The sequence below is a fragment of the Paenibacillus sp. FSL H7-0690 genome (assembly GCF_037980415.1).
Classification (GTDB): Bacteria; Bacillota; Bacilli; order Paenibacillales; family Paenibacillaceae; genus Paenibacillus_AQ; species Paenibacillus_AQ odorifer.
On sequence record NZ_CP150281.1, the window covers coordinates 6,744,447 to 6,859,789 of the forward strand.

The window sequence follows — 115,343 nt, forward strand, 5'->3', positions numbered from 1 at the left end:
ACCATAACATTCCGCTGCCATCGCTAAATCGTGAATATGACCGTGGATCCGAGCGTTCTCAATGGATTGCTCATACAATGCTTCAGCTTGGCGGGGATCTCGCGATAGACGAGTTAACTCAGCCTTCATTAACAGATATTTATGCTGATAATTCCCCGGACAACGCCTGGCAAGCTTTTTCATTTTCTTCAAGCATTTACGCATTTTTGCCCGATATGTACGTTGCTCTTCAGCGTTATATTCCTCATACAACTGAGCCCAGACTAAACATTCATACATGATCTGCATGGGACTGTCTAGGCCATCTTCGCGTGATTTTATAATGGCCGCTGATTTGGCTAATGCCTCACTGGCTTCTCGGTATTCCCCAAATACATAGCCCGTCAAATATTGATAGATCCAGACCATTTCTTGTATAAAATCAAAGGTGTCCCCATGAACCGACTGTGAAAAAGCAGGCTCGCTAATCTCCGCGATGGGAAAGGGATCATCTATAGAGCGATAACCTGTCAAGCGAACAAGAATGGCCGCTGCTACAATAGCCTGCTTACAATGAAGACTGTTGTTATGGCGCAGCAAATCACCGGAATGAGTAATTAATCGCTCATAGATATCGCCGAGAGGATGACCAAATTGCAAAAGGGAGGCACAGTTGATCAACACATTCTGGTTGCCCTTCCATAAGTCACCTGATTCCAGTCCTACTTTACCAGCTTTCTCGGTAAACGTATGGAGCATAGCAGGATCATAATGCCGCCAGCTATCGTAGCACATGGCGAACGCGGCTAAGGTTGTCATGTGCTGTTTCGGATAGGGTTCGGATAAGCTGAACGCCAGCATGGCCCATTTGAATGTCTCTTCATCATTACGGAAGTAATAGTATTGAAACATTGCATAACCTATGAATCCAATGGAAGCCTCCGGAGTCATCCCATAATCAAGCGTTAATTCAATCATGGTGAAGGAAGAAGCAAGCCACCCTTCTCGATTGACGTAGAAGCAAGCATTGCTTGAATGATCTAAAGTAGACATTGCGATTCTACGTGCTTCATCAGTCATTGGAGGTAAAAGAGTAAGCGATTCGAGTGAGACCTTCTTGAGTCTATGCCGCAATCGTAACCATTGAAGCGTCAATTGAGCATAACCAGGATCAAATTGATGCTTCACTTTCAGTAACGATAAGGTATGCTGGCCTAAGGAGATCACCTCTTCATGGTTATCATTACTTGCTTCCAACTGCACCTTCATTACGTAGACGTAAGCCTTATCCATATTTGTCGTAGCTTTATCAATCAACAGATGAAATAATTCATTAGCCGTATCAAAATGGGAACATAAATATTCGAGCTCCGCCCTCTCACGGAATACCCGGAAGGTCAGCCCATAATGCGCCTCCCAGCTCTGCTCCTCTAATAATGACGTTGCCTGAAGCATATATTGCAAGGCTGTCTCATGTGCGGTTGTTTGCTTCGCTTTTATCCCTGCCTGTAAGTTCAGCTCTACTAGTTGAAGCCTCTCTTCAGGGCGGTCTAACCATGTAAGTGCCTGATTCAAATGATGGACAGCTTCAAATAGGGTCGTTCCTTCACTTAGCGGGCTGCGGCCTAGCAATAAAAGACCAATCCTCCAATGCAGCTCGGAACGCTCCTCTTCGGAAATAAAAGTATATGCTGCCTGATGAATGCGGTTGTGCTGGAACTTATAATGCGGATATTCCTCCCCGTTAACGGGCTGCAACAAGCGCCCATGTACAGCAACCGCCAACGCATCATTCAATGTCTCTATCGGTGTCTCCGTAATATCAGCAAGTGTACGTAAATCAAATAGGCTGCCTATAAATGCGGCTCTGCTAAGTGCATATACCGTCTGTTCAGGAAATTGCTGCAATTTACTTGAAAGGTATGAAGCTACGTTATCGGGTACATTCAATTCAGTAATACGCTGGAGATCCCATTTCCAGCTTCGAATATTCTCATCAAATTCCACTCGCTGATCATCTATCAAATCTTGAAGGAATTGCTTAATAAATAACGGGTTTCCATCTGTCTTATGAAGCAGCACGCGCGCCAGCTCGTCCAAGTCAGCTGCCTCGTAACGCATAACATCAAGTAGCAGTTGTTTTAAATCGGTGAGTTCAAGCGCTTGTAAAGAAATTCTGCTCATCGCTACGTTGCGGTCAATCAGATGTTTTTCCAGCCTACTGAGCGGGTGCAGCCTTGTAATCTCCCGATTGCGATAGGAAAGCACGATTAGCAGATGAGTCGTTGCTGTATCCTCTATAAGCGAAGTGAGATATTGCAGCGACGTATCATCAGCCCATTGCAAATTATCCAATACCAAGATCAAAGGATGATCCTCATGAGGAAAGAGTTGAATAAATCGGCTCATGATTAATTGAAAGCGATGCTGAGCTTCCAGCGGTGGCAGTGGAGGCACGGAGGGTTGAGGGCCAATCAAGAGTTCAAGCTTAGGAACAAAATCGATCAGCAACTGACCGTAATTGTCCACTGCTTGTAGAATACGCAGCCTCCAAACCTCCACCTGCAGCTTTGTTTCCATCAGCAGCTGACTAACCAACTCTTCTATGACTTGATGCCAGATGCCATAAGGGAGTGAGGTATGTCGGGATTCGAATTTGCCTCTGGCGAAGAAACCATCCAAAGAGACTGTATTTGTAAGGGTCTCCTTCAGAAAGGTTGTTTTGCCGATACCACTCTCCCCGCTAATCCAAACCGTCTCTACGGCACCTTGTGATGCTCGTTGCAGTGCTTCTCTTAAGCTTTGTTGCTCAAGATGTCTTCCATAGAAGCGTCCTGATACCATCCAGCGCTCTGGGATATCCCAGCTTCCTAGTGGAAAAGGCTCAATATGTCCGGATTCTTCTAGACGGGATAGACATTCCTCAAGATCCGATTTAATGCCAAACGCGCTGGCATACCTCGCTTCAGGCATTTTCTCCATGCATTTACCAACAATATCAGAGACCGATAGAGGGATAGTGGGGAACCTGCGGTGCAGAGGCTCAGGTGTATCTGCAAGATGACGATATACAATATCAACAACATCATGCAGCTCAAAGGGGCTGCTGCCCGAGAGACATTCATACAGGATGATCCCCAGCGAATAAAAGTCAGAACGGTAATCCGGTTTGACTCCGGTTCGTCCCGTTTGTTCTGGAGCTATATAAGGAAGCAGAACATCGGGCCGGCCGCCTAACGGTGACAAAGGACTCGTGGTGTTTTCGGTAGAACAGATTCTTATATCAATAAATTTCACTTCAAAAGTAATGGGATTGACGATTAGATGAGCGGGGGTTAGTTCATTTAGTGTTATTTTTTCACGATGAATTTGCATAAGACAATCAGCAATAGCTGTAGCGATTCGAATTAGCGCTGGAAGACCCAGTGAATTAACAGGCATACGCAGGATCTGCCCAAGGGTACTCCCCTCTATATCTTTTAAGAGAAGGACTGGTCGGTCCGCCATAATTTCCAAACTGTACGGCTCTATTGCACCACGACCGCAAAGTCGCTTAAGCATGTCATACTCATGACGAAAAGCATCGACCATGGCAGCTCCCGGGTATTCTCCTATTGTTGTCTTAGCGATAACCCTCAGGCCGTCCTCTTGACGTAGGAGTCTATATAACCTGATATCTGCGGTATTATCTATCAGATCTAAGGTTTGGTATCCTGGCAATTCAAACATCAACAGCACTCCCTAATTACAATTAGACAGAATACTCAATCTCGCAAAGTAGTTAAAGCCATTATAACATCTGATCTTGCCGTTCTACTCATAAGACATTTCATATTTCGTTAATCCTATCGCGTTTGCGCACAATGCCGCCTGTGTCCGGTCAGTAACCTGCAGCTTCGCTAAAATCTGACTGACATGCTTCTTCACCGTAAATTCACTGATAAAAAGACGTGTGGCAATCACTCTATTGCAAGCACCTTGTCCAAGCTGAATCAGGACTTCCTTCTCTTTTGGTGTCAATTCATCTGTTGGACTGCTGGCGCTCATTCGCATCTTTTCTTCCATTAGACCAGGATCATAGTATTTTCTCCCTTTGTACACCAACTGGATAGCAAACAGTAATTCCTCCGGCAGTGCCTCTTTCAGAACATATCCGTCTACCAGCACTTCTTCAGCCCTCAAAAAATCCTCTCTGCTCGCAGAGGAAGTCAACAGTATGAATTTACTAACAATGCCGCGGGTACGTGCTATCTTAATGACATCCAGTCCTGATTCATCAGCAAGCTTAAGATCAATGAGGACAATGTCTGGCTTTGTCTCTTCAATCACATCAAGTGCTTCCGGACCATTCGTAGCTTCACCGGCAAATTGCATATCCGATTGCATTGCAATGACAGATGCCAGCCCTCTTCTAACTAAAGGATGATCATCTACAATGATGATTTTCACAGAAACACCTCCCTCTAAACCGCATACATTATTTACTTCTTTGTATAAAAAGCTTCAATTGGAGTATTCATTTAAATTTGGCGCATTTCTGATTAAGTATAGTTAAAAGACTACACCGCTTATAGTGAGCGTTGTCATTTCTTTTGTCATATGACAAAATGGATATTTTTACATAAAAACCCCTCATTTAAAAACTGGCGAACCATGGTTATAGAGACCACAATCCGCCTGCTTTCTTGGGAATTTAATTATTATCAATAAAAGAAATGATTTGCACGAGATTACCTGCGACTTGGTAAGTTAACCCCAGCATGTAAGTTCCTTTCTCCTCGTTTGATAGGTCAATAGTGAACACATCCGGATTAGCAGCCCATTCCTTCATATCAAACACAATTTCTTTAGATGTTCTAGTGTTTCTTACTCCAGCCGAATTAGGGATCACTTTGCTGCCATCGAGCCCTTTCACCAGATTGGCCACTTCAACTACAGGTCCCTTAAATTCTCCTACCTCTACCATTTGTGGGTCGGCCAATAAGCTCGTTAGTTTAGTTAATCCTTGTAATGGGGAGAAATCTGTAATCTCATTTCCAGTAATATCAAGTGTCTCTAGGTTCTTCGCGTACTGCAAACCTTCCAAGGATCTGGCTCTTCTGGTTTCGCTAGTTAACGTTGTAAGGTTATACATATCACCTAATGTTAATTCTCCAGTTACGCCCAATGTAGTCTTGATCGAAGCACTTAAATACGGGTCCGCCACAGTAATTACTTGCGTAAGATCTATTTGGACCAAACCTTCGGTTGCTTGTTGCAACGCTGCTACAGCTTCGTCTACTTCACTTTGCGTAACAGAAGAGTTAGCCAACACTGTCTCTGCTATCGAGAGGCTGGACGTAAATGCCGCGATGCTCTCAGGTGTGAAGCCTTCTAGAGAAATTGCTTTAGCCGCTGCAATCGCCTGTTCGAGATCTCTAGTGAATAAGTGATCTCCATTAGCGAAATGTAGTTTGGCTCCACCCCATGCAGCATGGTCAGATCCGTTGCCATTTCCCCCGTCTGTGACGACTAATTTCAGTTCTTTTGCTTCATTAATATCCAATTCGATGAATTTCTGCGGATCTCTCGAACCCATGACCCCACTATCGAATTTCTTCTCTCCATCGACAAACACCTCAAAGCTCACCGAACCAACAGAACCGTACATTTGTCTATCTACACCTACATAGGAAGTGAAATAGTCCGCGTTTTTGTCGCTTAGATTGTATACAATCGTCGAGTTAGAGTGCGCTCCAATTCCTCTTTCATAGGACACTACCTGATTGTTCTCATCTGTTAATCTCAGCGTATTTGCACTAATAGATTTATCCTTCAAAGGTGCAGTATAGCTGTTCTGAGTAGAATTCCAGTCGTAATCCGTCAGATACGTAAAGTCCGTCATGTCTACTACGGCTATAGTTCTAATCTTCGTGGTCGTATTTCCATCACTATCTGTTACTGTGTAAGTGATTGGATACTTTCCGGCCCGGTTGAATTTAACTTGCGCTTGGCCTGTGACCTTCACTTGAGCCGTCAAGTCACCGTCTTCCGAATCCATTGCCGAATAGCTTTCACTGATATCAATCGCTTGACCCACTTTGGTTGAGACAGATTTAGGTATGGTAAGCTCTGGTGTATTGTTCAAGATCATAAACTTCGCATCAGCAAAATCACCGTGATCTGAAGCATTTCCGTTACCTGCATTATCTAACACCAGCTTCAATTCACTTACATCCTTAACAGGTATCCGCGCAAGCTTGGCCTCTGTACCAAATTTCATCAGTCCGCTGTTATAAACCTCTGCCCCATCGGCAAAGATTTTGAAAATTACACTGGAGTTGCTTTGCTCAGGGATATTTCTATCAACCCCTACATACGTTTCAAAATATTCATAGTTTGCACCCGCCAGATTATACACGATTTCAGAGCTGGCATGGGTTCCTAAGCCCTTAGCGAACTCTTTGACCTCGCCATTTACCAGCAGCTTAATCGGATTGTTAGAGCTAGCCTTATCTTTTCGAACCACATTATAATCCGTTTTTGCCGATTGCCAATCTATATCACTCAGGTATTTACTAGCGCTGTATACAACAATCTTTCTGGCCTGCACAGCGGAGTTCCCATCTGAGTCTGTAACTGAAAATTCGACGTTGTAAGTCCCTGTTTTGCTTGATGTGAATCCATTTGAATGCACTTCAACGGCTCCAATTAAGTTACCATCTTCCGTATCAAAAGCTGTTACATCGCTCAACACATCAAATTCGCTGTTCAGCTTAACGAAGGTTGTCTCTTCCGGTACTGTAATGGTAGGTTTGCTTGAATTATTCGAGAACTTCGCATCCGCCCATACCGTATGGTCTGAAGCATTGCCATCCTTAGCATCTGTTGTAACCAGCTTCACCTCTCTTGCGCCAGTCACAGGGATTTTCACAAATTGATGTTCTGTTCCTGCCCGGAAAACATCACTCTCAAATTTCTGTTCTCCATCCACATACACTGCAAAAGTAGCCGAGGAAGGTTTCCCTTTCATGGCTTGATCAATCCCAATGTAGCTTTCAAAGAAGTCGTAACCCTTACCTTCAATATCGTAAACTACCTCAGAGTTGGCATGAACACCAATCCCTTTCGCGTACGTCGCAGCCAACCCTTGGCGAACAAGGGTTATGATTCCTCCGGAAACGGCTTTATCTTTCTTTAATTCACCCCAGCCTACAACGACTGACTTGGCATTGAGATCGGAAATATAGGCGTAGTCGCTCGTTACCGTAACCTGTGTGGTTTTCGTTTCCGTAACCCCTTCGCTTTTCACTTCATATACAATTTCGTAGTTGCCTTTTTGCGTTACATCAACGTTATTGGCTTTCAGAGAGACATCTGCAGTAATATCGTTTCCTAGATAGTTAGCCGCTTTTACATAGCTCATCGGATCAAAGGTTTGATTAAGCTTTAAAGTGAGCTGATCTTCAACAGACAAGGCTGGCTTAAAGGCTTTAACCTGTACGGGCTTCAGTGGGTTCAGCTTTTTATCATAACCGACGATCTTGTACGTATAGTTGATACTCGCATCTACATTCTGATCCACAAATTGGTCAGTTCCTGTAAAACCAACTAACACATCATTTCTATACACTTCATATCCTAAAAAGTCTTGCTTAAGCTCTTTATCTATACTGAAACTTAACGTGTTCGTTCTAGCCGTGGTGTTAGGTGTGATATTAACCTTAATGGCCAGATTTTTATCCGCTATTCCAGTTCCCTCATAATTAATCACCGAGTTATTTAAATACCATAACTTTTGCGGTGCCGGATACTTGGCTACTTTCGCTTTTGTCTCAGGATTCACAGTGAAGCCATGTCTGGCAAAATAGCTGCTTAAGTCTAAACTCAGCACTTCGGAAGAGAACTCCACCAAATACTGCTGCTTGGAATTGTCACCGTTGGTAAGGGTGACCTTCCGCTCCCGATATAGCTTGGTCAGCTCTGTCCAGTATCCCGGATGTGCCAGCTCCAGCTGCCAATAGGCTCCGAGTTGTGCAAATAAGCCCTGCTGATTCATAACCACTTTATTTTCTTCGAGGACATATTTATAGATATCTGATTCATACGGTATACGATTATCTATCGAATTCGCTGCGACAGACATAAACATAGACACCATATTATTAGTTACTTCGCCATATTCCCGTTCACCCATAGCCAAGCGATGCCCAATTTCGTGATTCAGTCCCCAGCCCGGATAGGCTTTATTAAAATCACCTAACATGGTTCCTACTGTTCCAAGTTGGATCCCTGTATGATCTCCCGCTGCATACATCGCACCATAAGGCTGCATCAAGCGAATATTCTCACGAATTAGCTTGGCATCATGAATCTCGCTACTGCCATCCAAGCCATAGAAGGCAAAAATGCTCTTCATCCAGGTGTCATACCCAGTTACGGTGTCCAGCGGGTTATTTCCTTGCGTAATATATTTGTTGTACGCCTCCGTCGCCGTTCCTGTGAAAATAACATGATCGCTGGCCATTTCTACCACATCTATGAGTTTACGATCTTGAACATTTGGATGAGCCGCTTTATCTTCGTCCAGTCTTTGTTTGTATGTGATTAAGAAGGTTTTGAATTGTTCTGGATCCGTGGTCTTGGTCATAAAAGGAATCTTTTCTAAACCTTCGAAGCGGATCAATGGCGCTTTCCCTTGTTCCTCAGCTGTATATGGATTGACGATATACACTGTACCGCCCTTAGTCACTTCATGTGCATAATAACTATTCGTAGCAAATTCAGGAACGGTTATAATGTTCTTACCTGGACGCAATTGCACACCTCTAGCCCAAACATTCCAAGCGGCCTCTTGTTGAGAAAAGACTAAAGAAGGTAGCTTATCGTTAGAAGCTGCGTCCACATAAACGTTGATCGTATCTCCAGGCATTGCAACGAGACCTGTAGGCTGGTTGTTCGTACCAAAACCAATTCTCAGGTTTTCCTGCGCATGCTTTTTCATATCTCCACGTTGTTCCGCCTCAATGATGGTGCCTTCGGTTTGAACTTCACCATTCACTAGCTTCTTAGCTAAATCCAAAGAATCTTTCAGGATTGGATAGAGCGGATGTACTTTTGCCGCTTCTTCTAATTCGTTGATTGCTTCGACGCTATTATAAGCAGGCACAACCGCACTCATCGTTCCATCTGTGAAAATGCCATTTACTGCTTCGCTTACTTTATCTTCTGTATAAAATCTAAATTCAGCCGCAAAAGGTCTGTTGATATTAGCTTTTGTGAACTTAAATTTTAATCTTTTAAACTTCGTCGGTTCGAATTTAAATTCCAGAAAGTCATTGGTACTAATCGCGGTTCCGCTAGATACAAGTTGGAAGGTCTCTCCTTTACTCGTCTCTGATGCATAGATTTCAAAAGCCTCTGGGAATCCTTTGCGGTTATCTCTAGCTAAAAAAGCTACTCTGTCCAGCACCTCCGCTTGCGCTAGTTCAAACACAACTTCATTCGTGAAGCTTGCATCATTGTTTTTGTTCGTTTCCCAATGCGTAGTGGGCTGGTCATCCAGCATATATTCAGGCTTCGTACCTGAGTAGCTTCCACCGTTCACCGTTACTTTTGATACGTTTGCATTCGGCATTCTATAAGCTTGGCTATAGGCATTTTCATAGGCTGTTCCATACCCTTTTAGCTTCGAAACCTTGGCTACCGTTGCCTCTACCTGATGGTTCTCCAAAAGGATCTTTGCATTCTCTATCTCTTCTTTAAACTGCGCATACAGTGGATGTGCCTGCACTTCATTCTCTAAAGCTGTTAATTTCTCTGTCGTATTAAAGGCAGCACTAACTTGGCTCAAGGTATCATCTGTAAATAATTTTTTCATTTTAGCAGAGACACTATCCTCTTTATAAAAAGAAAACTCAGCCGCACTCGCCCAATCTTGGTTCGCTTTTTTGAAGACAAATTTAAGTCTCTTAAAAGTCGTAGGTGCGAACTGAATCTCCACTACATCACCGGTTGAGCCTGTATATTCTCCAGAAGACACGAGCGTAAAATCACCCGCATCGGTAGTGGAGCCGTAGATATCAAATTCTTGAGCAAAACCTTTACCTTTCGCACCGGATTGCCTAGCCGCGTATACCATTCTATTTAATTCAGTGGACTCATTGAAAACAAATACAATCTCATTCGTAAACGTTGAACTATTCGGTTTGCCAGTCTCCCAATGCGTGCTCATATCCCCATCCATAGCCTTAGCTATAGGCGAGCCTGAGTAGTTGCCACCGTTATTTGTGATGGATTTAATATTTGCTGGATTCATTCTAAAAACCTCATTATAGGCATTTAGAGCATCCTTGCCGTACAGCTCAAACGGAATAACCGAGGCGTTGCTTAATAAGTTAACCTTACTTTGCGCCACTGTTTTTGTTACATTTACCTTGCTTACCTCACTTGCTAAAGCATAACCTGCCTCACTTGAAAAACTGGCCAATATGGCCGCCGATGTAGCGATCGCAATCATTTTCTTCATCTTTTCTTACCCCCAGATGTCATATGAATCTCTCCAGTGCCCAAAAATGGGCACAAAAAAAACTACCCCAAAAGAGTAGCTTGATTGCGTATAAAGTCGCCTAAAAATTAAGACTTAATTTTTATTAAACCTTAACAAGCATAAACGCCTTCGGCGTCCTTATAAGGACGGTAAGCGTTTAAGCGAGAAATATAAGATATTAAGTATAGGTGTATAACTTATACTTTCTTATATTTTAACAAAAAGCGTTACACACTCTTTGGCAGCTGGCTGACAATAGTTATGATAACCTTAGTCCCTTTAGCTTTGCGTCCCTACATTTCCATAGGTTTGCCTATGAAGTTTCGAATACATTCAAAGAGTAACATAAGCCTAGATCGGATCGCATGATTAATTGGTATGAAATGAATATAGGTAATTGCAATTAGTTTTTCTTATGTGATAGATATTATTTATCGACCATCCCGGAAGAGAAGGGCATCCTTTAGGACTGTAGGTCTACTTAACTCCCCGATCCAAACAAACGCCGGAACCAATTCCACACATCGCCCGTGATGGGAATTAATCCGAAACCATGTTCGCCAACTGCGATTACACCATATGCCCATTGTCCGATAGCTATGGCACCCCCAGCGATCCTGCCTATCGCTATCGCACCAAACGCCGTATCCCCTATGGCGATGGCCCCCAACGCTTTTTCCGCGATTGCGATCGCTCCTACAGCCACGCCTGCAATCGCAATCGCTCCCACTGCGAAGCCAAGCCAGCTAAGTGCTATTGCTCCGATCGCTAACCACATTCCCAGTGATATTGCTCCTAAGGATAATACGCCCACGCTTATCGCACCTATGGAAATCAAGCCAACAGCTACATCTCCAATAGCGATTAATCCAACGGCTGTCTTCACACGGGGTTTACCTCCACGGCCATACGCTTGACCTGAGTATCGCCCTAGATTACTGCGAATACTGATGACCGGAAATGAAGGAGAAGGCCATTGATAATCAATCTCTCGTCCATCAAAGCCCCTAGAATCCGCCCAGCGCGTTACAAATTGATGCCATTTCATATCCATCCCGTCCCCCTTTTCAAATTACCTAAATTATACAACCGCGGGGGTTGGCTGTACTCAGACTCTGACCTGAAATTCATCTCATCCTCTGGACGGATATATACTCATTAGGATTACTGTTTGGGAATAGGATCAGGCTTTCCAAATAAATATCCCTGAAACAACTGATAACCACTCTGCTTAAGCCATTCAAAGTCCTCTCTAAACTCCACACCTTCTGCTAAAGGAACGGATTGGATTTCTAAAGCTTTTTCTAAAAATTGCTTTGCTATTTTCTGTTTGTTCAGATCGCTGGACACACCCTGAACATATTTCATATCCAGCTTCATGTAATGGGGTTTAAGCTCCAATAACATCTCGATCGTGCTGAAGCCCTCACCAACATCATCTAAAGCGTATTCAAATCCCCGATCCTTGTAATATGTCAAAATAGCTTTCAAATGAGCGAGATCATCCACTTTCTCCGTCTCAACAACTTCAAAGACAAAAAGAGAAGGATCGACGCCTAATTGATTGGCCAGTTCAACGGTTGATCTTAAGCAGAACTCTGGAGCGTAGATCGACGTTGGGATAAAATTAATAAACGTTTTTTTATTTAAGGGTGCAGCATATTTTACAGCCGTCATTCTACATAACCGGTCTAAAGCATATAAACGCCCACGATTCCTTGCCGCCGCAAAAATCTCATTAGGATAGATAAGAGATCCGTCTTCTTTTTTAAATCTGGATAGGAGCTCGTATGCAAAAATCTCTTCCCTTACGTTCACAATCGGTTGGAAGTAGCAAGTAACAAGACCCTTAGTGATAACCTCATCAATCCACTCCATATCAAGTACAGTGGGTAATTCGGATAGAGGTCTCCATGTTTGGTCATCTATACGGAATTCAACCTGCTCCGACTCCATATGGTCATTACAGAAATCCAGAAAATCCCGCACCCCAGCCTCCTTAATTGTAATCACATTTTCTTCCACCTTATGTATCGTATTACTTCTACTCAAGTGATGAATAACCTCAGGTAAAACCCTAAGATTAAGCTCACCATGAGCCTTGATTTCAAAATTCAGATCTCTTACTACACAATGATTACAAGCCACATTCATAACCCCTTTAATAATCGATTCTCTGAATCCCGGAACGGCTCTTCTCAATCGAAATCCGTATACTCCAGTAAATACGCCGGGTCTAACACGGTGATCTGCTGATGTTGAATCTCAATAATCTTTTGTTCTTGCAGATCTTTAAGCACAAGGGTAGCCGTCTCCCTTAACGTTCCGATCATATCACGCGCTCTCGCATCATGAAATTTCATTTCATGTAATAACCGATTCGATAAAAATAAACGGTCCATTTGCAGCAGCATCAATTGCTCCTTAATCAACGGGTAATCGGCAAACATCTGCTTAAAAGGCTCATGTTTAATCTCAAATAATACAGTATCATTCATAGCCACCGCAGACAGCACTCTTATATTGGAGGGATGGATCACTTCCAGATCGCCATAATCCCCGAATAGATAATGTAGGCATGATCCACATTCCATAGTTTTGTATGCCAACATACTGATAATAAATCATCATCCTGTTATATTCTATCGTAACGTTGTCACATAGGCTTGATGCCAATACGATTTACAAAGGAGATCCATTCATGAAATTCCGAATTCCCTTTTACAGCTTGAACGATTAGAGAAACTGGATCTCAGATGGAATCACAGCTTGAAGGGAACAGACATTTTAGAGCAATTAGAGCAAAGAGGATGTATCGTTTATAAATAACAAAAAAAGCCTCCAATTAAAGAAGCTTTTCACTCAAATCCATAATATGCGTAACGCGATTTCTCCCCTGTTCTTTAGAAACGTAAAGCGCTTGATCAGCTTTTTCCAGAAGAGTGATGTCTGTATCGGTTGCTTCAAAGGTAGCTATGCCAATGCTTACCGTAATGCTGCCAATCTCCCAAGTGGAGCTGGCTATGAATTGCCGCAAATTGTCCGCTATTGCCGTGGCATCCGATGAATCTGTATTAGGCAGCAAAAGGATAAACTCCTCACCACCATACCTAGCTACGATATCTTCTTTACGAGATTGGGACTTCAGGACACTCGCCAATTTCTCCAGGACATAATCACCCATCTGATGACCGTAGCTATCATTCACATTTTTAAAGTGATCAATATCTAGAATACATAATGAAAAAGGCGCCTGATCACGTTGATACGCTGCAATCTGTTCTTCCAGCTTTTCTTGCAGGAACCTTCTATTCTTTAATCCAGTAAGCTTGTCTGTAGTAGATAGCTCTACTAAAACGGCATTCATCTCCAGTAATTCAGCTTGCTTTTGCTCGATTTCCAGGTGGATTTGTTTGAGCTTTGCCAGCGCCTGATCTTTTTCCCAATACGCCTCTTCTATTTGCTTCTTCGCAGATCGTAACTCTAGCTCATAATCAATACGTTTGCCCATCTGTACGAGAATACAATCAATGACCTCTACACCTTCACACTCAAGGCGTCTGCCATTTAACAAGTAAGGCACGGCTTGCCCCTTGCTGTCCTTCAAATTGATAAATAGCTCTTCTACATGTCCATTCAGATTGATAAAAGGATAGAAGTATGAATGAAAAATAAGCTTGTTGGCCGTAGACATGATAGATTCAAAATGTTTATTCACCAAATCAACCTGCTGATATCCCATCCCATCCAAAAAGGTTTGATTCACATCGAGGATCATTCCTTCATGGGTAATGGAAACATATCCGCATGGCGCATATTTTAACCGGTCATCCATTGTCTAAATATCCTTTCAACACCATAATCTTCTCCATCTCACCCAAGATACTCATTAATCAAAGTAATGGTCTCCTGCGGATGGCTAATATGTGGATAATGGCCCTTGGCCTCCATTAACCGGAACGTACTATTATTCATGTGTCTATGTAAATATTCTCCTACTTCTATAGGAACGATACTATCATCCGAGCATTGCAATATGAGTGTAGGCACTGTCGCTTTAGGCAGATCTTCTCGATGATCCGAAAAAAATGTAACTTCCGCAAATTCTCTAGCGATAATAGGGTCGGCCGAAATAAAGCTTCGTTCCAGCTGTTTAGTCAACATTGGGTCAGGATTATTCATCGCAAGTGGAGCCATAAAGCTAGCCCAGCCCGCGAAATTCATCTCCATCATATCCAGAAGCTCAGTAATATCACTTTTTTCGAAGCCCCCGAAATAAGCATCTCCCTCATTTAAATAACGTGGGGAAGGTCCGATCATAATCATTTTATTAAAATAATCCGGCCGCTCGATTGAAGCAAGCAAACCGATCATAGAGCTAATAGAATGGCCTATAAAAATAAGATCCTTGAGTTCAAATGTTTCGATAACATCTAGTACATCCTGTACATAACCATGGAGAGTATGATATTTATCCGATGTATATGCGCTTAAATCTGAATGGCCTGAGCCTACATAATCAAATAGAACGATTCGATACTTTTTCTCAAATGACGGCGTGATAAACTGCCACATGCTTTGATCACACCCAAATCCATGCGCAAAAAGGATAGTTTTTTCTCCTGCTCCAATGACTTTTACATGATTCCGCACCATAACATCGTTCATTTCATATAACTCCTCTATAGTTAGCATTCTCTCTATTTTGCAGGGTTCCCCTGGAAATATCAAGCGTAGAAAAAACTCCGCTAGATTAATCTCTAGCGGAGTTTTATGTAGCCTCCCGTTTGGGTCATCATTTGGCAAAATGGTAGCGTGCTGGGGCACCCCTGCGTTCAATCCGATAACATTTTGCCCCAAAAAATTGGTTAGAGGACCCAGAAGACCTTAAATGCGCCATTATTCCACATTTGAATTGCTATCGGACTCCACTGCAGCTATTGGCGCGAAAACACAAAATATGGGCCGATTTATATGAAATAGCGTCTCTGGAGTCCGAATCCCTTCTCAAAAGGCTGAAAATTTGCGAATAACGTCATCTGGGTCCGTAAGACTCCTTGGATAAACTGTTGAGGCAGAGGTAGACAACCAACATTTAGAATGCAGAAGTCCAACCCGCATCAGCAGCGATGATAGCTCCGTTTACAAAACTGGAATCATCCGAAGCCAGGAATAACGCAACTTGTGCGATTTCTTCAGGTGTACCTACACGAGGGATCACAGCCTGTGTTAATTGCGTACGGCTCACGCCGAATTCATTTATATTTTTCATTGAAGCACTGATGTTTGTGGCAGTAGCTCCTGGTGCGATAGCATTACAACGAATCCCTTTGTTGGCATACATAAAAGCTGTGTTTTTCGTCAAGCCTACTACAGCATGTTTAGAGGCAGTATAAGTTGCTCCCGCATGGGCACCACTTACGCCACCTGTAGAAGCGGTATTAACGATAACCCCTTTTCCTTTTTCCAGAAAAATAGGCAGCGCTTTACGAGTGGACCGCATTACACTTTTGGTATTGATATCAAAGATAAGATCCCATCGTTCATCTGTAATATCACCAACTGGCTCAAAGCCATCCATAATCCCTGCGTTATTCACTAAAATATCTAGCGTGCCATATTCTTTTACAGCGGTATCAATCATGCTATCAATATCTCCAACCAGGGCAACATTTACTTTCAGTGCCTTAGCTACTCCACCGTTACTATTGATCCCTGCGGCTACTTGTTCAGCACCTTCTAGGTTCAGATCGGCTACAATCACTTTTGCCCCTTCTTTAGCATACAACTCTGCGATAGATTTCCCCATACCCGATGCCGCCCCAGTAACCACTGCAACTCTGTCTTGAAGTTTCATGTTGGAAGTCTCCTTTACGTTTATCTATAATGTAAATATCAATATATAAAATCTCTTTAACGCTTAAAATTTATACTACTCAAGTTTAATCCTCTAAAATTTAACTATCAATATACAAATGGGACACCAAATGTTCATAAATATATATAACGTGGGATTCTGTTCAAATAGGATTAGAAAATAGACAGTTAGGTGGTCTTCTGTTGCTTAAAAATAATCGGAGAACTAGCAAATCGCGTAAAGAGCTTAAAAACGCATTGATATTACTCATGGAAAAAAAGAATTTCCGCACCATTACGATAACCGATATCGTTACTCTTGCCGATTTAAACCGCGGAACCTTCTATAAACATTATCAAACCAAAGAAGAACTTCTAAATGAGCTAATTGATGATGTGTTGGAGGATTTAATTAAGGCTTATAAAGAACCCTATCTTCATACCGATAAATTTATAGTTAGTGAGCTGACCACCTCGAGCATCAAGATTTTTGAACATGTGGTCTCTTACTCTAATTTTTATACCATCATTATAAATTCCAATGTTCTGCCAGGGTTCCAAAATAGGATTTGCGACCTCTTAAAGGAGCTCACCAAGCGGGACTTAGTCGCAGTTAATAACACTAATACCAATGTAAATATCGAATTGTTTTCCAGTTATACCGCCTATGCTCTATTTGGATTAATCATAGAGTGGGTAAAAGGCGGATTTAAATATACAGCTAACCATATGGCAGAGCAGCTGATTGAAATTCTGTCTTTTAATTCACATAATGTGATCATCAACACTTCAAATCAACCGATTAAACAGAATTCCATCCCTGTTAACGGCGACTAATTTATCTCAAACTAAAAAAAGCCACTCCAAAATGCTGGAGTGGCTTTTGAATGCAATTTATAACCTAAGGTCTTCTGTTTCCACCACCACCGCCACCTGGACCTTGATTAGTGTTTGCGGTTGTTACTCCGGATTCATTTAGCCAAGTTACGCTGCTTGTAATTTCGAACGCTACTACTTTTGTTCCTCCTGTATATTCACCATCCGTATACAGTCCGTTCGCTTCACTACCGGTCGAGGTACCTCCCGAGTAGAGGGTGTAAGAACCGCCGTCCTTCAGATCCGGTGAACTAATCACCACCGTTTGGTAGCTCTTCGAAGGAGCAAAGGTCAGGATCGAGTTACCTTCGCTGTCCTCTAGATGAACCAATGTTCCAGCCTCCTGGGTCTGAGGGAAGGTCATGCTGACTGCATGTTGGCTAGAGGTGTCAGACGGTGCTTGTGCCATGCCCGAACTTCCCGCAGCCACTAAAGTTCCTCCACTCTGTTCAAAGCTACCGTCGAAATCAAGTGCACCGTTACCGCTATTGGTAGGTCCATTAACAATAACCGTGCCACCCGACATTGTGATGGAGCCGTTCGAATCCAGCCCGTCACCTGAAGCATCGACCGTTAGTGTTCCTCCACTAATCGTTAGCATATTGCTAGCAGAATCGCTGAATTGATCCTGCTCCTGAGGGCCGCCGCCTACAGTCGCCTCATCGTTACCTCCTGCTACATTCACTCCATCATCAGAAGCAACCACATGAGCTTCGCCACCGGAAATCTCGATGTTTGCTCCTTCAATCCCTTCGTAGCTCTTCGTAATATCAATTTTACCACCAGATATCGCCACCAAAGCATCCGCATGGATTCCATCGTCGCCAGTTTTGATGTTGAATTCTCCATCAGCTATAGCAATGTTACTGTTGCTGTGCACTGCATCATCAGCAGAATCGATGGTAAAGGTTCCGTTGTTTACGCTAATATCTCCTCCAGCCTTCAAACCTTTAGTACTTGGTATTTCCGATTCTGTAGTTGTTGCCGTTGTTGTCGTTGTTGATGCTTCCGTTGTTGGTATCTCCGGTTTTGTTTCTGGCATCGTCTCTGGTTTGGTTTCAGATGTTGAGGTTCCTGTTGTTCCTGTTGTTCCTGGTGCTTGATCCCCTGTTCCCTGACCTCGGCCACCTCTCATGCCCATACCTTGCCCTTGATCACCTGTTTTCACTTCACCCTTCTCGTTGCCCCCACCCGTAACTAAGGTGTATGTTCCGCCCTCTATTACAAGTGAAGTCTCAGCTTGAATTCCATCATTACCAGCCGTAATATCAAATGTTCCTGCTGCTATTGCTATGAAGCCTTTGTCCGTCTCAGTATCGTTGGTTGATTTCATTCCATCGCCTTCTGCCGTTATGCTGATATTTCCGTCTTGTACAGCGACAAGATCTTTACCTACAATCCCGTCATCGGCAGCCTTAATTTCAATAGTGCCACCCATAATTTTTAGATCGTCCTTGCTCGTAATTCCGTCATTATAGTTAGCGGAAACAGACAGCTTCCCGGTCCCATTAATCGTTAAATCCGCTTTACTGAAGATAGCCGCACTCGGTTCATCTGTAGTTTCATCGGCATACACGTAAGTTGCTCCATCAGATACGGAGTTCTCCGTCCCGTCTTCCAAGGTAATGATCACTTTCCCCGCTTCTTTAATATCAATTGCTGCACTATCGCTGTTCGTGATGTTCACACCGTTCAGTACCAAGTGCACAGCACCTTCATCCTGATTATTAACTACAATCTGTCCATCACTCAGCTTACCAGACAGCACATAAGTTCCTGCTGCAGTAATTGTCACTGAGCCATCCTTGGACTCAGCCCCGGTGCCGTCAACAAGCGCACTTGTTCCAGCCAAAGCAATTTCCGTCGATTGGTCAGCCGTCCAAGTTGTATTAGAATCCTCTTCATCGAACGTCACCAGATCGGACAATTTGGCGCTTGCCAGTTGTACTCCCGTAGCAGCCCCATTCTGAGTTATCGTTGTTCCCGAGGCTGCTACTGTACCCGCCGCCGCTTCAGACTGTGTTGTTGTGGCATTGGTACTGCAAGCCGACATAAGTAATGCACACAATAGCAAGATTCCTACTTTACTTCCGGTTATATATTTATCCATTTTTCATCCATCCTTTCGTTATCTTAATAGTCATTAGCAGTTGGAGTCATGGTCAGAGACAGGTCTAAATTACCGTTCCGGGTACGAATCGCATCCAAAAATTCCTTCTGGTTTACAGCCTCACCCAGCGTTACAGCGTAGACCAGTTCATATAAACTGCCAAGCTCAGTCGTTCTAATCTTTTTAAGCTCATACCCAACGTTATATTTATTGAATACTTCAGCGAAGGCTTCCTCATATCCCAGACTCTCCGGGATGGTTACCTTTAATGTTTTTTGCGACGTTGTTCTTACACCAAAGTTAGTCCGGTTAAGGATAAACATAAGGGCGCATAGGATAAGTGTGAAAAAAACTGCATATCCAAAGGAACCCACTCCACAGGCAAGTCCAGAAGCCATGGTGAACAGAACAAATGTGATATCCTTCGGATCGCCCGGCGCACTTCTAAACCGAATGATGGAGAACGCCCCGGCAAGACTGAAAGCTCTGGCAACATTACTTCCGATAAGCAAAATGATGATGGCCACAATTACGGGCAGCAGTACCATTGTTAGTGTGAAGCTTTGCGAATAGCCGCTTGCATTGGTCTTCATATAGGTGTAGCTAATGATCCCGCCAAGAGCAATAGCTATAAAAATAGTTAGCAGTGCGTTGGTAAACGTTAACTCTGTACTAGTTGCTACGGTAAATAATGAATCAAGCATAGAGGGCACTCTCCCGTTCTGTTTTACTGTTCTTCAGCATTTTTTTATATTCGTTGCCGTACTTGGAGAAGCTTGTACGGTACATTTGATGCTCTGAGAGCATTTTGGCCAGCCAGACCGGAATCGTGTTCTCAGCCTTTACTTCCATAAGCCACTGCCCCGGCTCCAGCAAGGGTTCGCCATGAACACCGTGCTCCATCTTCAGATCGTACCGGCGGCTGCGAATATTTGTATCGAATGTAATTCTTAGATCGCGATTGTTTTTACAGAACAACGCTTTTCGGTCATAAGACAGATACACCTTGGGCTGCAAATCATAGCGTGTCAGAAAATATTTGATCTCTTCAATCACCTGTTTATTCATGTAATCCTTGAATTCCGGTTCCATGCCGGTGGCGACAAAATCATAAGCCTCGTTTAATTTGAGCGACGTTCTTCTTTTATTAACAAGACCAAATACCTTCTTCTTGATTTCCAGATACACCTTCGTATCTTGATTTGGAACACCGTAAGCTCTTAAACGAAGCTTCTCTTTGTACTTGGGCTTCGCAAGACTGTTACGAATCAGGGTGTTGTGCTCCGTGTCATAATATAAGTTGGTTATGGAGTAAAACTCATGTTGCTTGTTGAAATCGTCTAGTTCCATGTATTCAAGCAATTGGTTATAAAATTTATAGTAGGCTTCGTTGTCCAACAAATATTTGTTCTCATAACGGTTGAATACCTCAATCGCCATATGTGATCAATCCTTTCTGTTTATCGTTGTCTCGTGTGCTTATGAATGTATCTTAGATCCCAAACCTTTAATGAATCTTAAATGGTTTTACAAATTATTGATTATCTTTTACATTCCCTTAATAGTTGGAGAAGACCGCTGACGACTTTAACAGGTGTACATCGTAACTGCGGTGATGTTGGACTTCCGGCCGCTGTTGTCTGCAGATTTCTTGATTTCAAACTGCTGTTCGCAGTCACTTCTATCTCAACCTTCATTAAGGTTCAATAAAGGTAATCCTGATATAATGACCTCAATAACAAATACTGGTTCTATGTAGGGGATGGCAAAACCATGAGAATATTAATAGTAGAAGACGAGCTTCATCTCGCTGAAGCCTTAACTCAAATATTAAAAAAACATAATTATTCGGTGGATGCAGTCCATGACGGCAGGTCGGGTCTGGATTACGCACTGAGTGGAATCTATGATTTGCTGCTGCTCGACATCATGCTGCCTGAGATGGATGGGGTCAGCGTCCTCAAGACGCTGCGGAAAAAGGGGATACCCACTCCCGTTATCCTGCTTACCGCAAAGGGTGAAATTACAGATATGGTCACTGGGCTGGACTATGGAGCTGACGATTATATCGCCAAACCTTTTTCCTCGGAGATCTTATTGGCAAGAATAAGGGCTGTACTAAGACGTAAAGGCGAGGTGATACCGGATGATGCTTTAAAGTTCGGGGATATTGAACTGAATACATCCAATCTGAAGCTTACCGTGGGTGGCAAAGAGATCAAGCTCAATCTAAAGGAATGCGAGCTATTGGAGCTTCTGATCTTGAGGAAACAAGCTGTAACCTCCAAAGAACAAATTATTGAGAAGCTGTGGGGCTTTGATTCAGATGCTGAGCACAATAATGTAGAGGTGTATATTTCTTTTTTGAGAAAAAAACTGACCTTCTTAAATTCGACCGTACGCATTAGTACGATCAGAAACGTAGGGTATGTATTAGAGGTGACGACCTGATGTTCACGAAGCTCAGAAATCGGTTTCTTATTGTTAACTTAGTCACCATCTCGGTGATCATGCTTGTGGCCTTCATCTCCATATATGTAATTACGTACCGAGATGTCCAAAACGATATTCAGATGGATCTTCACAGAATCATGGAAAACTACAAGTCTCCCGGTGGTGACACAGGACGATTAGGCAATACCAAAGGGGGAGCCACGTTACCACGTGTGGATAATAAACGTACGGATAACGGAACACCTCCTCCAGAACGCTCAATCTCATTTATGCTGAAAATAGATACAGCGTCCAACCTTACGGGGAAAGATTCCAAATTTAGTATGGACGATGAATTTTATAATACGGCTCTGCAAGAAGCACTAAGCACCGGTAAAGATACCGGAAGGTTCACCTTGGATAGCAGCAAATGGATCTTCAACATCCAGCATACGAATGATGGGGCGATGCTTGTATTTCTGGACATCACTGCAGAGCAAAAAATCCTCACCAATCTAATCTATACCTTCTCTGTAGTTGGCTCAGTGATGCTGATTATCTTGTACTTCGCTAGCCGCTTTTTTGCTAATCGTTCAATTGCGCCGGTAAAGGAGGCTTTTGAGAAACAGAAACAATTTATTGCGGATGCTTCCCATGAGTTAAAGACGCCGTTGACTATTATTAACACCAATGCGGATGTTCTCCTGTCCAACAGTGATGACACCATTCACAATCAGTCCAAGTGGCTGCACTATATCAAGTCGGAAACAGAAAGAATGACCAGCCTGACCAATGATCTGTTGTACCTGACCGAGATGGACGATTCCAGATCGAGAATGATTTATTCGAAATTCAATCTGAGCGACGTGGTTGAAAATATCATTTTAACGATGGAAGCTGTAATCTTTGAGAAGCATATCTCCCTTGAATATGACATCGAGCCTGATCTGACAGTGCTAGGCAATAGTGAACAGATCAAACAAGTGATTATGATCCTCTTGGACAATGCTGTAAAATATTCGAACCCTAAAGGTTCAGTCACCTTATCCCTTAAAAAACAACATAATGACATGGTGTTAGCGGTCACCAATACGGGGGAGGGCATTGCGCCGGAGCACTTAGCGAGCATCTTTGACCGATTCTACCGTACAAATGCTTCCCGGGCGCGTAAACAAGGGGGATATGGCCTAGGGCTGGCGATTGCCAAATCGATTATTGAACAGCATAAGGGAAAAATTTATGCCAAAAGTTTTGTCGGCGAGTCCACCACGTTTTACGTACATCTTTCATAACTACAAGTAAAAAAGACTCAAACCCTGTTATCTCTAAGGTTTGAGTCTTTTTATTTACTTTACACTTCGCCCCAATAAATTTCGGTCTTATAATCAAAAAACACTTGCCCACCCTGGTTATTTCGTTCAAAAATATTCCGCAGCTCGGCCATCATATTCTCATAGCTTGGATCTCCGGGGACCGGAGTGTAGGAAGACGATCGAAGCCGCCCGCTTAAGCCCTCCAAATCAAATACCTGCTGATTGCTAAAATGCGCTACTTGCATCTGTCCTTTCTTGAAAAAGGAACTAAGGATCTCAGGGGTAATGTTCTTATGATTAACTTGAGTGTAGTTCGTCCCGAAGGTCTGCAGCAGCTGCTCATATTCCTCCAGAAATGGGGTACCGTAAGTAAGCCGGGAATTCCATATCAGAATAACTTTTCCACCCGGTTTTAGAATCCGCTTGAATTCCAATTGCGTTGCGTCCCTATCAAACCAGTGAAACGCTTGGGCGCATACGATAAAGTCCATGGACTGGTCGGATAATTCTGTATGTTCAGCAGACCCCGGCGATACAGAGAAATGGTTATCCTTTGCGAAATTCTCTTCCGCAGCTCTACGCATTTCCGGATTGGGTTCAACGGCAGTCACACGACTCCCGCGCTCCAGAAGTAATGCTGAGAAGATTCCTGTTCCTGCACCAATATCAGCAATATCACAATTGGGTTGGAGCCCAATAGTATTGTACAAATAATCAATGGCTTCTCCAGGATAGCTCGGCCGATATTTCACATACGAATCCACCCGATTAGAAAATATTTCTTTGCTATTCATCCTTCGTCTCCTCCTAGGCGCTCAGGTTCATAATCACTTAATTTACCTTGGTAAACCAAACGCAGCCGATCACTTTGGCGAAAATCATCCGGAGTAACGAGTGCGGGCAGCTTATCCCATAACTTAATGCCCGACCGCTCTAGAATTTCCGCTACAAATTGCGAACAAAAATAAGAGTTGCTGAATTCGACAGGCTCCTTCAGGGCAATGCCAATTACGCCGAGAATATTATAGAGATACTTTTGACGGCTTCGGATAAAGACTTGCAAGACCCGCTCCATTTTCTCCACTTCGCGGGCTGTAACTTGAAGTTCATATAGGACACATGTTGTATTAGGGTATTTGCTGAACGTACCTGTCTTAATATCCTCCTTCACAAACCCTCCATTCAGGGGGTTGCTCGGATGCTTTCTGCCAAAGCTATACAGCTCGGAAAGCTCCCGATTAAAGGAGATCGAGGCATGATTATAGGGTGCTTTTGTATAGCCTTGAATGAGCTTCGTAAAAAGCGTCCCGGTATTCGTCAGTAATATAAAGACCGATGGATCTGCTGCCATTTACAATTTTCCCCTTATCAAGTTTGAGCGTTTCCTTCATAATAACATATGAACCCATTAATGGAATCTACTCTAGGACAAGTTGGTGATCAGTTATCGACCGCTCTTTATTAACTATAATTCTTATCTTTGCGGCCTTATCGGCCATTCACTTGATGTATGTAGTTATAGGGAAGCTACAACCAAATAAGGATTATACGGGCATTGGCTTTCGTATCAAGACGTGGTGGGGAATGCTTTTTATCTTTTGCCTAGCTACCCTATTTAATCCCGTCGTCTCTCTGCTGTCTCTCATGGTGCTCTGCTTCTTTGCACTGAAAGAGTATTTCTCTATGATGAAATCACGAAAATCCGACCGCAGGCTATTTCTGTGGGCGTACTTATCCATTCCGTTGCAGTTCTACTGGATTTATATCGAGTGGTACGGAATGTTTATTGTCTTCATCCCGGTATATGTATTCTTGCTCCTACCGCTGCCCAGAATGATTAATAAAGGCACGGTTGGTTTTATGCGTAGTGTCAGCTCCACCCAATGGGGGCTTATGCTGATGGTATTCGGACTTAGTCACTTGGCCTACTTTCAATTTGCTACACCGGAGTATGGAGCGGGGCTTGTGCTTTTTCTAGTAGTGCTAACGCAGCTCAATGATGTGGTCCACTATCTGGCATCACTCTATGTAGGAAAGCGGAAAATAGTTCCCACCGCCAATCCGTATTTGACTTGGGAGGGTTTCGCTTTTGCATTTGTCATCACGACAGGAGTTTCCTATCTAATCTATCCCTACCTGACGCCGCTCAACCCAATCTTCGGGTTATTGTCAGGCATGTTGATCAGCTTGAGCGGCTTCTTTGGCAGTTTAACGGTTTCCGTGTTAAAGCGGGATCTGCTAATCGGCGATGGCGATAAATTCGTGGCATTGAAGCAAAGCCATTTAAGCCGGATCGATAGCTTAACCTACACTTCACCGGTCTTTTTTCATGTCATTCGTTATTTTTTCGACTTCATGTAGATCATCTGATGGGGAGCATGAATCAGCCCTTCCATGAATGATTATGCAGTATCTTCACCATTTGTTCTTGCTGGCTGGCGAACTGCTTATATCGATGTCCGTTGGCGCCCGAGGGGTGGGGAAATCCCCATAAGCAGCGTTGTTTATCAAGCTCACCTGCGGACACAAGGAGTTGAAGTATACTTTCCACTGTTTTTCCTAAGGGAATAATTAAGGCCCGGCTCAGTATGTTCAGCTCCTCACGCAAGGAAGATAATGCCTGCGCCCTGAGGAATGAATTTGAAAGTAGCTTGGGCTGGGCCCCACTATAATTTTTCTTATCCACGAACACGGGAAAATGTAATAAAGAGCTGGTGTGCAGGATCGTCTGCTGCTGCTGAAATAGTTCTTCACAAGAGGTTAGGTTCAAGTGTTGATGCAGTTTAAGTGTATCTAACATATGAATTAACGTGTTCCGCATGGAGCCTGCGAATCTCGCCGCTTCCTTCGCTGTCCTACATACCTCTTCATCTGACAAACCAGCTTCCAGACTTATGATCGCTTCTTGTATCGCTATGCCCATTTGTGTGAACCCGGGCGTTAACCCTATAATGATCACCTTAGCAGAAGGATTAATGTACTCATTATGGGGGGCATAATACATTTCCACCTTGCCATTACGCTCCATTAGAAGCTTTTCCACCTGCAGATCCTCTTTAGTTAGCACTGTACCCTTCGGGAGTGAGAGGATCGCCGATTTATACTGTTGCAGATAGGTAGAGAGGAGCATATCATCTGCCTCACAGGTCTCTATTTGTTATCGAACCACTCACCAGTCGGCCTTCGTACCAGACCGCTTGGCGCTGCGCTCTTCGGGCAACTGCTTCAGCCGAACAGCTGGCATGCAGCAGCACAAAGCTAGCAGTGTCGCCAACCTTTGGCCATACCTGCTCGCCTTTTGGATCAAGGGGTGTTAATCCTCCTGTTATAAATCTGAGGGATTGAGATAATGCCAATTCATCATTGCAGCCGTACAACTCCGCGTAACGCCCTGCCTTCTCCAGTTGATCTCCATTTCCAAAAGGGGACCAGTGATCGGTAAGGCTATCTGTTGCCAGCTTCACTTTTACCCCTTGGCTGTGCAGCATCGGAAGTGGCATCATCATTCTTCCAATAGGCACTGTGGATGCAATAGTCATACCCAGTGATGCCATCCGTTTAGCTACCTCTTCTGCCTCTTGCTGCTGAGCTCCTGCGAACCAGAACGCATGACTGACCGTGACCTTTCCTTGCAAGCCAGCTTCTTCCGTCAGATCAGCTAACCGCGTCAGTGTTTTCTTTCCCGCTTCTTTTCCATCATGTAAATGAATATCAATGCCGGCATTACTCATCACTGCTAATTCCACCATCGTCTGAAGTGACTTCTCGATATCTCCATCCACCGTATAAGGATCTACTCCGCCTACAAAGGTTGCTCCCTCTGCCAGAGATTGTTTTACCAGCTGCACAGAATCCGAGCGCAGCAGGCCATGTTGCGGAAACGCCACAATTTCAGATGAAATTTTACCCGCGAATGCATTTAATGCTTGTACAGTCGCTTCTAATCGTTGCAAGCCGCTGACAGGCTCAATATTGCAATGGCTGCGCACATGTGTGGCACCAAACCCCTGAATAAGCGTCAGGATGCTCTCTGCTTGTTGTCTCGCCATGGGCAGCAGCTTAGGCAATAATACCTTCTCTTCCTCAATCCGTTCGAAAACACTGGACGCAGGCTTTACCGCTCTCCAAGGTCCATCGAAATATGTTTTATCTAAATGGATATGTGCTTCTTCGAAAGAAGGCAGCATCAACAACTCTTTACAGTCATATTTCGGGAGCTGGCTCTGAAGCTCGATGTCTGCTCCAACAACTTCTGAAATCTTATCCCCGTCAATGCGGAGATGACAAACCTTCGTATTCGTACCCGCTACTTGCCCATCCTCAATAACATAACCTTGTTCTAATCTTATATTGGTTAACCAGTAAGAAGCATTCAACATGCTACCCCATCCTTTTCTCAACAATTTATATAGGTACGGACCGCTTTACTCTAAATGTTACCATAGCCCTTGCCATATAAAAAATGATTGAGAAATTTCAATAGCTACAGATCAATCTGACCCCGATGTTTGACTCTGGATCTAGCTTCTCTACTATAATTAACTTCCTTGTTCAGCAGTTCATCTATCCGCAGACACTTCAGACCCTTTTTATCCATTTCTTTTAAGACTTCTTCTAATCCAGTGATCATATTCAAGGGCGCTTCTTCATCTGCCCACGGTGTATCTCCGCTGTCGTGTAGAACAATGATTGAGCCTGGTTTTATTTTTTTTATTAAGGCATCCTTTAATTGCTCTGCACTCAGTGACGCTTTCCAATCTCCGACCATGACAGACCACAATACGATTCGATAAGATTCTCTCAGCAAAAAGAAATCCCCTAGATTAAGAAGCCCCCAAGGTGGGCGGTAAAAGATAGGCCGCTCTCCTGTAATTCGCTCAACAATGTCTGCGGTGCGATCTACTTGCTTCCGTCTATTGGTCCAGGGGAACTGGATCCAGTTGGGTGTATGAGTATAATTATGAATGCCGATTTGGTGCCCTTCTCTGTGCATACGCTCGATCAGTTCCGGATATTGCTGCGCCTTTTTGCCCAATACGAAGAAGGTCGCTTTTATGCCATGCTCTTTTAATAGATCTAGAAGTTCAGGTGTATAACAAGGATCCGGACCGTCATCGAACGTAAACGCAATTTCTTTCTCTGCACCTACCTCCGAGTGAACCCCCCATCCCAATATTCGGGTAAGCGCAAAAGGAACGATCATATAAAAAACAATCACATCCACTGCTAAAATTATGAAGGCCCACATTAGGAAGCCGCCTCTGTCTTACGCGGGGCAAACCGCGCTTTCAAGGACTGCTTGCTAAGCACAAGCATCATGGGAGATAACTTCTCTGTGCTGTCCTCTACACGATGTTTCCCTTCCGGATGCAGCATGCGAAGTAAAAAACGAAGGTATATCCCGAACCAGTGCCGCTGCCATTTGGACTTGATAGGACGCTGCTCAAACCCTATTCCATGAATAATCCCCCGGTGAAGCAGTGTAATCCCGGTTAGCGCGTTTACTTTGCTTAGTTCCGGATTGCTGTCTAGATCGCGACTGATCTCCTTCATAGCCTCGCGAAGCATGCGTGCCGTACGAATTCCGGCCCGATCTGCGCCAAGCGTACGTGTCAGCTGCACAATCTGGCGATTGTCCAAATGAAGCTCACCCACCCAATCTCCCGGAAGTATCCGTTGCCCATCTTGGCAGACCAAACTTTCTCCGTGATATTTCAACACTACCAACTTACATATCCCATATCTACGCACGGACTGACTACGAAATTTGGTGATGACAGCAAATATGTTCTCCCACATCATCCAAAGGGATTGTGAGAATAATTTTATAAATGGAACTGAGGTTACCATCATTTTTCCTTCTTCCTGTTTAAGTTTATCTTCTAGCAAAATCCTTCACTAAACGCCGCGTATACCTGCCGATCATCTTTACCAGACTGTTTCCGAGATAAGCACCTATCCATAGAGACACTGCACCTAACAACATGAAGAAAAGTGAGATGTTAAATGTTTTATTTTCAATCCCAAATAGCGATATAGAGGACACATCTAATAAATACAGGACAGGTGACAACAAGAGAATAATAGGGGTCAAGTAAAAAAGAGTGGCACAAATGAGACTGACCATGCCGATTCCAAACTGCAACATCAACCCTAAAATCGCTCTCCAGTTATGTTCATCCAGAAACTCTGCCTTAACCCTTTCCCACAAGCTGCCTTCTTCTTGAGATCGGGTTGGGAGCGTGCGAACCGAGATATCCGTATAGACTTTAGTTCGAATTCGCTCATGCTGTAAAAAAGTCTCGGTAGAACGCAAAACATAATAAAGGATCGGGATCCCCACTAAGGTGAAGGACATCGAAACTCCAAAGGTAATGCCCACCAGATAAAAACAAAAGTAAAATAGCCCTGTGGCAAAAGTAATTAATAAGAAACAAAAATTTCTCACATGTTTCCGGATTATTTGATTCATGCTTTTCTCTCCCTCTCTGCAATAAAAATTGTTCATTTCTAAGTACCTCCTATGCTAGTGCTTTTGGTGTAAAATCGACCAGTGCCATAATGTCATATGACAAAAAAAACACCCTACTGCCTACTCCCACAAGGGAAAGCAAACAATAAGGTGCTCATCAACTTCAAATACTTCGGTCAGGATTAATCCGAAATGCCAAAAGCCTTCTCGACTGCCTCCTCACGGTTTCGTACCCCGAGCTTGGCATAGATGGTGGACGCGTAATTCCTCACCGTTCCATCGGACAGATATAGTTTAGCGGCAATAGATTTATAACGCATTCCCTTCGAGAGGCATTCTAGAATCTCCAGCTCACGCGGAGTCAGTCCATATTCATTACTCTTCTCTGTCGGTGGCGCCTCTGAAGCTGGATGCATCTCATAGTGATCAATTAATACATTCGTAATATCGGGTGTAATCATCTTTACGCCCCGATGTACGAGACGAATTCCTTCGAACAGCTCCTGCGGCTCGGTAGACTTTAACAAGTAGCCATCTGCCCCGTTTTGCAGTGCTTCGACTGCCATATCTGCTTCTTGAAAAGTAGTCAGGATCAACACTCGTACCCCTGGCCACTTTTGCTTAATAAGCTTGGTCGCTTCCGCACCGTCCATGCCCGGCATATTTAAGTCCATCAGCACCACGTGAGGTTGTTCCTGCTCGCAGAAGCTTATCGCTTGTTCACCATTCTCAGCTAACCCATTGATCACAAAATCCGGCTCCTGCTCTAGAATAATTCGCAGACTATCCCGGATATAGGGTTGATCATCTACCAGCAATAAACGAATCGTTTCCTCCTGTATCTCTTCAAGCCTTGGTAAACTGCAGGTCACTAAGGTCCCTTCCCCTGGCTTAGAGTAGAAATACACTTGTCCTTGCAAGTTGGAGGCACGCTCCTTCATCGCATTCACACCAAATCCTGCTTTTAAATCTTCAGTGCCTAATCCATTATCCTGCACATCCAGCCGAATCAGCTTCTCTTCATAATGTAAGCTGATGACAATTTCACTGGCTTGACCATGACGTACAGCGTTGGTTATCGACTCCTGCAAACATCTGTATAATGTCATTTGGGCCTGCTTAGATACTGTATACGGCTCTCCGAATGTTCTTAAGCGAATCTTAACCTTGGAGAAGGTCTGGAAATCATCCACTAATTTCTGCAGGGACTGCATTAGCGTCAATGAATCCTCCGAAGCGCCCACATGGTGCAAATATCGCCGAACATCATCCAAGCCATTGCGGGTTAACTTTAACAAGGCATCTATTTTGTGCTCTCCTTCAGAAGTATTCACCTCCGAACGTAAAGTCTCTAGCCCCATAATAATTGAAGTATAAGAATGCCCCACCGTATCATGCAGATCTTTGGATAAACGATCTCGTTCTTCCAGAAGTGTCATACGTTCAACTTGCGAGATGTACTGCTCTAAAACAGCATTTTGCTCCTTAATAATTCTGCCCTGCTTGTGATTCACCACCAGTAAATGAAAAGCGAACCCAAGCGTATACACCAAACCCATGTTAACAATCATCGATACAGCATCCATTTGTTGTGACAATCTAGATAACATAATTGGAATCAAAATGACCGTGATCGGAGCTGCCCAACGATAGGACTTCTGTGCACTATTGCTGGCGATCATAAAAGCGATAGGCAGAAAAGTTACGTACGATTCAGGAAACAAAGCAGCCAAATATAAACAAAGCCCACCCGAAAAAAGGATCTCCGCGATCAGATAATACTTGTAATGCAGCTGCAAACAAAACCAAGGCACAGAAAAAGAGACCACGCCCCAAACAAACGCGATCCAGAAAGGAATCGTAAAATCCTCCGAAAGATAACACATGGTGACCAAAAAAGAAGTAGAAAAACAAATCCGAAACAGGAGGACGAGCCAATCGTACCAGAACCACTGTTTGACCAGATTAAACAAGGCATTTCCCCCTATATACTCTGCTGACTTAATCTTTATTATAGTGTAACCCCTTAAGGGCTCACTAGTTACAAAAAGTCATGAGTTGAGATGACATTTTTACTAATGGTGTAATTAGTGAATAGTTACCCTTGTATACTTAGCATTAACGTAAAAAAGATGCCAACCCATTTAGGGAGGCATCCTTGATCAATCATATTCTTTAATACCAAGACTTAAAACTTAATTCTTGAAAATCCTTTGTCTGTCTTTACATATCCCACGCTATTCCCCACATAATTGAAATTAAAATCATCCTTCAGCCTGAAAGTATAATCTACTGCGAGCGTTTTAGGATTTAAAATATATGTTGCAGAACCAGGAAAGCTAAGCTCAATATTACCATCCTGTAATTGATACAACGAAACAAAAAATTCCGTCTCATCTTGTAGGGCTACTGACTTAACCAATCCTTTTACATTATATAAGGACAGCTTCCCATTGGCATAAATCCCATATACCTCTCCCAGGGATGATATGACAGCATTACCTGCGACATCTCTACCCCACAGCAATTTACCTTTAGAGTCAAAACCAAATAGTCGGTTCCCTGTTTTGGGAAGATTAGCCCGAATTAGTACGGTTCCATCGGTGAGCACCTCGTTGTAATCGACTTCTGTATACGAATCCGCAGGCAACTGGTATGTAAATACTGAATTTAGCGAAGAATCAAGAGCCTGGATTCGCGAGCCTTTCCCACTTCCGTAATTTGTTTGAATGAGGATACGATTCCCTTTCCCTGCTACCGTCCCTTTGTAAGTTACGTTTTTTATTTTAGTTCCATTTTTATTAATTAAGGTTAGGGACCCAGAATAATTACCGGAACCATCAAACTGTCCTCGGGATGCAAAGACTAAATTGCCGTTATCAAGTCTATACAAGTATCCCTCTGCTTGAGATAAATTCACCTTCCATTTCCGTTTCCCGTCAGCTCCCACCGCGTAGATTTGAGTTGCGTCAGGAGAAAGATTATCTGTAAAAGTTAGGTATAGCGTTCCATCTGGTGACACTAAATATTCTTTGGATTCACGAAACATCGATGTACCAGGGTCTGCAAAATTAACCGACCACTTCAGCTTTCCAGTCTGTGTGTCATATGATTTCAGCGTATCCACTAACCATATCTTAGTTTGAGTAGCATGCTCTTCTTTGGTGTGTAGATACACTGTGTTTAATTTAGTAACCTCCATAGGATTGCCTTCCACACTCTCCAGCTCTCCCACAACATTCAGCTGACTCCATTGGGCATTCGGTAATTTGGTTACTGCTGCTGCAGCTTCTACAGTGCCAGAGGTCACCGTACTTGTAGTCATCAACAAGAGAGCAACCAACCCTGTAAATATTCCTTTTTTCAAAAATATCAACCTTTCTTTCCATATATAGTATGCATTCTGTTACTTTACTACCTTTTCTAAGGGACAACAAGATTATATTAAGCAGCTTTTTAAATCAAAACACAGACTGTATGATAGTACATATTATTTGTCCATAAAATTATAGTAGACCAATTAAACCAATAGGACAGCAAATTCTATAAAGTATGAACACTATCGGAGGAATAATAAACTATGTTAGCCGCACTACTTCATGGCATTGCACTGGCCTTTGGATTAATTCTTCCACTTGGCGCACAAAATGTCTTTGTATTTAACCAAGGGGCCTCGCAGCCACATTTTAAAAAAGCCATTCCCGTTATTGTTACAGCCGCTTTATGCGATACCCTGCTTATTCTATTAGCCGTATTAGGTGTTTCAGTCCTTGTGTTTGCCATCCCCGTTCTGCAGACCGCTTTATTTGCTGTAGGACTTTTATTTCTTTTGTATATGGGATGGTCTATCTGGAAAAGTACACCTACATCGTCAGCGCAAGACGCAACGCCTCTATCCTCCAAAAAACAAATCCTGTTCGCGCTGTCCGTTTCTTTATTAAATCCACATGCGATTTTGGATACTATTGGCGTCATCGGCACTAGCTCACTTAGTTACACAGGCGTAGACAAAGTTGTATTTGCTGGCGCGACTATCCTAGTGTCATGGATTTGGTTCTTTGGGCTGGCTGTAGCCGGAAAAACCGTAGGACAAATCGACTCAAGTGGCAAAATCATGCGGATTATTAATAAGATCTCCGCGATCATTATTTGGATCGTTGCTGCTTATATTGCCTTCAAGCTTTTTTAAATGGAGGAAAAAGAATGCTGTACACCAATTTGCCGTATAATTATGTCCAATTTACACCATAATGTACTAGAATTTTGACTTACGGCGCAGAATGAGGTACATTACAATTTGGACGAACAATTAACAAACCAAAATACTATAATGTTCGCATTTAGAGGTGTAAATTATGAAAGAAGTATTCGATTATGAAGATATTCAATTAATTCCTGCAAAATGTATCGTAAACAGCCGTTCGGAGTGTGATACATCAGTCACCCTCGGTGGGCATAAATTTAGATTGCCGGTGGTACCTGCCAACATGCAAACCATCATTGATGAGAAGATCGCTATCTCCTTGGCGCAAAATGGCTATTTCTACATTATGCATCGTTTTGAACCGGAGAAACGTACGTCTTTCATCAAAGACATGCACTCCCGTGAATTAATCGCATCCATTAGCGTCGGAGTTAAGGAAGAAGAGTATGATTTCGTAGAACAATTATCTAAAGAACAGCTGGTTCCGGAATTCATTACAATTGATATTGCACACGGCCATTCCGAAGCAGTTATTCGGATGATCAAACATATTAAACAATACCTGCCTGCCAGTTTTGTTATTGCAGGAAATGTAGGAACACCTGAAGGCGTTAGAGAATTAGAAAACGCTGGAGCTGATGCTACTAAAGTTGGGATTGGACCAGGGAAAGTATGTATCACTAAGATCAAAACTGGATTCGGTACAGGCGGCTGGCAGTTAGCTGCACTACGCTTGTGTGCCAAGGCTGCAAGCAAGCCAATTATTGCCGATGGTGGCATTCGCACACACGGTGATATTGCTAAATCGGTACGATTTGGCGCTTCTATGGTCATGATTGGTTCACTATTTGCCGGTCATGAGGAATCTCCGGGTGAAACCATTGAAATCGCTGGGAAGCTCTATAAAGAATACTTTGGCTCCGCTTCAGAATACCAAAAAGGTGAAAAGAAGAACGTCGAAGGTAAAAAAATTGCGGTTGAGCATAAAGGGGCTTTAGCAGAAACCCTAAGAGAAATGGAGCAGGATCTTCAATCCTCTATCTCTTATGCAGGTGGCAATAAGTTAGAGGCTATCCGTAATGTGGATTACGTTATCGTTAAGAACTCCATTTTTAATGGAGATAAAGTCTATTAATTGAACAAACAGGTGAGCAGGATGACTTAGGTCAATCTTGCTCATCTTTTTTTATGAGAACGAGTTCTGCCGGTCTACTTTGGGGTAATGGTAAGAATAAACTCCTACTAGATCACAATAGAGAGGATTATCCTTATGCGGCAAGCTATGATTATTATTAACCCCTCCTCCGGCAAAGAAGAAGCCAGCCAATATGTCAGATATGCAACAAGAGTTCTAAGTGATAAAGACTACTCCGTTACGATCAAGGAGACGGCAAAAGAACTAGACGCCACTCGTTATTCCATCGCTGCTTGTGAGGAAGGTTATGATCTGGTGATCTCCATCGGCGGGGATGGCACGCTTCACGAGACCATTAATGGTCTTATCGATCAGGAACACCACCCAAAGTTAGGTGTGGTTCCTTTAGGAACGGCTAATGATTTCGCCCGTGCATTACAAATTCCACTGAATCCCGAAATAGCCATTCAAACCCTTGCCTCCTCAAATTTAAAAACAGTAGATATCGGTCGCTTAAATGACCGCCTATTCGGCAACGTGGTTGCTGTAGGTTCAATTGCCGGAGCATTATCCTCTGTATCCTCCGAAGATAAAACCAAACTCGGCTCATTGGCATACTTAAAAGAAGGTCTTAAACAACTTACAAGCCCTACAGCCCACCCCCTTGTCATTCACCATGATGGACAAATGTGGCAAGGAGATTCCTTACTCTTTCTCGCCGTATTAACCAACTCAGTCGGCGGGTTCGAGAATCTAATACCGGATGCTGCGGTTGACGACGGTCTGCTTCATTGTTTTATTATTTTGGACCTCAGTATATTCAATACCATTACAGCCAGTATATCTTTACTGCTGGGTACCCTCAAGGATCATAAAGATGTTGTCTATTTCACAGCCCACAATGTAAGTGTAAGCTCTCCAGAAACCGTAAGAACCAATGTAGATGGCGAAGAAGGTCCAACTTTGCCTATTACGCTAAGTGTTCTCCCTCGTCATATCCAAGTCATTGTGCCAGAAGTGGACTAACAAACAAAAAGCAGTCCGGAACTCAAAAAGTTCCAGACTGCCCTTAATTTATGGACGCCCCGATCCATATCTTACTAATCAAATGACTAAGAAGTTATTTCTATTCCACTACAATAAATTTTTTGCCTAATAACCACATTCCGCCGCTAATCCCTAAGAAATAAATAGGCATCGTCAGTAATGAACCATTATGGAGAGCGCTCATTCCCCACGTCGCCAAGCTAACAAGCAAATAATAACCCAAGCTGAATATCGCACCTGCTGTTCCTACAACATCCTGAAATTGAACAAGAGCAAGACTTAGACAATTAGGTAAAGCAATCCCTGCACCCATTAATAGGACAAACAGTGTTATTAGAATACATACGATCACTATCATATCCGGCAGCGAGTCAAGACTGCTTGCGATTGTTAATAGCAAGGCTCCGCTCGCCATTACTAGACAGCCGATATGGATTATTTTTTCTGGGGCATAGAGGGTTAATAATCTTTTGGAGATCATTGCGCCTACAATCGACGCCAAAGCCACAATAATGCCGAGAAAACCATAGACTCCTGGCGAAATCTGAAAGTGTTCAATAAATATAAAAGGAGCTTCAGCATAATAGCTGAACAAGATTCCGTTAATGCCTCCAATTAGTAACCCAAACACCAATGCACGTGGCAATGCGAGCATTTTTTTGACTATAGGCAGAATAGCCACCTTTTTTCTCATGGAAACATCAGTGGTTTCTGGCAGCTTCCAAAAAGCATACATAAATAACAACACACTCATCATTACTAATGTAAAGAAAACCGCTCGAAAACCAAAAGCTTGATCCACCCATCCGCCAATTAACGGACCTACTGCGGGAGTAAAAGCAATGACCGCCGAGATTTGGGCAAACATAACATGCCGTTTATTCCCGGAGACACTCTCACGAAGAATGGTTTGGGTAATAATCGAACCTGTTGCTGCTCCAAACGCTTGTATAAACCTGCTGACTAACAGCAAATGAATGGATTCTGAGTAAAAACACATCAAGCTTCCCATACCGTATACAAGAAGTCCAGCCAGCATGGAAGATCTCCGCCCGATGAAGTCAGACAACCAACCCCAGCTAAAAACTCCTAAAGCAAATCCAATAAAATACATACTTAACGTTAACTGTACAGAACTATTGGTGGCCCCAAGTGCTACTGCGATATCCGGTAACGATGGAGTGTAAATCGTCTCACTAATTTGCGGAAAAGCCACAAGAACAATCATTAAAAGTAACGATGGTGCTGCATATTTTTTCATCTTATTTTCGCCCTCCTACAAGCTTATATCCTCGAACAACTACAAGAATATGAGCCTAGCTAGGGAAATGGGGGCATCATTATGGCAAGACGACTATAGATCATCATGTTAGAAAATCACCTTTCATTGTTATGCTTTCATGGTTTTATAGGAGGGCTTACCCGAAAGATATCGGGCAAAGATTTGAGTTTCAATTATTCAGCCAAAACATCATTATACACGGTAATAGAAAAGCTCTCAAACGAATCGCTTCGCCTGAGAGCTTATTTAGGTTAGGAATTTTGTTCTGATAATCCATGTATAGTTACGCCAACAGCGCTGGATTTCTTTTTGTCCTGAGAAGCATGTAGCTTTACCATCACAAATCTTGCAAACGGCTGTATCAATATACTTTCAGCGAACAGTGCAATCAGGAAATTTCTTGGCCAATTGGCTAAGAAGTGATTAAACGTTTGAGAACTCAACCCGTTTCCGATAATGTCTCCAATAAACGTCATACAAAATGACATTCCTAGTACGGTGAATAAGATACGGAATAGGATTTTGGCGTTGAAGCTATCTGTAGGTTGTGTGAATGTAGCTGTCAGCTTTTCGGCAATACGGCCAATAACAACAGGCTCAATAATCATGACAATTACCCAAATGATCGGAAACACCTTAAGAATCGTTAAGGCAACCTCACCATTAAATTCTCCAACCCCTAAAATGATATTTATTGAGGACATAAACAGTACCGTCAGTGTACAAATGATTGCACCATATAATGCCCCCTCCTTGCCGTTTCTTGGTAATCTTGCTTCTTGATTCATGATGTACTTCCTTTCAAAATTGTCGGTAATAGTTTGGCGATAGTTTTTAAGGGAGTTGTGGATTTTTGCGTTAGGCACAACATCATCGCCCCTTCGATCGAAGCCGTCATCCACAATGCCATCTCGGAGGCTGATTCCTGCGAATAACCTTCAGTTACAAGCTTATCGCAGTATATTCGTTCCATGTTCTCATAGAGCAAGCTACATGCCTGGCGGACAGGTTCACTCACCGTAGCCATTTCACTGACAATACTGCTAAAGGTATATCCGGTAATCGTGCCCTCAGTTTCTAAGTTGTGAATTAACTTGTCGATCATGGATTGTATAGCTTCTAACGTCGATGGATGCTTTTTAAAAATATCCTCAATATCTATCGTAATTGCTTCATTTAAGCCCTTTAAACAAGCAATTAATAGTTCTTCTTTTCCATTTGGAAAATGATGATAAAGCGCTCCTTTGGTCACATTACAGGCTTTTAAAATTTCATTCACGCCTACATTTTTATATCCTTTTTGCTGAAAAAGAAGTGTCGCCGTCTCAATCATTAGCGATTTTGTATCCACAATAACGTACTCCCCCTAACATACCAACCGGTCTGTTTGTTATTATAACAATATAAAAATGATTAATGTAAGTCTTTTTTGCTTTTTTTCAAAAAATATTTCATTATTTTCATTTATAACTGAAAACAGGATATGATCTAGTAAGTCTAGAAGTTAATGTGGAGTTCAAAACATAATTGTCGTTATGAATAAAAAAGAATAGGGTGTATATATGAAAAAAAACGCCTTAGTAATTATGCTGATAAGCTTGATTACTTTAATCTTTATCGCAGCTTGTAATGGTAATCAGAAAAAAGATGACTTTTTGACGCCATACCTTACTCAAGAAAATAAATCTTTTTCAATCCTAATTTTATCGGAGAACGATCGTTTTTTTGAGCAAACTAAAGAGCTTGAGGATATTTACAAGGAAAATATGACTTCTATCAGCAAAGCAGGTGTTATCAAAAAAGATTCGAAAGAGGGGGGCCGCTTAAAAGAGGATTTGAAGATCAACACTTACCCTTCATATATCCTATTGGACAATAAAAAAGTGCTGCTTATAAGCGAAAATATTGAGCAGTTTAAAACAGAGTCAAAACAAATCATAGAAGAAATTCTCAACAAATAATGCATAGACATTTAAGTGCCTACAGCAAAAAGGGCTCAGTTTCATGAGCCCGCAAATACTTACCCTACTATGTTTTTATGTCTGAAGAATTGTCCCAACACTCCACGTTTTCCAGACCCTCTATGCTATCTTTATAAAAGGCAGGGTCCTTCCCTGCCCGCTTCTGGCGCTTATAATCCTGCAAGGCGGCAAAGGCCACTTTAGATAACAAAAGGATAGCGATCAAATTCACGATGACCATGAAGCCCATAAATAAATCAGCCAAGTCCCATACCAATTGAACTTTAGCTACGGAGCCAAAAATAATCATCGCCAAGACGCTGTATCTATAGAATAGTAATACTTTTTTATTGGAGTTCAAGAATTCTATATTGGTCTCACCATAATAATAATTTCCGATTAACGTACTGAAAGCAAACAATAAAATCATGATCGCTAGGGATCCCGAGGCCCACGAACCAATATGTTCGCTTAATGCCGCTTGTGTCAGCTTAATTCCATCCAGCCCTGGCTGTTTATACGCATCGGATAACAAGATAATAAAAGCAGTACTCGAACAAATAAGTAACGTGTCTGTAAGTACACCCAGCGCTTGCATCAGCCCTTGTTTCACCGGATGACTAGTTGTTGCAGTTGCCGCAGCATTCGGAGCACTACCCATTCCCGCTTCATTGGAGAATAGTCCCCGTTTCACCCCTTGCAGAATGACTGCCCCAAAAGATCCCCCTGCGATTTGTTCAAATCCAAAAGCACTTTTCACAATAAGCGCCAGAATCGCCGGTATTTCCGTAATATTAATTAACATAATAATAACAGCAGCCCCAATATAGATCCCTGCCATTACCACTACAATATATTCGGACATTCTAGCAATACGTTTAACCCCACCAAAGATAACAGCCGCAAAAGCAGCAGCAACTACAAGCCCAAGAATCACCCGATTAGTGCCAAATGAATTCTCAAAGGCCACTGTAATCGTATTGGATTGAACTGCATTAAATACAAGACCAAAGGATAACGTGATCAAAACCGCAAATACCGCGCCCATCCAACGTTTTTTCAGGCCTTGCTCCATATAATAGGCGGGACCCCCACGAAATCCAGTCTTGTCCTTCACTTTATACACCTGTGCCAGAGTACTTTCAATAAATCCGGACGCTGATCCAATAATAGCTATGACCCACATCCAAAAAACAGCCCCTGGTCCACCTATTGCGATAGCAATTGCGATCCCTGTAATATTCCCTGTCCCAACCCTTGCTGCCATACTGATACAGAAAGCCTGAAACGACGAAATGGAATCTTTTGACCTTTCATTGGACTCTTTAAGAACCCTAAACATTTCTTTAAACATGCTAAACTGAACAAACTTCGATCGAATGGTGAAATAAATTCCACAAACAATAAGCAGAACCACCAAAATTTTTGACCAAAGAAAGTCATTTGTTGCGCTAATCATACTGTCTAACATTTGTTGCATGTGAATCCGCCTCTCCATTGTGTCGATACCCAGTTGCTGAACCTTAAGTTACATAGTATTTTCAAATATAACAGCCCTTATTTCAAAAGCCAACAAAAAAAATTAGCCAGCAACACCATACCTTACACCGGTGTGAGAGCTATTTCTCCATCTTCATCTGAGCTCACAAGCTCCTTTAGATTAATCTAGGTATTATAAAAAAATGAAAAAGCATCTTGTGGAAGAAATGTATGACTACAATGTATGCGCGTATTTATATCGTGGAGAACATTTGGTTTGATTTGATTTCAAGACGAACGAGGAACGAAGCTATAACATCAGCAGCACAACTAGTGCCCTTATTAGCCGCAAAAGATATTGAAGAAATGGCTGTCCTCTATCATGAGCTAGCCAGCAAAAATAAAATCGTTCTGGCTAGTCAAAAAGATAAGGATCCCACCGTTGTTTTGGACCATCCAACTATGGGATCGCTTGAGACATCCATTTCCGGGGTTATCTCGAATAATCATAGAGCAGATATTTTCGAGGTGTTAATTAGCCACAGCTTTAAAATATTGGTACACCTGATTTAACTTCTTATCATGTTTCCCTTTTGGACTCTCCATATTCCCAAATTCGAAAAACTTCACTTTCTTGATGCCACAATATTGAAATAGTGCTTTTCTCATCAGCACTTTATGGGAATTATTCAGCCAATATAAAGGATAAAGGGTCGGCCCCTTCATGCTGGAAATGCAAACCACAGACTTTCCTTTCAGCAGCCCTTCGGGGATGAGACCACCCTTTTCTCTGTAAGCGAAATTAGAAGCAAACATTTGGTCAATATAACCGAGCAACATCGCGGGAGGACGTCCCCACCAGATTGGATACACAAACACAATTTTATCGGCCTGACGAATCTGCTCCCGATACTTCTCTAGCTTGGGATCGATATGCATGTCTCTTCTACGTTTATTTTCATTAAATACCAGCACAGGATCAAATTGCTCTTCGTAAAGATCAAGGACCTCTATCTTCGTGATCTTTTGATTCTCATTACTTCCCTGAATGACTTTATTGAAAAAAGCATAACTTAAACTTTTATGATTCGGATGTGTATAGATGACTAAAACGTTCATTGCTCCACCTCTTTAATTATCATTTGATAACAAAATGGTATCACAACCGTTATTTAGTTGTCAAATGATAATTGTATTATGATAATTATTTTGTTAAGGTTTACAATAAGAGGTGATCCTTATGGACAAACAAGCGTTTTTTCAGAAAATTGTTACCTTTACGACAGCAGTCCATGAAGTAACATTTGACTTTACCAAAGATGTTAGACCGGAAGGCATTACGCCCGTTCAATATAGTATTCTGGAATATATTGCGGTTAGCCAGCCTGTTACCCTCAGCCAAATCAGCGATTGTAAGAATATCTCTATGCCGAATACCAGCCGTGAGCTCAAGAAATTAACAGAAAAAAACCTGTGTGAGAAGCTTGATGTCGCCGAGGACCGGCGTAAGCAAATGATTCGGCTGTCTGATGCTGGACAAGCGATGATGAACGAAGCTTTTGAACGGATCGGTGAACGTTTTCTGAACCGGATTAAAGAGGTTCCCCCAGAGGAATTAGCCGAGATTAACCATGCCATCGATATCCTGCAATCTAAGGTGTTTAACACCCAGCAATGATCCGAGAAAAAGACAGCAGAGCAGCAGCGGTTCCCCCATTAATGGGAGCACCGCTGCTCTGTGTTTTGGGTCGTTGGTTAGCTGACTCAAGACCGATTATTGGCTAGTTAAAACCTAACGAAATCGAATCAGCCTCACCTTCAGCTAAATCGCCGAATCGCACTCGTCCACTGAGGCTTTCGGACCCAGATGACGTTATTGGCATGTTTTTAGCCTTTTGTGCGTAATTTCGGACTCCAGCGACGCTATTCCTATGAATCGGGTTCATATTGGGTGTTTTTTATGCCAATAGCTGCTATGCGGTCCGTTGGCATTCCAAATATGCGAAAAAGCTGCATTTAAGGTCAGCTGAGTCCGAAAGACGCTTCCCTAATAATCCCCTAATAGAAATAGGCACTCCTCTTAAGGAATGCCTTGATTTGATTATAAGTATTCTTAGCCAGCGAAATAGACTATTTCACCAGTCCGCTGATAAAGGTCTCAAAATTGTCAGCCAAACGTGTGATTTTGTATTTGTTATCCCGATCTACATGAATAACCTCAGGTTCGCCATCATTCCCGAACTCGCGGTAATCCAGCATCACCACTTCATTCTCAGAAGGACAATCACAGATCACCACACCAACTTCAGGATAACGTCCATTTTCAATCACAGTCCGGCTGCCTGAAGCTCCACACAGCGACTTATTCTTATCTCGTCCAATTCCGAGGATACCAGAAATCGTAATAAATTCTCCTGTTCCCGGAATCGGATAACGATTGTTATGAGGAATTCCCCCATTATGTAACTTCATCATATCCACATAGGAAGCAGGCAGCTTAAAGACCAGCTCTTCTTGTACTGAAGTAATCAATGCATCTGAAGGCGGGTCAGAAATATATTCTGAGAACGCATACTCGCTGTCATCCCAGAAATTAGTGGTATCCAACGCTATTACAGGCTTCTTAGCAGGTTTGTTTACAGGCTTTTTCGCAGCTTTTTTAGCCAATTTACGTTTGATCCAGCCCAGAAACTCCAATGTGTCTTCATCATCAGGTTCCAGCTGATCGGCAATCGTAAACGCTTTTAAAGCTTCGTCATATCTTTTCAGATAATAATAAGAAACCCCGATACGGTAATGCCAGAGCGGGTCACCTTCACCCTCATCTTCAATGCTCAAATACTGCTCTAAAGCCTCTTCATATTGCCCGAGATTATTAAGCGCCCTGCCCAAATGACTAGTTAGAACATAATCTCTTTCCTCTTCAGGAATTTCCGTGATTGCATCCACGATTTCTTGAAATTCATCTTCCTCATGCCATTCATCCAATTTTGCCAATAACTCATCACTCATCATTAATACCTCCTATTAACGATCACTCAAAATACCTATTAGAAATTATACCATTTCTAACCTATGCCCAGCCAATAACGCATGTCCTAGCCCTATCAATCAAAAAGCAACTTCCCTTTTTGCTGTGAAAAACAGACCGCAGCGTTTATCTGCGGTCTGTTTTTCGTATACAGAAAACCATTTTAATTATGGTAACTATAATTGCTGCTTTCTATCCTGCCTTTACGACTGCATCCCGTTTTCGATCCTCTGCAGGAACTCTTCAACGGCACTATAGCCAAGCTGCTTAAGGTACCAATTGTTCGCAGCCGCCTCGATCAGGCCAGCCACGTCGCGGCCAGGCTGAAGCTGAATTTCAATATGCGGAATTTGCACGCCAAGATATTCTGTGAACTGGGGTTCGATTTCGAGCTCATTATTCAAGGAATTCTCCCGCCATGGTGACAACTCGATGTCGAGTACAATTCGTGTCTCTTCCTGAAAAGCTCTACGCCCGTACTGCCGTACAACATTGATCAGACCAATACTGCGCAGCGCTAGGAATTCACGGGTCGTTTCATTATGCGTGCCGAGAAGCGTCGCCGGTCCCAGCTTCTTAAGCACAACTACATCATCGGCCACAAACCGATGGCCTCTTCTAATGAGCGTGTGAGCGGTTTCGCTTTTTCCGATCCCGGACTTGCCTCTCAATAGGACACCTATACCAGACACGTTCACACACACTCCATGAATTGAAAGTTCTGGCGCCAGCGCCTTCACCAGATAAGTATCAATCTTTGCGATGAACTCTGACGTCGTCTCTTCCGTCCGAAGTAGTGGTATACCTTCTTGGTCGCAGAATAAAGTCAAATAGGGAATCTCCTGCTGACCCGTCGTCACAATAAAACATGGGGGATGATACTTAACGATATTGCCAATATGTAACTTGCGTTGCTCAACGCTTAGCTTTAGCAGATAATTGATTTCTTTACGGCCCAATACTTGTACTCGCTTCATGGGGAAAAAGTCGAAGTAACCCACGAACTCCAGGCCAGGTCTATGTGTCTTAGAGCGAGTGATCTCGCGGTCCATGCAGCTAGCACCCGCAAGCACTTCCAGCTTAAACGTTTCCGTAAGGCTTTGAACGGTAATCGATTTCAATGTTGTTCTCCTCCTGTGGCTACGTATTTTGAATACGTAATACGGTTACCGGGATATATTCAACGACGAATAGAATGATTCCTGCAAAAGAAATAGACAGATCATGAGATATTAACAACTATGTTCCTTCAAGAAAATTAATGAGGTATATCTCCGGTTGCGTGAGAAAATCTGCAAAACTACATAAATCCGCGTACGTCTGATGTTCCACGTCGTAACAGCCTATCAGGCCTTTTTTCTTCGGATTCCACATAAGCAGCAGATCAGAGTAATTATCTATATCGGCTGACAGACGGAGCAGCTTTTGCCGGCCGATTTTTATTTCAATGGTATCAGTTAATGTGAAAAAGTCGATATATCTAATTTCATATTCATTTTGTGTTAGCTCAAGACGCAGTTTTGTTCCAGTAAGAAAGCTAACCAATTCATCAGACAATTTATATTTTCTCAGCTCAAACTTCTTATTCTCGATATCATGAAATTCAGCCGGCTCTAACGATTTCAAAAAGTCAGCCAAAGCTGTATTCTTATTGCTCACAGCAATGGTGTAAGGGCGATCGCCATCTTTTTCCGCCAAGGTAACGTCTGCGCCACGTTCAATCAAATATTGTACCATCGCTTGATTACCCATTCTTGTGGCAACCGTTAACGGAGTGGCTTGATAAGGATAGACCATATCGGAATTGTTGTAATTAATGTCCACCCCATGATCCAATAAATAAGCAACGGTCTTAAGGTCGTGATCTGACACCGCTTTGCGTAATACAGCCCCACCATGCTGCTTAATATCTAATCCTAGCTCATGTATGAGCGGGATATTGTTTTTGTTGCCATAGTAGGCCTGCGAATATGCACCTGACTTGACCTGATTAAGCTTGTCCAGTTTGGCCCCTTGTGCTGCAATATAGCGGACGATATCTTCTTTACAATAGCGAACCGCGAGCAAAAAAGCCGGATTATTCTTCACATTCAGATTTACACCGTGCTGTACCAGCAGCTTTATGACATCCATTCTCTCTGATATAAGCGCCAAATCTAACGGGGTTAACGTGGTATATTTGCTAAGGACGATGCCCTCTTCAATATCCCAGCCTGCTCTAATGGCAGCCTCTAATTCCGGAATATTTCCTTTGTAAATATGCATGGCCATTTGCGGCAGTTCCTCGAACTTCCCTATATCCTTCAGACGGATCATCTATTATCCACTCCTACTTCAAGTATTATGAAGAGTATAGAGAACCGTATAGTAAAAAACAATCCAAACTAAGGATGTTGTTCTAACAAATAGTCCTCATAATGTTCAGATCGGTGAGATTATTGCTGCTATTTCAAAAAATAAAAAGAAGCTCCGTAAATTCACGAAGCTCCTGTTTACAATTTATGATGGTAAGTAAAGTTGAAGCAGCCTGCTGTTGCCAGCGAGAAAGCTGGCTATATTCCTCTTTACCCTTGGATGTCCCGTCTCGCCTCTTGCTCGGCAAGAATCTCGTTATCTTCCGCGTTATCCCGCGTCACTTTCTGAACGCCAATAGCGCTATAAGAAATCAAGAGAATAACAGCTATGTAATACCCCTTTACATTTAATTCAAATGGAGCATTGTAAAGGCCAATAAAAAACATCGCATACCCGATAATCAAACCCACAAAAGCCATAATTGTGAAGGCCCCTGTGTTTCTCATCCTGTGTTTAGGGTTATCCAAACGAAATTCTTTATCCTCTGTATTGTCCCTAACCACCTTTTGCACAACGATACAGGAAATCGTAATTAACACCATACAAAGCAAATAATACCCTTTTACGTTTAGCTCCCAAGTGTCGTTGTACACTCCCAAACAGAATAGAAAAAGTCCTGCCCCCAATGCAAAATACGATGCCCCCGTAAAAGCAGCCGTGTTGCGTTTGCGATATCTCTGATTCATCTGATAATTCCTCTCCCACTACAGACTTGAATGATGATATATCCTTCTCCACTATACCGTGGAACATCGGTAAAATTCTACCATGAATCAGGTTGTTTTAGGGAATTCCAGGAATTTTTTTACTATACAAATATAAAATAACGCAAACACCGAAAGGACGGTCTCAGTCCCATACAATATAGGACGAAAACCGCCTCCCGCGATCTCTGCAACATAAATTAGAAAAATGCTACTGCCTTTCCTGATCCACCAATTGCTGCTGTGCGAGACGAATCATTTCGCGGACCATCGATCCACCAATTTTACCGCCGATCTGGCCCACCGATTCTGTGCTCAAATGACCATTTTGACCGCGCTCCAAAGGGACACCCAGTTCTTTTGCAACTTCGTATTTCACATCATCAGGCCGCTCCGGATCTACATCATACCCCTCGCGCCGCATCACTTCCGCTTTAAAAATTTGCATTCCGCGGCTGGCTCCCGGCACTGCATATTTCCTGTTCCTTCTAGACATCCTTATCCCCTCCCAAACCTGTTTTAAATAACATGCCCGGAAAGCGGAACCTCAACCCTTATTGACTTGCCCCGATTATTTCCAAGCAGGGCGCCGTTGCAACGCGGCATTCGTAGCACGCAAGGTTAAAGCCCAAAATAAAAAAGCCACAGCACTAACAGAAGCTCCAAGCCAACATACCCCGTTCCAGCCATAGTGAGAATATATTTGAGTGGAGGCAATCGATCCGGTAGCACTTCCAATGGAGTAAAAAACCATATACCCTGCGGTGAGCCGACTACGTGCCTCCATGCGCAAGGTAAGTATTATACTTTGATTGGTGACATGCACCGCCTGCACTGCCAAATCAAGCAGAACAATACCAATGACCAATGCCAACAGCGACTGCTCCGTAAAACTGATAAACCACCATGAAATCAACAATAGAAGTAAAGCTATGCCTGTCGTTCTCTGTCCATGACCCTGATCCGCTAGCTTTCCCGCCCGTGCAGCAGCTAATGCTCCCACAATTCCCGCCAGACCAAATGCCCCAATTGCAGTATGTGAAAGTGATAACGGCGGAGCACTAAGAGGCAAGACCACAGAAGTCCACAGAATACTGAAAGCAGTAAAAATCAGCAAAGCCAGAATAGCGCGGATACGCAATACTCTCTCTTGTACAAACAACATAAACACTGAGCTAAGCAGCTGAGCGTATGACAGTGTTTTTACCTCACGTTTCACATTTGGCAACACCCTAAATAATGTACACACCATACAAAGCATTAAAGCAGCAGAAAAAAGGTATACGGAACGCCAACCTGCAAGATCTGTAAGTATTCCTGAAATGGATCGCGCAAGAAGTATTCCAATCACAATTCCACTTGTGACCATGCCTACGACTCGCCCGCGTTCGGCAGGGGCAGCCATTGTCGCCGCGAACGCAACAAGCGTCTGCGTTACAACAGCGAGTAGTCCCACTGAAGCCATACCTACGAATAGTACCGTGCTGGAAGAGGCAGTACCCACGATAATCAAAGCCACCACAGATAATAACATCTGGCCGATAATCAGGCGGCGCTGATTCAGTAAATCTCCTAGTGGCACGAGCAGTAACAGCCCTACTGCATAAAAAATCTGCGTGATAGTAATAAGAATACCAATGGTTGAATAATCAATACCAAATTCTTTCGACAAATGATCAAGCAACGGTTGAGCAAAGTAGATGTTTGCAACCGACATCCCGCAGACAACGGCAAACAAAAGTGTCATATACCGAGGCATCGAGGAAGCATGAATAGAATCAGATGGCGTATGCGTCTCTTGTGACGAAAGCTTTTCTTTAGTCCCCTGCATTTTGGACACACCCTTTCTCTGTTAAATTTAAATCGCAAACACATTTCATACTGATCAGTATGTTATTATGCTCAGTAAATTTATCTTACAAAATGGTGTTTGTCAACATAAATATTTGATGCTACCGACTTTGATTTGACAATATAGACGACTAGTTCTAGTATTATAAAATACTGTTCGGTAATAAATTATTGAAATCAAATATAACGAGGGGTGTTAATAATGGCTCGAACCCGCGAATTTGACGAGGAAAAAGTATTAGAATCAGCTATGGAGCTATTTTGGGAGAAGGGATATGAGGCTACCTCATTAAGCGATTTAACTTCCAGAATGGGCATTCAACGCCCCAGTATATACTCAGCTTTTGGAGACAAAAAAGAATTGTTCGAAGCTGCGCTACGTAAATACACGATGTCCCATGCTTCCCGTGTCCGAGCCCAACTTCAAAGCAATCCATCCGTAAAAAAAGTCTTTCGTAGTTTTTTTGAAGATGTGGTGGCGGAGGAGTATGCAGGCAGTGTGAACCGAGGATGTTTTTGCATCAATACAATGGTTGAGCTAGCACCTCATGATGAGAAATTCGAGATTCTTACAAGAGAACACCAAATGTATCTATCGGTCATATTTCAAGAAACTATTGAACGTGGTATACAATCAGGTGAGCTTAAGGGTGGTGTAAATGCGAAGGCCTTGGCACAGGCACTAATCGTATCGCTAATTGGGCTTACTGTACTCTTGAAATCCCGCCCGGAGCGATCCTTTGTTGATAACGCGATAACAATGATACTTACTTCGCTTGATTGATTCAGAGTCTTGATTTAAGTCAATGCCCGCCATAGTACTCCTAATTACAATGAAATAAAAGTCCTTTAGGAGGCTATCTTATGGCTATCTCAGAAAAAGACCTATCGAACCAGCGTAAGTCCGCTTTAACAGCTGGAATATCACTGATCATCATGACCCTCGCTTCATTTTTTTCATATGGCTTTGTCCATGGGACTCTTGTTGTGCAAGGCGATGCCCGTGCCACATTTATTAACATTGTATCTTCCAACAATCTTTTCAAAGGGGAAATCTTGGGCTGGATCATCATTATGATTACTGACATTCTGGTCGCCTGGGCGTTTTATGTGTTTCTAGAACCCATCAACCAAAATCTTTCATTACTTGGCGCATGGCTCCGTCTAACCTATTCCGCTATATTGGCAATCTCTATATTAACTTTGATATTTGTGCTGCTGCTCACGGGAAACACAAATGGCTTTTCCTCATTAACAATCGAACAAACTCAAGCATTTATGATGTTATTTCTGGATGCATTTCAATTCATTTGGTCTATGGGGCTGGTCGTTTTTGGCGGGCATTTGTTAATAGTGGGCTATGTGGCTTTAAAATCCGATGTCATTCCTAAAGTAATCAGCATCTTGCTGCTGCTTGCTTCAATAGGCTATATTATCATTCATCTAAGCAAAATGTTTCTCCCACAATATGAGGCAGTCATTACAACACTTAATTTTATTTTTACTATTCCTATGATTGTAGGAGAACTAGGCTTTGGGATATGGCTACTGCTTAGAGGTGGAAAAATCCCCAAAAGTGTATAACGATTTTGCTATTCATCACCGGAATGAACCCGCTTCTTAATTCTACTTAATGACTCTGGCGTAATCCCCAAATAACTGGCTAATTGATGTTGGGGGACACGGGTAAGTAAATGAGGTCTTTTTTGTAACAAGGCTTTGTAACGTTCTTCAGGATTGGAAGCAATAAAGGAAGTCAACTCATCCTGAACCTCACCCAAGTTTTCCTCTACCATTTTGCGTATCATGGTTTCCAGCTGAGCGTGTTTATGGAGCATATCCTGTTCCGCAATAAGATCACCAACCACCAATATGCTGTCTTCTAGGCAGGTTAAGGTGTACGCTGAGGGTCTACTCTCCTGATGCCGATTAAAAATCGAAACCGCTTGCTCTTCCGTATAAAAATTAGATGTGACTTCTTTGCCCGATTCATCTATCGAGGACTGCCTCACACATCCCTTTAACACAAAAAAACATTTTGAGGGAACGTCTCCTTGTCTAAGGAGTACCGTTCCCTTCTTGTATTCCTCAATAGGAATACCTTCAACAATATCCTGCTGTTCCACTTCGTTAAGAGATGTAAATTTACTCATAAACTTATACAATATGCTTTTCATTTATCTCTCCAATCTCATTGCACAACCTCATATAAAGATACCTCTAACGGCTGAATAAAGTGTGACCACTCACCTGTTGTGTACAGCAGAAGCCGATGCATCGCACGCGTACAGGCTGTATAAAAAAGCTTGCGTTCGCTTTCCCGATCATACGTCTGTGTGGAAGCATCATAAATCAGTACGGCGTCGAATTCAACCCCTTTTGCGAGATAAGCGGGAATTACTAAAATGCCCTTTCTCAAAAGTGAGCGTCTCCTTCGTAATAAGCCGCAGAGCTTCGCATCCTTGTGACTTTAATTCTTCATAGGCCGCACGGCTTTCAGCTGCAGTCTTGGTAATCACGGCAATAGAGTCAAGCCCTTCAGCCATCAACGCCGCGAGATCTTCTTTAATTCTTATTGCCCGCTCTACGTCGCTACTTGCCTTCACTAGGAACGGCTTCTTACCCTCTCTTTCAAAAGGTACGATCTCCTCATTAGGCAGCAACGCCTTCGTAAACTCCACAATCTGACGAGTTGAACGATAACTTCGAATTAGACGGATCAGGCTCGTTTCATCTTCACCATAAAGCCGGATCAAAGGTGAATCCACCTCGTGCAAATTCGTTGCTTGAGGGAAAATTGCTTGGCCGAAATCGCCGAGCACAGTCATGCGCGCGCGGGGAAACAGCTGTTTGAGAAACGCGTATTGGAACGGCGAATAATCCTGGCCTTCATCGATAAACAGATGCCGAACTTCTGTGTTCATACGAGTACCCTCGACAAGTTCTTTTAAATACAGGAATGGAGTGGCATCCTCGCAAAAGAGTTTATCGCGGCTCAGTTTTTCCTTTGTTTGCTTACAAATTTCCTGCCACTGAGCAGGTACCTCAGTCTCGTTCGTCATATGCCGATAACTGGCGTCGGCACTAAACAACTGATCGTATAACCCAATCGTATCTATGAACTTGAACCGTTTGACATCGCGTCTCAGCGGTGTAAAGTGCTCCTTCACAATCATGCGGCGCAGCAGTTCTTCTTCCTGCAGACCAAAGTCAAAAACATTCTCTTCCCCTTGGTCCTGATTAGGAAAATCCCCATAGTTCTCAAGATACTGAGTCGTAAAATCAAAGACGGCTTCCTCCCGCCGATACTTCTTAAGTATCTCACTGTAGGCTTCGGCATACTGATCGGTATCGAGGTAATCGAGTTCATCTTGAACCCAGAATGCCTCCTGTTCCTGACGCTCCAGCGAAGCCAACTGACGCAGTAGCCATTCACGCAATAAAACGATGCGGTTAGCCAAACGGATGGAGCTATCATAGCTGTAAAATTGCGATTTCATCTGCTCCGCAGTAATCAACTCGCGGTCCCGAAAACGGATACTATGAAACAACATCCCTTCCTGCCCTAACCACAACGCATAGTTTTGCAAAGCATGCAGAAAAGCTTCTGAAGCTTTATACTGCATTCCAGTTAGCCGTGCTTCATACTCTGGAGAAGCTTTGGACGTCAGTACATATTCAATCTGCTCGAACGGGTCCTCTAGACGAAGCGTAGATCCAAGCCAATAATCAATATACTCCTGAAAGGTTGTTTGCTGCATATTCTCCTCGCCAAGCTCGGGAAGCACCGTAGATACATAACTGTTAAACATCGGATTAGGCGAAAAAAGAACAATCTGATCCGCCTTGAGCCTATCGCGGTGCTTATATAGCAAATAGGCTACCCGTTGCAGCGCTGCGGATGTTTTTCCGCTGCCCGCCGCCCCCTGCACAATGAGCATACGGCTACTATCGTTGCGGATAATAGCGTTCTGTTCCTTCTGAATAGTCGCCACGATGCTCTTCATTTGTGAATCCGCACCCTTACCAAGCACCTGCTGAAGTAATTCATCACCGATCGTTAAGCTCGTATCGAACACGTTCTGAAGCTGACCCTGACGGATCTGGTATTGCCGCTTCAGCATCATCGTTCCTGAGATTTGTCCTCCCGGTGTATCGTAAGTGGCGGGGCCTGGCGAATGGTCATAATACATACTTGCAATAGGTGTCCGCCAGTCATATACCAGAAAGTTTACACCTTCTGCATCGATGAAAGACGCCACCCCGATATAGATTTGCTCACTGGAGTTCAACCCATCTTCTTGAAAGTCCATTCGTCCAAAATAGGGTGACGGCAGCAGCCGTTTCATGTTTTTATAACGCAGCAGCCGTTGGCGGTGGCTACGTTCCCGTTCAGACAACAACGCTTCTTGCTGTTTTATACTGTAAAAGGTCTCCTCGAAATCCTCATGTGTGCTCGTATTGACCGTAACTTCCTCCCAAAACTGCTTGCGGATGTCCGTCACCTGTTCACGTAATCCTGTCACTTCCGGTTCCAGCTCGCCAATCTTTGATTGCAATTCTTCCGTGACCGAATCTAGCCGTTTCTGTTCTCCCTGCCAATCTTTTTCGTTTAACATTTTTACTAACACGCTCCTTTTCAAGGTTGTTATCAAGAAGCAAAAATACAAATTTGACAAACTGCCAATCCGCGTGGTATTATTAATGTATAAATAAGATGTAATAAATCTGTCTAAAATACGCATATTAACAGTGGTCTTCTCATAATATCACGTTATTTCATTGCGCGCAAATTATATATTAAGAAGAACCGGCAGCTCATGCCGGTTCTTCTTTTTTATTCCTTTCTGCAAAGAGTAGCCGTTCTCCCTAAGTATCCATTTCCCTAGCAAAAGGGTTGCTGCCTTTTGTTTCTGGTCTGCCTAACGGACCGAGGTGACTTTATTTACTGATTTTCAGCCTTTAAAGCAGACTTTCGGACTCCAGTGCAACTATTCTTTATCTTGAGCTTCATTCTAGGCATGTTTTAGGCTAATAGCGACTGTGAGGTCCGTTAGTATTCCAAAAGTGCGATAATGCTGCTATTAGGGTCAACTGTGTCCGATAGCGGCTTCACCCGCGGATGAGCCCAATTAAACAGGGAGACCTAACAGCCATTTGATGACTGTTAGGTCTCCCTTATTCTGTAGCTTATTTGTTTGCCAAGAAAGCATCGATTTGAGTTTGTAGTTCGGTTTGGATTTTATCAATGCCCGCGGATTTCAGTTGCTTGTTCAGATCTTCAAGACCTTTGTCGATATCTTTGATTACGCCGTATTCGAGCGGAATCGCATAACGGAGCATTACGTTACCAACGTTGGCAATTTCCGTTTTCACTTTGCTGTTATCGAATACGAAGGTTTCAAGCGCGTAGTGATAGACATTTGCTTCCCAGCCTTTAGCCAGATCGTTTGCTTCTTGCGGGAATGCTTCATTGTCACGGTTAAGTGGCGAGTTGAAGTTCCAGTTAGAGAAGCCAGTATAGTTCGGATTCTTTTCAAGGGCTTTATATTTGTCATCGCCAACCGCTTCGTAATGTACACCGCTAAGGCCGTACATCATCAGGTCGTGCAGTTCTTTATCATTTTGCATCAGATCGAGGAACATCAAGGAACGTTCCACATTTCTGGAAGTAGCGTGGATCGAAGTACCGTTTTGGGTGGAAATCGCCACTGATTTCTTCTTGCCTTGGTTGATGTCAGCCAATGCTACTTCATAAGGGGAATTCTCTTGGCGCATCAAAGCCATAAGTGCTCCAAGTGTTCCGTTGTTGTGCGTAATCGATGCTGTTTTGCCTGCTTTAAAATCGGCCTGATGATCATTTTTACTGTTTAGAACGTTTTTCGACCATGCATTGTTATCAGCGAGATCTTTGTAATATACGAGTAGATCTTTAAACTCTTGCGTTTCATATACGTTAAATACTTGCCCTTTTTCATCCGTCAATTTGAAAGCAAACGGAAGGTCGAGATCAAACATATTCCATTCGTTTTGTTGCTTCAGCAATACACGGTCCAAATTATGATATTTCCAGTCTCCTGTTTCCGGGGTGAACGGTGTAATTCCTTTTTCGTTTTGTGCTATGGTTTTCAAGTAAGTGGCATACGCTTCTGGGCTGTTGATCTCCGGAAGATTGTATTTCTTACGCAAATCCTCGCGGTACAAAATCAGTTTTTCAACGGATTCCCCTCTGTTTTGCGGAACCATATACAGTTTGCCGTTTACCTTAGCTTGATCCCAGCTCACATCAGACATAGCTGCTAAAGTCTGCGGCATATATTTGGTAAGCAGCTCATCGGTCAATTCCAGGAATCCGCCTTTCAGCGCCTGGTCATTGTAACCAGCCCAGTTTGCCGAATAGATGAGGTCAAAATCCTCATTAGCTGCCAGCTTCAGCGGATATTTTTGTGCCCAGTCCGACCAATCCAGAAACTCGCCCTCTACAGTAGCATTGATTTTTTCTTTCAGCTTTTTATTAATCTCAGCAAAAACGCTATCATAGTCTATCGGTTTAGGGCCAACAAAAATCATTTTCAGCTTCACTTCTTTAGAGGTATCAAGGGTGTCTGAGGTAGTTGCAGGTTCTGAGTTGTTCGTAGTGTCGCTTCCTCCCTCTGACGCATTATTTGTAGCCTGTGCAGACGTATTAGCATTGTTATTGCCACCACCACATGCACTTAGAATCATTACGAAGGTTAAAACGAGCGCTAGCATCATCAATCTATTTCTCTTCAGCATCTCAAGCCTTCCCCCTTGTGTTTAATTATATTGATAAACCGAGTTTCCCCGGGTTCATCCTTTCACAGCACCAATCGTCAAACCTTGGACAAAATACCTCTGCACGAATGGATAAGCCAGCAAAATCGGGCCAGTGGCCACAACTGTCATCGCCATTTTCAAGCTCTCGGTTGGGATCGATGTCGTTACGACTGCCCCTGCACCCATCATCGCTTTGCGCATGCCATCCATATTGCCTAGCATTTTATACAAATAATATTGGAGCGGCATCAAGTTTTCATTCGATACAAACAGCAATGCATTGTACCAGTCATTCCAGTAGGCCAGCGCTAGAAACAATCCAATGGTAGCTAACGCCGGCTTGGACAGCGGCAGGATTAGACGAGCATAGATCTTAAAGTCGCCTGCGCCGTCAATTTTTGCTGATTCTACAATAGCTTCCGGAATGCTGCCCATAAAAGACTTCATAACAATGATATAAAAGACATTGAGCATCATCGGAACCACTAAGGCCATCAGCGTATCCTTCATATGAAGGTAGTTGACCATAAGCAGATACCACGGAACCAAACCGCCGCTGAACAAAGTCGTAAAGAAAAAGAAGAACGAAAATTTATTGCGCCACTTAAAATCTTTTCGGGATAGCGCATAAGCAGTCATCGAAGTCAGAAACAAGCCAAGCACCGTGCCGAGTATAGTAACTCCTATTGTCACTATATAGGCTTGAATCATCTGTTCGGGATACTTAAACAAAATGCTGTAGGCCTCAGTTGAGAAGGCAGTCGGTATAAATTGATAACCATCCGTTAGGATTTTGGATTCTTCCGTAAAGGATGAAGATACGACAAGTATAAAAGGAAAAATACATAAAACTGAGAGAAAAATCAGGGATACATAACCAATACCTGAAAATATTTTACGATCAAGCTGCTTCATATCGTTACCTCCATTATGAAAGACTTAACTCCTGATACGATTAGAACAGAGCGCGGTCTTTGTCGTATTTACGGACAGCATAGTTCACTGACATGATCGTCGCGAAGCCAAGAACGGACTGGAAAACACCAGCTGCAGCTGACATGCCGATATCATTCGAAGTAATCAGTGACCTAAATACGAAAGTGTCGATAACGTCTGTCGAGGAGAACAACAAGCCGTTGTTGCCGATCATGTTATAGAACATCCCGAAATCACCACGGAAAATGTTCCCGACTGCCAGCAGCACCAGAATAATAATCGTTGGATACAAATTCGGAATGGTTACTTTCATAATTCGCTGAAAAATATTAGCCCCATCGATTTCGGCTGCTTCATACATTTCTGTATCTATCCCCGTAATCGCGGCCAAGTACATCACCGTTCCGTATCCGAGACTTTTCCATGCAGAAACTATAACCAGAATATACGGCCAATAGGAAGGTGTATTATAAATATCGACAGGCTGGAGTCCGATACCTCTGAGCAAAGCATTCACGGTGCCAATATCATAATTGAGCAGGTTATAAGCAATCGCTCCGACAACGACCCATGAGATAAAGTAAGGCAGGAACAACGCCGATTGTGTGATTTTGCGGAACCATTTACCACCGACCTCAAACAACATAATCGCTGCAAAAATTTGCAAACTGTTATTGACGACGATAAACGCAATGTTATATAGTGCTGTATTTCGTGTTACCCGCCAAGCATCGCCTGATTCAAAGAAAAAGCGGAAGTTGTCGAGCCCGTTCCAGGCACTTCCAAAAATACCGCCCGCATAATCATAATGCTTGAAGGCAATAATAATGCCCGCCATCGGGACATAGGCAAACAGAAGGAAAAAAGCAACCGCCGGAGCCAGCATCAGCAAGAGAACCCTATAATTCTTTAAATCGCTCCAAAATGTATGCCCTTTCATCTTTGCACCCCTCTCTTCTCTATATCTCTTATTATAAAAGGGCAAAGGCGCTTAGATAATTCAGCGAAACAACTAAACATAATACTAATTCAACGATTCGACAAAAAAAGGTTAGCCGGCAGACCAAAAACACCCGGCAGCGATTCTCCAATAACCGAAAAATCATCGCCGGGTTTTCATTTTCACCGCTTTTTTGTTAGATTTTATTTTTCTTCCGGTACTCACCGGGTGACATGCCCATGTATTGCTTGAACTGTCTGTTGAAATAAATAATATTTTTATATCCGGCTTGTTCTGCAATCTCATAAACTTTCTTAGTCGGATCTTCGAGCAGCTCGCATACCCGTTTCATCCGTAATTCACTTAAAAAATCGCTGAATAAACTGTTGGTTTCAACCTTAAATAAATGACCGAGATAGTTAGGCGTAAAATCGAAATGGGCGGCCACTTCGTTCAGCGTTATTTTTTGATCTAATCTTTCTTTCACATATTCCGTGATTTCATCAATTAACTTCCGCTTTTGTCTTTGCCGTTTCAAATAAAGCAGCTCCGACAACTCAAAAAATCTTCTTCTCAGCCAAGAGAGAATATCATGCACCGTTTCAAACTGAAACAGCACAAAGGGATGATGTGAATCCCAATTCAAAATCTCGTATAGATGCTCGTTCATTTGCTGCAGATCGGCATGAAGCTTGGAGGTAATTCGAATAATGATATCGTAGATGTCGTTTTTCTGGGAGAGCGGACTGTCCCCGGCAAACAGCTGCAGCAAACAATCATCAATGGTGGTAAGGTCGTAATCGAGCATCGCTTTAAGCATCCGGTCCACAATAACCTCTAAATCTGAGGCGATTTTTTCCTTCGGGCTCCATTCCGAGGCATCTTGGATGATTCTATTTTTCCCAACAATCCATTTAATACTTAAAGCAGCCTGAGCCTGCCGATAGGAATCATGCAGCTTACCCAGTTCTGTTGTGTACATCCCTCTTCCAATCGTAATTGAACAGGAAAATTCCTGATAGAATGACCGAATGAGCTCTTCCATCAAAGCGGTAAAATATTGTTCCTGAACCGCAGCAAGGATCACAAAATGATAGTCATAGGTTGTGATGACCATGCCTAAATTTTGATCTTGCGCGAACTTCCGGATAAAATGATTGGCTGTACTGCTCCATAAACTCCGCTCTTCTTCCGTCCAAGTTTGGATTTTCCGTGCCATATCGTCAATCTCGACGATGGCAACCGCCGACGCGCCTTGTAAGTAAGACGTAAGAACGTTGTGAATATGCGTCTCCACCTGCCCCGGGGCAGTCTCATTAAACCAGCGCAGCAGCAGCTCCTGATTCACAAGCGTCAGTGTTTCCGACAAGGAAATATGCTGCTTCCTCTCCTTCTCAATCTTGGCGCAGAGTTCAGTCAGTGTCTTATTTAACTCGTCATCATCAACGGGTTTAAGCAAATAACCGGAGGCATTTAATTGAATGGCCTCTTTGGCATAGTTGAAATCCTGATGTCCGCTAATAAAAAGCAGATGGACCTCAGGGTTAATCTCCTTCGCTTTCCGGGCAAATTCCACGCCCGACATAATCGGCATGCGGATATCGGAGAGAATGATATCAATGCGGTGCTGCTCCATCATTTTTAAAGCGGCAAAACCGCTCGTTGCCGTTCTCACGCTATGCAAAGGCAAATGATCACTGCCCGCCACCCGCCGTCTCAGCCATTCCAAATCGATCACTTCATCATCCACCAACAGAACGTTGATTTCCATCGCCATACTATTTACTCCCCCATAACTTCCCGGATTTCCGCATTATCCACCGGTAAGATAATTTGAACGGTCGTTCCTGCCCCAAAGTAACTGCCGATATGAATGCCGAAATCATGGCCGTATCTCAGCTTGATTCGTTCCTCCACGTTTCTCAGTCCATAGCTGCTCGAATGGAATGAGCTTGAACGCATATTTCGCAGTGTCTCCGCCCGCATACCAATTCCGTTATCGATGACCTTGAGCTCGATGCGTTCGCCCAGCCGTTTTCCGGTAATCCGGATCGCAATCGTCTCCCCAAACCAAGCATGCTTGAATATATTTTCTACAAATGGCTGCAAAATCAGCTTGATGATAGGAACCTGTAAAATATCAGGATCAATATCATAATAAACCTCAAACGCATCGGCATACTTTACCCTCTGAATTTCAAGGTACATCCTTACCTGCTCCAGCTCTTTTTCAAGAGAGATATAGACATGTCCTTCATTCAAGGTGAGGCGATAGAATTTAGAAAGACCTTGTACCATCTGTGTAACCTTCTCAACTTCGCCCAAATTGGCTAAGCTGCCAATGGTCGACAATGTATTGTATAAAAAATGCGGACTGATCTGAGCTTGAAGCACATCCAGTTCTGCTTGCTTTTTCTGAATCCCTTGCTCATAGACGTTCTGGATCAGGTCCTGGATACTAGTCGCCATCTGATTAAAACTATTAGCAATGTAGACAAATTCATCATTCCCGGCAAACCCGATTCTTTTATAAAAATTCCCTTCCTGAAACGACCGGACCAAATATACGATCCGTTTAATTTTTTTGCCTGATATGCGGGCAACGAGGAAGCCGATCACCGCCATGACTAAAAAGCTGATCAAACAAACCGTGGTGATCACCTTCTGCATTCGGCTAGCATCTTTATTCAAATAGGCATGCGGCACCCGTACCTCGATAGCATAGTCAGACAACGGAATATCTTCACTAATGATCAGATAAGCGTCTTGCTTCGCATGTTCATCGACAATACCTTGTTCATAAAGCGTTAATCCACTAACCCGATCCACTAGACGAAGGTCTATACCCTGTTCAATCGGAAAGGTATCGAAATTGCCAAAAAGCTCGTCAATTCTCGCCGTGACGCGAATATAACCAATAATCGATGGGCCTCCCTTAGAAGAAACCAGCTTGCGGAAATACGAAATATTGCTTAGTTCACTGTCGCTGTCCGCCTGAAGCCACAAGCTGTCTTTGTTATTAGCAACAATCGACTTGAACCATTCCTTATCTTCAATAACCTGATCAGAAAGAATATAATAATCGCTTCTACCGATAGGTACAGACATATCATCACCGGGGATTTCAAGCATCGTCTCATTTGCGGTATAGAGCACAAGTCTCAGATTGTTCCCATACAATTGCAGAGGGGCTTTCATATAAGGAACGATATCATCCCTCATTTTGAGCATGTTTTCCAATGCATCTCCCCTAAACTGCAGAGCATTCTGAAAATTCGTATTGAGAAACAGCGAGTTAGTCATTCGTTTGATTTCATCTGTCTGATATTCGATATTGTTCCTCGTCTGCTTCAAAGCTGTCCGGACATTCGTTTCCGCCATTTCCGTTCTGGACTCTACGAGCATCGTATAAGCTATATAACCCACCAATACATCTGTCAGCAATACTAGAATGAGGTACGGTATCATCATCTTATAGGTGAACGGAATATACTTTTTACTGAATAAAAACCTCTCCATACCCATGCTCCCTTGTATCCGAGTTAATGCTAACGTTGTTTTCATCCATTCTACAATGGAATGAAAGCGGTTACTAGATATTGTGTTTGGAAAATGGGCTTTAGAGCAACACCCTGTTTTCCAATATATTTTTCAGACTGATATGAGATTTTGAAGGTCCAAACTTTATAAGGTTGTCTTGGAATTCAGCTAACTCCTCAATCGACGCGGTTTGCACCTTTATGAGGTAATTATATTCTCCGCTAATCCGATATAAATCGGTAACTTCCATAGCATATTTGCAAAAATCCGTAATCTCTTGGCAATGTTCTGTTTTTAATAGAATAAACGTAGTTGTGCCCCGATCCAGATCTCGTAGATTAAAAGCTGTATGATACCCAGAAATGATATTCCTTTCCTCCAGCTTGATCATTCGTTCTTTAACAGAGGGTTGTGACATCGAAACCTCTTTACTGATTTGTGAAATGGACATTCGGGCATTGTACTGAAGTAATTGCATAATCTTTTTATCAATGTCATCCACAAGTTGTTCCATAGCAAGCGCCTCCTAAACCCATTTTATAAAATAAACTTATTTCGCTATAATACCTTAAATTTAATAACCATATTACTACAAAACACTTATCTTATATATATATCTCATATTTTAATACAACTATAATAAGTATATATTAAAGTTGGGAGCGATTATAAATGAGTGTAAAAGGCCTTGCACATGTAGCAATTCAAGCCAAAGACTATAAAGCAACTATTTCATTCTATATTGACGTTTTAGGATTCAAGCTAGGTCATCATTGGAGTCTGCCATCCTTTCAGATCAAAGAAGCCTCCATGCTGATTTCACCTGACCGCAGAACCTGCATTGAGATTTTTGATAATGATGCAGTCATCGCCGCTCAAGGAAAAAAAGCCTTGTCTGATGAAGATATAGCGCACGGAGCGTTATTACATCTTGCCTTCTATGTAGATAATGTAGAGGAGATGTATCAAAAAGCCCTTGCACATGGGGCCAAGGCTTTTATAGCACCGGATTCTCTGTCTCTGGGCGAACCGCCTCTTCTAATTAAAAACGCGATCATTCACAGTCCCAATGGAGAAGTTATCGAATTTCTTGAAGAGGTTGATTTTGATATGTCCAGCAAAGTTCATGTAGAATAAACGCTAGGGAGGGTTATGAATTATAAAACATACCATTCTCAGTAAAAAGTCGCTTTTCCTCTTAATTTTTTTGATATTTCTTATAGGAACCTACTTTTTATTCTTTGGACTTCCGTGGAAGTCTCTGGCTTTAAAAAAGCAATTTGAAGTCTATTTAGAAGATAAATATCAAATCGATTTCCAGCTGGGTAAGATGGACTTTGATTTTATACATCGCACTTATCTTTCTTATGCCCATCCAGCAAATGATCCCACTCTGATTTTTTATGTAGGTCAAGATATTGAAAGCAAGGAAATTCAGGATCTTTATCCATATGAAGTTAATAAACGAAATGCTGGGAGAAAGTAAGAGAATTGAATCCTGCTTCTAGCAGATGAAGAAGGAATGATAGTATTGATCGTGATTCAAGTCATCGCTTGGCTCATCGCCTTCGCAGCCTTGTTATCCATGGTGTCGATTGTGCTGGTGAGCTGGAGGAACGGGATATCGCCGATGCCTACGTCAAAATCTGTACGCTCGGCTGTTGCCGTTGAGGTGAATCGGATTCCGGGATATAGCAGCATTGTGGAGGCGGGATCGGGTTGGGGAACACTTGGCATGGATGTTATTCGCCAATGTCCAGGCAAAAGGCTGACAGGCATTGAAAATTCCAGTATTCCCTTGTGGACATCCCAGCTGCTTGCTAGGTTCGGCACACGTATGCTGCGAGCAGACGAAGGCCAGAATCTGCTCCACGGAAGGCTTCGTTATGTACGTGGGGATATCTATAGCAGCTCTTACGAGCATGCGGATATAGTTCTTTGTTACTTATTTCCCGGAGCGATGAAACGGCTGGGGGACAAGTTCAAGCGTGAGCTACTGCCGGGCGCAGTGGTCATTAGCATTTGTTTTGCCCTTCCATGCATGCAGCCTGTCCGTACCATAACATGCACGGACACACTGCGTACCAAGGTATATGTATACACTTTTTAATTCAGGATTACCCCACTACTTCTCTTCTGATAAGGTGGTAATTCCTGAATTTATTTCAGTTTATCCACTTGAAGTCCCCCCCCTTTCTATTAACCTCTCCATCTTTGCCAAAAACAATGAATTGCATGGATTTTATACTACTACCGAGGTAAGTGACTTGTGTAGGAGAATGAATTTTATCCTAAATATAACTTTTTGGATGTCTTCTCCATCTAATTATACAGAGGGCCCTCAAGGAGGAAAAATCATTTGCTGGAAAACGAACTGGATATCAAAAAAGCGCAGAAAGGCGACCACGAGGCGTTTACCCGTCTTTTCAGGCAACTGGAATCCCAGTTGTACAGATTAGCCAAAACCATTCTGCTAAAAGATGAAGATTGCGCGGATGCTCTTCAGGAAACAACACTGAAGGTGTATAAAGGGTTGGCCAACCTTAAACAGCCTAAGTTTTTTAAAACCTGGGTTATACGCATCCTGATTAATGAATGCAATCAGTTACTTCGTATGCGAGAACGAACTATAGCTGTGGCGGAAATTCCCGAGGAACCGGTCGTTTCCTATGTGCATTTTGAAGATTCAGGCAACGTAGACCTGCAAAGCTTCATTAATCAGTTGGACGAATCCCTGCGGCTTGCTATCGTGCTTTTTTATTATGACGATTTATCCATTAAGCAGATTGCAGATGTGCTCGACATCTCCGAGGGAGCGGTCAGGGCACGACTTCATCGCGCACGGAGATTGTTGTCCAAACAGATACATCCTGTGCGGGAGGAGGGTCTTGCTAATGAATAATAACAATTTAGAAAAGCAGATCAGGGAGCTAGGGAAAGCTAATATACAGGAGCTTCCTCCTTTACTACGATCACGGCAGGATTCGATTTATGCATCGCTGGCCACCATTGTCCAGGATCCTGTAGAAAAGGAAAAGAAAAAGCGGATATATCCAAAAATCACAGCTGCTGTGACTGCGGCGATATTGTTAAGTGTTATGCTAACGGCTATCTATCCGCCTACGTTGGCCAATGCGCTCAAGCAGCTTCCCTTGATAGGCGGTATTTTTGAACGGGCAGATGATATAGGGTTACAAGCGGCCCAGCGTCTGGGACTGACTTCCCGTCTAAACAGTAGTGATACGCATGAAGGGATCACCTTGTCTGCCGAAGAGGCTGTATTTGATGGCAGCCGGTTGGCATTCTCGGTGAAGCGTGAGGGAGAAGAACTGGAAGGTAAGCTAGCCGGAGTAACGATTGGAGCGGATGGTAAGCCTTTTTTAGCGAAAGGTGCAATAACCTCTGCAGAAGTATTGATCGACGGCGCTTCCCTGGAGCAATTTTCAGATGGTCTCTGGAAAGCTATGCCGTTTCTAAGCTGGATAGAAGGTGCGGAAAGCAACACAGCTATTTTTAGACTAGTGGATTCCTCGAATTCCGGAATCTCCAACAAACCTTTTCCTGATCGATTTGTATTGACTGTAACCCTTGGCTTAAACGGTATGGATGAACCGTTTGTTCTCCAAATTCCTGCGCGGAAGGCTACGATTAATAAAATTTCCACACCTGACATACGCGCACAAGTTGGAGGATGGAGTTTGATCCTGAAAAAGCTGGAATATAGTCCATTAACGACACGCCTGTCGCTCATGCTGGAACAGGATACAGACGAAGATCATACAGCATTGAGTTTAGTGGGCTTTGAAGTAAAGGATCAACAAGGACAGGTGCTGAAAGATATTTCACAGAAAGTCCTCTCGACTTCCAATAGGTCACTTAATGTCGATTTGCTTACTGAGCCATTTGAGAAACACCCTAATATGCTCACAATCCGTGGCTATCTTTATGAGTTTGAGAACCCACAAAGTAAGAATGGAGCATTTAAAACAGACAGTTCTGGAAACCCAGTGAAGCATTATATTGACGGTCTAGAGATAAACGTGCTAGTTAAATAAAAATTAAGGAGCTTGATAATATCATGAAAAAAATGACTAAGAAGATGTCTGTAATTTTAAGTGCTGCTGTATGCCTAGGAGCGTTGGGAATGCCAGCTTTAACCCAAGCATCCAGTGCTCAACCCGCTGTTGAAGCTTCCCTGAATACAACAAAAGTGGCCGATTCACACGATCAGCTTACTTTAAAGGGCAGTGCGCAGTTTGATGGTAACTATATTAAGATCGACCTGAGCCGTGAGGGATCGCTATTTTCAGGAATGCTCGCAGGAGTAACTTTAAATGATAAAGGTGAGCCCTATCTTGCAGAAGGTACTATTGTGGGAATTGACGCCAAGCTCACTCAACCAGGAGGCATTGATTTAAAAACACCACGCTGGATCAGTGACGGTGATGCCAACAAGGCGGTTGTTGTATTGCAGACCGGATGGTTAACTGAGCAACAAAAGGCAAACCTGGCTTCCTCTGAATTGAGTATCCATGTGAAGCTTAACGGAATCGATGAACCGTATGTACTTAAATTTTCTCTCAAGCAAGCAGGATTAGTGCGTAACATTCAGCTGCCTGCTATAAAGAAAGACAACCAATTTGAAATCAAAACCACCCGTGTTGCTGCAGGAGAGACTTCTGTGCGTATCGCTTTAGCGGTTAAAGGGGTTGCCACCCAAGCACAGGCTTTAGGATATGACATTTATGATAATCTGGGAAATGAATTAGAATTTATTGCAAGGGATTCTGTTGCAGCAACTCAAAATACGGTTTCTGAAGATTTATTGTTCGAAGCACCTAGCTCAGCGGCAGAATATCTGATTATCAGACCGTATCAAGCCGTATTTGAAAAAGGCAACACCGGGGCTTATAAAGTAGATGCCAAAGGCAATGTAGTTAAAAATTACAACAAGCAATTGGAGATTAAAATCCCTCTGAAGTAACCTTTAGCGCAGCAAATATAAACATATTTACTAGGAAAGGGGATTACCTCTCCGGCCGAAGGCTTGAGGTAATCCCCTTCTTTCAATGGAAAGAATGTTCCGTTTTACTGGTCATTTATAGCTAAAAAGCGGATAGTAGCTGTTGTCCCTTTACCTACAGAACTACTATAATAAATTTCCCCGCCGTACTTTTCTACGATATTAAAGCAAATCATTAATCCTAAGCCTGTTCCATTACTTTTTAATGAATAAAAAGGAGTCCCTAGCGACTTAACCTCAGCTTCCGACATCCCGCTTCCTTCATCGATGATTGTTATCTCAATAAAATTATTGTTCCTATTCGCCATAATAGAGACAGATTTACCAACATCCGAAGCCTCTAAAGCATTTTTTATTATATTAATAAGCAGCTGCTTAAATTCAATTTTATTAATAGAGATCTTGCAGTCTTCTTCTACATAGGTAACAATTTGATTATCAGATAACATTGCATAGGAATGTAGCAATCCTGTGACACTCTCAATAACATCCTTCACATCTACTTTTTCAAGTTTTTGTTCTCCATTTGGCTTTGAAAGGGTTAGAAATTGCGAGATAATCTGTTCTACTGTGTTCAATTCATCAATCATTAATTTAAATTTTCTTTTCATAGGATCATCAAATGAAGGATCCTCATCAAAAAACTGCAAAAAACCTCTAACCACTGTCACTGGATTTCTAATTTCATGCGCAACGGCAGCAGTTAATTGTCCAACCATCTTTAAGCGCTCAGATTGCTGTAATTGTTCATAATAAAGCTGCTGTTTTTTCATCCGTTTAAATGATATTTGAAAAATGAAAAATAATAACACTTGAACCGCTATTATATTAATGAAATTCCCTAGAATATCATAATGTAAATATGTATATAGATCCCCTCTATCAATCAAGAGGATATAGCCAAATGTAATTACCATCAGTATTCCATTTATAATGAAGGAAAAATAGAACAATTTTAAATCAAAAAATAGAATAGAGAGTGCAGGAATAAGACAAATGAGGATATAGGTAGTCCAAGTTTGAGGGTATAAAAAGAATAGCGTATAGAAATACGCAAATCCAAATAGAATGATAATCTTTCTAAAAGTATGTGTCTCATGCTTAGGGTAAATCCATAAACAAACCGTTAGAAACGCCACACATAAAAAATGAATGATATAACCAAAATCAATTCCATCTAACTCTAGAGTAGATAGTATTAATCCAGACATCATAAGAACGATGATCATTAACATTAATATGTAATAGGTTTTTCGATTCACCCGACTGTAGAACTCTCTCATGAATTCACCACTTTTAAATTGATTGTCGAAATAAGAATTATATCAGCTGAAATAGTAATAAACAATAACTGAAAAAACCAGTAAACTCAATACCCCATTTAATTTCTGAAACTAGTAATTATTGCTATAATTATTGTATTCACTTTAGTTCTGATATCTAAAGCATTAGGATGGTGTACCCTATGGTATTTGCATTTTTATTTATATTCGCTATGTACGCGGCAACTAACTATTACATTGCGAGAAAGATTTTTAAATGGTTACAACATATATTTTCACATATAAACGGGATCATATATGGAGTCATCTACAGCTTATGTGCGTTATCAATCATTATTAATTTACTATTGTCTTCTTCAGCTATGACGACCGATTCAAATATTGTTAATTTTATTGGTCAATTCGGGGACTATTGGATGGGTATCTACTTCTATTTGTTCTTGCTTTTGATCCTTTCAGATGTAATCTTACTAATTAGTAAATGGATCAAGGTCCTCCCTTCTCCTATACCAGCACGTGTTATTCTTCATACAAGGTCCATAGTATTAATTCTAGTCATAGGATTGGTGTCCTATGGGATTTATAATGCAAATCATTTAAAAGAAGCCACCTATCCGCTCCAAATACATAAAAACACTTCATTAGATCAGTTAAATATCGTCCTGATCAGCGACTTACATTTAGGCTACGTAAATGATGTAAAGTTTATTGAAGACGTTGTTGATCGTATTAATGGACTACAGCCGGATATAGTGTTGATGACAGGAGATATATTTAATGGTAACTACTATGCGCTCTCTAACCCTTCCAAAGGAATAGAGTTATTAAGTACTATTCAGTCAACCTATGGAGTTTATGCTTGTTTAGGTAACCATGATGCAGGACGCTCATACGATGAGATCGTGAACTTTATAGATAAGAGTAATATCAAACTTCTAAATGATGAGCATGTCGTTATTGATAATCAATTCGTTGTTGTTGGCAGAAGGGATTCATCACCGATTGGTAATCAAGGGAACCCCCGAGCAATTACTTCAGAAGTGATGAGTGACATTGATACAAATTTGCCCGTTATCGTAATGGATCATCAACCAACCAATAGGATTGAATACACAGATGACGTTGATTTGATACTTAGCGGACATACGCATCAAGGACAAGTATTCCCTGCAAATCTGATCACCAATGCTATGTTTACAGTAGATTATGGCCACTATCAGAAGAATTCTAACAGCCCTCACGTCATCGTTACATCTGGTGCAGGGACTTGGGGACCGCCATTACGAATTGGCACGAATAGTGAGATAGCACAAATCAAAGTTGATTTTAAATAGAGGATAATTTTAGACTGATTAAAAAACATGGAAGAATATCCCGATATTATGGATAGAAGAGAATAAATGGAATAAATAAACCGGATAGGGGTGCGTTAATGATGAAGATTCAAAGCTCAACCCAGCTTGATTTAAATGCATACATAAGTTCGAAAAAGCTCGCGGATAAACCGTCCTTAGTCAATGGCACAATACCCGAACTGTCGCATGAGACCGACACTGTGGAAATCAGTTCGGCTTCCAGACAGTTGGCAGCATCGGATATTGTAAATCATTCGGCTACCTATTTCGGAACTGCCCAAATCAACGATTCGCTAACTCGCCTGCTGGCAGATCAACCCTCAGAAGTGAAGGAAGCTGTCTACGGCATCATTCAATCCAACTTCATTACAGACGTAACCGGAGAAGAGGAAAGATCAGCGTTATTAGAATTGGGACTGACTCAAGCGAAGTATGTCGCAGACAATCACATGAAGGATGATAAAGCGGCAGAATTTATGAATACGATCCGTCAGATCGGAGCAATCTCCACGACAAGAACGATAGATCCTGAAACGAAACAAATCCAATACGATACACCGCCGCAAAGACCGGTTGGAGCTCCAGATGATTATATGGATTTAAACTATATGATGAAGAAATTTGAGCCAAAAACGCTGGAAAAGCTACAGGAAGCTGTTGCGAACGGGAAAGACTGGAGTAGCATCTTACTAAGCTTCGCCAAAAATGCAGCAACTCGTAAGGATTGGATACAGGAATACAAAGAGGATTTAACAAAACAAATTGGCAATATCCCCAGTGAGAACAGATTCCAAAATGCTTCCACTGCCAGCCTGAGTGGGTTTGTGGGAGATATCAAGGATATGATTACCCAAGCAGGATTTAAGAATAGTGGATTTCTAACCGACAATATAGAAGCTTTTATGCGTACATTGGGAAAGACGCTCTAGAGCATCGACCACATTAATGAGAAAATCCACCACCGTATGCGGTGGTGGATTTCTATGTCTGCCTATCCAACTGTAATATCAGCAAGCACCCTCATCGACTAATCATGCCGGATCTCCGTGTTAGTCCGAATACCTTCGAGACGTGCTCTTGGATCAGGCGTTATTCTTTCCCTCTTTCTTCTATTTATCGAATACAAAACAAATAATAATATAAACCATAAAGGCGTCAACAATAAGGCCGGACGAGTTTCATCAGCAAATAGCATAATTATGAGTATGATTGCAAACAAAGCTAGAACAACATAATTCACAAAGGGTGTAAACGGTGCTTTGAATTTTGATTTGGCCTGCAATTCCGGCTTCGTCTTTTTATATCGCAAATGGCAAATTAGAACGACGCCCCAAACCCAGATGAAACAAATGGCACTAATTGTTGTCACGATGCCAAAAGCCGTCTCCGGAATCAGCTTACTCAACAAAGCGCCTACAGATAAGACAAGCGTGGATATGAATAAAGCATTACTTGGTACATGATTTTTATTAAGCTTTGCAAAGTTGGCTGGAGCCTGGTCATTTCTGCTTAGATTGTATAGAATCCGGCTTGTTGAGAACATCCCGCTATTACAAGCGGACGCAGCTGAAGTTAATACAACGAAGTTAATAACCCCCGCGGCAATCGGAATCCCCACTAAACTAAATGTTTTAACAAAAGGACTTTCTGCCGGGTTTAGTTCTGTCCAAGCATTGATGCATAATAAGGCAATAATAGCACCCACGTAGAAAAATAGAATTCGTAAAGGTATTTTATTAATCGCCGATGGGATAGTTTTTTCTGGATTGGAGGTCTCTGCTGCCGATACGCCAACCAATTCCACACCCACAAAAGCAAACACAACCATTTGAAATGAAAGTAGGAACCCTGAAATGCCGTTTGGAAATACTCCCCCATGTGCCCAAATATTACTGAGCGCAACGGTTCCGGTAGTTGTTTTGAATCCAATCACCAGTAAGACTACCCCGATAGCAATCAATGCGAGAATAGTGATTACCTTAATTAAAGCAAACCAAAATTCCAATTCGCCAAAGCTTTTTACCGTTAATAAATTGAGTCCTAATAAAATAATTAAACAAATGACTGCGGGTATCCATTGCGGGATATCAAACCAATATTGTACATAGACCCCAACAGCTATAATATCGGCCATAGCCGTCATGATCCAACAAAACCAATAGGTCCATCCGGTTACAAACGCCGCCCGCGGTCCAAGATAGTCTTCGGCAATGTCTGTAAAAGATTGATAACCTGCTTTAGACAACAGAAGTTCTCCTAATGCCCTCATCACAAAAAAAATAGCGATACCCACGATTAAATAAGCAAAAATGATCGATGGTCCTGCCAGCTGTATAGCTTTACCTGATCCTAAAAATAATCCGGTACCGATGGTTCCACCAATCGCAATGAGCTGAACATGCCGATTCTCTAAATCTCTCTTTAATTCTTGTGCTGCCATTTCAAACTCCCCCTTATGTGAAAAAATGTACAAGTAAAAATGATAACAAAAAAGAGATTGGATACGCTCCAATCTCTTAGGTCTAAGAATAATAAATAAAATACATTCCTTTATTCTGACGATGATCAGAATAACAAATGAATTATCTAGTACTCTTCTGTCCTTTTGCCTGAGATTGTGAACCCTTCGGCGCCGGGGGAATCCCCCACGGTCTCTCCAGAAGCTGCTCCTGCTATAGTGTGATCCATAGCAATCATAGCTTGCGAATTATTTAATTGTTATGCCGCTAACTTCATTTTTAATATTTTTCAATACTAATCATTGTCAAATATTTTGTCAATAACATTAATTACCGCTTTATTTCAACTGCGAAATACGCGAATATCACGCATTGCTTCGGAAACATCGCAACCAACAGATCAAGATTGGCTGATGGTTAATATGAAAAAAGGGCTATCTCATTGTAGAATTCTACTCCTGAGACAGCCCCTTTATGTTTTGAAACACACTCTATTAGTGGCTTGTCAGCCAAGCCGCCAACTCTTCTGTCTGACTCAGAATAGCTATTGGGTCCCAGTAGCCGGAGCGATCGCTTGTCCAAAGAAATACGTGATCATTTTTGACTGCTGGCAGTGCGCCCCAGATCGGGTCGGCTTTAAGTTCATCCAGCTTTTTCGAGTCGGAGGTAAGAATAATATAGTCACCGGCATACTTTGGTAAGACCTCAGCAGAGAATGAAGCCCAGCCCGGATCGGCCATTTCGGCGGCGATATCCGCAGGAGGCTTAAATCCCAATCCATTATAGATTGGTTGTCCACCTTTGCCGAAGTCTGTTCCGACGGCCATCAAGCTGTTTTCAGACCATTCAATAATGGAAAATGTGCTATCTGCAGGCACAACCTTCAATACGCTCTCCTTGGCATTGGCCATACGGCTGTCATAGTCTGCAAGCCAGGTTTTGGCCTTATCTTCTTCACTAAGCAGCTCACCGAAATAACCCACTTCCTCATGTACCGTTTTTAAGGAAGCGTATGGAATAACGACCGTAGGTGCGATTTTTGACATCTGCTCATTTAGCTCAGGATAGAAATCATCCATAATAATCAAATCGGGATTAAGCGACAGAATTTTCTCTACATTTCCATTTCCGTCCCCTATATTCTCAACGTCTTTCAAATACTCCTGAAAATATGGATTTTTAATATGATGTTCGGAGGTTCCGATAGGTGTAATGCCAAGCGCAATTAAGCTGCCGAGATATTCACCTGCAACAATTCTTTTGGGATGAAGGGGGATCTCCACCTCACCGTTAACCGTTTTAACGATTTTGGTCTTCGGCTGCTGTGAGGCAGCATTCTCCGTAGCACCGTTTGTACCACATGCGCTCAGTACCAAAATGAAGCTTAACAGCAATACCGATGCCAGCGTAGGCCTTGAATGTTTAAACATGAATGAATCTCCCTCTTGATCAAAATGATACTGATAATCGTTATCAATATAATCAGTATAGTCAAATGATTCAAGGGCAACAATGGAGGATTCTATGTTTGTGGCAGGACTATCTTCTAGTTTGTTCTTTCTGGAATGCAATTCTCTATAGCTAATCGGGGAAACACCCTTATACTTTTTGAACAGCCTGCCCAAATAACTAGGGTCTTGATAACCGACGCCCACTGCAATTTCCTTCAGCGTAGCATCTGTTTCCAGCAGAAGTGCCACCGCTTTTTCGATGCGCACCTTAATTAAGTAATCAATCGGGCTAAGTCCAGTACGGATTTTGAAGTAGGAAGATAAATGGGTTACGCTATAGTTCAGGATTTCCGATAATGATTCCAGCGTAATGTTATCCGTATAATGTTCATGGATAATGTCGGCAATCCGGGCGGCCAGATCACGCTTAGTCGTATTAACCCCTTGCACCGACATTTGATGAAATAGCTCATACACAAACTGATGGAGTAAAGTGCGAACATGCAACCGCGCAAGCGGCTGCGGCTTCTCCCACTCCTTAAACATCTCGCTCACTATGCGATACAGCGCTACAGAATTGTCAGGCGTCATGCTGTACGAATGATCAAAGGATTTAGCGCCCTCGTATAGCGTAGCAATCTCTAAGGGTAGTGAGGGAGGCATACTCACTTTATAATAAATGCTATAGTAATCCAGCCCCTCGCTGCCTGCGTCAATGTTGAGCACAGTTCCTTTGCCTACATGAAGCACTGTAAAGCGCTGTAAACGGTGAACTTGGCTTCCCAGGTTAACTGTAGCATTACCGTGAATCGACATAAGAAACAGCCTTGAGGGGACGTAATAGGAAGGTATAGATTCGCCAGGTCTAAGGGTCATCCGACGAATATCAACTACTTTGCAATTCGCGTGATTCCATACAGCAATAAGGTCATTGATGTCCATGATTGACTAACACCTTACATGTTTTCGTTTGAAGCCGAGCTGCGATTTATCAACTGCCTTTTGAATATTAATTGAAGCATTCAAAATCTTGCTTTTTGCACTACCGGTATGGACTTCCACCGGGCCAACTTCCTTTGCAATCTCAACCGCTTTATCATGAAGCGGCAGATAGGATACGCCCACAGTGTAGATGAAATTGTTCATTGCGTATTTCGTTCGCTCAGGAGCATCATGAATCGTATTTTTAGCAAGCTCCAACATAGCGGCCAATTTTTCTGCGGAAAATTCACTGTCCGGGCGATTTCCGAGCAGCCAGCAGTAACAGTTCCAGCCCGCCGACATTTTCAGCTCTATCTCACTGGCAATCCATTTATCAGAAACCTCTTGCGCAATATCCGTCTCCGCCAACGTTACTGCCACCACAAAGTCCGATAGCATATAGAAATAAGCGCCATCAATCCACCGCTCAAAATCCGACTCGGTCATTGCTTTAGGCTCCGCGATCACCCCGGCAAAATACATAGCGTCGTAATTTCCCGTAGCATAAAGCTGCTCGGCCAAGGGTTGATTATGTTTTATTTTTCTGAAGATAGGCTTCATCTGGCCTGTGGCCACACCAAAAAGCGGTTCGTGCGCGCCATTGGATAGATATATTTTCTTGGTGCGTTCCTTGCCGAGAGCTTCAAGCTCTTGCATGACCGTTTCTAAATCCATTGTTCGCACTTCCTTTTTAGATTATTGGCTAGGGACTCAAACTTTACTTGAATATATCATAAAAGCTCTTATAAATACCTTCTTTTATACATCAAGGTAATTTGCCCCGCTATGTATTCAGCGCTATATTGGTTGCCATCCTTAATCCACCACATAATAATCCCCAGTAGTGAGGCTGCAATAATATCAACGGAGACTACCTCCTTAGTAAGGTCAATGTTCCTCGCGTTTCTTCGTTTTTCGACAGTACTTTTTAACAGGTTGGTCAAGTGTTTTTTGAAGCCTTTATGCTCAATCAATACAGCAAAAACTTTCCGGTATTCAAAAAAATAATTTAAAAAGGTGACCAGCTGCTCCTGTTCGTTGTTGCTCTTCATTTGTAATAGCGGTTCAACCTTCATGGACAGGTCATCGAAGATTTCATGTACGATCTGGCGCAATAAATCGTTAATATCCTCATAATGCAAATAAAACGTTGCACGATTTAGTTCCGCGCGGTTGGCGATTTTTTGGACGGTCAATTGCGAAATCTCCACATTGTCGGCCAATAATGAAAAAACGGCGTTCTTAAGCATCTTTTTTGAGCGAATAGCTCGTGGGTCAACTCTTTTATGTTCAGTCATTTCATCCCTCTATTATCGTTTAAATGGCCTTTCATCAACTAATTTGCCTATTCTGTCGATTAGTCGACATTTTCAATAAAATTGCAAATAGGAATACTATTTAAATCCTGATATGATTTATTTTATTGACACTATGTCGAAAAAGCAATGAAGAGAGGACTGCAACATGCAAGAAGACATTAAGAAAATAAATAAAGGGATCTTACTAACCATCTTAATCTTTGGTTGTTTCTTATCCACACTCAATCAGACGCTTTTAAATGTCGCCTTAAGTAGTCTGATGGATGTATTTGATGTCACGGCAACAACCGTACAATGGATTTCAACAGGATTTATGCTGATCAACGGGATTTTGATTCCGATTACGGCCTATTTAATGAAACGTTTTACAACACGGCAATTATTTATAAGTGCCATGTCATTTTTATTAATCGGTTCTATAATTTGTGCAGCAGCGCCGAGCTTTAGTCTACTCTTAATCGGACGAATGATCCAAGCTGCCGGTGCTGGCATTATAATGCCGCTCATGATGAGTGTTGTGCTGGCGATCTTCCCCGTTGAAAAACGTGGCAGCGCTATGGGACTGCTTGGACTGGCGATGATATTCGCTCCTGCTATTGGGCCAACGCTGGCGGGATTTGTTGTCGAATACCACTCTTGGCGCTGGTTATTTATCGGGCTTATTCCACTTGTCCTCATTGTTATAGCGTTGGCACTCAAGTATTTAGTGAATGTATCTGAGACGTCTAAGTCGAAGCTTGATGTCATAAGTGTTCTTTTATCAACCGTCGGATTTGGCTTAATTTTATACGGCTTCAGTAGTGCAGGCAGTAAAGGCTGGGATGATGTAATCGTGATCCTGACCTTAGGGATTGGGGTCGTGGTAACAGCCGTATTCTGTCTTCGACAAATCAAATCGGATGATCCGCTGCTAAACCTGTCGGTCTTCAAAAATAAAGTGTTTACGATGACGTCTCTTATTAACGTATTAATCACGATGATGATGTACGCAGATATGATCTTATTGCCTATTTATCTGCAGAATGGCCGCGGGTTTACAGCATTTGATGCAGGACTACTATTGTTGCCGGGCGCACTCGTAAATGCGTTCATGTCACCCGTCACCGGTAAACTATACGACCGTTTCGGTGCGAAGCCGCTGTTCATCATTGGTCTATTGTTTATTATTCCATCTATGTGGGCGGTAACAGATTTATCTGAATCAACTACGTATACGTATCTAATGATTCGTACCATTGGCCTGCGAATTGGATTAAGCTTCATTACTATGCCACTCAATACAGCCGGACTAAATGCGTTGCCCAAACAACTTGGCACTCATGGTACAGCTGTGAACAATACCGTTCGCCAAATTGCCGGGGCCATTGGTACTGCTGTCGTAATTACAATTTATACAGTGCAGGCAACAAGTCATGCAACTACAGTGATGCTGAACAATCCCTCCACTACTCCTGACATTCTTAAATCCCTTACATCAATTCTTGGGGCAAGTGACGCCTACTACTTCATGATGATTTTATCCATTGCCGCATTTGTTATAACCTTATTTATGCCCACGAAAAACAAGCTCATGATTGAAAAGAAAGCAAACCTAGTTAGCAAGGAAGAACCTCAGTTGTAACTAGTAATTGCAGAGTAAATGAAGAAAAGCCATTCCTTAGCGGAGTGGCTTTTGTTATGAATGGCTTGCTTTGGATCATTGGAGCACGTATTCCTACGAGCATCAATATTTCCTTATCCATATCAGTATCCCCCTCTCCATATCAAATGTGTAGACTGTATTATAAAAACGAAAAAATATGTAAACTTTACACATAAGTTAATATACGGTATTTTAATAGTGTTATTAAAAGGAATATTAATCCATAATAAGGATCTGATTCCATTCATGAAATTATCTTTAAAAAAGAGATTGATGCTTGTTGGAACCTTTGTTTCAGTCTTTCTTTTTTCTTTTGTTTCCCAAGCATATGCGACTAATTTAATTGGCTACCCTACAGCTACACAAGCTAAGAATAATTGGTGCTGGGCTGCGACTAGCGTTACCATACTTCAATATTACGGAATCTCTGTAAGCCAATGTTCTTTTTATGATCATGTGAAGGGAACCTCCGGCTGTACAACAGACGAGAGTGAATCTTATGGAACTGTTCAAGAAGGCATTCATGATTATGGTGTCTCCAGTTGGAATCATACAGGAGCACTATCTTACAGCGATGTAAAAAACCAGATTGATAATGTTGGCAGTCCTATATATGTAAGCTGGAAATGGAATAGTGCTACCGGTGGCGGGCACGCAGTAGTTATCTATGGGTACGACACATATAGTGGAAATGATTGGATTCAACACATGAACCCGAGTGGGGGCACAAAAACCTCCATGTTATACACCAACGTTAAAGGTGGCTCCAGCTACGATAGAACCTGGAGATGGGGACTTCATGGCTTCAACAAATATATTTAAGGAGGGCTTCCCATTAAGAAAACGCTGCTGTTAACTGTAACTTCATTCGTTTTATTTCTGACTTTTTTCTCACCTGTATGGGCTCAGACCGTAACTGAAGATGTTGTTTCTTTTGCAAATACAGAAGGATTAACATTGATTAAAGAAGGGCTATCTAAAGATCCTGAAGGGTATGGTTACAACAATGAAGCAGAGATTAGTGAAATTACCGTAGGTCAAGGAATGCAGATTCATTTTATTGATGGCGCTAAGCTTAGGGCGGCTTCCAATAGTCTGATTGAAACGGTCACACCCCAAGACAACTGGGAGTTTCTTATTTTATCGGGCGGAATACCCAAATCTAAAATGATCATTCAAAAGGATTCAAACGGGTCCTATCAAGTTACTAAGTTTGGAGGAAATCCTAATACTTTGGCCTATGCTATTCATTCACTAGAAGCTGAGGGTGAAGTGAGTGAGCCTACACTTATCCGTGAGCGGGACGAATATATAGCTGCCTTCAAGAAAGACAATCAGGAACTAATCATCGCCCCACAACAAGCCTCATCAGCAGAAACAAAAGGACTAAGCAATATTTCGGAGCCTCAAGCACCCGGGCATTTAATTGATGTGTTACAAACGATGCAGAACGATTCTTCCGATGACGAGCAGGATGGGTCGGGAACCATTGCTTCCGCATATTATGCGGACGATAATAATCATCTAACAAGGTCTATCACCATTAGCGCCATTATTGCTCTAGTAGCGGTATTTGTGTTCTGGGCCTATCTCAGAAGACGTAAACAACCTAAATAAATGTAAAAATAAGTAGGCCGCCCTCCTTCATTGGATTGCGGCCTACTTTGATAGATAGTACCTCTAAAAAGCCTCCCTCTCCCCATATGATTAGGACATAAAGGCTGCCAAAGACCTCGTTAGCATAACACCATTTGTAATGGTATCTTGCGGCTAAACATCTCGTCCAGTACCCATGCCCCTTTTATACATTTTTTCTGCTTCAATAGGACTTTCTTTTGCCGTGATATGATACGGAATTACCCGATAAACTTGAACCGGACCGCCAAATACAGCCGATCTATACTTTTCCACATGCTGCTTGGACAAGGGGCGATTATAATAACCCGGTACGTATTTATTGATCAATTCCTGAAGTACGTGTGTGGCTTCATCCAAATCTGAAATCGGTTCTGCTTGTCCAAAAATCATTACGCTCATATAAGCTGTATCCGTTTTGGCTGGTACCGGATCTGTAATAGTTCCGTATTCCTCACATACCGTAAAACATACCTCCGGATTATCACGCATGACCTGATTACGTCTTCCATCTCCAGCCCCATGAATATACAGTTTCCCTTCAGTCCATACATAATTAAGTGGCACAACATAAGGGAGGTTCCCATCAACCAACCCCAGATAACCTAATCTCGTTTGGTGAAGGAACCTTTCAATCTTCTCTTGATCTAGGCATTCCCTGGTCTTGTAACGAACCGAATTCATATCGAATCTCTCCTTTTATTTAAATTGCGGATACCAGCGTTGTTACGGTAGTATATCAATGAATGGATTGCATTAAAATATCCATAATTCGCTGTTTAGAGCAATCCATAATCAGCTTTTTATGATTGGAGTTTCTATTTGGAGGTATGTACGATGATGAAAGTAATTCGTAATGATAAGAGACCGATCTGGCAGCAATTGCTTGATCAAGCGATCCATAATATTACTAGCGGAGTCTGGGCACCAGGAGAACTACTGATTCCTACCCGCGAACTTGCGCACATCGTAGGTGTCTCCCGCTCAACTATACAGATCGTCTATGAGGAATTGTTAAGTCGGGGTTATACAGTTACCTCCCGCCGGGGAGGGACGCGAGTTAGTACATGGAAGCAAGTCGCTATATCAACGAAGGAAATAGAAACAGAGGGCCCCACACCTCCTTCACTCTCCTTGCTAGACTCAGCTGTTGATCAATTACATGACTGGTTCAGAGGTAAAGAGCCGCTAGAAGTGGATATTGATTTCAGTCCCCATGAACCCTATTTGGACGAACAATTCCAAAAAAACTGGCGGCAATCGCTGCTCCAGGCATCCGCTGAAATGGATTTATCAAGCTGGGCTTACGGTAACTGCTACGGGTACACACCATTACGTGAGCAAATACAGCGTTATTTATCACTTGAACGGGGCATACATGTCCAAACCAATCAGATTCTGTTGACCTCAGGAGCTCAGCATAGTATTGACTTAATCGCACAGTCACTTTTAGCTGATGAGGACACTGTCTCAGTAGAAGATCCAGGTTTCCCAGCTGCTTGGATGGCAATGAAATACCGCCGTATGAATGTGGTACCCGTTCCTGTTGATGAGTATGGTCTAGTGGTTGAGCATATTCACCCGCAATCCAAACTGGTCTTTGCCACCCCTTCCCACCAGTGCGCAGTAGGGGTCGTTATGTCGGAGCCCCGCCGGCAACAATTGCTGCATAAGGCCGTTCAAGAACGATTTTGGATCATTGAAGACGATTATGATAGTGAATTTCGATATCGCGGGGAGCCGCTGCCAACGCTGTTTAGTCAGGCATCTAATAATACTTTGTATCTCATGAGTTTCTCTAAAATGATTGCACCAGGCATTCGTATTTCGGCTATTATTGGATCAGTCGAGGCAATTGCTCAGCTAGCAAAGGTGCAGGAGCTGACTTACCGTCATCTTCCGATTATGGATCAGCTAACACTAACCCACTTCATTAAAAATGGTCATTTTATGCGCCATATGCGAAGAGTCAGAAATGTGTACCGGCGAAGACACGAGGTCATGGCAAAAGCTATTATGGCTAGCGGTTTAGGGGAGCGCTTCACGCTCAGTGGAGTAGAAACTGGATTACATATGTTATTAGAAGCTGAGGAAACATTCGACGAGGAAGCTGTGACAAAGTTAGCCCTACAACATGGAATACGTGTGTACCCTCTTGGGCCCTATTGTTTGGATAGCAAAAGAAAAGGATGGGTATTAGGGTTTGCAAAAGTAAATGAGGCAGCGATTGAGCAGGGTATTCATCGTCTTGCGGAGCTGATCCTATAAAATCATCTCCGCAGCACTCACAAAATTTGTTGAACAGTCCATAGACTATTTTAGATTTATGAAACCCTTGCTTCCGTGTATTACCCGGACGATAATAATCACCTAACAAGGTCTATCACCATTAGCGCCATTATTGCTCTAGCAGCGGTATTTGTGATCTGGGCCTATCTCAGAAGACGTAAGCAACCTAAGTAAATGTAAAAAGAAATAGGCCGCTCTTTTCATGGAGTGCGGCCTATTTTTCTCTCATCTACGGCTCCCGAGAAATATTCAAACACTGCACTCTAATACTATTAAAAACTTACCAAGAAACTACTAAAAGGCATGTTGATTACTACTTCCGGAGACTATTTTTTATATGAAGAAATCAATCCTGGATTGGCTCAAACAGGCAATGTAGTATTTGAAATCCCAGAAGATATGACTGGCTTTCTTTTGAATGTCCAAACTGGGTTCTGGGGAACCGAACAAGGACAGATTGAATTGAAATAATACTATATGGATCGTAAACCACCCAACTGGATATTTAAAAATCAATGAAAAAGGCACTACCTTGAGGCAGTACCTTTTGCATTGTTAAGTGAAGAGATCTCCAATTTAGGGGGGGTTAATACTCCACATCGACCCAATCAGGTCGTACATTACATAGCTTTTTCAGCCAGATCGCGAACTAAATTTCTCATCCACTTACGGGAGTAAATCCGGGCGTAGCCGAAACCAAAGCGGACAACCTCCTCCAGCGAGATGACGAGATACACAAGGTAGACAGGTTGCTTCCAAATGTATGACAGCAACAGCCCGGATGGGACACCTATCAGCCACGTTGCGGTAGACTCCATGCCGAATACGAACTTGCTGTCTCCTCCGCTGTTTAGAATACCGCCGGCTATAATCATATTGGATACTTTGACCCAAAGAAATCCAGCAAACACGATAACGATATACATGCTCATTTGCTTAGCATCCTCGGAGATATTGAACGCAGAGACATACAGCTTCGAGCCTGCCGCAATGATAACCCCGACAATCAGAGAGATAATGATGCCTAGGCGAATGAACCTTTTCGCATGATCGAGTGCGATATCAGATTCATTCGCACCCAAACGGTTGCCAACCATTACCCCTGCTGCACTAGCCAGACCCGATAATAAACCGATGCAAAGACCCTGAAGTGGGAAGGTAATGGTCATTGCAGTCATTTCCATCGTCCCCATACGGCTATAAATGACCGCATATGCCGTTTCACCCAATACCCAAATCAATTCAGTCAGTAGCAGCGGATAGGTCGTTCCAAAAAACTTGCGAATGAGCGGTTTAGGAACGATGAATAAGTTCTTTAACCCGACAGCTCCCGGTAAACGATACCGGTACACGGCACCAATGATCAACAAGCATTCGAAGACCCTAGAGATAAGAGTAGCAATGGCAGCGCCCTTCAGACCAAGCGCAGGAGCACCGAAATGACCGTAAATAAGTACGTAATTCAGTATAATATTCAATCCAACTGCAATTAGACTTACATACATCGGCCATTTGGCATGGCCAGTACTGCGTAAAATCGCGGAATACATCATCGTGAGCATGACAGGTACAAAACCGATCGACATTATCTGGAGAAAAATATAACCCTCATCTATTACATTCACGTCTGTAGTGAACAGGCTCAGAAAGAGCGGCGAATCGATGAAGACAGCCGCAGAGAACAGGAATGAGAACGCAAAGCCGGTGATCAGTCCGAGACCCAGTACTTGAGAGACGCTTTTGGAATCTTTATTTCCCCAAAACTGGGCTGCATATATGGATACACCCGTCGATAAACCGGCCAAGACAACCGCGATGATCCCGTATATTTTGGTCGACATCCCCACCGAGGCAATTGCCACATCTCCCAGCTGCCCAACCATCAATTGATCCGTCAAATTAAGCAATGCCATCAGCAAGCTTTGAAGCGTAACGGGCACAGCGATTTTATACACACTTTTGTAGAAATCTTCTTTCTCTGACATGTATCGTTCACAACCCCCATATTCTCGATTTTTCCAGAACTTATAGCCATTCGCAGTCTATGACTTAGTGTGAGGTTAGATCACCTTTTTGTAGCGCATGAGCGTGTAGTTATCTTTTGGTTGAATCTCTACAACCTTGAACTTTTTCGCAAAGTTCAATTGCTGATACCCGTCTCCATCCACTAAAGTAATGTTTGTGGAGCCGCCTATGATGATTGGAAGCTGCATTAGTATAATCTCATCGACGATATCCTGATTGAAAATATGCCAGTTTAAGAATCCACCGCCTTCGACCATCAGACTGGTAATCCCATAGTTCTCCTCCAACTGACGTTCAAGCTCTACAAAATCTACTTTATCCTCGCCGCAGATAAGGCACTCCTTCCCTCTTTGCCGGATCTGTTTGATTTTTTCTTCATCCCGTCCTTTCTCGGTCGTGACAATAATCGTCTTCCCTTGGTCCGAGAGTACATTGCAATCTAGCGGAATATCCAAGGTAGTTGTCGGAATGATACGAATTGGATTTTTATTTTCCTCATACCGATTAGTAAGGAAGGGATTGTCCGTCAAAATTGTATTTTTGCCGACCATAATTCCCTGCACCTTCCCCCGGAATAGATGAATAAATTCCATATCCTCACTGGAAAACAAAGAAAAAAGCTCTTTACTCGAATTACCAGCGCCCATAGTGAGCTTTCCATCAATAGAAATTTGGCTGAATATCGTTGTTTTCATTTGGCTCTCCCCATCTCTTATTAGCTTTTAAATGCGCCCCAAGAGGCTTGAATAGTCTGTTCTATTTTGTTCAATGCTTGTTCAGGATTGCTCAAGGGCAGCTCGATAAGACCCGCATTTAACGCCTCCCATACATGGATCATGAAGGGATAAGTCGGCATCGGCCGTGAGTGATCTAGAAGCGATAAAATCATCTTTTTGTTAGGCGCAGCAGAGGCAGCTAGACGGTTCAGTACCTCTTCATGAGCCGGAATCCGCTGTACACCCAGCGTCCACATCGTTTGGCATTCGTCACTCAGCATAAAGCGCGTGAATGATAAAATATCTTCCCGCTCCTCGGACGTTAATGAATGATTAGGGTAGATCAGGCCAATAGAAGAAGACATGGATAACGATTGCCGCCCTTCGATGCTCGGAAGCTGGCAAACCGCAAGCCTATTGTTCATATGCTTATCTAGATGGTTATAAATCCACTCGCCACAAATAATGGCGCCGATCTTACCGTCAATGAACTGCTCAAGCAGTCCTGTCGAGCCGTCGAGACTAACGAGCACGCCTTGATCCATCTTGTCGCTAATAAACTGAAGTGCCTGCTTCATTTCAGAGGTGACGATATTCGGCTTTCCATTCTGTACAGGCCAGCCGCCGAAAGCTGTAAGGAACGGAATAAACCAATAGCCTTGCTGTAAGTCTGCTCCAATCGGTACGATACCTTGGGCGGATAACCTTTCTGCTGCCTCTTCGAACACGTCCCATGTCGTCGGCGCACTAGGGTAAATCGACGGGTTGTAATACACAACCAGATGATTGCCCCGCAATACCGGGATACCATACTGAACACCATTCATTTGCATCGTTGAAAGAGCACCCTCAGTCAGCGTATCGCCAAATAGCCCGCCCGGCACTTCGGAGTAAAGACCGTTCTCAACATAGGAGGACATGTCGGCAGGAACCATCGCCAGATGTGGACCTTGCTGGGTGTCCTTAATTTGGTTCAGGCGCGCAGTCAGCTCCGTAATATTCATGACTTGTGGCGTAATTTGTACCCCAAAGCGCTCAGTATACAGCTTACAAATTCCCTCCAGCACCTCAATCGAGGTATCTCCCGGACCATCAAACTCATGCCATACCACGACTTCCTTATTGTTCTTTTCCATTGCAGCCTCTCTCCCTTACCTAAATTGTCTATGACTGTTTACGAGCACTAAAGCCTGATTAGGCGCAAGCAGCAAGCAATCGAACGCCTGACCTACGCTGCTACCCGTTAAGGAACTATCCAGTGTTACCGTCATTGGGCATCGTCCAGGTACGGCAACCTTCAAATCAACTTGGCAGAAAGCAGCAGCACTCAAGTTAAAGCAGCACAGCAGCGTTTCATCTCCATGCATATACCCATACAGAACAATACCTTCCGGGGATTGAGCCACAAAAAAGTTTTCCGGCTTCACTAGGTGGCGCCAATCTCTCTTGAGTTCACTTAGCTCCGCCAACAGCGGCAGCATCGGTGTAGGATTGGTCCAATTAATTTGCATGACGTTAAAAAAAGCTCGGGAAATCTCCTCTCCGTTCGTGTTGTCTCCAAGACCACAGTTGAGCGGCTGCTCCTCATTCATTTCATACCCCGTCGTCACGTATGGAATTGCGTTCGGAAGAAATTGATTAAATACCGCAATCATCCGAGCAACCTCAACACCGCCACGGCTGGTGATCCGAGGAGTATCTGCTGTTTCTGCACAGGCAAACACATGAATATTCAACTCAGGCAGCTCTTCTAAGAATGAAACGAGATTGTCTTTAGTAATTTGTGTCATGACGTTCCATCCACTGCCAAGCATAATGTTATAGCCGGTGTTTGCTGCCTTCTTGTGGTTGCGATTGAACAAATCTTCGCTGATTAAGATCGCATTTGGATTCATCTCTTTAATCGTGTCAAAAATACGAGTCAACAACGGAATAGGAAGCACGTGTCCGATGTCGATGCGGAAGCCGTCAATCCCATATTTTTCGAGATTAACCCGTACTGCCTCCTCCAGAACATCCCACAGCTCCAGATTCGGCTGCTCTCCCGGGTAGTCATTACATTTAATCGTATCAAAAAGGACATATGGCGCCTGATCCGGACTTATAAGATGTCTCACTTGCGGAGAGAAATCCTTGTAGAGGCGTAAGAACGTAATGTCTGTCCAAATCGGCTGCACATCATTTATCCAATCCGAATGCGCTGGAGCAGTCGTTATCCCCATCTCTTGCTCCACCAAAGTTAATAGCTCATCTCCAGTTTTAGCAGCTTTCTCCTTTAAGTGCTGCCAAAGGATTGGATGGAGTTCATTGGGCGGTGGCGTGAACTTCCGCAGAAATACTGCTGTCTCCTGGCTGCGGTAGACCGTCTCCAATTTGTCCGGCGTACACTCCTCAAAAAATCCAAGCTGGGGAATCGCGGGCGGCGCAAAGCCTTCTAATTCGTCCATTTTGATCCAATACACCCATTCAGGATGCTCGGTAATGAACACACTGTTTTTCGCCGTCACACGGGGAATGAAATCAACAACAGTCTTAATATCAAGTAAATGACAAGCCTCTACCAAAGCGCTGAGCTCATCGTGGATCGTAAACTCCTCCATATCATCCAATAGGCTATCGTGCAGGTTCTCGTCCAAATGGAATAACGATTGCACTGCGTAAGGGGACCCAATATCCCCCTTCAGATTCAACTTGCTGTACTGGTTAACTGGAAGCATGTACAGAATATTGATGCCCATTTTCTTTAGCAGAGGCAGAAGAATAAAGAATCTTAAAAAAGTACCCGATTCAATTTTTCCGTCATGGTTATAATCCCAAGCCGTAGAATAGCGAATAAGCGAAGAATAGATCGCGCTATCGTCCAGATTTATGCGTTCCTTAAGCAGATATCTCCACGAAAGCCTGTCCACATAATTCAAATGATCAGTCAAAAAATCATACGGGTGTACACAAATTTCACCCTCTTTTTCTAAGAGAACACGTTCATATTGGCACTCATTCCACACTGCGGGTATCCAAATTGGCTCTACCTCTTTGGCCTTTTGTGTAGACAAGTAATCTTGAATTAATCTGAATTTGCTATCATTGCTCATCAACAGTGCCACCTCTCATTGATTGTAGTCTTACGTTTAGGGAACAAAAACCGTCTTTACGGTTTCACTCCCAACCACCTTCAAAGAGTTCAATTCATAGCCGATTAACTCATCTATCGCTGCTTCATGCTGACTGAGCTTAACTTTTCTAGTTACTAGTTTCTCCATTTCAGGAGTTTCAGCGGCAAACCGCAAAGCTTCCTCGAACATGTAGCGGTATTCACCTGCTGCTATAATTTTTATTGCATGCTGCACGAATTTGGTAGGGGAAAAGGTGTAGCGATACTTCGCATTAATACCAAAAGGAACGATGCGGCCTCCACGTTCAATCCACTTTTCCGCCATTTCGAGTTGAGTGCCCACCGTATCGATAATCACATCAAACTTATGTCCCGCACAGATTTTGTCTACGGTAGCTTGATTTAATTGGGCAGGGGTTAGAGCAAAATCTGAGATCTCTTTGGCAAAAGCTAGCCGAAAGGGATTAACTTCAGTCGCTACCGTGAGCGCAGATTTCGACTTGCTCACAATTTGGCTTAACAGTCCCATTGGACCCGATCCAAGAATGAGTACCTTGTCGTCTGCTGTGACATTAGCTTCTTTGAAATTGTGCAGTACACAGGCAAGCGGCTCAATCAAAACCCCCGTCTCCCAGCTCATATGATCGGGAAGACGGTGTGCAAACGTTTGTGCAGTTGAGTAAAAAAAAGTGAATGTCCCATTTCGATTCAAACCCGCAATAGGCATCCCATTTCCATCGATGCCCGTACAGAGGTGCGGCTGTTTCTTCAAGCAAAAATAGCATTCATCACAGCTTTGATTCGGATCGATAACTACGCGGTCGCCTACCTTAACACGGTCAACGTTGCTGCCGATTTGGATTACAGTCCCTACTGCCTCATGACCCCAAATGACGCCTGGAACCCCCTCCTCTTTCCCAGTTATGACTGCTAAATCTGTTCCACATACACCTGTCATCTCAATCCGGATCTTGACTTCATCCGGTGCTGCAATCTGCGGCTCTTCCCATTCGCAGAGCTCCAGCTTATGATTGGATGTCCACACCAACGCTTCCATACTCATTCCCCTTTCACTTTTTTGTTATCCATATTCGCCCAGAATATATCATAACTACCATGTAAAAGTAAGGTGAATGTTGTCGAAAAATGTTAATAATTACATTTTTTAATAAACACTCACGAGTAAGCGCTTTAATTTTCTTTCGCTTATTATGCGGAGTGCACTGTCTCAAACGGCAAGTTTAAGGGCCATCCCTTGTGGGATGACCCTTGAATACTATCGTGATCAATCGAGCTCCGCACGGGAATAAATCCCGCATCAACGTCTCCTATTTTGCAGCTTCCGCTTCCAGCCGTGCAATGACCTCTGAGCGGGCTTGATCTGTGAAGCTAAGCACCCCGTTTTCCTGAACGATCAGTCCTTCCCGTATTCGGCCATCCAGCCAATCGCTGATCCAGCCGGGAGCATACCCGCCTTGGCCGAACTCGCCGCCAAAAGCAATCATTTCTTCATATACATCCAGATATTGTTGACGGCTCGTATTTGGATAAGAGCTTGTGTATAGCCAGAACTGCACATCATACATCAGAGTAGAAAGCTCATCCGCATGAAAGGAGAAGTGTCCCTTCTCTTCAACGATTCGGGTACAGACTTTACGGATCTTCTGCTCAAGCTGATCTACTTCAGACACATGGCTGCACAGCTTCGCAAGCAATGGTGAGAATTGGCCTACGGCTACTTTGCGCAAATCCTCCTCTTTATCTTCTTCAGAGGTGTCGTATTCTTCATCACTCACCAGGCCGCGTATAAACGTCTCGAAGTCTGGGGCCAGAAATGTAATCTCATAATTATCTTCCTGATCCACATGAATCACCTCGGGTTCACCGTCCTTCCCGCAATTCCGGTAATCCAGCATCACGACATCATGACCTGCCGAAGGGCAATCGCAAATTACCACGCCAATGTCAGGGTATCCCCACTCCTCAATCATAAACGGACTGCCGAGATCGCCGCAGAGTGAATAGCTTTTCTCACGTCCGATGCCCATAATGCCCGTAATCGCAATATGATCCTCAGCCCATGAGGTCGCATCCTCCGTAGGAAAACAGGTATTATAAGGCACTCCCCCATTGTGCTGCTTCATCAGACTGATATAAGAGGCAGGAAGCTTGTAACCTAGTTCTTCTTCTACAGAAGCAATCAGCTCATCCGTAGGCGGGGCCGAAACATATTCTTTTAGCGCATAATCGCTATCTTTCCAAAATTCGGAGAGGTCCATCCCTTCAAAAGGAGTTGCAGTCGTCCCTGAATCATTATGTTGCTCTCTGATTGCCTGTCTGGCTGCGGCGTGTTGTTCTTTGCGTAGCTTGCGCTGGCTGAATTTCAGAAACATGGCCGTATTCTCATCATCCGGATCGAGGTCATGGGCAATACCCAGCACTCTCACCGCTTCCTCATATCGATTCAAATAATAGTAGGAATATCCCACACGAAAATGCCACAGATAATCATTCTGCCCTTGTTCCGCAATCTTCGCGAAGTGTTCAAGGGCTTCTTCATAACGTTCCAAATTGTTATACGCTCTTGCCAGACTGCTGACCATCTCGTAATCTCTGTCCGCTGGAGGAATCTCCATCAGAGTGTCTACAATCTTCTGGTGTTCATCATCTTCATGCCACTGTGTCAGCTGTGCGATTAGTTCTTTGTCCATGGTCTACCTCCCAAGCTTATAATCAAGTTACTAGAATATAGAGAAATATGGTTTTCCCTATTCTACCAGATGGGATGTAGGTATTGAAAATCGATAATAGAGCCTCACAAAGATTCTTAATTATGGGTACAGCCATATCCCTGAAACCGTCATCACCGCTGGCAGTGCAGCCTCGTCAACCGCTACATTGTCATACCAGCCGCCCACTGCAAGGTTCAGCACCAGATAAAATGACTCGTTAAAGGGCATAACCCCTGGCTCCAAGCAGCGCTCGGCAAAGCAATGTCCGTCTACCACCCATCGAATCGAACTGGCGGTCCATTCCAGTGCATAATCATGAAATTCATTAATAGTTCCGCTTTCAAAATGGTGTGAGAACTCCTCGACGATTTGATGTTCCCAATCCTTTCCGTAGTGCAGTGTTCCGGATATTTGCTGAGGCAAGCGGCCTTTGGCTTCCATGATATCAATCTCGCCGGAAGCTGGCCAAGGTCCGTAAGCCTGTTCCTGCGGAAGCAACCAGATGGCAGGCCAAACCCCTTGCCCCACCGGCAGCTTTGCACGCACAACTAACTTCCCATAGCAAAAGGAAAAATGGTCCTTTGTATCCAAACGAGCCGAGGTATATGCAAAATTACGCCCATCCTTTCCAATGGATTCACTGCGTGCGCACAGATTTAAGCCAAATTCATCGATATACAGATTGCTGGAATGATCCGTGTAATACTGCTGCTCTCCGTTGCCCCAACCTGGGTCTATGGGATTACCCTCATTATCTAACAAGTCATTGCCAAGGCGGATATTCCATAGCTTCAAATCGGCATTTCTATCTAAGAAATTCTGTTCCCATATAGGTTTATTCATCCTTTGCACACTCCCTTCATTTAATCACAGCATACTTAATTTTTGCGGCTGGTCAAACAAATCTAAAAAAATGGGATAGGGTCGATAATCATGGGCTTTTTTTCCTATACGCTTTTTCATACGATGAAATAGAAAGGGGGCACGGAAAATGTTCCAATACAGAACGGAACAAATGAAAGCGCTTTTTAAGCAGTGGCAATTGCAAAGCATGGTTATCCCGGGAATCATCTGGATGTTTATCTTTTGTTATATCCCTATGTTTTGGCTCATTATTGCATTTATGGACTACAGCATCGCCAAACCCTTACTAGAATCACCGTTTGTCGGGCTGAAGCATTTTCAGGATTTTTTGACGGATGAGCGTTTTTGGCGTTCGATTCGCAATACTCTGGGGATGAGCAGCATCAAGCTGGTCCTGGGTTTTCCCATTCCTATCTTGTTTGCCTTGCTGCTGAATGAAATACGGAGTCTTCGATTTAAGCGAACGGTACAAACCATTTCGTACCTGCCGCACTTTATTGCCTGGACGATTTTTGGCGGCATTGCGCTCAATTGGCTGGGCGAGGGCGGTGTGATCAATCAGTTGATGATGGCGATCGGGCTCCAGGAACGCGAAATCCTGTTTAACAGCGACCCTAAGTACTTTTGGTGGATCACCTTTTTTACCGATACGTTAAAAGAAACCGGCTGGAGCGCCATTATCTACATAGCGGCAATATCCGGCATTGATCCGGGGCTGTACGAAGCGGCTGAGCTGGATGGCGCAAACCGGCGGCAACGGATGTGGCATATCACCATTCAGAGCATACGCCCCACCATCGCTATTTTGTTCATCCTCGCTGTCAGCGGGATACTTGGCAGTAACTTTGAGCAGATCTTTATGTTGAAGAACAATATGAACATGAGGATGGCGGAAAGCCTAGACTTGTATATCTACAACATGGGGTTGGTCTCCGGGCGCCATTCCTTCTCAACAGCCGTCCTGTTCGCCCGCTCTATTGTGGCGCTAGGTTTGTTGTTTTTGGCAAATCACACATCCAAAAAACTAACCGGCGACAGCATTTTTTAGAAGGGAGAGGACAGAGGTATGGAAAGACGCAAAAGATTTCGGCAAATTGGAGTATTTGAGGTCTGCAACACCCTGCTGATGCTGGCGGTTTGCTTTTTAACACTGTACCCGATGTGGTTTGTATTCATTAACTCGCTTAATGCGCCGCAGCAGGCATCCCTGGGCACCGTCAACTGGTTTCCCAAGGAATTATCGCTGGCCAGCTATAGCGTTGTGTTCAATGATAAAACAATGATGAACGGTTTTTACATCACCACTCTGCGCACAGTCATCGGGACAGCAACGCATGTGTTGTTTACCGCCATTATTGCTTACGGAATGAGCAAGTCTAATCTAATCGGACGCAAGCTGTATCTTAAAATCGCATTGGTTACGATGCTGTTCTCAGGCGGGCTGATCCCTACATTTATTCTGATGACGAAGCTGGGATTATATGATAATTTTTGGATATTCATCATTCCCTCTATGTACACTTTTTTTAATATGGTCATTTTCATGAGCTTCTTCCGCACCATACCTGACAGCCTGGAGGAATCTGCGAAAGTAGACGGTGCTTCAGACTATGGTGTCCTGTTCAGAATCGTATTGCCCAATAGCATGGCTGTCATTGCGACTATATCGCTTTTTTCAGCCGTTTATCATTGGAATGATTATTACCAGGGGGTCATCTACATCCGTTCGCAGGAATTACTGCCACTACAGACCATGCTGTACAAAATCATTGCGGAGAATTCTATGTCCTTCATGCAGCAGCAAGCTATGGCGCAATTCGGCGCAAGACTTCCCGGCAACTCTATTAAATTTGCATCCATGATGGTGGCCACACTGCCTATTCTGATAGTCTATCCTTTCATTCAACGCTATCTGGTCAAAGGTGTAATGATTGGCGCCATTAAGGGATAAGAGTGTGAGTGTCTAGAAACTGGTATACAAAAATTCAGAAGCAGCAAAGAAAGGATGATTATGTCATGAAACGCAATCTCATTAAGCCGGGGTTGACCCTCGTTCTGGCCGCAAGCCTGATGCTAGGCATAGCCGCGTGTTCCAATTCAGCGAATAGTGAAAATAAGCCAACACCACAGCCTACAGATAGTACACAGCCGCCGCAGAGTGAAGCAAAGCTCAATCCCGATGATCCGGCATGGAAGCTGGATACCAGCCCTGTTGATTTGACCTGGTTCGTAGGTGCTAACTGGTATGCCCACACTTGGGGAGACAGCTTGACCTCCAAGTACGTAACGGAAAAAACAGGCGTAAACATCAAGCTTGAAGTACCTTCTGGTGAAGCGAATGAGCATATTACCCTAATGATGACCTCGGGCAAGCTGCCAGACTTGATATCAATGGGTTCGTGGGAAACCGCTGTCAAAAAGCTGTGGGAAGGCGATCATGTCTACGCCTTAAATGAATTAGCTGACAAGTATGACCCTTACTTCTTCAAGGTGGCCGGGGACGGTACACTGAAGTGGTATCGTCAAGAAAATGGCAATACCTATGGCGTTCCGAATGATTCATATAGCCCCAACCTGATGCATGAAACTGGCATGACGGCCGCCAACCAGACTTTCCTGGTGCGGAAAGATCTGTATGAGGAGATGGGCAGCCCGGACCTTAGCACTCCAGAGGGCTTTCTGAACGCACTGCAACTGGTAAAGGATAAGTACTCCCAATATAAAGGCCAGCCCATCAGTCCCTTTTTTGCACAAGGGAACGTCCCTTACGGGATGACCGAATATCTGCAGAACCTACTGGCCGTACCGCATGAGAAAGACGGAAAAGTATACGACCGCATTACCGATCCCGATTATATTGCCTGGCTTAAAACCTTCCGTACGGCTTACGAGCGCGGGTTGATTAATGTGGATTTCCTGGTGGATTCCGATACTCAGGTAGAGGAAAAAACAAACAACGCCCGCTATTTCATGATGGTCCGCGAGTGGACCGGTATGTCGGCTGTCAATCCTATGCTGGCTGCTAGCGGCAACCCGGACTCTTACTACATCGCAGTCGATGGGCCAAAGAACAGCAAGGGCGATAACCCTAAGTTATTCCCTGGCAACATGGACGGCTGGATGGTGACGATGATTAGCAAATCAACCGAAAACCCTGAACGAGCCATCCGCTTTTTGACCTATCTGGCCAGCGAAGAAGGCCAGCGAGATTTGTTCCTTGGCAAGGAAGGCGAAACATGGGAGATGGTGGATGGCAAGCCGCAACTGAAGCCTGAAATGGTAAAATTACTCGACACTGATATTGAGAAGCTGGAGAAAGAATACGGCATCATGGATACCTATTGGATGATGCGAAACCCTGTAATCGTCAACCAGTGGAGACCGGAGAAATCTCCTGTCATTAAGCAAATGGAAGACTTCGCCAATAAGCAGGCCGATATTGATAGCGGTATCTATAAGGGCTTAGATCCACAGGGCGATTCTGATGTGTCGGTAGCCTGGTCCCGTATTTCGCAAAATTGGGAGGAAGTACTCCCTGAGCTAATTACGGCCAAGAATGAGGCTGAATTTGATAAAATCTTCGACAATTTCCTTGACCGCCGCGAGAATTACAACTTTGGCAAGGTGATGGAATACCGCCAGGCTGAACTGGATGTGCGAAAATCCAAAATGGCAGAGTAATAATGCCCGTATAAAGATTACTGCCGGCCACCGAAAGGTTGGCCGGTATTCCCTTTTTCGCTTCTTTTAACCATTTAACAAAACAGCCTAGTTACCTACCGGGCAGTTTGTAATATATGGTATATTACAAGGGTAGGAGGCTACTTAAATGAAGTATCTGCTGACTAAAATGAAGAAGCTGTACCGTAATTCCCGCATCTCCCAAAAATTGTTTTTGGCCTTTAGCATGATGATTGCCATCCCTGCGATTGTGGTATCCTTTTTATTTATCCGCACACAGGAAAGTCAGCTATACAAGGACGCTATGGCTACCGGCAGCAGTCATGTCTCAAGAATTAACGAACAGCTGCGCAGCAAAATGGGTATTATTGAGAACGCTTCCTCTACTGCGCTGAATCAAAAGGCTTTTGTAGATTTTATTCACTCCAATATGCGCGGGGATGGCCTGCGTCTCGTAAAATTTAGACAAAATCAATTTGAGCAAATGCATAATATCATTCAAAGCTACGAGATGATCAGCGAGCTCAGTTTCTATGTCGATAATCCAAACCTATTTGAGATTTGGCCTGAAATCTATCATTATGACAAGTTCTGGCCGAAGGACTACTGGGTGACACTTCGGGAGGAAGGCGGTGCGGCATACCGCTTATTTGCTTTTAAAGATGGAGAGCATACGCTATCCTATTACCGGCTGGTACGCCTTCAGGGGCAACAGCAGAAGCTCCCTACCATTATGGAAATCCGCGCCCAGCATAGCGTCTTTTTCAGTGACTTGCTTGAGGATAGCGGGGGGGATTTCTTTTCTGTAGTGATGGATGGAGCCGACTCTTCCCGATCGGTATACAATCCTGAGCATATTTTTTCTCAAAATGCCGGTGAAGAATTGGATAAAATTCTAGGCAGCATTCACCAGCGGTTGGATGTGCTGCAGCAGAGTAGCCCCATTAAGGTAAAGGTAGGCGACCATACTTACTACGCGTTATATCGCTACATCGCCCCACTGAACGCCTATGTAGTGGATATTGCCTCTCATCAAGCGCTGATGAAAGGCCCACGAAGTTGGTATTTGCTCGTAGTAGCGATCACATTGTGTGTATTGCTGCTGATGTTACTGCTCGTTTCACATACCACTCGGCGCATTTTCCGCCGGCTCGACAGGGTGCTGGCTTCTATGCGCAAGGTGCGGCAAGGCCAACTGGATGCGAAAATTGATACCGGCCTGGATAAAAACGAAACCGGTGACGAAATCGACGAGGTGGCCGTCAGCTACAATAATATGTTGGACGAAATCAAACATTTGATGACCCAAGTGGTAGATAAGCAGCTGATCGCCAAAAATGCACAGCTGCACTCGCTGCATTCGCAGATCAATTCACACTTTTTATATAACGCGCTGGAATCCATCCGTATGCTCGCGGAGGTTCAGCGACAGCCGGCTATCGCGGAAGCGTTGGTGTCTTTAGGCTCACAACTGCGATACAGCATGCAATGGCGCAGCGATACGGTTGCGCTTAGCGAAGAACTTGCCAACATACACAGCTATGTCCGATTCATAAACTTTATGGAGGATGGCAGCATTGAGTTGACGGCCGATCTCCCGCAGGAGGTACTGCGTTATACAATTCCTAAAATGTGCATGCAGCCCATCGTCGAAAATGCCGTTCATCATGCAGCGCCCTCGGGCGGCAGCGTACGTATCCAAATTACCGTATCGGTAGAAAATGACAGCCTTCTGTTAATTGAGATACGAGATAATGGCGCAGGTGTTGACCCGGAAATGCTGTCCAGTCTGCAGGCTGTGCTGCGGGGCGACTCAGATTCACCGATTGTTACCAGCAAAAACGGACTGGGCTTGGAGAACGTGCATAAGCGCATACAGCTTCATTATGGTAAGGACTGCGGTCTTTGGATTGACAGTGTGCAGGGCGCCTATACTTGTGTAACCATACGTTTACCTTGGGAAAATGTGAATCTTGGAGGATGGTAGGGCATGATCAATATTTTAATTGTGGACGATCAAAAGCACATTCGTGATGGACTGCAGGCTATGCTGCGCCAATTTGCGCTGCAGCTGGACAATATTTACTGTGCCGTAAACGGAATTGAGGCCTTGGATATATTGAGTCAGCACAACATCCAACTGGTGATTACTGATATCAGGATGCCCGATATGGATGGACTGACGCTGATGGCGCAGAGCAAACAGAAGCACATCGAGGTAGATTATCTGATTATTAGCGGCTATAGTGATTTTGCCTATGCTCAAAAGGCCATCGAACTTGGAGCAAAGGGCTACCTGCTCAAACCTGTGAAACGTGAAGATCTGCAAACCGCAGTAGAACATGTAGCGAATGAGATAAAAACACGGCAGACGCTCTCGCGTAATATGGAGCATATCTCGCGCCGCGCCCGGGAGACAGACCGCAAGGAACTGAGTATGTTCATGCAGGGTGCAATGATTGATGAGGCGTGGGTTATCCAGACCCAGCAACAGAATCCAGAGTTGTGGAGTAATTACCGCCTGTGTCTGCTGCGGGAGGAATTATGGATTAACCAACCGGGGGCTGACAGTAGCCACAGCATGGAATCCCTTGCCTACCGTGTGTATGGCAGACGAGGGTGTATATGCCTGCAACACCGCCCGTACCTGATTCTCGCGGTTGATGCGGCCGTAGAAACGGGAGCCTTCCCGGCCGCCCTCAAAGCAGGACAGATAGATGCCATTACTGCCATGACCAGCCCGCAGCAAGGATTGAAGGAGTTGCCCCGCAGCTATACACAAGCGTTGGAGCTCTATCGCCACAGTTACCTGTTTCCAGAGAAGAGCTGCATCTTGCCAACACATATTGAGCGACTGGAGCAGCAGTGGGAGCTTCCCTATGAAGAGTTATATGCCCTGTTCCAGTTAATCGGCACCAAAAACAGCGGTACAATCACCCAAGGCATTTCTATGATATTTCACAAAGATACATTGCAACGCTATCACATCCAATACACACAGCAGCTATGCCGTGCCATTGTACAGATGCTGGAGGAATCTGTACGTGTGATCCGCCCGTACATGGGGGAAGAAGCGCTGGACATCGAATGTTTACGAAATCTATTCGATTATCCGGGTATTCGCGATTATATTCAGGCGCTGCAACAACAGCTGCTTCGGCTGAACCAATTTTATTATGAATATAAGTGCAGCTATCGCAACTCGCAAGATTTGAATGAAGCCATACGCTTTATACACGAAAGCTATCATAAACCCCTGGATCTCGCGATGGTATCGAATCACGTGTCGCTTAATTATGCCTATTTTTCTAACCTGTTCAAAAAAAATATCGGCAAAGGCTTTGCAGAATACTTGCGCGATGTGCGCCTGGATAAAGCCCGGCGGCTACTGGCCGAAACCGATCATAAAATTGTAGAGGTAGCCACCATGGTAGGGTATGAAAGCTACAAAAGTTTTACACGATCCTTTCGGGATGTCATGGATATGCAGCCCACAGAATATCGGCAAATGATGCGCCGGAAGCACGACAGCGGGGAAAAGTACCGTGACACAGCGCTATAAATAATCAAAAGCCAAAAAATTGGGTTAGAACAAAAATAATTGTACCTTTTAGCTGATTATTATATTCGATAGAATAGAGATGTCCCTAAATGTAAGCGGTTTCGTTTCTTCATTATTTTATTAAAGGAGGGCAAGTATGAAACGACTTTACAATACGGAGAGTGGTTTTAAGCAGAAGGTATTTAGTTTGTTCTTAGCAGTAGTACTGTTAGCTGGGGTTGGCCTATTGCCGACTTCAAAGGTGCAGGCAGCAGGAACCACAGTTACCTCTATGTCTTACTTTTCAGCAGCAGACGGTCCTGTCATCTCAAAATCAGGGGTTGGGCAAGCTAGCTATGGTTTCGTCATGCCTACATTTAATGGGGGCTCTGCCACCTGGAATGATGTTTCCGATGACGTCGGTGTAAAAGTAAAAGTTGCTGGAAACTGGGTGGATATTGACAATGCAGGCGGCTATACCTACAACCAAAACTGGGGACACTGGAGCGACGGTGGCTTGAATGGCTATTGGTTCACTCTCTCCGCAACAACGGAGATTCAGCTATTCTCCAAGGCTAATGGAGTTACACTTGATTACACCCTGGTATTTCAAAACATAAACAAAACGACCATTACTGCTATGGCCCCTACACAAGGGCCGCAGATTACAGCAGGATTTACAGGAAGTGCAGGCTTTACTTATCCTACCTTCAACAATGATCCGGCCGTTACCTATGAAGCCGTAGCTGAAGATCTGAAGGTATATGTAAAACCTGTAAGCAGCAGTACATGGATTGATATTGACAATAATGCAGCCAGCGGCTGGATCTACGATAACAACTTCGGACAATTCACCGAAGGCGGCGGTGGCTACTGGTTCACCGTAACAGAGTCTATCAACGTCAAGTTAGAATCGAAAACCTCAACGGCTAACGTCGTTTATACCCTCACCTTTAATAAACCTGTAAGAAATTCATATGTCTTAACACCTTATGAGGGAACGACCTTTACCGCAGATGCAAAAGGTGTAATAGGTGTCCCGCTACCCAAAATTGATGGGGGCGCTCCAATAGGCACTGAGCTAGGAAATTACGTTTACCAAATTAACATCAACGGACAATGGGTTGCTATGAGTGATTCCAGCCAAAGCGGATTTGTATACGCCGGCAATGGCTATAACAACATGTCCGATGCCAACCAGTGGGGCTATTGGGCTGACTATATCTATGGGCTTTGGTTCCAGCCCGTCCAAGAGGATGTGCAAATCCGTATTGGCTATCCATTAAATGGACAGGCGGGCGGAAGTGTCGGCAACAATTACGTCAACTATACCTTTATCGGTAATCCAGATGCCCCACGTCCGGATGTATCCGATCATGATGACATTGCCATCGGAACACCAAACGACCCGGCGATAGAGGACATGAATCTCATTTGGCAGGATGAATTTAACGGAACAGCGCTCGATACGAGCAAATGGAGCTACGAACAAGGTTATTATATTACTGACGATCCGAATAGCTGGGGCTGGGGCAACGCGGAACTGCAGCACTATACAGACAGTACACAAAATGTATTTGTACAGGACGGAAAGCTGAATATCAGAGCTTTGAACGATTCAAAATCCTTTCCACAGGACCCAAGCCGGTATGCCCAGTACTCATCCGGCAAGATTAACACCAAAGATCACTTGTCCTTCCAGTACGGCAGAGTAGATATTCGTGCTAAGCTGCCTACAGGTAACGGCGTTTGGCCAGCACTTTGGATGCTTCCGGAAGATGCCGCTTATGGAGCGTGGGCAGCATCCGGAGAAATTGATATTATGGAAGCCAAAGGACGCTTGCCCGGCACGACCAGCGGGGCCATACACTTTGGCGGACAATGGCCTGTAAACAGATATATTGCTGGTGAATATCACTTCCCTGAAGGCCAGACCTTCGCCAATGATTATCATGTGTACTCCATGATCTGGGAAGAAGATAATATGAAGTGGTATGTGGACGGCAAGTTCTTCTTTAAAGTCAGTAGAGATCAATGGTATTCCGTAGCTGCACCTAACAATCCGAACGCCCCATTCGATCAACCCTTCTACATCATTATGAATCTGGCGATCGGCGGGCACTTCGACAGCGGCCATACCCCAGATCCGTCGGATATTCCTGCAACAATGCAAGTGGATTATGTTCGTGTCTATAAAGAAGGCAACAGCGAGAATCCGGTAAACGTGCCGGTTACCGGTATTTCTCTGAATCAAACCACTGCGCAGGTGGAGGTCGGACAGACTGTGCAGTTGAACGCCAATATTGCCCCGTCTAATGCAACCAATAAGCAGGTCACTTGGACCGTATCAGGTACCAGCGTCGCTTCCGTGAATCCGAACGGTCTCGTGACGGGACTCACTCCAGGCACAACAACCGTAACGGCTACAACAGCCGACGGCAATAAAACAGCCCTCTCCACCATCACTGTTGTACCGGCATCATCATCCGATGTTATCATCGTCGGCGATGAGGTGCGGGGTCTGAAGAAAATAGGCGACGACCTGCTGTTCTATGTGAACGGCGCAACCTTTGCCGACTTACACTATAAGCTAAATAACGGTGGGCAGCTAAACGTAGCCATGACCCCGGCAGGGAACGGTAACTATACCTACCCTGTAAATCACCTGCAACACGGGGATACCATCGAGTACTCCTTCACCTATAATCCGGGACAAGGGGCTGTCGATTCCCCAACGCTCTCGTATATCCATGGGGTAACCCAAGGAACACCAGAATAAAGTAGTTGAACCCTAAGCAACTGCATGAACACGAATAAGCGAGGAGGAAGTGTTGAAGCTTCCCTCTCGCCTATTTTGTTGTTTCTACCGTGCTGCAGGTCTTCTCGGTGGAAGCTCGGCTAGCTAGCCTCATGATTATGGGCCGTCAGTTCATCACCTGACGCTTTCCGGACCTTCGCTCGCTTGCCTAAATTAACGCGTCGAAATGACCCTCCGCGTCCACCGTCGCCGTCCGGGGATCAGTCAGGCCGATGCCCTTGAGGCCTCCCTTTCCTTCATTTCCCCAAAGGGGGAGGTGATCCTGAAGCGGAGAAGCCGGCACAAAATTTACGGAGGTGCTGCTCCCGCTTTTCTGTACCAGTTGGGACTCCAGCAGCCGGATTTGCCGCTGCAGCTGCTCCCGGCGATAAGGCGTCTGCATCTCACTTCCTTGTGCCGCATTCACTTTATCCAGTTCCATCATCAGCCGGTTTCGCTGTTTCTCCAGAGAACTGACATCACTCTGTGTACCGCCGTAGGCCGCAATGGTCTGTACGGAGCTGATGCCTGATACTGTCTGTGCCGCCATGATCTTTCCCCCCGTTTCCTTGGCTCCCAATCCAAAATCAGCCAAATTTGAAAGTTCTAATCATCTTTATTACCCGGCAGATCCCGTCATGACAACATCACAGCCTCAATTGGAAAATAATCGTCGTATAGTCTCAGTCGGCCGCTTGTTTCAACCCTACCAAAGACCCACCGAAGGCTGGCTAAAGTCCCTTCAGAGCTCCCTTACTCGTCCTTCAACCGCCGCTGATACAAAATGACAGACACTACTGTTAGTACAACCGTCCATGCCAAATTAATGAGGAGAGGTTTCAATACATCGCCCGTCGTATAACCTGTATTGCTTAGACCCAGCAGATGCACAAGCTGACTGCTTGGCATGTAATCCAGCACTTTGAAGACCGGATAATTCTTCACTAGTACTTCTCCCCACGGTGCCCCCATAAATATGAACGCCACAGGGAGTATAGATAATGAGGCTTCAAGCAACGTCTTAGAGAATAAACCGCAGATCGTCCCGGCTGCAGTGTACAGAATAATCGAAAGAATGATTACTGCCACAAACGCCCATATATTAGCTGGCTCATAGCCAAATAATAATGTGGAAATAGCGAGAACAACAACAGACATGACAAAGACCAAACTGCTTTTACCGATTAGTACATCCATGGTCGTAGCCGGTGTCATCATTAATGACCGTAAAGTGTTACGCTCCTTCTCTTCCGCAATCAAGCAGGCTTGTGCGAAACATGTTAGCAATACAAACGAACTATTAAAAAGAAAACCGCTGGCTCCAGGTAAAGACGCACCTGCCCTCTTGAAAATCAGAGCGATAATAATAGGAAAAATCAGCATAATGGACAGCGCGTAGTTACGTGAAAACTCTTTGTAATCCTTCACAAATATCGCCCGGGCACGTTTGTATGAGATACTCATAGTAGCTCACTTCCTGTCATTTTAATAAAAATATCACCTAGACTTGGTTCTTTCGTCTCTAACCGGTCAATTAGCCCCCGTTTCATCCAATCCGCGATTTGATCAGCCGTCCCCTCATCGATCGGGAGCTCGTAGGTTTCCCCATTGATTAAGTCCACACAAATTACGTTCTCCCGGTGCTGCCGCTTAAGTTCCTTTGGTGAGCCTATGGTTTGGATTTGTCCCTGATACAGAATCGCTACACGGTTGCATATCAATTCTGCTTCAGACATATCATGCGTAGTCAGAAAAATCGTTGTTCCTTTCTCATTTAAGTAGCGTAAGCCCTTATAAATATGTGCTGTGTTTACCGGATCTAAAGCCGAAGTTGGTTCATCCAGAAATAATAATTCCGGCTCATGGATAATCGCGCATGCCAGCATGACACGCTGACGCATCCCTTTGGATAAGAGGTTGGCTTTCTTTTTGCGCTCTCCGCTTAAGTTTACAAACTGCAGCACCTTGTCGACCGCAGATTTGGGAAGATCATATAGCTTACGATACAGCTCCAGATTTTCCTCAATACTTAACCTCTCATATAGACCACTGTTATCCGTCAAAATGCCAAAACGCATCTTCTGAGCAGACTGCTGCATCATCTCCGCTGGCTGATCAAATACACTTGCCTGTCCACTTGTCGGATTTAATTGTGCCGTTAAAATCTTGATTAATGTTGTTTTGCCTGAGCCACTCGGTCCAAGGAAACCAAAAATTTCACCCTTAGGAATTGAAAAAGAAACATCTGCTAACGCATCTTTTTCTCCAAATCTCTTACGGATACGTTCTACCCGAATAACATTCATTAACTCCACATCCTTAGTGTTGATGGCTTAAACATATACAGATTACATGCTTCCTGCCATCAAAACGCGCCGAAATGTAGCTGTAAGCGCCTGAATGGTACCCTTTAAATGTTAAGAAGAGCTTTTAATTCAGACAATTTTGAACGGGATAACGGAACCACGGCATCTTGACCTGTATTTAATCGCAAGCTGTAGCTATTTTTCGTCCATGTAATAATCTCTCTTACTTTTTGCAGATTAACAATATAGGATCGGTGACACCTAAAAAAACCGAAATTTAATAATCTCTGCTCGAGCTCGGTCAGCGTCAGCGCACAGTCATAATTTTCACCGCCCACATGAACAAGGATTGACCCCTCTACACTTTCTATAAAATCAATTTCAGGCGGATTAAATAAAATCACTTTGTCATTTCTTTTGGTAGATATCTTCTGCAAGGTTATATTGGCCTCGTCTTGTTTCTGTACTTCCTGCTTATCCTCGTCGAAGTCCCGAATATCCAATGGATGAAATCCCGATTCGTTCAACCGATAAATGGCATCACAGGAAATAAGGGCATCCTCTAAATTCGAAGTTAAAATTAAAATCTGCTTTTCTTGTGAAAGATCATCAAGAATCCGTTTGAGTTGACGACAATCTTGCTCTTCCAAGTAAAAATAGGGTTCCTCCAGTACAAGTGTAGGCTGATGCGCAAAAAATACACGCAGCAATGTCACATACATTCTTTTCGATGAGCTTAGATCCTTGATCTTTACCTTCCGTTCTTCCTTTAAAGCAAAATAATCTATCAACGAAGCGGCACGCTCATACCTCTCCGTTATTCTGATTAGAAAAGTGATTAGTTCCTCCACCGATAAACGCATATACTCGTTTTGCCCAGCCCGAAATAAATAATATTGGGAATGATCACCTAATTGATTCATTAAAAGCTGCTTTCGCTTCAAGTCCGTTATGATGCCAACCGATTGGTTCGGTGTCATATTTAATTCGATCTTCGGTAGAAATAATTCCCCATTATAATAAATTGGTTGAAATTGCATGCCATCCTCCCGGTCATTTAATGCAAATATTAGTCAAGGCATCTTCTAGTCATTTCTGCACATAAAAAAAGCCCAAGCAGCTTCTCCGCTCGGTGCAAGAGTACATTAATTAGTAATACGGTTCAGCGCAATTTCTGTAACAGCAAGTTTTGAATAAAGACCATCCCGATAAAAGGATAGTCTTTAGGGTCACTAATTTATTTTAATTGCCTCAATATAAAGCTCGATCCTCACTTCATTTCCGACTATAATTCCACCCGTTTCCAGAGGCGAGTTGAATTTCAATCCAAATTCATTACGATCAATACTGGCTGTTGAGTGAAATCCTACACGTTCCCGTCCGCGGGGGTCCTTGTTTAGTCCTTCAAAAACAGTATGAAAAGTAACAGATTGGGTTACTCCATGCAGAGTTAGATTGCCTGTAAGTTCATATTGCCGCTCACCAGCAAAGACACAGTTGGTGCTTTGAAATGCAATGGTTGGATACTTGGCAGCATGAAGGAAATCGTCGCCCCTCAAATGTTCATCTCGTTGCGCTTGGCGAGTTGTGATACTATTTGCGTCTATGGAAGCCTGAATACCCATGGTCGTTAACTCGTTGGGATCAAAACTTAAAATCGCCTGGAAACGCTCAAATACTCCTTTGATTTTATTAATCATTAAATGCGTCACCGAAAACTCGACGGAGCTGTGGTCCGGATCCACTTCCCATTTGATATTACTCATGAATAAATTCCACCTCTATAATAAGATTATGAGCAAGGTCACCTATCTCCAAAACAATGCGCTACTCGCTATACACCTAATATACAAAAACGCTACTGACAACGTTGTGTCAGTAGCGTTTTAGCATTTTTGCGGCTTCCTCGTAAATCCGATTTCAGAATGGTTCCCCATTGAATCCGTAATTCCTTTTACCCGAATATCCACCATGGCAATAAACATCGAACTGTGTGTGAACAGTCATAATCTGCAACTAGTCGAATCTTTGCAGCGATTCAAATAAACGCCTTAAGTTATTCAATAAGCTGTTTTTTTCCTCCAGAGTCCAGTCATCCAAAGCTTCATGCAAAATTCGTTCACGGGTGAGGCTAATCATTGCATTGATTTCCTCCCCGCTTTTCGTCAATTCAGACACACGAATGCGGGAATCTGCACTTGATGGATACGTATGAACCAACCCCGCGTTTTCTAACTTATCGATTTGCCGGCTAACACTCGAATAGTTTTTTCCCATCATGGCGGCCAAATCACCAACACTAGTCGGTTGGAGATGCACGATGCCCACAAAGACACGAAAGGTTGCTGCCTCCAAATTTACGCCAGCATTAGCAATCATCTTCTTATCGCGGTCTGGCCTATTGATAATGGAAACTAAATCGATCAGCGCTTTAAAAATATCGTTTTCCATTTTATTTCACCCTTACAACAGGACGAGGCATTAGCGGGGCATTCCAGGCCTCTTCAATATCTTCTAGAGCGAACTCTTTTGTGGTAATTTTTATCTTCCCCTCGGCGGCCATTTCAAAGACACCTCTAACAGCGGATAGCATATCAGCTTTGGAAACACTCTTATCTCCGCTACCTACGAGTTCGATTGTTGATGAGCGTAAAAGAGATGAAGGTAAATGAATGCTTTCTTGGCCAGATGAAGTTCCAATGCTTACAAAACGGGTTGAACGATCCGTTTTCGCCTTAGCAAGAGCTGACATGATGGCGAGTGCGCTGTCGCCCCAAAGATAATCCAATATAACATCAACACCTTCAGCAATAACTGGCATTAGGGCGTTTTCAAACATTTTTTGACCGTTGTCGGCTGTCATATCAAATGCAATGGCCTCATCAGCTTCAAGTGCTTGCAACTTTGATTCGTTGCGTCCTGTTACAATGACCTTCTTGGCCCCCAGACCCTTAGCAATCTGAACTGCTAAACTACCGGATGCACCAGTAGCGCCATTAATCAATACAGTTTGACCGGATTTAAAACCAGCTCGAAATACCAATGCAGCCCATGACGACATAGCAGGGTTGGCGATAGCGGCAGCAGTGAGATCATCAATACCATCTGGTAAACGGACAGTCAGCTTTTCGTTGACGATTGTTTGCTCAGCGAAACTACCATATGGTGCAGTAGGCAGCGCAAAGTAAACACGAGACCCATCTTTCAAAGTTCCTACACCGTCGATACCGGCTACAATTGGAAAGTTATCTTCAGAAGAATAGTGCATACCCATTGAACGGAACTTGCTAACTCGACTCAAGGCTGTGGCCGTAACGTTAATTATAACTAGCCCCTCTGTCCCAACGGGGGAATCAAAATGACCCATTACGGGAATCGTCCCCTTAACCTTTACGATTGCTGCCTTCATATTTACACCCTTCTTCCACCCCATATTATGTGCATATTGCACATAATAAAGTATAACACAAATTATGTGCAATATGCACACTTTATTTGGAATCCATATCCAAACGCACGCCCATTAGCTTATTTCCAAAAGAAACGGCTGGTCAGGTTCCCCTGATCCAGCCGTTTTTTGATTACTTTAATATTACATTATCGATTAGTACCGCCGTATCGTAGATACTATCTCCTTGATCCCAAACATGGAACCGAAGGACAATGGAGCCCTTGCCGGCAAATTGGCTTACATCAAATTGTACATGCTTCCAATTCGTCATGTATGTTGTATGATCCCCGCCGTAGAAATCAATCGCTACTTTGTTCTCTTCAATCCAATAGGCCGTGGATTCATTAATCGATTCAGCCCCGATAATAACAGAATCATTACCATAGACACTGGACGTCACTGTATTGCCGCCATTTATGTGAGAAGTAATGAGGGAAGCCGTATTAATGTATACACTGGAAGTTACCGTTGCTCTGAAGGTGTCATTGAATTTGCTTCCAACGAATTCCTTAGGCTCCTCAGAAATGAAATTGTAATCGAACGATAGGGTTGTTGCACCCGCCGGAACAATGAAACTTTGCTCGATATAACTGTCTGAATTGTAGTCATATCCTCCTTGATCATTGTTTTCATACCCAAGGCCAGTGCTGATAATAGCCATGTAGTTCCCCTCTGTCGGTTTAAGCGGTCCCAGCTTGGAGATCACCCGAACATCGCCGTTTCCATTCCAGCCGGTCCAAGTTCCGTTTTCAAAGGTTCCGTTGATGACCCCTTCGGTCTTAGTGCCAATGCTGCTTCCTTTCATGAAGAATGCTGCCAACCCATCGTTTGCTCCATGGGCAGCCACTGCTGCTTGAAAAGCTTTTTCGGTTGTCATGTTGTCATCGTTTAAAGCGGTAAATACGGATTTAGCAATAGCTTGATCATATGCAAGCTTTACATAATCGGTATATCCATAATAAGTGCCAGCACCATTGTTGATGAAGGCATCTGCCATGGAATCGTTGTACGCGCTGCGGCAGCTGCCATTATATACGATGGTATCAGGAAGCATATCGTTGTACCGTGTAATAAAAGACGGTGTAATAGCATAATAACCGGATATAATAGCCAGTCTTCCCTTTTTCAAGTCCAACTCATAGGTCTTTTTGCTCTCTGTCGTTGCCTTTTCTCCTGTCAAGAACATGACTTGCGGTCCAGCGTATTTGAAATCAATGCCGTATTTATTATGGAGCTTCTGTAGCACTATTTCATCATAGTAAGTATCTCCGTGGGTATCCAAGACCACGACGCCATACTGATTCAGCCCTTTAAAGAAATTAACGCCCGCTGCGGTGTCCTTTACTCTTTCCACAAGGAAGGGGTAACTCGACTGGTCGAAGCTGTGATATACAGCATCATAAACAGTCGAAGATGGAAGTGTGCCTGAGAACGGAGAAATTACAGCAACCCGCTGGCTTCCTATGGTGGCTACGGTTTGTTCCACATTTTGCGTTAGCGCCTCAGCCGCCAATGCAGTACTGGACGCAGCCTCTTCTACGGTGCTGCTTAACCCTTTTGTATTCTCAGGAGCTGCGGAAACCCCCCCTAGAATCCCGTTGTCCAGCAAATACCAGATGCTTCCTCCTTCACCCGAAATCCCAGCATGCTCTACTTCTGCTTGGGTTTGGAGCCAAGCCACAGTTTCTTCCTTTGCTTTTTGCAAATTACCATATGAAGTAACCAGTTGATCAAGCTTACTCTGTGTATTATTTTCAAAGATTTCCGTTTGTGCAAGCTGTTCATCCGTAAGATGCTTCATTACAGATAATTTAAAAACTGTGCTGCTTGGCACATCTCCCACAAACGCCTGCAGATTTATGTAACCCTCCGTACTTTCAGTCAATACTGCTTTGCCACTGTACAGTCCGTCTGCCTCAAGACTGTCTCCATGGGCTTCCAAACCGTCATCGTACAACGAAATGATTTGCGAAATGACTTTGCCGCTGTCATCTACTTGATAGACACTAGCAATTACCGTTCCTGGCGCATTAATCGATGAGCGGAATATAACTTCTGTTGGCTCTTCCACATAAATGGCATCTGAAATCTCCCCCTTCACCACAACCTGGAGAGCATTTGCCGGTGCCGGGGTTGCCGGTGTCGGTGTCGGTGTCGGTGTCGGTGTCGGTGCCGATGTTGGTGTTGGTGTCACTGGTGCTGGGGTTGCCGGTGCTGGGGTTGCCGATGCTGCCGTTCCCGGACCTGAAGCTCCCGGCGCCGGTGCTGTCACAGATGTCCCGCGGTCAGTTGTTGCCGGGGTGGCAGTCGGTGTTGCCTCAGGACTCTTGCCCTTATTAAGCTCTTCAGCCAGAAGCTGTTTGGATTTCTCGACATATACTGATTTATTGGTTTTGAACTCATAAGCCAGACGAGCCAGAGCCTGGCGCTCCGCATGCTCTTTCGGTTTGAATTTCAGAGTGCCGTCACTGCCTTGGACCCCGTTGATGAAACCATTTTTGAAGGCAAGGGATACTTGCGCTTTTGCCCATTCGGACACCTCTGAGATATCCGACAGCTTGCTATCAACCGGAAGCTTCTTCGCTGTTTCATCCAATTCGAAAGCTCGGATGAAAAACACGACCAGCTCCTCACGGGTGACATTTGCATTAGGACTGAAGGTGGTGGCCGATGTCCCCTCCGTAATGCCTGCCTTTACCAATGCACCTACATAACCGCGATACCAACTGTTCGCGGCAACGTCTTTAAACGGTGCGGCTTGATCAGCATTTGCTTCTAGACCCAACGACAGGACTATGATTTTCGCCAGTTCGGCACGTGACATAGCCTTTTTCGGTTTAAAAGAGTTATCTTCATAACCTGAGATTATTCCTGCTTCAGTTAATGATTGAATCTCCTTTTGCGCATAAGAGCCTGTGATGTCTTTGAACTGCGCGGCCTCACCAAACACCATATGTGGCGTAAGAGTGCTTAATAATAGGGCAAACACAATCATCAGACTGAGTTTACGGCGTGCTGCTTGGAATAACATTGTTTCTTCCCCCTTCTTACTCTAAAAATATCAATGAGTCTGTCGTCCTAGTGAGTTCCAAGGATGGCATTTTACACCATTATTCGACAACTTCTTGATTCTACAATAGGACCAGGGTAATTTACAATGTCTATTAGATAAAAAAATAGATATATTTGTAGACTGGAGATTAAATGGCATAAAAAAAAGACCATCGAGTATAAGCTTGGATTGATAGCGATTTAATATTTTATCGTATTATTCTTCACATTCACTAAGATTTTACAATGATAAGCTTAATAATGTATGCCTTATGACACTTTAGGAGGTAATATAATGAGCAAGTACGACGAAGCCATGAAGCTGCTGGAAGAACAAGCGGGTAACAAGGACGGCCTGATCTCACTATCCACCATCGCACTGGAACCGGGGACTAATGGCAAAAGCCGTCCCTCCGCCCGCATTGTAGACGCCTATTATGAGGACGGTGCGTTCTACACCGTTACTTACGCAACCTCAGGCAAGATGCAGCAGATCGCCCAAAACCCCGAAGTCGCTGTTTGTATCATCGTCGAAAACTTTACGGCCTATGGTATCGGTGAAAACCTGGGCTGGGTATGTGACGAGAAAAACGCGGAGATGATGACAAAGCTGCGCACAATATTCGCCGGGTGGTATAACGAAGCCAATAACGACGAAGATCCTAACACATGCCTGCTGCGCATTCGCCTGACAAAGGGCCTGTGGAATGACGCCCATAAAGGGATCAGAAATGAGATTGATTTTATCAATAAGACGGCAAATTAAGTGGTCTGTGTGATAGAACAGTCAGCAAAAAAGGTTCATCGCAGCAGTCAGCCGCGATGAACCTTTTCATAAGAACCAACTAAATGATAACAGCTACATTAGAACTTTATAAAACCCGTAAGGCCTGGGAATTGACTTCCCTGAAATCCCGGATTTTCACCTTCTCCACCTTCTCCACCTTCTCCACCTTCTCCACCTTCTCCGCTTCCTTCGTCAGGCAAGATAAGCTCATAAGTCACATTTTGTGCCGGCACTAAGTTCATAGCATACTCATCAATTTCCGGTGCCCCGTCTAACGCCTTCCATCCAATTCCAGTCACTCCTAATCCCCAGACAGATTTACTTGGAATCATGAATTGTACGCCGAAACGATAGGTTTCCTCATTGATTAGCTTTTCTTCTTGTGTAAATGGATCAATGTAGATAAATTTCACTTTATACACATTTCTATCATAATATAGCTGGAGCGTCCTACTGCCATCTTCACCCCGGCTAATCTTCTCTTTCTCAAAATACTCGGTAAGCTGCGCGCCAATTCGCGAAGTGAATCTGAGTACGACCTGTATGTCCCGCTGCGAATAGCTTTGCTTAATAACCTCGGCGATTTGGTCTTCCGGCAGCTCTCTTTTTGCAAAAGGCGGCCCCTGTCTCAGTTACCTAATCCGCACGAGCTTGAATCTGCGGTAGTCCTCTCTGACCCGGCAAAAGCCTATCACATACCAATGGCCGTGGCGAAAGTCAATCCAGCTTGGCTCTACCGTTCGCTCCAGCTTTTCCATATCCCTATTGATATAGTCGAACACCAGCAGCCTGTTATCCGTGATGGCCTTGCTTATGATCCCAATGTATTCTTTATTTTCCTGCTCCATGCTGAAATGGGACATATCCAGAGTCAGCTTGTGCTTATCGGACTCCCGCTTATAGGTATGCTCAACCTTTAACATGATGTCATTAAAAGCTTCGTTCCTGCCAAACAAGCCGTGAAAATTCTTCATTCGCAAGGATACCTCGAAATGCTCGGCAAGCTCCTTGCCCGTTACCGTACCTTTACCGGAGATGATCAGCAGCATGGAGAGCAATCGGTCGACTCGCATGATTGTGTGTGACGTCGGGTAACGTCTCCTCCTCTGGGTGAAGTAAGTGAATCATATATTCTCTTGCTTTAATGCATCAATAATATTCTCCTTTTTTACTTTAGCTCCGGAATAAACAACCGCAGAGCTGACAATGACAAATACACACACAATGACAGACAGAATGCTCATCCAGGGCAGGGTGAACCCATAGCTGAATTTGTTCGCAAATGCTTTATAGATCAGAAACATCACGGCGAAACTGACAGGAAGCCCATACAAGAGCGACTTGACCCCATAAAAAACACTCTCATAGTTCAGCATTTTTGCAAACCCCTTTGGCGTCGCGCCTACGGATTTCAGCATCGCGAATTCCCGTTTGCGAAGAGCCAGCCCTGTTGAGATCGTATTAAAGATGTTCGCAACAGAAATCGCAGAGATTAATACGATAAAACCGTAAGAAAAGACGTTCATCAGCAGAATCTGTTGTTCTTCTCTTATTCTGAATTGATATACATTGTAGACATTCAGATTGGTCTCATTCATCGCTTCAATTTCCTGCTGCGTTTTCACCGGTTCCGTGCTTTTCAAATGGAGGTACATCGAAGCGTTAGCCAGCTCCTCGCCGTCTGCCAGCCGATTCATGACGCGTTCCGACACGATCATATTTAACCCGCCTACGCCTACCGGGCTCATCCCCATCGGTGCCTTATCCGTCAATGCGGCAAATATCACTTTATTTGCCTTCGTTTCTTCCCCGCTCGCTTTAATAAAACTCGTTAGCTCGATATGTTGTCCGATATTCGCATATATGGACTTCGTCTGAATATATTTCCCCGTATCTATATCTTTGTAATGAATCGTATCCATCACGATTGCGGCGGGATGATCCAGATCCGTAAGCTGTTCGTAATCTGCGCCAACCGCTCTGGCATAGGCTTGCAGGCTCGAATCATTCATTGCATAGAGCTTAATTTCGTAAGGGTATTTCCCGTCTTGCAGCATACTCTTATCCTGCTTAACCTTCTCTTGCAACTCGTCGGCGATGCTTGCTGCATCGACCCAAGCGTTCCCGACTAACTCATGACTCACGTTGTATTCCGTGACGCCATCCAGAGATACAAGCGATTGCATCAACCGGTCATCTAGTCTTTCGCCATTACTGGACGACACTTCAATATCGTAATTGATGCCTTCCAGCGACAATGCCAGAGATTGTGTCAGGCCAGTCGTGAAAAACGATATAGTCAAAAACAAAACGATGCTGATGACAAGCGAAAAAAGAATAACATGATGTCTTCGTTTGTTCCTTTTTAAGTTTTTCAGCCCGATTTCTGCTTCGATTCCGAAGAGCTTACGAATGATCTTCGACGTCTTCACTGCTTTGGCCGTAAGCTTTACGTCAGTGGTTTGGCGAATCGCGTCCACGGGAGATACCCTAGATGCTTTAACCGCCGGGAGATACGCCGAAACGAAAATCGTCAGCATCGAAACAAGACAAGTAATCAAGAGCAATAACGGCGTGACGATAAGCCTCAGCTTTTCACTAGTCCATAATGCCCCTTCAATCATTGTGTTCATGAACGAAAAGGCGATTCCGATTCCGGCAAGACCGCATAAGATGCCAATGGGAATGCTGATCAAACCAATGACGATACCTTCAAAAAATACGGAATTTCGCTTCTGCCTTTTCGTCGCCCCCACGCTCGCGAGCATCCCTAAATGGCGGGAACGTTCCGAGACGGATATCGCAAAAGCGTTATAGATGAGTCCAACCGAGCCAATTATAATAGTCCCTATAATGATTGCCGATAATGAGAACATCATGCTGGATGAGGCCCCGCTGCTGGACAAGCCATAATAACGAAGCAAATCGTTATTATATTGGACAGTGTCAATTTGGTTTTTCTCAGCCAGCTTCTCCGCATGTGCGAACAAGAACGGATTGACCCGCTGCAAGACCACCGACGCATCGACCCGATCATCCCCCCCGATGATATGATCATCGACATAGCTAATGATCGTATAAGCCGGGGCCCAAGCCGTTTCCGACACCGGACGTTTAATGAAGCCTACCACCGTATAATCCCTAATTATGCTATGCTGTAATGTCTCGGTCAATGTGCCGTCTTTCCTGCGCAGCGGTTCCGTCTGATCCAGGGGATGATCGCCCCCTTGTTCGAATCGGTCGCCGACGCGAAGCGTTAGACGGTCGCCGATTTCGTACTTCACTTTGCCATTTGTTGCAACAGACTCGGAGATCACAACCTCCTTGTCCGTGTGCGGAAGACGTCCCTTGCTTATTTCAATCTGAAATTGTGTGAACCCTTGCACATCATATTCCTTAATGAACAAGTACGGCTTATTGGAATTTTGTCCCCCTTCTAATGGGGCATACCCAAGGTCTCTTGTGATTGCAACCGTTTTGGTTGAATCATCGCCCTGTATCGCCGCAAGCTGTTTCTTGGTTATATCTTGATACTGAATATGCCACTCCCCTGTATCTGTGATAGTTTGTCTGATCATTAAATCCGCAAAGGAAAAAACAAGCGTAATGACAGCGGTCATCATGGATACCGAAATAATTACGCCAAAAATAGTCACAAGTGTTCGTCTCTTGTTCTGCTTCAGATGCCGGATGGTTAATGTATTGACAATATTCATCGCCTTATCACCTCGTTTTTGGCAATCCTCCCATCTTCAATCGAAATGATTCTGTCGGCTTGCAGGGCGATCCGTTCTTCATGCGTGATTACGATCAGTGTCTGATGATAGGTCTTATTCAGTATTTTCAATAAAACGACGATCTCGCTGCTATTCCTGCTGTCCAGATTCCCGGTGGGTTCGTCGGCCAGCATGATCGCAGGATTGCCGATGATCGCCCTGCCAATCGAGACACGCTGCTGCTGTCCACCGGATAGCTGATTCGGCAGATGGTTTAATCGATGCTGCAAATTCAACGTATTCACAAGATCAGCCCGATTTGCCTGCGTCTGAAGATGGCCAGCTGCGTTTCGTCCAAGGTATACATATCCGTATCCTGAACATACACTTTCCCGCCAGTCGGTCGATCCACACCGCCCAGCATATGAAGGAGTGTCGATTTCCCCGATCCGGAAGGTCCGATAATTGCGACGAATTCACCTTTTTGGACCGAAAAGGAAACATCATCAAGCGCCTTCACCGCCGATTCGCCTGTGCCGTATATTTCGGACAAATTTTCAATTGTTAAAATCTCCATTGCCATCCCTCCTTCCCTAGATGCTCAATTCCAGGTATATACCATCTCTCTATATCCAACATCCCAAAGGGTTTCATTCCCCTCAATGGTTATCTTAAGCTCCTTAGCCCCGGTGAGATAAAGGATCCTCATATCCGGCTCATGGAGCTGATCTTCTGCAGATACAGACAGGAGCTCATGCCCGTCAACGGTAACCTTAATGCTGCCCTGAAAATCCTTATGATCAGGAATTCCATAATTCAAGCTAAGATACAGATCTCCCTTATTGCCTAATGAATACGTATATGTTTCCTTCTTTTTACCTTCGATGCCATACACATTATATTGGGGTGTCACGTCTTGACCGCCAATCTTAAGACTGTCCTGTTTGGTTCCCGTTAATCCATTTCCGGTACTATCTTCCCATTCGTTTATCGCTACAAAAGGGGCCAACTCTTTGGTGAACACTTGATCAACTACTCCTAAGACCCCCCACACGCCGAGCATTAAGACAGCACTGGCAATTCCCGTAGCAGTGATATTTCTCCAGTAGTTTTTTGTACGGAAGCCAATCTTGTAGGCCCCGAATCCAATAGCAGCGCCCAATGAGTTCTTTATGACGTCGTTCGTGTCAAAGCTGCCGAGGAATGTTAGTGCCTGGATGGTCTCCACCACAAGAATGGACAGGATAAACCCTGTCATGAAGCGAACAAAGCTGGTGCGGTATAACAACGGAAACAGTATGCCAAAAGGTATGAAGGCTGCAATGTTTCCAATACCCACCAAGTCCATCAGTGTCGGATGTAGAAGATCGGAAAGACCCGGCACCCTAAAAAAATCGTCCGGCAAAAAAATAAAGGTGTACTGACTGGTTAGATCTACCTTATCCGCTCTGCCGAAAGCAAAAAACATAAAATAAAGAATAATCAGGGTGTAGCCTATCGTGATAAAAAAAGTAATCTTGCGATGCTGCTTCATTTGCATGGTTGTACCTCCATCGTTCATCTGATGAATATCATTTTATCTGTCCAAAATGACTTTACAGTGACATTGGAGGTGACAGTTTAGTCACTTATGGAGTGCTGTTAAATCACATGCTTATAAAATTTGATCCGAAACTCTGTACCAGTCCCGCTGTCGCTCGTTACATCAATCACGCCGTTCTGGCTTGCAATGATGCTGTGAGCCATCGCAAGCCCTATACCGATGCTTCCTTCATTAGCATTCTTTCCTTTATAAAAACGTTTGAATATATAAGGCAAATCCTCTTTCGGAATGCCCTCTCCGTTGTCAGCAATAACGATTTCCGTAAATAGCACGTTGTCGGAAAATGTGATGGTAATCGCACCGCCCTCAGGTGTATGCTCCACTCCATTCTTCAAAATATTGATAACCGCTTCAGCAGTCCAATGGAAATCGCCGTCAAAAGAGACGTTGTCATCCCCTGTGATGGAAACGGTCTGTCCCTTAATATCCATCGGAATCATAACCGGCTCCAGTGCATTTAGGATTAGGGTTTTCATGTGTATTCGATCTTTTTTGAACGGGATAGTCCCCCATCCATTTTCGCTAGCTTTAATAAAGATGAAACAAGCCAATCGATCCGTTCAAGTTGAATGCGAATATGATGGGTGAACTCCGTTCTTTTGAGTGGAGGCAGATCAGGGGCGCTTAACAGATCTGCCATGACTGTCATAGAGGTGATCGGTGTTTTGAGTTGATGTGAAATATCGGAGATGGC

95 protein-coding genes, 4 pseudogenes and 2 riboswitches (2 of these 101 cut by a window edge) are annotated in these 115,343 nt (G+C 43.6%); of the genes and pseudogenes, 31 read left to right on the plus strand and 68 right to left on the minus strand.

Annotated features, from left to right (window positions below; all coding sequences use genetic code 11):
* The 9 genes from MHI32_RS29705 to MHI32_RS29745 all read right to left on the minus strand — a co-directional run.
* Positions 1-3,708, minus strand: the 5' portion of a protein-coding gene (locus tag MHI32_RS29705; protein WP_340011611.1) for an AAA family ATPase. It extends 1,374 nt beyond the left edge of the window; 3,708 of the gene's 5,082 nt are visible here — the first part of the coding sequence; the start codon lies at positions 3,706-3,708; the stop codon falls past the left edge of the window.
* An 84-nt stretch (positions 3,709-3,792) separates the two neighbouring features.
* Positions 3,793-4,428: a response regulator transcription factor gene (locus MHI32_RS29710; protein ID WP_076124152.1), complete on the minus strand. Its 636-nt coding sequence runs from the start codon at positions 4,426-4,428 to the stop codon at positions 3,793-3,795.
* 244 nt (positions 4,429-4,672) lie between these two features.
* Entirely contained in the window at positions 4,673-10,486 is a 5,814-nt protein-coding gene (locus MHI32_RS29715; protein ID WP_340011613.1) for an NPCBM/NEW2 domain-containing protein, read from the minus strand.
* Between the two features lie 258 nt (positions 10,487-10,744).
* Positions 10,745-10,831, minus strand: a riboswitch (cyclic di-GMP riboswitch).
* A 157-nt stretch (positions 10,832-10,988) separates the two neighbouring features.
* Positions 10,989-11,561, minus strand: coding sequence for a hypothetical protein (locus tag MHI32_RS29720; protein ID WP_256715745.1), 573 nt, complete (start codon positions 11,559-11,561; stop codon positions 10,989-10,991).
* Between the two features lie 110 nt (positions 11,562-11,671).
* Complete coding sequence (locus MHI32_RS29725; protein WP_305953986.1) at positions 11,672-12,709, minus strand: EAL domain-containing protein; 1,038 nt, start codon at positions 12,707-12,709, stop codon at positions 11,672-11,674.
* Positions 12,706-13,101, minus strand: coding sequence for a helix-turn-helix domain-containing protein (locus tag MHI32_RS29730; RefSeq protein ID WP_340011616.1), 396 nt, complete (start codon positions 13,099-13,101; stop codon positions 12,706-12,708). Before MHI32_RS29730 ends, MHI32_RS29725 begins: the two co-directional genes overlap by 4 nt.
* A gap of 251 nt (positions 13,102-13,352) precedes the next feature.
* Positions 13,353-14,342, minus strand: coding sequence for a sensor domain-containing diguanylate cyclase (locus MHI32_RS29735; protein ID WP_340011617.1), 990 nt, complete (start codon positions 14,340-14,342; stop codon positions 13,353-13,355).
* A 38-nt stretch (positions 14,343-14,380) separates the two neighbouring features.
* The gene (locus MHI32_RS29740; protein ID WP_076181841.1) at positions 14,381-15,175 is read right to left on the minus strand and encodes an alpha/beta hydrolase; all 795 of its coding nucleotides are present in this window, start codon (positions 15,173-15,175) and stop codon (positions 14,381-14,383) included.
* A gap of 427 nt (positions 15,176-15,602) precedes the next feature.
* Positions 15,603-16,364, minus strand: a complete 762-nt coding sequence (locus tag MHI32_RS29745; protein WP_076124164.1) for an SDR family oxidoreductase — start codon at positions 16,362-16,364, stop codon at positions 15,603-15,605.
* 203 nt (positions 16,365-16,567) lie between these two features.
* On the opposite strand from MHI32_RS29745, the gene MHI32_RS29750 reads away from it, so the two are divergent.
* Positions 16,568-17,200, plus strand: a complete 633-nt coding sequence (locus MHI32_RS29750) for a TetR/AcrR family transcriptional regulator (RefSeq protein WP_254847725.1) — start codon at positions 16,568-16,570, stop codon at positions 17,198-17,200.
* Positions 17,201-17,264: 64 nt separating this feature from the next.
* Here the strand turns inward: MHI32_RS29750 and MHI32_RS29755 are convergent, their stop codons facing one another.
* The 3 genes from MHI32_RS29755 to MHI32_RS29765 are packed head-to-tail and all read right to left on the minus strand — an operon-like array spanning position 17,265 to position 20,789.
* Positions 17,265-19,349, minus strand: coding sequence for a carbohydrate-binding domain-containing protein (locus MHI32_RS29755; protein ID WP_076309963.1), 2,085 nt, complete (start codon positions 19,347-19,349; stop codon positions 17,265-17,267).
* 23 nt (positions 19,350-19,372) lie between these two features.
* A complete protein-coding gene (locus tag MHI32_RS29760) occupies positions 19,373-20,053 on the minus strand; it encodes a DUF4956 domain-containing protein (protein ID WP_076124168.1) in 681 nt (226 codons plus the stop codon).
* The gene (locus MHI32_RS29765) at positions 20,046-20,789 is read right to left on the minus strand and encodes a polyphosphate polymerase domain-containing protein (protein ID WP_076105108.1); all 744 of its coding nucleotides are present in this window, start codon (positions 20,787-20,789) and stop codon (positions 20,046-20,048) included. The genes MHI32_RS29760 and MHI32_RS29765 overlap by 8 nt, the downstream gene beginning before the upstream one ends.
* Positions 20,790-21,122: 333 nt before the next feature.
* Here MHI32_RS29765 and MHI32_RS29770 point away from each other — a divergent pair, with 333 nt between their 5' ends.
* A complete protein-coding gene (locus MHI32_RS29770) occupies positions 21,123-21,800 on the plus strand; it encodes a response regulator transcription factor (RefSeq protein WP_076099753.1) in 678 nt (225 codons plus the stop codon).
* A complete protein-coding gene (locus tag MHI32_RS29775; protein ID WP_340011621.1) occupies positions 21,800-23,074 on the plus strand; it encodes a HAMP domain-containing sensor histidine kinase in 1,275 nt (424 codons plus the stop codon). Before MHI32_RS29770 ends, MHI32_RS29775 begins: the two co-directional genes overlap by 1 nt.
* Before the next feature lie 59 nt (positions 23,075-23,133).
* On the opposite strand, the gene MHI32_RS29780 is transcribed toward MHI32_RS29775, so the two are convergent.
* Complete coding sequence (locus MHI32_RS29780) at positions 23,134-23,889, minus strand: class I SAM-dependent methyltransferase (RefSeq protein ID WP_339188947.1); 756 nt, start codon at positions 23,887-23,889, stop codon at positions 23,134-23,136.
* Positions 23,886-24,446, minus strand: coding sequence for a hypothetical protein (locus MHI32_RS29785; RefSeq protein ID WP_076124175.1), 561 nt, complete (start codon positions 24,444-24,446; stop codon positions 23,886-23,888). Before MHI32_RS29785 ends, MHI32_RS29780 begins: the two co-directional genes overlap by 4 nt.
* A 95-nt stretch (positions 24,447-24,541) precedes the next feature.
* Here MHI32_RS29785 and MHI32_RS29790 point away from each other — a divergent pair, with 95 nt between their 5' ends.
* Positions 24,542-25,456 (plus strand): phosphatidate cytidylyltransferase, encoded by a 915-nt coding sequence (locus MHI32_RS29790; RefSeq protein ID WP_076132799.1) that lies wholly within the window; start codon positions 24,542-24,544, stop codon positions 25,454-25,456.
* Positions 25,457-25,478: 22 nt separating this feature from the next.
* Here MHI32_RS29790 and MHI32_RS29795 read toward each other — a convergent pair whose 3' ends face one another.
* The 7 genes from MHI32_RS29795 to MHI32_RS29825 all read right to left on the minus strand — a co-directional run bounded on the left by MHI32_RS29795 (position 25,479) and on the right by MHI32_RS29825 (position 32,934).
* Positions 25,479-26,138: a uracil-DNA glycosylase family protein gene (locus MHI32_RS29795; RefSeq protein WP_254848902.1), complete on the minus strand. Its 660-nt coding sequence runs from the start codon at positions 26,136-26,138 to the stop codon at positions 25,479-25,481.
* A gap of 97 nt (positions 26,139-26,235) precedes the next feature.
* Positions 26,236-27,474: an amidohydrolase gene (locus tag MHI32_RS29800; protein WP_076191571.1), complete on the minus strand. Its 1,239-nt coding sequence runs from the start codon at positions 27,472-27,474 to the stop codon at positions 26,236-26,238.
* A 104-nt stretch (positions 27,475-27,578) separates the two neighbouring features.
* Positions 27,579-28,343, minus strand: a complete 765-nt coding sequence (locus MHI32_RS29805; RefSeq protein WP_076179242.1) for a polysaccharide deacetylase family protein — start codon at positions 28,341-28,343, stop codon at positions 27,579-27,581.
* Entirely contained in the window at positions 28,343-28,948 is a 606-nt protein-coding gene (locus tag MHI32_RS29810) for a polysaccharide deacetylase (RefSeq protein WP_254847726.1), read from the minus strand. The genes MHI32_RS29805 and MHI32_RS29810 overlap by 1 nt, the downstream gene beginning before the upstream one ends.
* Positions 28,949-28,970: 22 nt before the next feature.
* Positions 28,971-29,567 (minus strand): sensor domain-containing protein, encoded by a 597-nt coding sequence (locus MHI32_RS29815; protein ID WP_076124185.1) that lies wholly within the window; start codon positions 29,565-29,567, stop codon positions 28,971-28,973.
* A 182-nt stretch (positions 29,568-29,749) separates the two neighbouring features.
* Positions 29,750-31,540 carry a hybrid sensor histidine kinase/response regulator transcription factor gene (locus tag MHI32_RS29820; RefSeq protein WP_340011624.1) on the minus strand — a complete coding sequence of 597 codons (1,791 nt, stop codon included), beginning with the start codon at positions 31,538-31,540 and terminating at the stop codon, positions 29,750-29,752.
* A gap of 215 nt (positions 31,541-31,755) precedes the next feature.
* Positions 31,756-32,934, minus strand: a complete 1,179-nt coding sequence (locus tag MHI32_RS29825; protein ID WP_340011625.1) for a hypothetical protein — start codon at positions 32,932-32,934, stop codon at positions 31,756-31,758.
* Between the two features lie 213 nt (positions 32,935-33,147).
* On the opposite strand from MHI32_RS29825, the gene MHI32_RS29830 reads away from it, so the two are divergent.
* From MHI32_RS29830 to MHI32_RS29840, 3 genes are all read left to right on the plus strand, one after another.
* Positions 33,148-33,756 carry a LysE/ArgO family amino acid transporter gene (locus MHI32_RS29830; protein WP_076124191.1) on the plus strand — a complete coding sequence of 203 codons (609 nt, stop codon included), beginning with the start codon at positions 33,148-33,150 and terminating at the stop codon, positions 33,754-33,756.
* Between the two features lie 166 nt (positions 33,757-33,922).
* Entirely contained in the window at positions 33,923-34,906 is a 984-nt protein-coding gene (gene guaC / locus MHI32_RS29835) for a GMP reductase (protein WP_036682307.1), read from the plus strand.
* A gap of 135 nt (positions 34,907-35,041) precedes the next feature.
* The gene (locus MHI32_RS29840) at positions 35,042-35,932 is read left to right on the plus strand and encodes a diacylglycerol kinase family protein (RefSeq protein WP_340011628.1); all 891 of its coding nucleotides are present in this window, start codon (positions 35,042-35,044) and stop codon (positions 35,930-35,932) included.
* Positions 35,933-36,032: 100 nt separating this feature from the next.
* Here MHI32_RS29840 and MHI32_RS29845 read toward each other — a convergent pair whose 3' ends face one another.
* From MHI32_RS29845 to MHI32_RS29855, 3 genes are all read right to left on the minus strand, one after another.
* Positions 36,033-37,214, minus strand: coding sequence for a multidrug effflux MFS transporter (locus MHI32_RS29845; RefSeq protein WP_340011629.1), 1,182 nt, complete (start codon positions 37,212-37,214; stop codon positions 36,033-36,035).
* 272 nt (positions 37,215-37,486) lie between these two features.
* Positions 37,487-38,023: a DUF2798 domain-containing protein gene (locus tag MHI32_RS29850; RefSeq protein ID WP_036682312.1), complete on the minus strand. Its 537-nt coding sequence runs from the start codon at positions 38,021-38,023 to the stop codon at positions 37,487-37,489.
* The gene (locus tag MHI32_RS29855) at positions 38,020-38,586 is read right to left on the minus strand and encodes a TetR/AcrR family transcriptional regulator (protein ID WP_076301519.1); all 567 of its coding nucleotides are present in this window, start codon (positions 38,584-38,586) and stop codon (positions 38,020-38,022) included. The genes MHI32_RS29850 and MHI32_RS29855 overlap by 4 nt, the downstream gene beginning before the upstream one ends.
* A 211-nt stretch (positions 38,587-38,797) precedes the next feature.
* On the opposite strand from MHI32_RS29855, the gene MHI32_RS29860 reads away from it, so the two are divergent.
* Complete coding sequence (locus MHI32_RS29860) at positions 38,798-39,196, plus strand: hypothetical protein (protein ID WP_340011631.1); 399 nt, start codon at positions 38,798-38,800, stop codon at positions 39,194-39,196.
* A 67-nt stretch (positions 39,197-39,263) separates the two neighbouring features.
* On the opposite strand, the gene MHI32_RS29865 is transcribed toward MHI32_RS29860, so the two are convergent.
* Positions 39,264-40,676: an alanine/glycine:cation symporter family protein gene (locus tag MHI32_RS29865; protein ID WP_340011632.1), complete on the minus strand. Its 1,413-nt coding sequence runs from the start codon at positions 40,674-40,676 to the stop codon at positions 39,264-39,266.
* Positions 40,677-40,906: 230 nt separating this feature from the next.
* Here MHI32_RS29865 and MHI32_RS29870 point away from each other — a divergent pair, with 230 nt between their 5' ends.
* Positions 40,907-41,248, plus strand: a complete 342-nt coding sequence (locus MHI32_RS29870; RefSeq protein ID WP_076179247.1) for a hypothetical protein — start codon at positions 40,907-40,909, stop codon at positions 41,246-41,248.
* Here MHI32_RS29870 and MHI32_RS29875 read toward each other — a convergent pair.
* Positions 41,207-41,794, minus strand: coding sequence for an NAD(P)H-dependent oxidoreductase (locus MHI32_RS29875; protein WP_036682318.1), 588 nt, complete (start codon positions 41,792-41,794; stop codon positions 41,207-41,209). The two genes, MHI32_RS29870 and MHI32_RS29875, sit on opposite strands and share 42 nt — an antisense overlap.
* Before the next feature lie 121 nt (positions 41,795-41,915).
* Here MHI32_RS29875 and MHI32_RS29880 point away from each other — a divergent pair, with 121 nt between their 5' ends.
* The gene (locus MHI32_RS29880; protein WP_340011636.1) at positions 41,916-42,353 is read left to right on the plus strand and encodes a MarR family transcriptional regulator; all 438 of its coding nucleotides are present in this window, start codon (positions 41,916-41,918) and stop codon (positions 42,351-42,353) included.
* A 452-nt stretch (positions 42,354-42,805) separates the two neighbouring features.
* Here MHI32_RS29880 and MHI32_RS29885 read toward each other — a convergent pair whose 3' ends face one another.
* The 7 genes and pseudogenes from MHI32_RS29885 to MHI32_RS29915 form a co-directional block, all read right to left on the minus strand.
* Complete coding sequence (locus MHI32_RS29885; protein ID WP_076124209.1) at positions 42,806-43,687, minus strand: SMI1/KNR4 family protein; 882 nt, start codon at positions 43,685-43,687, stop codon at positions 42,806-42,808.
* A gap of 222 nt (positions 43,688-43,909) precedes the next feature.
* Entirely contained in the window at positions 43,910-44,827 is a 918-nt protein-coding gene (gene hprK / locus MHI32_RS29890) for an HPr(Ser) kinase/phosphatase (RefSeq protein ID WP_076124211.1), read from the minus strand.
* A gap of 118 nt (positions 44,828-44,945) precedes the next feature.
* Positions 44,946-46,022 (minus strand): ankyrin repeat domain-containing protein, encoded by a 1,077-nt coding sequence (locus MHI32_RS29895; protein ID WP_076124213.1) that lies wholly within the window; start codon positions 46,020-46,022, stop codon positions 44,946-44,948.
* Between the two features lie 248 nt (positions 46,023-46,270).
* The gene (locus MHI32_RS29900; RefSeq protein WP_305953524.1) at positions 46,271-46,507 is read right to left on the minus strand and encodes a YiaA/YiaB family inner membrane protein; all 237 of its coding nucleotides are present in this window, start codon (positions 46,505-46,507) and stop codon (positions 46,271-46,273) included.
* A 27-nt stretch (positions 46,508-46,534) separates the two neighbouring features.
* Positions 46,535-46,747: pseudogene (locus tag MHI32_RS29905) on the minus strand (YiaA/YiaB family inner membrane protein); the annotation flags it as partial.
* Positions 46,748-46,976: 229 nt separating this feature from the next.
* Positions 46,977-47,261, minus strand: coding sequence for an alpha/beta-type small acid-soluble spore protein (locus MHI32_RS29910; protein WP_076179251.1), 285 nt, complete (start codon positions 47,259-47,261; stop codon positions 46,977-46,979).
* A gap of 75 nt (positions 47,262-47,336) precedes the next feature.
* On the minus strand, positions 47,337-48,524 hold the full coding sequence (locus tag MHI32_RS29915) for an MFS transporter (RefSeq protein ID WP_076124378.1): 1,188 nt from the start codon (positions 48,522-48,524) through the stop codon (positions 47,337-47,339).
* A gap of 294 nt (positions 48,525-48,818) precedes the next feature.
* On the opposite strand from MHI32_RS29915, the gene MHI32_RS29920 reads away from it, so the two are divergent.
* Positions 48,819-49,400: a TetR/AcrR family transcriptional regulator gene (locus MHI32_RS29920; protein WP_076191566.1), complete on the plus strand. Its 582-nt coding sequence runs from the start codon at positions 48,819-48,821 to the stop codon at positions 49,398-49,400.
* Positions 49,401-49,480: 80 nt separating this feature from the next.
* Positions 49,481-50,200, plus strand: coding sequence for a DUF4386 domain-containing protein (locus tag MHI32_RS29925; RefSeq protein ID WP_076179253.1), 720 nt, complete (start codon positions 49,481-49,483; stop codon positions 50,198-50,200).
* A gap of 8 nt (positions 50,201-50,208) precedes the next feature.
* Here the strand turns inward: MHI32_RS29925 and MHI32_RS29930 are convergent, their stop codons facing one another.
* The 8 genes and pseudogenes from MHI32_RS29930 to MHI32_RS29965 all read right to left on the minus strand — a co-directional run bounded on the left by MHI32_RS29930 (position 50,209) and on the right by MHI32_RS29965 (position 61,344).
* Positions 50,209-50,793 (minus strand): Crp/Fnr family transcriptional regulator, encoded by a 585-nt coding sequence (locus MHI32_RS29930; RefSeq protein WP_076179254.1) that lies wholly within the window; start codon positions 50,791-50,793, stop codon positions 50,209-50,211.
* Between the two features lie 14 nt (positions 50,794-50,807).
* Positions 50,808-53,235 (minus strand): annotated as a pseudogene (helD, locus tag MHI32_RS29935) (RNA polymerase recycling motor HelD).
* Between the two features lie 571 nt (positions 53,236-53,806).
* Positions 53,807-55,393 carry an ABC transporter substrate-binding protein gene (locus MHI32_RS29940; RefSeq protein WP_076124223.1) on the minus strand — a complete coding sequence of 529 codons (1,587 nt, stop codon included), beginning with the start codon at positions 55,391-55,393 and terminating at the stop codon, positions 53,807-53,809.
* A 54-nt stretch (positions 55,394-55,447) separates the two neighbouring features.
* Positions 55,448-56,329, minus strand: a complete 882-nt coding sequence (locus MHI32_RS29945) for a carbohydrate ABC transporter permease (protein ID WP_076124225.1) — start codon at positions 56,327-56,329, stop codon at positions 55,448-55,450.
* Positions 56,330-56,369: 40 nt separating this feature from the next.
* Positions 56,370-57,290: an ABC transporter permease subunit gene (locus MHI32_RS29950; RefSeq protein WP_036682339.1), complete on the minus strand. Its 921-nt coding sequence runs from the start codon at positions 57,288-57,290 to the stop codon at positions 56,370-56,372.
* A 196-nt stretch (positions 57,291-57,486) separates the two neighbouring features.
* Complete coding sequence (locus tag MHI32_RS29955; protein ID WP_339245499.1) at positions 57,487-59,067, minus strand: response regulator; 1,581 nt, start codon at positions 59,065-59,067, stop codon at positions 57,487-57,489.
* Positions 59,068-59,072: 5 nt separating this feature from the next.
* Entirely contained in the window at positions 59,073-60,809 is a 1,737-nt protein-coding gene (locus MHI32_RS29960; RefSeq protein ID WP_076191558.1) for a histidine kinase, read from the minus strand.
* A gap of 100 nt (positions 60,810-60,909) precedes the next feature.
* On the minus strand, positions 60,910-61,344 hold the full coding sequence (locus MHI32_RS29965; RefSeq protein WP_076191556.1) for an Lrp/AsnC family transcriptional regulator: 435 nt from the start codon (positions 61,342-61,344) through the stop codon (positions 60,910-60,912).
* Positions 61,345-61,502: 158 nt separating this feature from the next.
* On the opposite strand from MHI32_RS29965, the gene MHI32_RS29970 reads away from it, so the two are divergent.
* The 5 genes from MHI32_RS29970 (at position 61,503) to MHI32_RS29990 (ending at position 65,814) form a co-directional block, all read left to right on the plus strand.
* Positions 61,503-61,967, plus strand: a complete 465-nt coding sequence (locus MHI32_RS29970; protein ID WP_036682343.1) for a VOC family protein — start codon at positions 61,503-61,505, stop codon at positions 61,965-61,967.
* A 385-nt stretch (positions 61,968-62,352) separates the two neighbouring features.
* Entirely contained in the window at positions 62,353-62,940 is a 588-nt protein-coding gene (locus tag MHI32_RS29975) for a class I SAM-dependent methyltransferase (RefSeq protein ID WP_339245506.1), read from the plus strand.
* Between the two features lie 249 nt (positions 62,941-63,189).
* Complete coding sequence (locus MHI32_RS29980; protein WP_232061486.1) at positions 63,190-63,732, plus strand: sigma-70 family RNA polymerase sigma factor; 543 nt, start codon at positions 63,190-63,192, stop codon at positions 63,730-63,732.
* Positions 63,725-64,885, plus strand: coding sequence for a DUF4179 domain-containing protein (locus MHI32_RS29985; RefSeq protein WP_076303522.1), 1,161 nt, complete (start codon positions 63,725-63,727; stop codon positions 64,883-64,885). Before MHI32_RS29980 ends, MHI32_RS29985 begins: the two co-directional genes overlap by 8 nt.
* Before the next feature lie 23 nt (positions 64,886-64,908).
* The gene (locus MHI32_RS29990; RefSeq protein WP_076124237.1) at positions 64,909-65,814 is read left to right on the plus strand and encodes a DUF5643 domain-containing protein; all 906 of its coding nucleotides are present in this window, start codon (positions 64,909-64,911) and stop codon (positions 65,812-65,814) included.
* A gap of 104 nt (positions 65,815-65,918) precedes the next feature.
* Here the strand turns inward: MHI32_RS29990 and MHI32_RS29995 are convergent, their stop codons facing one another.
* A complete protein-coding gene (locus MHI32_RS29995; protein ID WP_076181793.1) occupies positions 65,919-67,136 on the minus strand; it encodes a HAMP domain-containing sensor histidine kinase in 1,218 nt (405 codons plus the stop codon).
* 182 nt (positions 67,137-67,318) lie between these two features.
* On the opposite strand from MHI32_RS29995, the gene MHI32_RS30000 reads away from it, so the two are divergent.
* Both MHI32_RS30000 and MHI32_RS30005 read left to right on the plus strand, forming a co-directional pair.
* The gene (locus MHI32_RS30000; RefSeq protein ID WP_339170539.1) at positions 67,319-68,470 is read left to right on the plus strand and encodes a metallophosphoesterase; all 1,152 of its coding nucleotides are present in this window, start codon (positions 67,319-67,321) and stop codon (positions 68,468-68,470) included.
* Positions 68,471-68,568: 98 nt separating this feature from the next.
* Positions 68,569-69,420, plus strand: a complete 852-nt coding sequence (locus MHI32_RS30005; RefSeq protein ID WP_339170541.1) for a hypothetical protein — start codon at positions 68,569-68,571, stop codon at positions 69,418-69,420.
* A gap of 98 nt (positions 69,421-69,518) precedes the next feature.
* Here the strand turns inward: MHI32_RS30005 and MHI32_RS30010 are convergent, their stop codons facing one another.
* The 4 genes from MHI32_RS30010 to MHI32_RS30025 form a co-directional block, all read right to left on the minus strand.
* The gene (locus MHI32_RS30010; RefSeq protein WP_076191542.1) at positions 69,519-70,931 is read right to left on the minus strand and encodes an amino acid permease; all 1,413 of its coding nucleotides are present in this window, start codon (positions 70,929-70,931) and stop codon (positions 69,519-69,521) included.
* Positions 70,932-71,078: 147 nt separating this feature from the next.
* A riboswitch (glycine riboswitch) is annotated at positions 71,079-71,161 on the minus strand.
* Between the two features lie 283 nt (positions 71,162-71,444).
* Positions 71,445-73,343, minus strand: a complete 1,899-nt coding sequence (locus MHI32_RS30015) for an ABC transporter substrate-binding protein (protein ID WP_076191540.1) — start codon at positions 73,341-73,343, stop codon at positions 71,445-71,447.
* Positions 73,344-73,349: 6 nt separating this feature from the next.
* A complete protein-coding gene (locus MHI32_RS30020; protein ID WP_076191538.1) occupies positions 73,350-74,057 on the minus strand; it encodes a DNA alkylation repair protein in 708 nt (235 codons plus the stop codon).
* Positions 74,058-74,125: 68 nt separating this feature from the next.
* The gene (locus MHI32_RS30025) at positions 74,126-74,680 is read right to left on the minus strand and encodes a TetR-like C-terminal domain-containing protein (protein WP_076124245.1); all 555 of its coding nucleotides are present in this window, start codon (positions 74,678-74,680) and stop codon (positions 74,126-74,128) included.
* Between the two features lie 166 nt (positions 74,681-74,846).
* On the opposite strand from MHI32_RS30025, the gene MHI32_RS30030 reads away from it, so the two are divergent.
* The 3 genes from MHI32_RS30030 to MHI32_RS30040 all read left to right on the plus strand — a co-directional run bounded on the left by MHI32_RS30030 (position 74,847) and on the right by MHI32_RS30040 (position 77,960).
* A complete protein-coding gene (locus MHI32_RS30030) occupies positions 74,847-76,322 on the plus strand; it encodes a DHA2 family efflux MFS transporter permease subunit (protein WP_076124247.1) in 1,476 nt (491 codons plus the stop codon).
* Positions 76,323-76,589: 267 nt separating this feature from the next.
* Positions 76,590-77,165, plus strand: coding sequence for a C39 family peptidase (locus MHI32_RS30035; RefSeq protein WP_076124249.1), 576 nt, complete (start codon positions 76,590-76,592; stop codon positions 77,163-77,165).
* A 135-nt stretch (positions 77,166-77,300) separates the two neighbouring features.
* The gene (locus MHI32_RS30040; protein WP_340011645.1) at positions 77,301-77,960 is read left to right on the plus strand and encodes a hypothetical protein; all 660 of its coding nucleotides are present in this window, start codon (positions 77,301-77,303) and stop codon (positions 77,958-77,960) included.
* Positions 77,961-78,113: 153 nt separating this feature from the next.
* Here the strand turns inward: MHI32_RS30040 and MHI32_RS30045 are convergent, their stop codons facing one another.
* Positions 78,114-78,662, minus strand: coding sequence for a pyridoxamine 5'-phosphate oxidase family protein (locus MHI32_RS30045; RefSeq protein WP_036682364.1), 549 nt, complete (start codon positions 78,660-78,662; stop codon positions 78,114-78,116).
* A gap of 153 nt (positions 78,663-78,815) precedes the next feature.
* Between MHI32_RS30045 and MHI32_RS30050 the strand changes: the two genes are divergently transcribed.
* Together MHI32_RS30050 and MHI32_RS30055 are read left to right on the plus strand one after the other, a co-directional pair.
* Positions 78,816-80,246, plus strand: coding sequence for a PLP-dependent aminotransferase family protein (locus MHI32_RS30050; protein ID WP_076191533.1), 1,431 nt, complete (start codon positions 78,816-78,818; stop codon positions 80,244-80,246).
* Positions 80,247-80,570: 324 nt separating this feature from the next.
* The gene (locus MHI32_RS30055) at positions 80,571-80,738 is read left to right on the plus strand and encodes a DUF4352 domain-containing protein (protein ID WP_340011646.1); all 168 of its coding nucleotides are present in this window, start codon (positions 80,571-80,573) and stop codon (positions 80,736-80,738) included.
* A 149-nt stretch (positions 80,739-80,887) separates the two neighbouring features.
* Here the strand turns inward: MHI32_RS30055 and MHI32_RS30060 are convergent, their stop codons facing one another.
* From MHI32_RS30060 to MHI32_RS30090, 7 genes are all read right to left on the minus strand, one after another.
* Complete coding sequence (locus tag MHI32_RS30060; RefSeq protein WP_340011647.1) at positions 80,888-82,252, minus strand: MATE family efflux transporter; 1,365 nt, start codon at positions 82,250-82,252, stop codon at positions 80,888-80,890.
* Between the two features lie 75 nt (positions 82,253-82,327).
* Entirely contained in the window at positions 82,328-82,987 is a 660-nt protein-coding gene (locus MHI32_RS30065; protein WP_036682374.1) for a dihydrofolate reductase family protein, read from the minus strand.
* 20 nt (positions 82,988-83,007) lie between these two features.
* A complete protein-coding gene (locus MHI32_RS30070) occupies positions 83,008-84,144 on the minus strand; it encodes an extracellular solute-binding protein (RefSeq protein ID WP_076278219.1) in 1,137 nt (378 codons plus the stop codon).
* Between the two features lie 15 nt (positions 84,145-84,159).
* On the minus strand, positions 84,160-86,100 hold the full coding sequence (locus MHI32_RS30075) for an alpha-amylase (protein ID WP_081387063.1): 1,941 nt from the start codon (positions 86,098-86,100) through the stop codon (positions 84,160-84,162).
* A gap of 36 nt (positions 86,101-86,136) precedes the next feature.
* Positions 86,137-87,177 carry an alcohol dehydrogenase catalytic domain-containing protein gene (locus MHI32_RS30080; protein WP_340011649.1) on the minus strand — a complete coding sequence of 347 codons (1,041 nt, stop codon included), beginning with the start codon at positions 87,175-87,177 and terminating at the stop codon, positions 86,137-86,139.
* Positions 87,178-87,448: 271 nt separating this feature from the next.
* Entirely contained in the window at positions 87,449-88,831 is a 1,383-nt protein-coding gene (locus tag MHI32_RS30085) for an SMI1/KNR4 family protein (RefSeq protein ID WP_076303515.1), read from the minus strand.
* 120 nt (positions 88,832-88,951) lie between these two features.
* A complete protein-coding gene (locus MHI32_RS30090) occupies positions 88,952-89,695 on the minus strand; it encodes a glycoside hydrolase family 16 protein (protein WP_076220285.1) in 744 nt (247 codons plus the stop codon).
* 148 nt (positions 89,696-89,843) lie between these two features.
* Here MHI32_RS30090 and MHI32_RS30095 point away from each other — a divergent pair, with 148 nt between their 5' ends.
* The 6 genes from MHI32_RS30095 (at position 89,844) to MHI32_RS30120 (ending at position 99,717) form a co-directional block, all read left to right on the plus strand.
* The gene (locus MHI32_RS30095; protein ID WP_076124267.1) at positions 89,844-90,764 is read left to right on the plus strand and encodes an ABC transporter permease subunit; all 921 of its coding nucleotides are present in this window, start codon (positions 89,844-89,846) and stop codon (positions 90,762-90,764) included.
* Between the two features lie 18 nt (positions 90,765-90,782).
* On the plus strand, positions 90,783-91,667 hold the full coding sequence (locus MHI32_RS30100) for a carbohydrate ABC transporter permease (RefSeq protein ID WP_038573901.1): 885 nt from the start codon (positions 90,783-90,785) through the stop codon (positions 91,665-91,667).
* An 8-nt stretch (positions 91,668-91,675) separates the two neighbouring features.
* The gene (locus MHI32_RS30105) at positions 91,676-93,397 is read left to right on the plus strand and encodes an extracellular solute-binding protein (RefSeq protein ID WP_139332112.1); all 1,722 of its coding nucleotides are present in this window, start codon (positions 91,676-91,678) and stop codon (positions 93,395-93,397) included.
* Positions 93,398-93,545: 148 nt separating this feature from the next.
* On the plus strand, positions 93,546-95,384 hold the full coding sequence (locus MHI32_RS30110) for a histidine kinase (protein ID WP_340011655.1): 1,839 nt from the start codon (positions 93,546-93,548) through the stop codon (positions 95,382-95,384).
* A gap of 3 nt (positions 95,385-95,387) precedes the next feature.
* Complete coding sequence (locus tag MHI32_RS30115; protein WP_076124273.1) at positions 95,388-96,959, plus strand: response regulator; 1,572 nt, start codon at positions 95,388-95,390, stop codon at positions 96,957-96,959.
* 136 nt (positions 96,960-97,095) lie between these two features.
* Entirely contained in the window at positions 97,096-99,717 is a 2,622-nt protein-coding gene (locus tag MHI32_RS30120; RefSeq protein ID WP_339245538.1) for a family 16 glycosylhydrolase, read from the plus strand.
* Between the two features lie 187 nt (positions 99,718-99,904).
* On the opposite strand, the gene MHI32_RS30125 is transcribed toward MHI32_RS30120, so the two are convergent.
* The 8 genes from MHI32_RS30125 to MHI32_RS30160 all read right to left on the minus strand — a co-directional run bounded on the left by MHI32_RS30125 (position 99,905) and on the right by MHI32_RS30160 (position 108,523).
* Complete coding sequence (locus tag MHI32_RS30125) at positions 99,905-100,285, minus strand: FlxA-like family protein (protein ID WP_038573907.1); 381 nt, start codon at positions 100,283-100,285, stop codon at positions 99,905-99,907.
* A gap of 203 nt (positions 100,286-100,488) precedes the next feature.
* On the minus strand, positions 100,489-101,199 hold the full coding sequence (locus MHI32_RS30130; RefSeq protein ID WP_339245540.1) for an ABC transporter permease: 711 nt from the start codon (positions 101,197-101,199) through the stop codon (positions 100,489-100,491).
* Complete coding sequence (locus MHI32_RS30135) at positions 101,196-102,041, minus strand: ABC transporter ATP-binding protein (RefSeq protein ID WP_076274868.1); 846 nt, start codon at positions 102,039-102,041, stop codon at positions 101,196-101,198. Before MHI32_RS30135 ends, MHI32_RS30130 begins: the two co-directional genes overlap by 4 nt.
* A gap of 104 nt (positions 102,042-102,145) precedes the next feature.
* Positions 102,146-103,081: a LytTR family transcriptional regulator DNA-binding domain-containing protein gene (locus MHI32_RS30140; RefSeq protein ID WP_340011658.1), complete on the minus strand. Its 936-nt coding sequence runs from the start codon at positions 103,079-103,081 to the stop codon at positions 102,146-102,148.
* Between the two features lie 192 nt (positions 103,082-103,273).
* Positions 103,274-103,807 (minus strand): YceI family protein, encoded by a 534-nt coding sequence (locus MHI32_RS30145; protein WP_076307592.1) that lies wholly within the window; start codon positions 103,805-103,807, stop codon positions 103,274-103,276.
* Between the two features lie 250 nt (positions 103,808-104,057).
* Complete coding sequence (locus MHI32_RS30150; RefSeq protein WP_036682401.1) at positions 104,058-104,492, minus strand: MarR family winged helix-turn-helix transcriptional regulator; 435 nt, start codon at positions 104,490-104,492, stop codon at positions 104,058-104,060.
* Between the two features lies 1 nt (position 104,493).
* Positions 104,494-105,450, minus strand: a complete 957-nt coding sequence (locus tag MHI32_RS30155; RefSeq protein WP_076307593.1) for a zinc-binding alcohol dehydrogenase family protein — start codon at positions 105,448-105,450, stop codon at positions 104,494-104,496.
* Positions 105,451-105,622: 172 nt separating this feature from the next.
* Positions 105,623-108,523, minus strand: coding sequence for an S-layer homology domain-containing protein (locus MHI32_RS30160; protein WP_340011661.1), 2,901 nt, complete (start codon positions 108,521-108,523; stop codon positions 105,623-105,625).
* Positions 108,524-108,838: 315 nt separating this feature from the next.
* Here MHI32_RS30160 and MHI32_RS30165 point away from each other — a divergent pair, with 315 nt between their 5' ends.
* The gene (locus MHI32_RS30165) at positions 108,839-109,309 is read left to right on the plus strand and encodes a pyridoxamine 5'-phosphate oxidase family protein (protein WP_340011663.1); all 471 of its coding nucleotides are present in this window, start codon (positions 108,839-108,841) and stop codon (positions 109,307-109,309) included.
* A 98-nt stretch (positions 109,310-109,407) separates the two neighbouring features.
* Here the strand turns inward: MHI32_RS30165 and MHI32_RS30170 are convergent, their stop codons facing one another.
* The 6 genes and pseudogenes from MHI32_RS30170 to MHI32_RS30195 form a co-directional block, all read right to left on the minus strand.
* Positions 109,408-109,743 (minus strand): hypothetical protein, encoded by a 336-nt coding sequence (locus MHI32_RS30170; RefSeq protein ID WP_340011665.1) that lies wholly within the window; start codon positions 109,741-109,743, stop codon positions 109,408-109,410.
* A 219-nt stretch (positions 109,744-109,962) separates the two neighbouring features.
* On the minus strand, positions 109,963-110,403 hold the full coding sequence (locus MHI32_RS30175; RefSeq protein ID WP_340011666.1) for a WYL domain-containing protein: 441 nt from the start codon (positions 110,401-110,403) through the stop codon (positions 109,963-109,965).
* A gap of 51 nt (positions 110,404-110,454) precedes the next feature.
* Complete coding sequence (locus MHI32_RS30180; protein ID WP_076218797.1) at positions 110,455-113,046, minus strand: FtsX-like permease family protein; 2,592 nt, start codon at positions 113,044-113,046, stop codon at positions 110,455-110,457.
* Positions 113,043-113,623 (minus strand): annotated as a pseudogene (locus MHI32_RS30185) (ABC transporter ATP-binding protein). Before MHI32_RS30185 ends, MHI32_RS30180 begins: the two are co-directional and overlap by 4 nt.
* 24 nt (positions 113,624-113,647) lie before the next feature.
* Entirely contained in the window at positions 113,648-114,586 is a 939-nt protein-coding gene (locus tag MHI32_RS30190; RefSeq protein ID WP_076218798.1) for a VanZ family protein, read from the minus strand.
* Positions 114,587-114,687: 101 nt separating this feature from the next.
* A pseudogene (locus MHI32_RS30195) lies at positions 114,688-115,343 on the minus strand (HAMP domain-containing sensor histidine kinase); its annotated part runs 183 nt beyond the window's last position; the annotation flags it as partial.

What these genes read in the sequence shown, in the direction of transcription:
- MHI32_RS29715 (WP_340011613.1), bottom strand. Translation starts at nt 10,486, where the DNA reads ATGAAGAAAATGATTGCGATCGCTACATCGGCGGCCATATTGGCCAGT.
- MHI32_RS29720 (WP_256715745.1), bottom strand. Translation starts at nt 11,561, where the DNA reads ATGGATATGAAATGGCATCAATTTGTAACGCGCTGGGCGGATTCTAGG.
- MHI32_RS29730 (WP_340011616.1), bottom strand. Translation starts at nt 13,101, where the DNA reads ATGGAATGTGGATCATGCCTACATTATCTATTCGGGGATTATGGCGAT.
- MHI32_RS29735 (WP_340011617.1), bottom strand. Translation starts at nt 14,342, where the DNA reads ATGGATGACCGGTTAAAATATGCGCCATGCGGATATGTTTCCATTACC.
- MHI32_RS29740 (WP_076181841.1), bottom strand. Translation starts at nt 15,175, where the DNA reads ATGAACGATGTTATGGTGCGGAATCATGTAAAAGTCATTGGAGCAGGA.
- MHI32_RS29745 (WP_076124164.1), bottom strand. Translation starts at nt 16,364, where the DNA reads ATGAAACTTCAAGACAGAGTTGCAGTGGTTACTGGGGCGGCATCGGGT.
- MHI32_RS29755 (WP_076309963.1), bottom strand. Translation starts at nt 19,349, where the DNA reads ATGGATAAATATATAACCGGAAGTAAAGTAGGAATCTTGCTATTGTGT.
- MHI32_RS29760 (WP_076124168.1), bottom strand. Translation starts at nt 20,053, where the DNA reads ATGCTTGATTCATTATTTACCGTAGCAACTAGTACAGAGTTAACGTTT.
- MHI32_RS29765 (WP_076105108.1), bottom strand. Translation starts at nt 20,789, where the DNA reads ATGGCGATTGAGGTATTCAACCGTTATGAGAACAAATATTTGTTGGAC.
- MHI32_RS29770 (WP_076099753.1), top strand. Translation starts at nt 21,123, where the DNA reads ATGAGAATATTAATAGTAGAAGACGAGCTTCATCTCGCTGAAGCCTTA.
- MHI32_RS29775 (WP_340011621.1), top strand. Translation starts at nt 21,800, where the DNA reads ATGTTCACGAAGCTCAGAAATCGGTTTCTTATTGTTAACTTAGTCACC.
- MHI32_RS29780 (WP_339188947.1), bottom strand. Translation starts at nt 23,889, where the DNA reads ATGAATAGCAAAGAAATATTTTCTAATCGGGTGGATTCGTATGTGAAA.
- MHI32_RS29785 (WP_076124175.1), bottom strand. Translation starts at nt 24,446, where the DNA reads ATGGCAGCAGATCCATCGGTCTTTATATTACTGACGAATACCGGGACG.
- MHI32_RS29800 (WP_076191571.1), bottom strand. Translation starts at nt 27,474, where the DNA reads ATGTTGAATGCTTCTTACTGGTTAACCAATATAAGATTAGAACAAGGT.
- MHI32_RS29805 (WP_076179242.1), bottom strand. Translation starts at nt 28,343, where the DNA reads ATGTGGGCCTTCATAATTTTAGCAGTGGATGTGATTGTTTTTTATATG.
- MHI32_RS29810 (WP_254847726.1), bottom strand. Translation starts at nt 28,948, where the DNA reads ATGATGGTAACCTCAGTTCCATTTATAAAATTATTCTCACAATCCCTT.
- MHI32_RS29815 (WP_076124185.1), bottom strand. Translation starts at nt 29,567, where the DNA reads ATGAATCAAATAATCCGGAAACATGTGAGAAATTTTTGTTTCTTATTA.
- MHI32_RS29830 (WP_076124191.1), top strand. Translation starts at nt 33,148, where the DNA reads ATGTTAGCCGCACTACTTCATGGCATTGCACTGGCCTTTGGATTAATT.
- guaC (WP_036682307.1), top strand. Translation starts at nt 33,923, where the DNA reads ATGAAAGAAGTATTCGATTATGAAGATATTCAATTAATTCCTGCAAAA.
- MHI32_RS29840 (WP_340011628.1), top strand. Translation starts at nt 35,042, where the DNA reads ATGCGGCAAGCTATGATTATTATTAACCCCTCCTCCGGCAAAGAAGAA.
- MHI32_RS29845 (WP_340011629.1), bottom strand. Translation starts at nt 37,214, where the DNA reads ATGAAAAAATATGCAGCACCATCGTTACTTTTAATGATTGTTCTTGTG.
- MHI32_RS29850 (WP_036682312.1), bottom strand. Translation starts at nt 38,023, where the DNA reads ATGAATCAAGAAGCAAGATTACCAAGAAACGGCAAGGAGGGGGCATTA.
- MHI32_RS29860 (WP_340011631.1), top strand. Translation starts at nt 38,798, where the DNA reads ATGAAAAAAAACGCCTTAGTAATTATGCTGATAAGCTTGATTACTTTA.
- MHI32_RS29865 (WP_340011632.1), bottom strand. Translation starts at nt 40,676, where the DNA reads ATGCAACAAATGTTAGACAGTATGATTAGCGCAACAAATGACTTTCTT.
- MHI32_RS29870 (WP_076179247.1), top strand. Translation starts at nt 40,907, where the DNA reads ATGACTACAATGTATGCGCGTATTTATATCGTGGAGAACATTTGGTTT.
- MHI32_RS29875 (WP_036682318.1), bottom strand. Translation starts at nt 41,794, where the DNA reads ATGAACGTTTTAGTCATCTATACACATCCGAATCATAAAAGTTTAAGT.
- MHI32_RS29880 (WP_340011636.1), top strand. Translation starts at nt 41,916, where the DNA reads ATGGACAAACAAGCGTTTTTTCAGAAAATTGTTACCTTTACGACAGCA.
- MHI32_RS29885 (WP_076124209.1), bottom strand. Translation starts at nt 43,687, where the DNA reads ATGAGTGATGAGTTATTGGCAAAATTGGATGAATGGCATGAGGAAGAT.
- MHI32_RS29895 (WP_076124213.1), bottom strand. Translation starts at nt 46,022, where the DNA reads ATGATCCGTCTGAAGGATATAGGGAAGTTCGAGGAACTGCCGCAAATG.
- MHI32_RS29900 (WP_305953524.1), bottom strand. Translation starts at nt 46,507, where the DNA reads ATGAGAAACACAGGGGCCTTCACAATTATGGCTTTTGTGGGTTTGATT.
- MHI32_RS29910 (WP_076179251.1), bottom strand. Translation starts at nt 47,261, where the DNA reads ATGTCTAGAAGGAACAGGAAATATGCAGTGCCGGGAGCCAGCCGCGGA.
- MHI32_RS29915 (WP_076124378.1), bottom strand. Translation starts at nt 48,524, where the DNA reads ATGCCTCGGTATATGACACTTTTGTTTGCCGTTGTCTGCGGGATGTCG.
- MHI32_RS29920 (WP_076191566.1), top strand. Translation starts at nt 48,819, where the DNA reads ATGGCTCGAACCCGCGAATTTGACGAGGAAAAAGTATTAGAATCAGCT.
- MHI32_RS29925 (WP_076179253.1), top strand. Translation starts at nt 49,481, where the DNA reads ATGGCTATCTCAGAAAAAGACCTATCGAACCAGCGTAAGTCCGCTTTA.
- MHI32_RS29930 (WP_076179254.1), bottom strand. Translation starts at nt 50,793, where the DNA reads ATGAAAAGCATATTGTATAAGTTTATGAGTAAATTTACATCTCTTAAC.
- MHI32_RS29940 (WP_076124223.1), bottom strand. Translation starts at nt 55,393, where the DNA reads ATGCTGAAGAGAAATAGATTGATGATGCTAGCGCTCGTTTTAACCTTC.
- MHI32_RS29945 (WP_076124225.1), bottom strand. Translation starts at nt 56,329, where the DNA reads ATGAAGCAGCTTGATCGTAAAATATTTTCAGGTATTGGTTATGTATCC.
- MHI32_RS29950 (WP_036682339.1), bottom strand. Translation starts at nt 57,290, where the DNA reads ATGAAAGGGCATACATTTTGGAGCGATTTAAAGAATTATAGGGTTCTC.
- MHI32_RS29955 (WP_339245499.1), bottom strand. Translation starts at nt 59,067, where the DNA reads ATGGCGATGGAAATCAACGTTCTGTTGGTGGATGATGAAGTGATCGAT.
- MHI32_RS29960 (WP_076191558.1), bottom strand. Translation starts at nt 60,809, where the DNA reads ATGGAGAGGTTTTTATTCAGTAAAAAGTATATTCCGTTCACCTATAAG.
- MHI32_RS29965 (WP_076191556.1), bottom strand. Translation starts at nt 61,344, where the DNA reads ATGGAACAACTTGTGGATGACATTGATAAAAAGATTATGCAATTACTT.
- MHI32_RS29970 (WP_036682343.1), top strand. Translation starts at nt 61,503, where the DNA reads ATGAGTGTAAAAGGCCTTGCACATGTAGCAATTCAAGCCAAAGACTAT.
- MHI32_RS29975 (WP_339245506.1), top strand. Translation starts at nt 62,353, where the DNA reads ATGATAGTATTGATCGTGATTCAAGTCATCGCTTGGCTCATCGCCTTC.
- MHI32_RS29985 (WP_076303522.1), top strand. Translation starts at nt 63,725, where the DNA reads ATGAATAATAACAATTTAGAAAAGCAGATCAGGGAGCTAGGGAAAGCT.
- MHI32_RS29990 (WP_076124237.1), top strand. Translation starts at nt 64,909, where the DNA reads ATGAAAAAAATGACTAAGAAGATGTCTGTAATTTTAAGTGCTGCTGTA.
- MHI32_RS29995 (WP_076181793.1), bottom strand. Translation starts at nt 67,136, where the DNA reads ATGAGAGAGTTCTACAGTCGGGTGAATCGAAAAACCTATTACATATTA.
- MHI32_RS30000 (WP_339170539.1), top strand. Translation starts at nt 67,319, where the DNA reads ATGGTATTTGCATTTTTATTTATATTCGCTATGTACGCGGCAACTAAC.
- MHI32_RS30005 (WP_339170541.1), top strand. Translation starts at nt 68,569, where the DNA reads ATGATGAAGATTCAAAGCTCAACCCAGCTTGATTTAAATGCATACATA.
- MHI32_RS30010 (WP_076191542.1), bottom strand. Translation starts at nt 70,931, where the DNA reads ATGGCAGCACAAGAATTAAAGAGAGATTTAGAGAATCGGCATGTTCAG.
- MHI32_RS30015 (WP_076191540.1), bottom strand. Translation starts at nt 73,343, where the DNA reads ATGGACATCAATGACCTTATTGCTGTATGGAATCACGCGAATTGCAAA.
- MHI32_RS30020 (WP_076191538.1), bottom strand. Translation starts at nt 74,057, where the DNA reads ATGGATTTAGAAACGGTCATGCAAGAGCTTGAAGCTCTCGGCAAGGAA.
- MHI32_RS30025 (WP_076124245.1), bottom strand. Translation starts at nt 74,680, where the DNA reads ATGACTGAACATAAAAGAGTTGACCCACGAGCTATTCGCTCAAAAAAG.
- MHI32_RS30030 (WP_076124247.1), top strand. Translation starts at nt 74,847, where the DNA reads ATGCAAGAAGACATTAAGAAAATAAATAAAGGGATCTTACTAACCATC.
- MHI32_RS30035 (WP_076124249.1), top strand. Translation starts at nt 76,590, where the DNA reads ATGAAATTATCTTTAAAAAAGAGATTGATGCTTGTTGGAACCTTTGTT.
- MHI32_RS30045 (WP_036682364.1), bottom strand. Translation starts at nt 78,662, where the DNA reads ATGAATTCGGTTCGTTACAAGACCAGGGAATGCCTAGATCAAGAGAAG.
- MHI32_RS30050 (WP_076191533.1), top strand. Translation starts at nt 78,816, where the DNA reads ATGATGAAAGTAATTCGTAATGATAAGAGACCGATCTGGCAGCAATTG.
- MHI32_RS30055 (WP_340011646.1), top strand. Translation starts at nt 80,571, where the DNA reads ATGTTGATTACTACTTCCGGAGACTATTTTTTATATGAAGAAATCAAT.
- MHI32_RS30060 (WP_340011647.1), bottom strand. Translation starts at nt 82,252, where the DNA reads ATGTCAGAGAAAGAAGATTTCTACAAAAGTGTGTATAAAATCGCTGTG.
- MHI32_RS30065 (WP_036682374.1), bottom strand. Translation starts at nt 82,987, where the DNA reads ATGAAAACAACGATATTCAGCCAAATTTCTATTGATGGAAAGCTCACT.
- MHI32_RS30070 (WP_076278219.1), bottom strand. Translation starts at nt 84,144, where the DNA reads ATGGAAAAGAACAATAAGGAAGTCGTGGTATGGCATGAGTTTGATGGT.
- MHI32_RS30075 (WP_081387063.1), bottom strand. Translation starts at nt 86,100, where the DNA reads ATGAGCAATGATAGCAAATTCAGATTAATTCAAGATTACTTGTCTACA.
- MHI32_RS30080 (WP_340011649.1), bottom strand. Translation starts at nt 87,177, where the DNA reads ATGGAAGCGTTGGTGTGGACATCCAATCATAAGCTGGAGCTCTGCGAA.
- MHI32_RS30085 (WP_076303515.1), bottom strand. Translation starts at nt 88,831, where the DNA reads ATGGACAAAGAACTAATCGCACAGCTGACACAGTGGCATGAAGATGAT.
- MHI32_RS30090 (WP_076220285.1), bottom strand. Translation starts at nt 89,695, where the DNA reads ATGAATAAACCTATATGGGAACAGAATTTCTTAGATAGAAATGCCGAT.
- MHI32_RS30095 (WP_076124267.1), top strand. Translation starts at nt 89,844, where the DNA reads ATGTTCCAATACAGAACGGAACAAATGAAAGCGCTTTTTAAGCAGTGG.
- MHI32_RS30100 (WP_038573901.1), top strand. Translation starts at nt 90,783, where the DNA reads ATGGAAAGACGCAAAAGATTTCGGCAAATTGGAGTATTTGAGGTCTGC.
- MHI32_RS30110 (WP_340011655.1), top strand. Translation starts at nt 93,546, where the DNA reads ATGAAGTATCTGCTGACTAAAATGAAGAAGCTGTACCGTAATTCCCGC.
- MHI32_RS30115 (WP_076124273.1), top strand. Translation starts at nt 95,388, where the DNA reads ATGATCAATATTTTAATTGTGGACGATCAAAAGCACATTCGTGATGGA.
- MHI32_RS30120 (WP_339245538.1), top strand. Translation starts at nt 97,096, where the DNA reads ATGAAACGACTTTACAATACGGAGAGTGGTTTTAAGCAGAAGGTATTT.
- MHI32_RS30125 (WP_038573907.1), bottom strand. Translation starts at nt 100,285, where the DNA reads ATGGCGGCACAGACAGTATCAGGCATCAGCTCCGTACAGACCATTGCG.
- MHI32_RS30130 (WP_339245540.1), bottom strand. Translation starts at nt 101,199, where the DNA reads ATGAGTATCTCATACAAACGTGCCCGGGCGATATTTGTGAAGGATTAC.
- MHI32_RS30135 (WP_076274868.1), bottom strand. Translation starts at nt 102,041, where the DNA reads ATGAATGTTATTCGGGTAGAACGTATCCGTAAGAGATTTGGAGAAAAA.
- MHI32_RS30140 (WP_340011658.1), bottom strand. Translation starts at nt 103,081, where the DNA reads ATGCAATTTCAACCAATTTATTATAATGGGGAATTATTTCTACCGAAG.
- MHI32_RS30145 (WP_076307592.1), bottom strand. Translation starts at nt 103,807, where the DNA reads ATGAGTAATATCAAATGGGAAGTGGATCCGGACCACAGCTCCGTCGAG.
- MHI32_RS30150 (WP_036682401.1), bottom strand. Translation starts at nt 104,492, where the DNA reads ATGGAAAACGATATTTTTAAAGCGCTGATCGATTTAGTTTCCATTATC.
- MHI32_RS30155 (WP_076307593.1), bottom strand. Translation starts at nt 105,450, where the DNA reads ATGAAGGCAGCAATCGTAAAGGTTAAGGGGACGATTCCCGTAATGGGT.
- MHI32_RS30160 (WP_340011661.1), bottom strand. Translation starts at nt 108,523, where the DNA reads ATGTTATTCCAAGCAGCACGCCGTAAACTCAGTCTGATGATTGTGTTT.
- MHI32_RS30165 (WP_340011663.1), top strand. Translation starts at nt 108,839, where the DNA reads ATGAGCAAGTACGACGAAGCCATGAAGCTGCTGGAAGAACAAGCGGGT.
- MHI32_RS30175 (WP_340011666.1), bottom strand. Translation starts at nt 110,403, where the DNA reads ATGCGAGTCGACCGATTGCTCTCCATGCTGCTGATCATCTCCGGTAAA.
- MHI32_RS30180 (WP_076218797.1), bottom strand. Translation starts at nt 113,046, where the DNA reads ATGAATATTGTCAATACATTAACCATCCGGCATCTGAAGCAGAACAAG.
- MHI32_RS30190 (WP_076218798.1), bottom strand. Translation starts at nt 114,586, where the DNA reads ATGCAAATGAAGCAGCATCGCAAGATTACTTTTTTTATCACGATAGGC.